This window comes from Bordetella genomosp. 11, assembly GCF_002261215.1.
Classification (GTDB): domain Bacteria; phylum Pseudomonadota; class Gammaproteobacteria; order Burkholderiales; family Burkholderiaceae_B; genus Bordetella_C.
Genome location: NZ_NEVS01000001.1, coordinates 626793 through 741268, shown reverse-complemented (window position 1 = coordinate 741268; position 114476 = coordinate 626793). Strand labels below are relative to the sequence as shown.

The window sequence follows — 114476 nt, the reverse complement described above, 5'->3', positions numbered from 1 at the left end:
AACCTACGACCTGACCGTGGGCGTCTCGCGCAGATTCGGCGGCGCCTTCGGCGTCGGCATTCAATACGCTCAGACCATGCTGCCCGGCCACTAGACGTTCAGGGACGCCGGGGCCGCGGGAAAGCGCACCGCCAGGTGAAACCCCTTGGCGGCTTCCAGTTCCACCAGTTGCGCGTCGTGCAAGCGCGCGATGCGGGCCACCAGCGAAAGACCTATGCCGGTGCCGCCCTCGGCCCTGCCCGGCACGCGGAAGAATCGGTCGTAGACGCGGCTGCGGTATGCCACCGGGATGCCGGGACCATCGTCCGCGATCGCCAGCACGGGTATCCCGCAATCCAGGCCGCAGGACACCGCGATATGCCCATGCGGCGGCGTATAACGCACCGCGTTGTCCATCAGGTTTCCCAGCAGAATGCCCAGCGCATCGATATTCCCCCGCACTGGGCAGCTCTCCGCGGCGATGGAAATCTTCTGCGACCTGCGGGCGGCCTTGCCCTCGAAGTCGCGTACCACCAGGTCGACCAGATCCGCCAGGTCCACCGGCTCCATCGGCAGGGCGTCGTCCGAGTCCAGCCGTGCCTGGTCCAGCAGTTGTTCGACGATGCGGGCGGCGCGGGCGGCAACGCCCTGCAGCTTGGCGGCTTCCGCGCGCGCGGTTTCCGCATCCAGGGCCGACGTGGCCCGTTGCGCCTGCGCCTGGATGGCCGCCAGCGGCGTGCGCAGCTCGTGCGCGGCATCGGCGATCAGTTGCCGCTCCCGCACCAGTGCGGCGTTCTGGCGTTCCAGCAGATGATTGATGGCCGACACGAATGGCCGGATCTCGCCGGGCAGGCTGCGCTCGGCCAGGGGCGAGTTATCGAAGGGCGAGCGCCGCGCGATCGTCTCGCGGGCCAGATCCAGCGGCCGCAGGCTCAGGCGGATGGCGCCCCACAGGATCAAGGCGAGCAGGACGAAGATGCCAATGGCCGCTAACGTGCCTTCCCTGACCCATTCGCGATAGGTCTCCTCCAGTTTTTCCTGACTGGTCGCGGTCTGGACCTGAATGGTACCGGTGCGATCCGACGCGGCATAGACGCGCCACGCTTCATCGTGCGTGGAAACGTTGCCATAGCCCGTGGCGAAATCCGGCTTCATCGGGATATCCGGGGCAGTGGGCGACCTCAGGATCAGCTTCCTGGAGGGCATATGCCAAACCTGGAAAATCGTGCTTGGCGTCGACGGGCTCAGGCCTGGGGGGCTGCTGTACGCCGCGACGGAGCCATCCACCGACAGGGTGCGCGGGATAGACTCTATGACAAGGCCGGCGATGTCGCGCAAGCGTTCGTCCGCACGGCCGGTTTCAGGGATATTCATTTCCCAGGTGCGCAGCGAATACCACGCTCCGCCAAAGGCGACGATGCCGATCAGCGTGGCGCATAGCAGCCGGGTACGCAAACTGTTCGCGCTTGCGGCGACGGCGCGCCAGCCTTTCATTGCAGGGCCTCGCCGACCCGATAGCCGAAGCCGTGGACGGTCGCGATCAGGTCGTTGCCCAGTTTGCGGCGCAACTGATGCACGTAGACCGCCACGGTATTGCTTTCTATGGTCCCGTGCCTGCCATACACCGCGTCCTCCAGTTGTTCCCGCGTGACGACGTGGCCCTGGCGTTCCAGCAGCGCGACCAGCGTCCGGTATTCGTGGATGCTCAGTTTCACCGGTTTGCCCGCGTGCGTGACGTGCCGGCGCGCGGGATCGACCTGCACGTCCCCAATCCGCATCAGCGGTACCACGCGATGGCTGGCGCGCCGCGTGACCGCGCGCAGCCGCGCCAGCAGCTCCTCGACGGGAAACGGCTTGACCAGGTAATCGTCCGCGCCTTCGTCCAGGCCCTTGATGCGATCGCTCAGGCGGTCGCGCGCGGACAGAATGACGATGGGCGTGGCGTCGTAGCGCTCGCGCACGCTTTTCAGTATTGCCAGGCCGGATCCACGCGGCAGTTGCAGGTCCAGCAGGATCGCGCCGTAGTCGTGGTCCGTGACGGCGGCCCGCGCCTGGGCGGCGTCCGTTATCCAGTCCACCGTGTAGCCCGCTTCCCGCAATCCTCCGCACAGCGCGTCGCCAAGCATCGGGTCGTCCTCGATCAGCAGTAGGTGCAAGGGGCCTCCGTGGGTAACGATGCGCAGCGTACAGCCAGGGCATTAAAAAACTTTTAAAACGCCTTCCCGACAATGCCGGTCCGGAAGGCTGCCCATCCGGTGGCCGCACGCAAAGGTATATCGATGACCATCAGAACACAGACGCTGCGCTCGCGCGGCGCGCCGATTCCGCGCCGCCGGCGTGTCTATGCATGGACGGCCTTGTGGGGCATCGCCGCCCTGCTGGCGAGCGCGGAAGTCCAGGCCGAAAACAGCGTCGGGCTGGGCGTCGGCATCGTGCCCGAATACGCCGGCGCGAAAGACTACCACGCCGTGCCGGTACTGCAGCTTTCCTACGAGCGCGGCGCGTTCTTCGTCGGCACGCAGGATGGCCTGCCCACGGTGGGACTGCGCACGCAGCTGGCCCCGGATTGGCAGGCAGGCGTTTTCGCCGGGATGCGCCTGGGCCGGGATGCGGACGACCACGACCGCCTGAAGGGCCTGGAAGATATCGACGCGCACGCCACCGTGGGCGCGTTCCTGCGCTGGCAGCCCGGCCGCTGGCGCATCACCACCACGGCGATCCAGGCCTTGCACGCGGGGTATGGCACCCGCATCGAACTCAATGGCTCCTATGCGGTCTGGATGGCGGGCCGCAACGTCGTCCGGCTGGGCGCGCAAACGGCCTGGGGCAGCCATGACGATATGTCGACCTGGTTCGGCGTTACCAGCTCGGAAGCCGCGCGCAGCGAGGCCGGCCTGGGCAGCTATTCGGCCGGCGCCGGATTCCGGTCGGCCGGCCTGTACGCGAACTGGCGCTACGCGATCGACCGGCAATGGAGCTTGTTCACCACGGTGGGAGTACGCACGCTGCTGGGCGATGCCCGTGACAGCCCCATCGTGGAGCGGCGCACGTCCGCTTATGGCGCCGTGGGGGTCAGCTATCGGTTCTGAGCCGGCCGAACGCTATCGCATGTGCCCAGGGCGGGATTATCCGCCCACATAACTGCGCGTGACCCGCTTGACGTTCGACAGGATCTCATAGGGGATGGTCCCGGCTGCCCTGGCAACCTCGGCAACCGGGACCTGGCTGCCCCATAACTCCACCGCGCTGCCGATGCCGGCTTGCGGATGTTCGGTCAAATCGACGGTCAACATATCCATCGACACGCGGCCGATAAGCTGCCCGGGCCGCCCATCGATCGCAACGGGTGTCCCCTCCGGCGCATTGCGCGGATAGCCGTCCGCATATCCCAAGGCGACCAGCCCGACGCGAGTCGGCCGCCGCGCGACGAATCGGGCACCGTAGCCCACGGCGTGCCCGACGTCCACGTCGCGCACCGCGAAAACCCGGCTGTGCAGTGTCATGACAGGCTCCAACGCCAGCGTTGGCGAGTCCATGGGATCGACGCCATACAACATGACGCCCGCGCGCCCCCAATCGCGCCGCGCATCCGGCCAGGCGGCCATCCCCGCGGAATTGCATACGCTGCGCGGCGCCGCCAAGCCCTGGGTGGCGGCGTCGAAGGCCCGGATCTGCGCCGCCGTCATGTCGCTGGCGGACTCATCGGCTCGCGCCAGATGCGTCATCAGCGAAATCCCGGTGACATTGCCGCAGGCGCGCAATGCCTCGTACGCCGCACGCACCTCGTCGCCGATAAAGCCGGCGCGGTGCATGCCGGAATCCACCTTCAACCACGCATGCATGCCGGCCGCCGGGACGGTCGCGCCACCGGCGGTACGCACGCGCGCCGCCGCGGCTATCCATTCGATCTGCTCGCGGCGATGCACCGCCAGCCAAAGAGAGCGGGCCGCCGCCACACGCGTCTCATCGGCATCGAATGCGCCTTCCAGCACAAGGATGGGTTCTTCGATACCAGCCTGGCGCAGGACGAGCGCTTCATCCAGGAAGGCCACCGCATAGCCATCGACGAGTCCGGCCAGCCCCTGGGCGCAGGCCACCGCGCCGTGGCCATAGGCATCGGCCTTGAGCACCGCCAGCACTTGCCCGCCATGGATGCGTCGCGCGGTGTCGTAGTTGCGGCGCAGGGCGCCGAGATCGATACGGGCATGGGCGGGCCTGCTCATGAGCCGTACCGGGAGTATTCCAGGCCCTCGATGGAAATCTCCGGCGCGCGGCCGCAGATCTGGTCGGCGACGATACGGCCTGAACCGCAAGCCATGGTCCATCCCAACGTGCCGTGTCCGGTGTTGAGGTACAGATCCCGATAGCGGCTGCGGCCGACGATGGGGGTGCCGTCCGGCGTCATGGGCCGCAGGCCGGTCCAGAAGTCGGCTCGCTCGACGTCGCCGGCCCCGGGATACAAGTCCTGCAACACCATGGACAGCGTTGCGCGCCGGCGTGGCTTCAGACGCAGGTCATAGCCCGCCAGCTCCGCCATGCCGCCCACGCGTATACGCCGCCCCAGCCGGGTGACGGCTACCTTGTAGGTCTCGTCCAGCAGCGTGGAGACCGGCGCTGCCGATTCGTCGACGATCGGTACGGTCAGCGAGTATCCCTTGACGGGATACACCGGCAGATCCATGCCCAGTGGCGCGGCCATTGCGCGCGACATCGAGCCCAGCGCCAGGACCGTGCGATCGGCGGCCAGCAACTTGCCGCCGGCGCGCACGCCCGCCACGCGGTCGCCCTCCACGACCAGGGCTTCGGCGGAAACGCCGTAGCGGAAGTCGACGCCCAGCCGGGCCGCCAGAATGGCGAGCTCCCGCGTGAACAAGTGGCAGTCGCCGGTTTCGTCGTTCGGTAGCCGCAGGCCGCCGGCAAGGCGGCAACGCGCGCGCGCCAGCGCCGGCTCGGCCTTTGCCAGCTCAGTGGCGCTTAACAGTTCGTACGGTATGCCTTGTTCCTGCAGTACCGAGATATCGCGCTGCGCGGCCTCGAACTGCGCGGCATCGCGAAAGAGTTGCAGCAATCCCAGGCTCCGACCCTCGTACTCGATACCGGTTTCCGCGCGCACTGCCTGCAGGCAATGGCGGCTGAATTCGGCCAGGCGCAGCATGCGCTCCTTGTTGGTCGCGTAGCGCGTGGCATTGCAATTGGCCAGCAACGCCGCCAGCCACCGCAGCTGGAACAAACTGCCGTCGCAGCGCAAGGCCAATGGCGCATGCCGCTGGAACATCCATTTGATGGCCTTGGAAGGAATGCCGGGCGCCGCCCACGGCGTGGAGTACCCGGGCGAGACCTGCCCGGCATTGGCGAAGCTGGTTTCAAGCGCGACACCCGGCTGCCGTTCCAGCACGGTGACTCGCGCCCCTGCGCGTGCCAGGTAATACGCGGTGGTGGTGCCGATAACGCCACCGCCCAGAACGACCACATGCATGGCCGGACCCCCTTGTTTATGGTCAAATCGCTATTTTATTTGGGCATCGCCAGTGTTTTTAACCATAGTTCCGTTCTTCTATAGTTCATTTCACTGTATGCAGTCCTACTTTCCATCCCGCACAGAGAAAACATGCGTCCACTCGATCGCACGGATTACAAGATCCTCGACATCCTGCAGCGTGACGGCCGCATAGCCATCACCGAACTCGCCACGAAGGTGAACCTCTCCGCCACGCCGTGCGCGGAGCGTGTCCGTCGCCTGGAGCGCGATGGCGTCATCACGGGATATCACGCACACTTGAATCCCCGGGCACTCGGGCTGGACCTGCTGGTCTTCCTGGAGATCAAGCTGTCGGCGAAGTCCGGCGATGTGTTCGACAAGGTGCGCGCGGAATTGCTCAAGGTGCCGGAGGTGCTCGAATGCCATCTGGTATCCGGCGAATTCGACTATCTGGTCAAGGCACGGCTGACGGCGATGAGCGCGTATCGCCGCCTGCTGGGCGATCTGCTCAAGCGCCTGCCCGCCTCGGCCTCCTCGCACAGCTATGTCGTCATGGAAGAGGTCAAGGAAACCCTGGCGCTGGTGTTGCCCTGAGGGGCCAGGCGCCGCGCTTACACGGCGGCAGTGACGATAATCTCGACGAGAATATCCTTCGCCGCCAGATCGCATTGCGCCGTCGCGCGGGTCGGTGCCGCATTCGGCGCGGTCCAGGCATCCCAGACCTCGTTCATGCCGGCGAAGTCGCGCTCCAGATCCTTGATCCATATCTGGGCCGTCAGCAGACGGCTCTTGTCCGTACCGGCCTCTGCCAGGAATTTCTCGATCTTGGCCAGCGTCTGGGCGGTCTGGCCGCGGATGTCCTGGCTGCGATCGTCGGCGGTCTGTCCACCCACGAAAACCATGTTGTTGTAGACCACTGCGCGCGATCGGCGCGTGTCGGTCGCGATGCGTTTGATTTCCATGTCTGAGACTCCTTGGGACAGGTTGAAAAAACTATTGGTCGAGATTGGATAGTTCGCCCAGCGTGATGGGCTTGATGGGTGGCCTGATCCGGTAGTACCCGACGTCCCGCGGACTGACATTGCGCTCTTGCGCGATGACTTCGGTCACCGTCAATCCGCAGAGCCGGCCCTGGCACGGCCCCATCCCACACCGGCCGAAAGCCTTGGTCTGGTTGGGCCCAAGACATCCGACCTCCACGTATTTCCTGATTTTCCCGGCGGGGACCTCTTCGCAACGGCAGACGATCACGTTCTCGTCGGCCGGAATGCGATGGTCGTCCCTGGGCCGATACAAGGTATCCAGGAAGGGCCGGATACGCACATGCCTACGAAACTCCGCCTGCACTTCGGCCTCGCGGCGCTGCATGGCTTTCGAATCGATACTCCGCAGGCGACGGGCAATATCCAAGGCGGCCAGGCGCCCTTGCGCAGCGGAGGCCTTGGCGCCGACGATGCCCCGGCTGTCGCCGGCGATATAGATGTGCGTGTCCTCGATCTGGCCATAGGGATCGGTCCGCGGCACCCAGCAAAGTTGGGCGTCATCCCATCGATGTTCGGCTCGCAGCGACCAGCTCAGCTGTGTATTCGGGACGACCCCATGATGAAGCAGGATCAGCGGAGATGCGATGCGCTTGCGCCGGCCTTTATGCGTGAAGGTAATGGCCTCGGCCCTATCGGTGCCTTCAATGGAAAAACCGCTTGCGCCGTTGTACGTGTCGACGCCATGCGCGCGGATCGCCTTGAGCATCTTCGCGCCCTTGGCAAGGTCTTCCCAGGCTCGGATGGCATACGGAAGATGCAAAGCCGCGCGCCAGTAATCCGCGGCGCCGGTGGTCTGCACCAACGCCTTGATCCTGACTCCGGCGCGCAGATACTGCTGCGCCAGAAGCAGCAGCAACGGTCCGCCCCCGGCGATGACAACGGACTCGGCCGGGATTGCGCCGGACGCCTTGTAGAGTATCTGGGCCGCACCCGCGCCCATGACGCCGGGCAAGGTCCATCCGGGAACCGGAAAGGGACGCTCCATCGCGCCGCTGGCCAGCACCACGGCGCGGCCTTGAACGGTTCTTCCGCGACCGTCCTGCAGATAGGAAACCGTTTTATCCCTATCGACGTTCCAGACGGCGGCGCCTGCCCGGTGGACGGCGCCACTGGCCGCGAACGACTCCGCAAGGGACGCACCGGCGGAGTAATCCGCGCCCAGCACGCTGCGCCTGTGCGGCGGCGCCTCCTCGATGGCCCGGTAGATCTGCCCGCCGACGCGCCGCTGCTCGTCCAGCAGGACGACGCTCAATCCGGCACGCCGGGCCTCTATCGCGGTGGAGATGCCGGCCGGGCCCGCACCAACGACCACGAGGTCGAATCGCTCAACATTCGAATCCATATCAGCCCTTATCGCTCGCATCATCCAGTTCTGTAGCGCCTTCCTGGCGCCTGACGTGCATTCCATCGCGGACCTGGACAAGACAGGACTGCCGGCCCGGACGGCCGTCGATCTCCACCAGACATTCGAAGCACACACCCATCATGCAGTACGGCGCCCGCGGCGATCCGGAGACCGGGGTAGACCTGAACGTGCGCAGGCCCGACATCAGCAAGGCCGAGGCGACGCTGATCCCTTCAGGCACCGACAGCGGCTTGCCGTCGAGATGGATACGGACGGTTCTCGCGCCGAGACTCTCTTCCGAGACAAATAGCGAAATGGCGGTGTCCTGGTCGTTAGTGCGCATTGCTGAATTTCCTGTTGGGGTCGAGAAAGCGCTCCCCGGCGAACTGCTCCACGCCACGCGGAGCCGGCTTGACGCCGGCGATCCAGGGGGCGATCTCATAGGCATGCGAACCCGCCAGCGAGACGCCACTATGGCTGGTCGCGACGAATGCGCCCGGATACTTCGCCGACTCCTGGTAGATCGGAGCGCCATCGGGCGTCATCACCCGAAGCGCGCCCCATGCGCGCACCAGTTTCACGGTCGATAGAACGGGAAACGTCGTCACCGCGCGTTTTGCTATCCATTCGATGGCGGACACCGTCGTGCCGTCGTCCAGGCCCACGTCCTCGACGGAGAACCCGAGTTGAACCGTCCCTTCCGCCGTTTGGCGCGCCTTGTTTGTCGGATACGGCAGGAACCTCTTCAGCCGCTCCGTAATCAGCACCTGGCCCCGGTTGGCCACGACGGGCGCGTGCAGTCCCAACTGCGACGCAAGCGTGTCGTTGCTCAATCCCGCGGCCAATACGATCCTGTCGCCGGCCCAGGAACGCCCGTCGACCGACCTGGCCTGAAAGCGCGACGACTTCTCGTCCGCCCTGACCTCACGCACATCGACGCCGTTGCAGATCCGTCCTCCGCGCAACTTCAAACCCGCATGCAAGGCATGCAGCAGTTTCAGGGGATTCACATGCCCGTCGAGGTGGCACCAGCTGCCGCCCACCACCTTCGGGCCGATGGCCGGAAGGCGCGCTTTCAGTTCCATGTGATCCAGCATTTCGAATGGCGTGCGGCCGTCGATATTGATCTGGGCCAGCATGGCCTCGCGTTCGACCATCTCCTTCTCGCTGAAGCCCATCCAGAAGCCGCCGTTCTGCTGCAGATCGACATCGACGCCGGTAAGCTGGAGCAGCTCTGTCGCAAGCGGTCCCCAGTGGTCTACCGCGTCGCGGCTCCACTGGGCATAGCGCGGGAAGCCGGCGCCCTTGCTTTGCAGCCAGACCAGGCCGAAGTTGCCGCGCGAGGCACGATGCGCGATATCTCCCTGGTCCAGCAGGGTCACGGTACCGCCGGTTTTGGCTATTCCGTACGCAATGGCGGCGCCGACCAGGCCGCCGCCTACGACGATGATTTCATTTGAGGACATACGAATGGCCAGGTCTTCCAAGAATGATCTGTCCTCTGCGCGGCGGCGGGGTCCACCCCAGCCGCGGGCGTTCAGAGGATCACTAAGCTTCGCTACTCGAGCGTGATGTTGTTGCGCCGTATCACTTCACCCCAACGGGCGCTGTCGGCATCGAGCATCTGCTTGAACTCCGCAATGGAGGCCGGCGCCACTGTCGCGCCCAGGGCGGCGTGCTTCTTGATTACGGCGGGATCGGCCAGCACCGCATTGATCTCGCGATTCAGCCTGTCCACGATGGCTGGCGGCATATTCGCCGGACCGACGACGCCGCCCCAGGTTTCCATCTCCAGCGCCGGATAACCCGCCTCGCGGATGGTGGGCACATCGGGAAGCATGGGGGAACGAGTCGGGCCGGTGATGGCCAATGCGCGAATGCGGCCCGCGCGCGCCTGCGGCTCCATGGATGTGAAGTTGCTGAACATCATCTGGATCTGCCCGGTCGACAGATCGAGTTCGGCCGCGGGCGCGCTCTTGTAGGGCACATGGATCAGTTGCGCGCCGGACAGATTCGCGAACAACGCACCGAGCACATGCAATGCGGTGCCGGTACCGGTGGAGCCGTAGAACACTTCGTTGGGGTGCGCCTTGGCATAAGCCACCAGCTCGGCGACGGTCTTGACCGGAAGCTTGGGACTGACGCCCAGCAGATTCGGCTGTGTCCATTGCTTCGCAATGGGCGTGAAGTCTTTATCGGGGTTATAGGGAAGCGACTTCGCCGTCAACGCGGTGACGGTGTATGTCGCCAGGTTGGCGTTGCCGATGGTGTAGCCATCGGGGGCCGCCTTGGCGACGGTATCCAGACCGATGGCACCGGAGGCCCCCGGCTTGTTTTCGATGATGACGGGCTGGCCCAACCGCTTTCCCAGCCCCTCGGCCAGCACCCGTGCCGTGCCATCCGCGGCACCGCCCGCGGCGGCATTGACGATGAACCGGATGGGCCTTTCGGGCCACTCGGCCTGCGCCGCCGGCGCGGCGAAGATCACCCCCATTGAAGCCGCGACGATCCACGGCCGACACGCGATGCTCCAGGACATCAGGATTCCCCCTTGAAATTTATAGAGGCTCCATCCTAAAAAGGCATTGCCCTGGCATCCATGGATGCCAGGACATCGACCCATACCTGGATGTTATGTTTTCAGCCGTGCGCCGCGGCGACAAGCCGGATAAGTTCGCGCGCCGGCTCCGACAAACGCGTGTCGCTCATCGCCGTCGCGTAGACGGTGTAGGCCATGGATGGCCGCAGCGGCAGGGTCAGGCCGCCGCGCTCCCGGTGCTTGATACCCGTCAAGCGATCCACGACGGCGACGCCTAGGCCTTCCAGGCACAGATCGCTGATGGACTGGAAGAGCGAGGCTTCGGCCATGGCATCGACCCGCACGTCGTTCGCCCGAAGCCAGGCATCCAGGCGCGGGCGAAACGTGCCGGTCGGGGCTATGAAGGGCAAGCGGCCCAGCTCTTCCACGTCCACGTGCGTCGCCCCCGGCGCCAGCCACGCGGATGTGCCGATGCAAACGCAATCCGCGGAAAACTCCGCGACCGTCTCCACTCCCCCCAGCGAGAACGTATCGCCGGTCAATCCTATGTCGGCCTGCCGCGTCTTGACCTGGCGCGCCACGTCGACGTACGAACTGACCTGCAGGCTGATCAGGACATCGGGGAACTTGCGTCTGAGCTGCGCGACAACCCTGGGCATGATCGAATGCCCGATCGACGGGATGGCACAGATGCTCAGCTGGCCCAGCTTCTGCTTGCGAAGCTGGGCGGAAAAATCGACGATCTGCTCCAGGCCCAGGAAAGACTGCTGCACCTTCGCCATCAGGGCATGCGCTTCATCCGTGGGCTTGACCGTGCGTCCGCTCTTGGCGAACAGCGGGAAGCCTATCGATTTCTGCAGACCGGCAAGCAGCCGGCTCATTGCCGGCTGCGATATCCCGAGCGCGTCGGCGCCGGCACTGACACCGCCGTGCTGCATGGCGGCCTGGAAGGCCTCGATCATCCGGTGGGTGACATTCCGCTGGTTCATTTCGTTCTGGATAAGAGGGTGAATGACGCCGGGCACCGCGATCGCGCCAGAATTCCCGGCATTTTCTCATCCTCGACTAGCCCACGACGGTTATCGCCCCGCGGAGTCTCCGGAAAGCGCTTGCTCGAAGTCTTCAAGCAGGGCTGCCTCTTCTTCGAGCCCGACAGAGACTCGCACCAAGCCATCAGCTATCCCCATGTCCGCGCGAATCTCCGGCCCGGCTTCCCAATAGATCGTTGGTGCCACAGGGATGACAAGGCTGCGGGTGTCACCCAAGCCTGTCGCTTTGACGGGGATGTGCAGGCGGTTCAGGACCTGCAGCATTGTGCTGACCTGCTTAATCTCGAACGACAACAGCCACGATGGCGCAGCGAAGAGCCGGCTGGCGATACGGTACTGAGGGTGAGATGCCAGACCGGGATAATGGACTGCCTGCACGGCGGGATGGTTCTGCAGGAAGGACGCCAGTGACATCGCGGTCTTGCTGCTCTGCTGGTTCCGTAACGTAAGGGTCTCCGCGCCGATCGCGATTTGGTGAGCTTGCTCGGACGACAACGATGCTCCCATATCGCGCAGCGCCTTTTTGCGTACCTGCACAAGCCCCCACCCTGCGGGATCGCCGCGGCGATATGCGGGGAAGATGTTCGGATAGTCGGCCCAGTCGAATAATCCGGTATCTGTAACGGTGCCGCCCAATGCCGCGCCGTGCCCTGCGATTGACTTGCTCAACGAATTGATCACCAGCCCGGCGCCCACGTCGCGGGGCCTGAAGAGCGCCGGCGATGTAATCGTGTTGTCGACGACATATAACAAGCCGCGCTGCCGGCAAAGCTCGCCAATCGCTTCAAGATCGGGGACCTGAGTGCCGGGATTGGCAATCGTCTCCACGAAGACCATGCGAGTGTTTGGACGCAGCGCGGCCTCGATAGCCGACGCCGAACTCGCATCCACCTTGCTTGTGGTGATGCCGAGATGTTCCAAGGTACCGAATAGGCTGTTCGTATTGCCGAATACGAACTTGCTGGACACCAAATGATCGCCAGTCTTCAACAACGAAAGGAACGTAGCGGCAATCGCTGCCATCCCGGAGCTAAAGCATACGGAGCCGCGCCCCTGTTCCAGCCGGGTTACCTTGGCCTCCAGTGCGGCAGTGGTCGGTGTACCCTGGCGTGCATAGTTGAAGGAATTCTTTGCCGTCCCCTGGAACACGCCGATGAGGTCTTCCACCCGCTCGTAACCGAATTGGGTCGACGTATGAATTGGCGCGCGAATAGCGCCGTGCTCCACGCCTGCCCAAGGATCGGAATGCACGATGGCCGTGGTTATTCCTTGCTCTTTCAAGGTCGCTCCTTGCTTCCCTCTGTATTACCCAACGCCGACTTCGGCTGGGCGTCGCAATAGGTCGGCGGATATTATCCATCCGTTGCGCCAATAGCCGAAATTGGGAGGCATGGGCCATCTTGCCGCGGCTGCAGATAGGGCGCGGTCGTCGAGGTTTCAGGCGCGGCCGTAGAATGACGTGTCAAAGTCCCGCGTCAACGCGGGCTCCAACGGGTCAACGCTCGGCGCAGATTGACACCGTCGCGATCCTCAGAACTCCATGAAAAGACTGCGCAACACGACAGGCGCATCGGTGAAATTCTTCACGTCGTCCATCACCTGCTGTGTCTGTTGGCTCGCCAGGGCGTCAGATACCCCTTGTGCCGAGGAAAACGTATATACACCAATGGATTTCCAGTCGCCGGCTTCGGAGTACGGGAAGAAAGCCTCGGCAGACTGAAGTCCATACTGCGCCCAGCACGCCTTTGCCAGCTTGAGATGCTCGTTCGCGTAGTAGTCGCGATCGAATCTTACGCTGGCGTCGCCAGCACAAACCACAATCATCGTCGTCATGCTCTCTTCCTCTACGGTATGCGACAGCTTCTTCTAGCAAGACTATCCGTCCATGCGATCGGTCGAAGAAGCGCTGTGCAAGACAGATCGAAACAGTTGCTCTGGGTAATTCAGGCGTTTATGCCGCCATCGACAAGAATGCCCGAACCGGTAACATAGGCCGCGCCAGGTCCGGCGAGGAAGGCAACGGCCTCGGCGACCTCCCGGGCCTTACCGTAGCGGGCAATAGACAGGCTCGGAAGGATAGAAGGCGCGAGAGGCCCATCGGCAGGATTCATGTCGGTGTCGATCGGGCCGGGGCGAACCAGATTCACGGTAATGTCGCGAGGGCCCAGTTCACGGGCGAGACCGCGGGTGAAGCTCTCCATTGCCGACTTGGTGGCCGCATAGACCGCTATACCGGCGAACGGGACAGACAGACCCGCATTGCTGCCAATGGTGATGACACGGCCGCCATTCGGGATGTGTCGCAGCGCCGCCTGGGTGGTCACGAAAACACCGCGCACATTGACGTTCAACTGCAGGTCTATCTCTTCCAGCGACTGGGCGGCAAAGGGACCCGGAATCAGGACGCCGGCATTGTTGACCAGGATGTCAAGGCCGCCGAGGTCGGCGACAGTCTGTTCAACCGCTGTCTTCGCAGCATCGGGGCTGGCTGCATCGGCTTGAATGGCGACGGCCTTGCGGCCCAGAGCGCGAATCTCAGCGACGAGAGCCGCGGCCTTTTCTGCCGATTTCTCGTATGTGATAGCGACGTCCGCGCCGTCTTCGGCCAGCTTAAGCGCGATGGCCGCGCCGATGCCACGCGCTGCACCGGTAACAAGCGCTCGCTTACGAGCGAGACGAAGAGGGGTTATGTCCATAGCAGTATTCTGAGTGCTTACTTATTTATGTATCGATCGATACATAAATAGTAGCGGCATCGCTGGCCGAGCGCAAGCGCGCTTGGTTCGGAGAGCACAACGTGCCGCGAATCCAGCCGAATAGTCGACGGGGTGGAGTGCGCCCGCCCCGGAAGTCGCCGGTTATCCCCGCACCGCGCCTGCTGTCAGCCCCGCCACGAAGTGCTTCTGCATGAAGAAGAACAACGCGACAGGCGGCAATGCGGCAAACAGCGCGCCGGCCGATATCAGGTTCCAGGCCGTCAGCCACTCCCCCTTCAAACCCGCCAGGCCCAGCGTCAACGGCTTGGCCGCATCGCTCTGCACCAGCACGAGCGCCCAGAAATAGTCGTTCCAGACAAAGGTGAACACCAGGACCGCGACACCTGCCAACGCCGGTCGCACCAGCGGAATAACGATGGTACGCAGGATCTGGAATTCGCTGACGCCCTCGATGCGTGCCGCCTCGAACAGCTCCTCGGGCAGCGCGGCAATGAAGTTGCGCAGGAACAGCGTGGCGAACCCGGTCTGGAAGGCGGTATGGAAAAGGATCAATGCCCAGATGCTGTCGTACAGCCCGAGATGCACGACCAGGTTGCGCACGGGGATCATCAGGATCTGGTACGGAACGAAGTTCCCGGCGATGAACATGGCGAACAACCACGTCCTGCCGCGGAAGCGGTATTTGCCCAGGGCCACGCCCGCCAGCGTCGACAGGACCAGCACCAGGAACACGGTCACGCCGGTCACAAGCAGGCTGTTCACGAAGAACGTGCCCATCGGCGACGACGCGAATACCTCGTGGTAATTCGATAGCAACGAAAACTGGCTGGGCCAGCCCCAGTAGTTACCCGACAGCAGGTCGCCTTGCGAGCGCAACGCGGTCATCATCACGGCAAGCAGCGGCAGGATCCAAACCAACAGCGCAATGTATAGCGCAACGCGGTAGGCCAGGCGCTGGCCAGGCGGACGATCGGCAATGGGCGACGGATACATCAGAGCTGCTCCCGGGCTTCGTTGCGCAAGGTGTACCGCAGGAACAAGGCGATGTAGATGCTCATAATCAGGAACAGCACGGTAGCGATGGCCGCGCCGTAGCCCGCGCGGAAACTGAAAATCGTCGTGTCGTACATCTGGTAGGCCAGTACCGTCGACGAGCCGTAGGGGCCGCCCTGCGTCATCACCGCGATCATGTCGAAGTTGCGCAGCGACATGATGACCGTAATGATGACCGCAACGAACGTCACTGAATGCAGTTGCGGCAGCACGATGTGGCGGAACAGGCGCCATCCGGAGGCGCCGTCCATCTTCGCCGCCGCGATCAGCTCATGGTCGATCTGTGAGAGACCGGCCAGGAACAATACCAGGCAGAATGCGATCTGCGACCAAAGCGCGGCGATGATGATGCCGAGCGTCACGAAATGCTCGTCCGAAAGAATCGCGAGCGGCTGCAGGCCAAGCGCCTTGAACGCCAGCGCCAGCAAACCGAAAGTCGGATCGTAGAACCAGGTGAATACCACGCCGATGATCACGTGCGCCAGCACAAGCGGAATGAAGAACATCGACTTCACGAAGCGCATCTCGGGCAGCTTCTGGTTCAGGAACAGCGCCAAGGCCAGGCCGAAGACGGGCGCAAGCAGGAATAGGACCAGCCAGATGACATTGTTCTTCAGCGATACCCAAAACTGCGGATCGCTGAACAACTCGACATAGTTGCCCAGGCCCACCCACGTCTTGGGTCCCGTGCCGTCCCAGTCGAACAGGCTCAGCCAGATGCTCTGCACAATGGACGACACGATGACCAGCAGGAACAGGCCCGCCGGCAGCGCCAGCAGCAATAGCGGCGTTATCCAGGCCTGGTTGCGGCCCCAGAATTCTTTCATTGCAATCCCTGTGGCAACCTGCGCGAATGCAGGTTGCGCTGCGTGCCTGATGAATCGACTTATTGCTTGAAGATGCGCTCGCGGGCCTTTTCGAGGCGGTCGAGAATGGCATTCTCGCGGTCAGGATTTGCCAGGAATTCCTGGAATCCGCGCATGCCGATCTGCGCCATCTCCGGATCGGTGTCGCGATCATAGAACTGCGACGAACCCTTGGCCTGCTTCACGAGTTCGACCTGCGACTGGGCGAACGGATCGTCCGTGATCACCACATCGGTACGCGCCGGGATGACGGCGCCTGCCCTGGCGAACGCAAGCATGTTGTCGGGCTTGGCCAGGAAGGCGAGGAAACGCTTCGCCAGTTCCTTGTTCTTCGCACCTTCGGGGATGCCCACGCCATTGATGGACAGCTCCTCGAAATTCGGGACCGACGGGTCCACGACGGGGAACTTGAAGAAGCCGATATTCCCGTGCACATCCTTGGGCAGCGAGGTCAATACGTAGGGGCCCAGCAAATACATGGCCGCCTTGCCCTGCGCCAGGAAGGGAATGGCTTCCTGCCATCCGTACGAGCTGGCGTTTTCCTGGAAATAGCCCTTTTTCACCGCATCACCCCACATGCCGAAGACTTTCTTCACGCGAGGGTCCGTGTACTTCTCTTTGCCGTCCATCAGGCGCATGTGGAAATCCAGGCCGTTCACGCGCAGGTCAAGGTAATCGAACCACAGGTCGTTGGCCCAAAGGTCGCGGGTACCGATGGTGAATGGCGTAACGCCGGCCGCCTTCAACTTCGCGGCAGCCGCCATCAGCTCGTCCCACGTCTTGGGAGGCGCAATGCCGGCGCTCTCGAACACCTTCTTGTTGTAGAAGAATCCCCAAGTCGTAAGATTGGTCGGCATCATGTACATCTTGCCGTTGTCGCTGACTGCCGACAGGAACGGCTTCATCGGCTCGTTCAGCTTATTCTCGGAGAAGAACCCCGTCAGGTCCGCGAAGAGATTGCGCTTGGTGAAGGCGCGCATGCGCGCCCCCGTGAACCAGAAAGCCAGGTCCGGCGGGCTCGTTACCAGGAAGTTTCGGATCGAGGTCTTATAGGACTCGACATCGCTATAGTTGACGTTGACCTTGACCCCGGGGTTGGCCGCTTCGAAATCCGCGACGATCTTGTTGAAGGCGTTCTTTTGGCCGGTACCGCTGCGGTCCGTGTTGATGGTAAGCGTCTGATCCGCATGTGCCTGCATACTGCAGAACATCGCCGATGTGGCCAGTGCTGTCCCCATCAGCCATGCACGGATGGAAGAACCATGCTTGAACATTGTTGTCTCCTCGCTGGGAAGTATTGGTCTGTACTGGCTCGTACACCAGCTTGCCGTGTATGAGCGAAGAATAAACTTACTTATCGAAAAGTCAATACTTAAACTTACTTACTACTAAGTATTTTCCTGGAGGAGATCAGGCACCCTTGGGCAGCCTCTGTCCGCTCTTCTCGTCGAACAGATGGATCCTGCTCACATCGGGCAGAATGCGCAGCTGGCTGCCCGGCTCAGGCAGCAGGCGATCCCGAAACAGGCAGACGATTTCCTGCTTGCCGCAGTGCGTCATGATCTGGGTTTCCAATCCGGTCGGTTCGACAACCACGACCTCGACCGGCACGCCCTGGTCGGAGACGACGAAATGCTCCGGACGCACCCCGTACACGGCGCGTCGGCCTTCCTCCAGCCGGCGGTCGCCCAATGGCAGCGCCAGGCCGCAATCGGCGGCAAATACGCCATCGCGCGCCACACCCGGCAGGAAGTTCATGGCCGGCGAGCCGATAAAGCCCGCCACGAAGATGTTGGCCGGCTCGTCGTACAGGTGCAGGGGCGCGCCCGTCTGTTCGATCAGTCCGTCTTTCATGACCACGATCTTGCTGGCCATGGTCATCGCCTCGATCTGATCGTGGGTGACGTAGACGGTTGTGGTCTTCAGCCGTTGGTGCAGCTCCTTGATCTCTGCCCGCATCGCCACCCGCAGCTTGGCATCCAGATTCGACAGCGGTTCGTCGAACAGGAAGACCCTGGGATTGCGCACCAACGCCCGCCCCATCGCCACGCGCTGCCGCTGGCCCCCGGACAGCTGCCTGGGATAGCGGTCCAACAGTTTCTCCAGGCCCAATATATGCGCCGCGCGCTGCACGGCCTCGTCCATCTGTGCCTTGGGTGCGCGCCGCATCTTCAGCGAGAACCCCATGTTCTCCGCGACGGTCATATGCGGATAGAGCGCATAGTTCTGGAAGACCATGGCGATATCGCGATCCTGCGGCGGCAGGTCGTTGACCGCCTTGCCGTCGATGCGGATCTCGCCGCCAGAGGCCTTCTCCAGGCCCGCCAGCGTCCGCAACAACGTCGACTTGCCGCAACCCGAAGGCCCGACGAGGATGACGAACTCCCCGTCCTCGATGTCGATGGATACGCCGCGCAGGATATGCGCTTCGCCGAAACTCTTGCGCACATCGACAATCTTTACCGATGCCATTGTCTACCTCCGTTCTACGGCTTTTATGCTTGCCCCGTCCCTTGCACGGGCTAGTATACTTACTTATCGATAAATATGTATTATAAGACCGAGACGAGGAGAAATCACCATGCTCAATGAGGAACTTGTTCCTTCCCAGCCGCCGGGAAGAGAACTCGACGCCGGCGAATACGGCTACGACGCCCTGGAACCGGGGGATCACTATCGCACGGCCGGCATCACCATAACGGAATCGCACGTCGTCGGGTTCGCCGGCATTTCGGGCGACCTGTTCGATGTCCATATGGACGACGAATTCGCCCGCGAAGCTGGATTCAGCGGACGCATTGCCCACGGGCTGCTGGGCCTGGCCTTGGCGGATGGACTGAAGACGCGTTGCAAGGTGCGCCTGAAGGGCGTCGCCACGCTGAACTGGAACTGGTCATTCCGCGCCCCCCTGCTTATCGGCGACAGGATACACGCGCGACTGGCCGTCAAGGCCAAGCGCCCCACCCGCAAACCTGGACGGGGCATCGTGACGCTGGAGATGAAAGTACTCAACCAGCGCGGCGAAGTTGTGCAGGAGGGGGAAACCCAACTGATGATGGAATCCGCTTGAGTTGCTGTAGCATATCGGCTCACCACAACCACGTTTTTCCGCCAGAGGCCGACAGTGCCGAGAAAAAAGACCGCGAGCGGACCGGCAGCCGGGCAGCCGTTGATGCGCGACCGCATCAAAGAGGTCGCCACCGCTCTGCTCATTACGAACGGCTATAACGGGACGAGCTTTCGCGACATCGCGACCAGGCTCGATATCACCACGACGAATATCCACTACCACTTCGGCAACAAGCAGAGCCTGGTGGATGAAGTCGTCAAGGAATATGTCGATTCCGCGATCGAGCGTCATCGCGAGATCTGGTTGGACGAGAACCTGTCGCTGCCGGAGAAGCTGCACCGGGTCGTGGAGTACAACCATTCCCGCTACAAGCGTTTCAATCGCACCGGCCAAGGTGGAAAATCCTGGAGCCTGATCGGCCGTCTGCGCCTGGAAAACGAAGTGCTCAGCGACGCCGGCCGCGCCGATCTGGAACGCTTCACCGATTCCATACACGAGGCCATCCAGTCCGCCGTCCAGCAGGCCTCGGACAGCGGAGAACTCCGTGCCGATACGCCACGCGACGACCTGGCATTCCTGCTGATCAACATCGTCAACAGCTCCTCGGTGTTTACGCAGGGCACCGGCGGCTTCGATCGGCTGGAGTTGTTCTTCGGCGCGTTCTCCCGCGTCATGTTGTCCGCCTATGCGGGCAAGCAGCCCGCCGCCAGGAAGAAGGCCTCTACGAAGGCCGCACGCACCTGACACCCACGGGCCCCACGGGCCGCCCGGCAAGGCCAGCATCATAGGGATGGCCCTGGGCACCCCGCGTCTGGCGTCCCGTATCCGAGCCCTGCCGTTCCCGGCGCCAACGCGCGCCGACACTGCCCATCCCGCATCAGTCGACTTATTGACGTATCAGTAAGTTGGCAGTACGCTTGCCACGACCGATTCCAAGCAGGATGGAGACCATGCAAGTCATAAGTGCCGATCAGGCCGCACAGCTCGTTCGCGACGGCGACACCATACTCATCGGCGGCTCGGGTTCCGGCCACGCCATCCCCGAGTCGTTGATCGAAGCGGTGGAACGCCGCTTCCTTGCCAGCGCTCAACCGCGCGATATCACGTCGCTGCACCCGGTGGGCCTGGGCGACCGCAACCAGCGCGGTGTTTCGCATTTCGGCCATCCGGGCCTGCTCAAGCGCATCGTCTGTGGAACCGTGGTCGACGCCCCATCCGTGGCTGCCATGGCCGCGCGTGACGAGATCGAGGCATACACCCTGCCGCAAGGCGCCTTGTCGCAACTGATGCGGGAAATCGCCGGCGGCCGGCCTGGATTAATGACGCACGTAGGCCTGCACACATTCGTGGATCCCCGGATCGCCGGCGGCAAGCAAAGCGCGAAATGCCAGGAGGATCTCGTCGAGCTCGTGGATTTCAAGGGCCGGGAGTGGCTGTTCTACAAACCTTTCCAGATCGACGTCGCCTTCCTGCGCGGCACCACCGCGGACGAGGACGGCAATATCTCGATGGAAGACGAAGCCATCTTCGGCGAGATGCTATCGATGGCGCAAGCCACGCGGCGCTGCGGCGGCGTGGTCATCGTGCAGGTCAAGCGCCTTGCCCAGCGCGGCGCCCTACCCGGCAAGACCGTGAAGATACCCGGGATGCTGGTCGACGCCGTCGTGGTCGAGCCTAACCAGTGGCAGACCTACCAAACGGACAACGATCCCGCGTTTTCCGGACAGATGCGCATCCCGCTGGGGTCCTTTCCGCAGCTGCCGCTGGACGAGCGGAAAATCGTCGCGCGCCGCTGTGCCCTGGAGCTGCGCGACGGCGCGGTGTGCAATGTCGGCTCCGGCATTTGCACCGGCATCGGCATCGTCGCTGCCGAAGAGAAGCTTCTGGATCGCATCATCCTGACCAACGAACAGGGCCTGACCGGCGGTGCCCCGGCCAACGGCCTCGATGCAGGTGCAGCCCGCAACTACTGGGCGATGATCGACCAGCCCTATCAGTTCGACTTCTATGACGGCGGCGGCCTGGACATCGCTTTCCTGTCGGCGGTCGAAGTGGATGCCCGCGGCAGCGTGAACATCAGCCGTTTCGCCGGACGCGTTATCGGCATCGGCGGTTTCGTCAACATCAGCCAAAACGCCAAGAAGATGGTGTTCGGTGGCACGTTCACCGCAGGCGGCCTGAAGATACAGACCGGCGACGGTAAGCTGACAATCCTGAACGAGGGCAAGCACTCGAAGTTCGTAAAGGAGTTGGAGCAGACCAGCTACAGCGGTCCTTATGCACTGGAACGCGGCCAGGTCACGGTCTTCGTTACCGAGCGCGCGGTCTTCCAGAACACCGCCGACGGCCTGGAACTGATCGAGATCGCGCCGGGTATCGACCTGCAGCGCGACGTCCTGGATCAGATGGCCTTCCGGCCGCGCATCGCCGCGAATCTGCGCACCATGGATGAACGCCTCTTCCGCCCTGGCCCCATGCACATTGCCGGCGAGATGCCCGCGCAAGGGCCGCGCCACCACCCCCGCGTCGCCGCGCTGACCGGAGCGCATGCGTGAGTACGACGCAGGTGACGCCCGCCTTATCGGGCACGACACGGCTCTATGCCATCATTGGCGATCCGATCGCACAGGTCGGCTCGCCGCGCCTGTTCAATGCCGCGTTCCGCGCACGTGGCATCGATGCGGTGCTGGTGGCGATGCACGTGGCGCCCTCCGACCTTGGCGGCATGATCGCGAACTTCCGCGCGATAAAGAACTTTGACGGTCTTATCGTCACGGTGCCGCATAAAATCCAGGTAACGGGCTTGATCGATAGGCTCGGCGGAAATGCCGCGCGCCTGGGGGCGGTCAATACGATACGCAAGCTGCCCGACGGCGGACTGCTGGGCGACAACTTCGACGGTACGGGCTTCGTGCGCGGCCTGGCCGCGCGCGGCATCGAGCTTGCCGGCAAGAAGGTGCTGGTGATCGGCGCCGGCGGCGCCGGCTGCGCGGTGGTGAATGCCATCGCCGACCAGCGCGCGGCACAGATCGGCGTATTCGATGTCGACCAGAAGCGTTGCCACGAACTGATCAGGTCGGTAAGGTTGCACGTGCCCAGCGTGCATATCGAAGCCTGCGATCCCGTAGCCGCGGGGTTCGACGTTATCGTCAACTGCACCTCCGTCGGCATGAAGCACGGCGACCCGCTGCCGGTCGACATCTCCGGGCTCGACGCGCAAACCGTGGTCGCGGACATCATCCTGAAGCCCGTCCGCACCCCTTTGCTCGAAGCTGCGGCCCGGCTCGGCTGCATCACGCACGAAGGCCCCGCTATGCTGGAAGGACAGGTCGACGCCGTGATGGATTTCTTTTTCCCTACGTCTCCATAGGCACCCGCATGACGCTGACACTGAAACTCCCCCGCTCGAACGGCGTGCTGGAGAACTATCGGTTAAGCGGCCGCACCGCTGGCACCGGCAGCACGGAAGTCGGCCGTTTCAATCGGCTCGCCTATTCGGCGGCACACGTCGTCGCCGATCCCCTCGCCGATATCGATCCTTCGAGTCGCTGCGCGCTGGACTGGGATGCGACGATGGCCTACCGGAAGCGCTTGTGGAGTCTGGGCCTGGGCGTCGCCGAGGCAATGGACACGGCGCAACGAGGAATGGGACTGGACTGGCCCACATCGCTGCAACTCATCGATTACACGTTGCAGGCGGCCCGCGACGTGCCCGGGGCCGATGTCGTGTCCGGCTGCGGCACGGATCATCTGCCGCCGGATGCGGCTCGGGGCATCGACGACGTGATCGCAGCCTACGAACTGCAAATGGACGCGATCGAGAAGCTGGGCGGCCGCCTTATCATCATGGCCAGTCGCGCACTGGCGCGTGTCGCGAAGACACCGGACGACTATCTGCACGTGTACGACCGCATCCTCTCCCAGTCGCGTGAACCGGTGGTGCTCCACTGGCTGGGCGAAGCTTTCGATCCGGCGCTCGCGGGCTACTGGGGCACGGCGGACCTGGACGAAGCCATGGATCACGCGATAGCCGTCATCGCGGCGCACCCCGACAAAGTCGCCGGCATCAAGATCTCGCTGCTGGACAAGGACAAGGAAATCGCCATGCGGCGCAGGCTGCCGGCCGGCGTCCGGATGTTCACAGGCGACGATTTCAACTATGCCGAACTCATCGCCGGTGACGGCCAGGGCAGCCTGCCGAATCACGGCCACAGCGACGCGCTGCTCGGCATATTCGATGCCATCGCTCCCGCGGCGAGCGCCGCGCTGGCCGCGCTTGGCGCAGGCGACGAGGCGCGCTTCAAGGCCATCCTGGAACCCACGGTCGCGGTCTCGCGCCACATTTTCCAGGCGCCCACCCGTTTCTACAAAACCGGCATCGTTTTCCTGGCATGGCTGAACGGCCATCAATCGCACTTTTCAATGGTGGGAGGCCAGCAGAGCATGCGCAGCCTTCCCCACCTGGCCCAGCTGCTGCGCCTGGCCGACAATGCCAACCTGCTGGAGAACCCGGACCTGGCCGCACATCGCATGCGTGTCCTGTTGGCTTCGTACGGCATCGGCGATGCGTGACTTCTCGGCCGACCTTCGCTGGCTATCCATCAACACGGCTACCGTGCGGGCCCAGTGGCCGCTCGATCGCATCATCCAGGAATGCGCCCGTCGCGGCATCACGACGATCAGCCCCTGGCGCGACCAGGCCGCGGCGATCGGACTGGATACTGCCGCGCGCTGCCTGGTCGAAAACGGTGTAGGGTTGTCAGGCTATTGTCGCGGCGGAATGTTTCCGGCGGTGGATCGTGCGGGCCGTCAAGCCGCCATCGACGATACGCGCCGTGCCATCGACGAGGCCCGCATGTTGGGCGCGCCCTGCCTTGTGCTGGTCGTGGGCGGCCTGCCGGGCGCGCTGGCGGGTACCGCCATGCACAGGGACATTGCGTCGGCACGCCATGATGTCGTGGACGGCATCGCCGCCGTCCTGCAACACGCGCGCGACGCGAACATCCCCCTGGCCATCGAACCGCTCCATCCGATGTATGCCGCCGACCGCGCCTGCATCAACACCCTGGAGCACGCCCTGGATATCTGCGATGCACTGGATCCGCCGACGGAAGACACGACGCGCCGCATCCTGGGCGTGGCGGTCGATGTGTACCACGTCTGGTGGGATCCCAAGCTGGAACAGCAGATCCACCGTGCAGGAAGCGACCGGCTGCTTGCTTTCCATGTATGCGACTGGCTGCTGCCCACCCGGGACCTGCTGAACGATCGCGGCATGATGGGTGACGGCATCATCGACATCCGCCGCATCCGCGCGGCCATGGAAGCCGCCGGCTACCGGGGGCACGCCGAGGTGGAGATCTTTTCATCGACCAACTGGTGGAAACGTCCTGGCGGCGAGGTGCTCGACACCTGCATGGAACGATACCGCAGCGTGGTTTGACCGGGCTTGGCTGCCCCGCCGCGGAACGTCCCCCGGTGTTAGCTCCGCCGGACGGTGCCGAATTCAGCTATTGGATCTTTATATCCGCGCGCTGGATCAAATCCCCCCACTTCTTGATCTCGGTGGAGACCTGTTGGGCGAACTGTTCAGGTGTGCCGCCGACGGGCTGCACGCCCTGCTTGGCGAAACGCTCGCGGACCGCCGGATCCTGCAGCATGCGTCCAAGCTCCCGATTCAATTTCTCGACGATCGGCTTGGGCGTGCCCGCCGGGGCCTGTATGCCGAACCATACCGTGACTTCATATCCCCGCACGCCCGATTCGTCGACCGTGGGAATGTCCGGCAACATCGGCGACCGCTTCAGGCCCGTCGTCGCCAGGGCGCGAAGCTTGCCCGCCTCTATCTGCGGATAGACGTTTGGCACGTTGTCGAACAACATGTCCGTATCGCCGCCGAGCAGCGCCGTCACCGCGGGCGCACTTCCCTTGTAGGGGATATGCGTCATCTTGACGCCCGTCATCGAATCGAAAAGCGCCATCGATAAATGATTGGAGGAACCCGATCCGGTGGAGGCGTAGTTGATCTTGCCCGGATTCTTCCTGGCGTCATCGATCACGTCCTGCACGGTCTTGTATTTCGAATCGGCTCGCACCACCAGCGCATTCTGCGTGCTACCCGCCCAGATCACGGGAGCGAAATCCTTGACAGCGTCATAGGGCATCTTGTCCTGGTACAGACCCGGCAGCGCGGAAAACGGCAGCGGCGTCACGAGCAGGGTGTAGCCGTCCGGGGCGGCGCGCGCAACGATCGTGTTGCCGATCAGCGTGTTACCGCCCGGCCGGTTGTCCACGACCACCGACGTTTTCCAGTGCGTGCCAAGGTACTCGGCCGCCGTGCGGCCCAGCGTATCGTTGAACCCCCCCGGCGGATACGGCACCACGATGCGTATCTGCCTGTCAGGATAGGACTCGGCGGGATCGGCCGCGTGCGCCGACAGCGACAACAGAAGGCAGACAGCACCGGCAATAGTGCGCAGCAATTTCATCTTTGTCTCCTCGGGCCTTGGCGGCCTGTATTTTGTTGTTCAGAACTTCACGACATATCCAGGTCCATCGATGATTGGGTAACGCTTGAAAATATCCTCATCCACTTCCACGCCAAGCCCGGGGCCCGAGGGTGGTTCTACGCACCCGTCGGAACCGATCTCGAAGATGGTGCCGAACATGTCGCGGAAGGGATTGAACGCGGACACGCATGCTTCGAAGTAGCCCGCGTTCTCGGTCGCGGCCAGAAAATGCAGGCAGGCAGCGTGATTGAGACCGGTCGCCGAACAATGCACGTGGACCGGAATGCGGAAGGCCGACGCCATCGCGGCAATGCGCATACCCTCGGTCACGCCACCCGTCTTGGAGAGGTCGGGCTGCCAGACCTGGACGGCGCCGGCCTCCAGCATCTGGGCGAACTCGAAGCGCGTGTAGTGATTCTCGCCGGCGGCGATGGGTACCAGGGGCGTGATGGCGGCGGCCTGCCTGTACGAGGCGAAATCGTTGCAGGCGAACGGCTCTTCCAGCCAACCCGCCTGAATGTCGGCCAGCACCGGCAGGACACGGCGCGCCTGCGCGATGGTATATGCCGTGTTCGCATCCGTCAGGATATCGACCCCGTCGCCGAGCGTCTCGCGCACGCGACGCACTCGGGCGATATCGTTCTCTACGCTGTCGCCGATGCGCAGCTTGACCGCGCGATAGCCGCGCGCCACGTAGCCTTGCGCTTCCTCGGCCAGGGACTCCGGAGGCTGGTAGCCCAACGCGATCCCGCCGGCATAGGCCGGAATGCGTTTCCGCGCGCCCCCCATCAGCTCATACAAGGGCATTCCGGCCGCCTTGCCGCGTATGTCCCAAAGCGCCATATCGATACCCGAGTGCGCCATCGCCGCGCCGGCGCCCAGTCCATGGCTGGACAACTGCATGCGATGCACGCGCTGCCAAACGCCGATGACGTCCGTGGCATCCATGCCCACCAACAAGGGAGCCAGCGTGTTATGGATCAGGCTGACGATGGCGCCGGGACTACGTCCCGGATGGGATTCGCCATAACCGGTTATCCCTTCCGAAGTTTCGACCCGCACCACGATGGCATCGCGCTTGAGCGTGCTGCCTATGCCCATCATGACGGTCTTGCCCTCCGGCAATCGGTACGACAGTGGAACGGCGGTGATGCGCGTGATCTTCATGTCTCCTCCGTAGGATATGTGCCGATGTCGTGCCCGGACGTCTGGGCATCGCTCGGACGATCTGCTTGCGCCCGTGGCTTCTTTTTGGGACGGAGCCTTAAGGCGATACCACGTCAGTTGCTGGTGATATTGCGAGTCCTGACCAGATCCCCCCAGCGTTGGCGTTCCTGGTCCTCGAACTTCGCCAGGTCCTTGCCCGTCATGTCGCCGGTGGCCGCGCCAAGCGACTTGTACTGTTCCTTCACCGCATCGGTCCGCAACGCCTTTTGCACAGCGCTTATAAGCTTGTCACGGACATCGTCGGGGATGCCGGCGGGGGCATAAAGGGCGAACCAAGCCGTCACGTCCATATTGCCGATGCCGCTCTCCGACACCGTCGGCACGTCGGGCAGCGACGGCGACCGCTGGGCACTGGTAACCGCCAGCGCACGCACGCGCGTGCCATCCTTGAGTTGGCTGAACGTGCTGGGAAGGTTGTCCAGCAACACGTCGATCTGTCCGCCGATCAAGGCAGGCATCGCCGCGGAAACGCCACGGAACGGGACATGCAGCATCTCTATGCCGGCGATTTGCTCCAGGTAGGCACCCGTCAGGTGCACGGACGAACCGACGCCCGGCGAGCCGTACGACATCGGTTTACCCTTGCGGGCCTTGGCCTGCTCGACCAGGTCTTTCATTGATTTCAGGTTGGAGTCGGCGCGCACGACGATGACATTGGGCGTGGTCAACACCAATGCCAGCGGCGTGAAATCCTTCGCCGGATCGAAAGGCATATCCTTGTAGATGAACTGGTTGATCGCCTGCGTGCCGATGGTCCCCATCCCGATCGTGTACCCATCCGGCGGCGCCCGCTTGACCACGCCCATGCCGATGTTGCCGCCCGCGCCCGAGCGGTTGTCCACGATCAGCGCCTGGCCCAGGAAAGGCGCCATCGCCTGCGCGACGGTGCGCGCGGCGATGTCGGTCGTCCCGCCCGCCGGATAAGGTACGACAAGCGTCACGGGCCGTTCCGGATAACCGGACGCGGAGGCCGAACCGGCCACCGTCGCCGCCAGTGCGCATACCGCCGCCAACAGAGTGCACTTCATGCTTTTATCCCCCTAATGGAACTGGAATCACTGCGAAGGCCCCATCTTCTGCCCCGCGCTAGCTTAACCGTTGCGCGCGGCCTGTCATAGCGGCCGGCGGTCTCAAGCGAGCGAAGCGGGTTGGACTGACGCGCTTGCCGAGGCGCCTCGGCCGGAATGGCTGGGGGCACCGCTTTGCTAGAATCAGCCGATTTGCAGGGCGGATTCATGGGCAAGGATAGCAGCGGGCGCCACGCCTTGCTGGTGGCGGCCGGCATCCTGTGCAGCCGGTTGATGGGGCTGGTCCGCCAGCGGGTTTTCTCGCATTTTTTCGGGCTCTCCGACATCGCGGACGCCTTCAGTTCGGCGCTGCGCGTTCCCAACTTCCTGCAAAACCTCTTCGGCGAAGGCGTACTCTCGGCGTCCTTCATCCCCGTGTACGCGCGCCTGCTGGCGCAGGGCAAACAAAAAGAAGCGGACCAGGTAGCAGGCGCCGTCGCCGCCGCGCTTGCGCTGGGGATTTCCCTGATCGTGGTGGCCGGCATCCTGGCCACGCCCTGGCTGATATGGGCAATCGCACCCGGCTACGTCGGCGAAAAGCGCGAACTGACCATCCTTCTTGTCCGGATCCTGTTCCCCGGGACCGGACTGCTGGTCGGTTCGGCCTGGTGCCTGGGCATCCTGAACAGCCACCGCAGGTTCTTCCTGTCGTATTCGGCCCCCGTGATCTGGAACCTTGCCATGATCGTCACCATGGTGGTGTTCCGTCATTCCTCCCTGCCCGACCTGGCGGTCTGGCTGGCTTGGGGAACGACATTGGGTTGCCTGCTGCAGGTCGCCATCCAACTGCCACCGGTCCTTAAGCTGACCGGCACGCTGCCCCTGCGCCCGGACGGATCCAACGCCAATGTGCGCGAGGTCTTCCGCAACTTCGGCGCGGTCGTCATCAGCCGGGGCATCGTGCAGATCAGCTCGTACGTCGACCAAGCCATTTCCACCTTGCTGGGCGCGGGTGCCATGGCGGCCATGACCACCGCGGCCTCGATCAGCATGCTGCCCGTCAGCCTGTTCGGCATGGCCATATCCGCGTCCGAATTGCCGGCGATGGCCCGATCGCTGGGCAACGACGATAGCCCGGATGCCACCGCCGCCCTGCGCTTGCGCCTGAACCGCGGCATGCGCCGCATCGCGTTTTTCGTGGTGCCTTCCGCCATGGCTTTCTTCGTGCTGGGCGATGTCATTACGGCGGCGTTGTATCAGTCCGGCCGGTTCACGCACGACGATGCCGTGTTTGTCTGGGCCATCCTGGCGGGCTCGGGCGTGGGATTGCTGGCGTCCACGCTGGGCCGCCTTTACTCGTCCACCTACTACGCCTTGCTCGATCCGCGTACACCCTTGCGCTATGCGTTGGTGCGCCTGGTACTGACGATCGGATTGGGACTGATCTGCGCCCTCTATCTACCGCCGCTGCTGGGCATCGCGCCCCAATGGGGCACCGTGGGCCTTACCGCCTCTGCCGGGGTGGCGGGATGGATAGAGCTATTCCTGCTTCGCCGCACCCTGAACGGGCGGATCGGCGCCACAGGACTGCCGCGCTCCCTGCTTTACACGCTGTGGGGCGCCGCCGCGGCCTCCGCCGCGGCGGCATTCGGGATCAAGATCGCGCTCGGCTGGCAGCAGCCGATACTCCTGGGCATCGTCGTGCTGGGCGTCTACGGTTGCCTGTATTTCGCCATGACATACATCGCGAAGGTCGAGGAGTGCCGGACTTTCGTGCAGGGGTTCGCGCGACGGCTGAAACGATAATCGCAAGGGGACTCGCGAAGCGTACTAGGGGCCCCGCCCGCCGCCCAGCAGGCCGGACGAGCAACGATACCCAACGCCTCCCGCCTTTGGTGCGCCAGGCCTGGCATCACATCCCGTCAAACCACGATTTCCATTCAGGCACGGCATGCGCAAAGGTGCCGCGATGCGTGGTCGGCCCTGTGGAAATCGCTTCCACCAGCGCGTTGCCGGCGCCCAGCGCATGCTGGTAAGTCGCGGCCAACTGTCCCAGGCCCGTGCTGATCGCTTCGTCGCTATCCCCATAATAGTTGCGCACCGGCGTCTGGATGACCCATCGGTACGCCTGCGTCCTGGCGACCAGCCTTCCATAGGCAGAGGCGGCGAAGAACTTGGGGTTGAAATATTCGGCTCGAATGAGCTTGTGCAGGTCCGTCGGAACATCGGCGGGATCGAACGGTTCGCGCGCATAGGCCTTGCGCGACACTTCGTAGTAGGCCGGATTGATAAGCGAGCGGGCCAAGCCGGGTTCGCCGTAATAGTTCTCGAATGAAAAAGCCGACAGGATGAACAGGCTCGTCACCCAGCTGGCATCATTCGGCCGGGGGAAATTCAAGAAGCCGTTCAGTGCGACGAACACATCGACGGGCGCGCTGGCCGTGGCGGCCCCCTGCACTTTCACGCCGGCCGCTTCCAGCTTCTCCAGGAACACCATGGTCACGAAGCCGCCCTGGGACCATCCGGCCAGGAACAGCTTGCCGCTGCTGCGCTTGAGGTCCGCGAGCACGGCTTTGGCGGCCACCAACATGTCGTAGCTGGCCTGTTGATGACTGCCCTTGACCATATATCCTTCCGGCTCGGCCGAATCGCCCAGCCCGAAATAGTCGGCACCGATCACCGCGTACCCCTGCCCCGCGAACTGCGCAATCATCAGCTGCGTTTCGGGGGACTGCTCGGGATATGAGGGAACCTCGTGCTTGCCGTAGACGGTGCCGTGCTGATAGGACACCAGGGACAATGAAGCCTGCTCGATGTCCGGCACGGCAATCAGGCCCGTCGCGGTGGTAGGAAGATTGCCGCGCTCGGGAATAACGGACGCGTAGGTCACGCGATACAGATTCACCGCGTTGCGCGCCGGGGTGTATGTCACGTTCGTGCCGGCGAAACGGGGAGTATCGGTCTGCAGAATGCGATTGAGGCGATCGACGTCCCAGCGTGCCAGGAACTGGTAGCGCACGCCCGAGGGCAGCACGGCGCCCGCGACCAAGGCATTGGCGGGGGTGGATGTGGACGTGGGAGTGGTTGCCGTAACGGTGCCGGCGCTGGCCGTGGTGACCGTAGGCGTGGCGGAGGACGCCTGCGACGGTCCGCCCGGCAGGCCCGCCAGGATAACGCCCAAACTCAAGCAAATACGCGCTGCCAAACCGGTGGCGCGCCTGGGTACAACATGGCCCATCTGTATTTCCCCCCGAAAAGTTGCAAAGCAGCCGACGGCATTATCGAATAATCGGCCGACAGGCCTCGCCATAGTTTGATATATATCGGCTTCTCGTCAATCCATCAGCGATAGCTCACCGGGTCAGTTCCGGTTTTACGATCTCCATGATCCAGTCGACAAACGTCCTGACGGCCGGCGTAGCCTGCTTGTTAGGGTAGACGACCGAAACCGGCACGGGTGCGCATCGTACCCCGGCGAGCACTTCCTTCAGTCGCCCGCTGCGCAGGTACGCCGACACCGCGAATTCCGAAAGCTGTATCAAGCCCAGCCCCTCCAGGCCGCACTGCACGTAAGCCTCCGTCTCGTTGACGGAAAAGCGGCTCTGCATTGTCATGCTCACGTCTTCCTTGCCCACCCTGAAACGCCATTCGAAAGGCCGGCCCGTCACATTTGATACGTAGTTGATCGCGCGATGATCGCCCAGTTCGGATATCGCAATCGGCTCGCCGTGCTGCTTCAGATAACGAGGCGAAGCACAGGTCAGCCAATTGAGCTGGCCGAGGCGGCGAGCGACCAGCGTCGAATCGGCCAGGGCGCCGGTACGGACGGCGCAATCGATGCCTTCATAAACAAGGTCGGTAGGCCGGTCGCTTAGTCCAAGCACCAGCTCGATGTCGGGATAGCGCGTTTCGAATTCACTCAAGCGCGGCAAGACAATCGCTCGCCCGATGACGCCAGGCATATCGGCGCGAACCCGTCCGCGCGGAGCTTTACCAAGAGGCAATACCTGGCTTTCCGCATTCGCGATCTCCGCGAGGATGCCTTGGCACGACGCGTAGTAGCGCTCCCCTGCCTCGGTAAGACTCAGGCTGCGCGTGCTTCGGCGCAGCAGCGGCGCACCCAGATGCGCCTCCAGGTTTTTCACGATCGTCGTCACCGACGACCGGGGCATGGACAAAGTCTCTGCCGCCTTGCTGAAGCTTTGTGCCTCGACAACGCGCACAAACGTTGCCATCGCTTGAAGTTTGTCCATGGGTAGTGAGCATATCCAGTGCGTTCGTACAGGCCAGGCGGAACTGGGCTACATGTTATCAACTCAACCGCATATTGCATTTACGCTGGACGCTCCTGGCAACGCGGATCCGTTCGCGCGTATGTCCTGCGGATTTCCGCATGCGCGCACGGTCGTTCGCCGCACGCGCGTTCTGTATTCACGCAACGCGAACAATAGAGGATTTCCGTGCACCTACACTGCGAATCGACCTCTTACCTCACTCGGAGAACGCCTATGTCAAAAGGGAATTCAATTCTGGTCCTGGGTGCCGGCGAACTCGGCATGGCGATGCTGCGCGTGCTTGCGCGGCGCGCTGCGCTCAAGGCCGATCTGTCGCTCGCTGTGCTGCTTCGTCCTTCGACGATCGCGTCCAGCGACCCGGAAAAGAGCAAGGACGTGGCTGAACTACGTGGCCTGGATATCGAATTCGTCGAAGGAGACCTGGCGGCGCAGACTGATGAAGAACTCGCAACGACCTTCGCCCGGTTCAACACCGTTATCTCGTGCACGGGATTTGCCGGCGGCCGGGGCGTGCAGCGCAAAATCGCGCGTGCGGCGCTCGCGGCCGGCGTACGGCGCTACCTCCCGTGGCAGTTTGGGGTTGACTACGATGTCATTGGAAGAGATAGCGCGCAGGACCTTTTCGACGAACAGCTCGACGTGCGCGAACTGCTGCGCTCGCAAACCCGCACCGAATGGATCATCGTCTCGACAGGCATGTTCACCAGCTTTCTGTTCGATCCGGCGTTCGGCGTCGTCGATCTGGCCGAGCATACCGTGAACGCATTGGGAAGCTGGGATAACGCCGTGACGGTGACCACACCGGAAGACATCGCAACCTTGACCGCGGAGATTCTGTTCGCTGAACCGCGAATCTCGAACCAGGTCGTCTACGTCGCCGGCGACACGGTTACCTATCGACAAGTCGCCGATACCGTTGACGAGGTTCTGGGCATCAAGGTTCGCCGCAAGGAATGGACCGTGCCCGACCTGATCCGGCAATGGGACGAGAAGCCGCAGGATGCGCTGCGCAAGTATCGAGTGGTGTTTGCCCAAGGGCGCGGCGTCGCCTGGGACATGAAGCGTACGTTCAACGCGCAACGGAATATCCGGGTCTGCGGGCTGGACGAATGGGCTCGGGACAACCTGTCCTTCATGCCAGTCACCGCTTAGCCACGCAAGGTCCGCAGCCCTAGCAATAGCACGAATGCCATAGCGCTCAAACCGCCCAGGAGCGCGAAGGTCGCTGCTGCGCCGATGCCGTCCAGGGCGGTGGCCAATGCGGGCGGGGCAAGCGCGTTGATCAGGTTCATCGGAACAGCGATGGTCGCCATCGCTGCCGCATAGCCGGCCTTGTCATAGAAAACCAGCGGCATGGTGGCGCGCGCCACCGCGAAAGCGCCGCTGCCCACGCCGAACAGCAGCAGGAACACGCCGACCGGCCACAGTGCGGCTCCGCCGAGCCACAACGCGGCCAAGCCCAGCGGCATCAGCGCGCCCGCCACGACGCCGGTGGATAGGCCGTCCCAGCGCGGACCGCCGGCCAGGTCGAGCACGCGACCCGCCACCTTAAAGATCCCCAATAACGAGGCGATCAGAACCGCCCGGCTGAAGCCCATGCCCATCGCCTGCAGCAGCGGGACGCACACGGCTTGGATGCCGAAGGTGACGAAGCTATTCAGCGCGATCGCGCCGGCCAACAGCGCGAACACGGGTCTCGGCCGCTCGCCGTGGCGCGCAGTCGACGGCATGGGCGCGGTGACGGTCGGTGGGAGGCTGAAGCGCAGCAGCGGGCAAACAAGCAGCATGAGGGCCACGTAGGCCAGTAGAGACGTGCGCCAGCCGATGAGGTGTTCAAGCCAGGCCGTGATGGGCAGGAAGAGGCTGCCGGCCAGCCCCGTCACGAGCATCAACGTTCCGATATGGCCTCGCGCCCGGTCCGGCGCGTACTCGGCCAGGTAGGCGTACGCCGCGGTGGTCAGGAAAGTGGCGCCCGCCACGCCGATCAGCGCCCAGGCGGCCCAGTAGGCCAGGATGTCCGGCGCCAGGGCCAGCAGGCCCAGGCCCGCCCCGATGCCGGCGGCCCCCAATGCCATAGCCGAGCGGGTGCCCAGCCGCCGAAAGATACGGATGGCCACAGGCGCGGCGGCGCCCATTGCCACATACATGATCGATGTCCCCAGGAAGACCGACGGCAGCGAAGTCTGCAGGTCCCGCGCGATCGGTCCAGCCAGGACCGGCAGTATGCCGACCACGCCCCAGCCAATGACTTGGGTGAACGCGAGGAGCAGCAGGACAAGGGCCTGGCGGGGCATGTTGTTCTTCGGTGCGGGAGGGGCGTCGCGGGCCGGGCAGGGGCGTGCAGGGATAGGCAGCCGCCTGGCCCACAGTGTACTCATGCGTGCTTGCAAGAGCCTGTCCACCGCCGGGCGCCCGTCCAATAGCTGACGGGCATCCCGGAAATGGGAGGCCGCCGGGTGGCGCCCCCCCTGGAACGCCTTGCCTATTGCCGCGCGGCCTCGATCGCTGCCAACAGCTCCACTGGCGAGATCGGCACCTGGGTGATGCGCACGCCGCAATCTTCCAGCGCGTGTTCGACGGCCGATGCGATGGCGGCCGCCATCGGTAGCACGCCAGCTTCGCCGACGCCCTTGATACCCAACGCGTTCAGCGGGGTGGGCGACTCCATGTGAGCGAGAGCTATGGGCGGCATTTCCGTCGCGGTGACCAGCAGGTATTCGGCCAGGTTGGTGGTAAGCGGCTGGCCGTTCTCGTCGAAAGCCATCTTCTCGAACAAGGCGTTGCCCACGCCGTGCGCGATGCCGCCCAGCAATTGCCCCTCTACCACCTTGGGGTGGATGACGCGGCCGCAATCGTGCGAGAAGACGATGTTGCGCAGCTTCACCTCGCCGGTTTCGGCGTCGACCTCCACTTCGGCCACGGCGGTGGCGTTGCCGTAGGCCATGTCGTTGATGACGACGTGCTCCATGGCTTGCATCGCGGGTCCCGGGCCGGGCATTAGGAAACCGGGCATGCCGGCGGCGGCACGCGCCAGCTCCGCCAGCGTACGCCGCGCCTGCGCGTTCTTCGCGACGACTTCGCGGCCTTCGATGTCGAGGTCCGCGACGGGCAGCTGCATCACCGTGGCGGCCACCTCAAGGACCTGACGACGCACTTCCAGCGCGGCCTTGTGGGCAGAGCTGCCCGCCATGACGGCCTGGCGGCTGTTGAAACCGCCGAAACCCAGCGTGCCGTTGGCGCTGTCGCCGGCCACGACCATGATGTTGTCCATGTCGCCGCCCAGTTGCTCGGCGACCACCTGCGCAAGCATGGTCCGCGTGCTCTGTCCCATGGCCGCGGCGGCGGAGTACACGTGGATCGCGCCCGTCGTGCCGACATGCACCTTGATCTGTTCGTAGGGGCCGCGGCCGGTGCCTTCCACCGAATTGGCCACGCCGATACCCAGCCGCTTGCCTTGCGCACGCGCCACCGCCTGGCGGCCGGCAAAGGAAGCCCAGCCCGCGCGTTCCAGCGCCATGGCCTGGCAGCGCGGATAGTCGCCGCTGTCCAGCACCACCTGCATGCCGCCGCGCGTTTTCATGGGCGTGGGATAAGGCATGAGTTCGGCCGGCACCAAGTTGCGCCGGCGCACCTCGGCACGGTCCAGCCGCAGTTCGCGGGCCACGCGGTCCAGCAGGCGTTCCATGGCGAATACGCCCTGGGGCTGGCCGGCCCCGCGCACCGGCGTGACGGGGACGCGGTTGGTGGCCACGCACTTGATGTCCAGGCGATACACGGGCACGCGGTAGGCCAGCGTCATCGCCGCGGCGGCGCCGTAAGGCACATTGGTGCCGCGCACGTTGTAGGCACCGTGGTCGTGCAGCAAGGTGCCTCGCACGCCCAGGATGCGCGCCTCGTCATCGACGGCGATCTCGACATCCCAGATCTGGTCGCGTTCCTGCGTGGTGGCCGTGAAATGCTCGCGGCGGTCTTCGATCCACTTTACCGGACGTCGCAGGATCAACGCGGCGACCGCCGTGACTGCCTCTTCCGGGTAGAACACCAGTTTGGGGCCGAACCCGCCGCCCACGTCGGGGACCACCACGCGCACCTGGTCGGGTCCGCGCCCCAGCAGGTCGCACAGGATCTGCCTGGCGGGCAGCGGTGTCTGCGTGGAACTCCACACGGTCAGCACGTCGTCCAGCGGTTCGTAGCGCGCCACCACCCCGCGGCATTCGATGGAATGGCTGCCGCCGCGATGCTGCGCCAGCGATTCGCCGAAGACATGCGGCGCGGCGTCGAAAGCCGCATCCACGTCGCCATAGGACAGGTCGAATTCCGCGACCAGGTTGTGCGGCGCGCTGCTGTGCACGGTGGGCGCGCCTTCGTCCAGGGCGGTGCGGCAATCGCCGACCACGGGCAAGGGGTCGGCATCCACTTCGACCAGCGCCGCGGCATCCTCGGCCAGGTAGCGGTCTTCCGCGATGACGACGGCGATGGCCTCGCCCACGTAGGCCGCCTCGGTATGCGCCAGCACAGGGCGGTGCAGGCTCATGCGGAAGCTGGGGCTGGGCAGCGCCGTGACCAGGTCCGTGGTGGCCAGGTAGGGCCGCAGGTCTTCCAGCGTGAAGACCGCATGCACGCCCGGCGCGGCAGCCGCGGCCGCGGTATCGATGCCGCGGATGGCGGCGTGCGCGTGCGAACTGCGCACGAAAGCGGCGTGCAGCATGCCGGGGGCCTGGATGTCGTCGACGAAACGCGCCGTGCCGGTCAGCAAGGCGTGGTCCTCGAGGCGCTTCACACTGCGTCCGAAGGTTTTTCCGGCGGCATGCTGGTGGCCGGCGGCCGGGTCGTCCTTGGCGATGGGAAAGTCACCGCGCGGGCTGTCGGGCGGGCTCATGCGGAAACTCCTTGCGCGCGGATCTTCGCGGCGGCGGCCAGCGTGGCCTTCACGATGCCTTCGTAGCCCGTGCAGCGGCACAGGTTGCCGGAGATCGCCACGCGCACGTCCTCTTCGCTGGGGTCGGGATTCGCCTGCAGCAGTTCGGCCAGCGTGGTCAGCATGCCGGGCGTACAGAAGCCGCATTGCAGCCCATGCTCTTCGCTCAGCGCCTGCTGCAGCGGATGCAGGCGGCCGTCGCAGGCCAGGCCTTCGACAGTGGTGATGGCGTGGCCGTCAGCCTGCACGGCCAGCGTCAGGCACGCGCGCGTGGACAGGCCGTCCATCAGCACCGTGCATGCGCCGCACACACCGTGCTCGCAACCGACGTGGGTACCGGTCAGGTTCAGTTGATGGCGCAGGTAGTCGGCCAGGGTGTGCCGCACGCGCACCTCCGACTCGTACGCCTGGCCGTTGATGCGCACGGAAATATTGCGTGTTTGTTCGTCGACGATCGTGCTCATGAATCCATCCTGGCTGCCTGGCGCCGCGTTGTCGAAAGGATATGCCCTTCGCGCGCGGCCGGCACGTTCATGCCTGCGTAGGGGTTTGCGGAAAATGGGCGCCCGCGCGCGTGCAGGCCGCGACCAGCGCGCGCCGCGCCATGACGGCAGCCAGGCTGCGCCGGTAGGCGGCGGTGACCAGCGCATCGTCCAGCGCATCGATATTGCGACAGCGCTCGGCCGCATCGCGCACCAGCGCCTCGGACGGCACGTTGCCCAGCAGCATGCTTTCGACCTCTGTCATGCGCAGCGGCGCGGTGCCGACGCCACCCAAGGCAAGCGCGGCCCGGGCGACCTGGCCCCGGCCGTCCAGCATGACCAGCGCCGCCGCCGACACGATGGCGAAGTCGCCATGGCGCCTGGAAAATTCGACGAATGCGGAACCATGCCCCTGCGGCCACAGGGGGTAGCGCACGCCGGTGACCAGTTCGTCGGCGTCGATGGCGGGCATCATGAAGCCCAGCGGGAATTCCTGGAAAGGAATCTCGCGGCGGCCGTTGGGGCCCGCCACCTGGACGACCGCATCGAAGGCCGCGGCGACGGCCACCATTTCGGCGGCTGGATCCAGGTGGCACAGGGAGCCGCCCAGCGTGCCGCGATTGCGCGTCTGGCGATGGCCCACGTGCAGCAAGGCCTCGCTCATCAGCGGAAGGCGCGCGGCAATGAGCGGCGAGAATTCCAGCTCGCGCTGGCGCGTCATGGCGCCGATGGATATTTCTTCGGCGGATTCCGCGATACCCGCCAGGCCTTCGACGCGGTTCAGGTCGATGATGTGATCGGGCTGCACGAAGCGCATATTGATCATCGCCATGAGCGATTGGCCGCCCGCCAACGGACGCGCGTTCTCCAGGCGGCCGACCAGGCCGACGGCGTCGTCGATGGTGCGGGGGTCGTGATAGGTAAAGACCGAAGGTTTCATGCCAGGCGAAAACGCAGGATGTGCCTTAATGGGTTTCGCGGCCGGAGGGCCGCGATACGTGCGAAGAGAATGCCGCGCCAAAGAACGATGCCGTCAGGCAATTGTCTTCAGGGCGGTGCGTTCAGTCTACTTTTATATTGGCGTCCTTCACCACTGTCGCCCACATCTTGCTTTCCCCGACGACGAAATCCTTGGCCTGCGCGGATGTCATGGTGGGCGCGGCATACTCGCCGATTTTCTTCAGTGCATCCTTGACCTCGTCCGTCGCCCACGCCTTGGTGACGGCGGCGTTCAATTTCGCGACGACTTGCGGCGGAGTCTTGGCTGGCACGAACAATCCCGTCCAGAAGAGCACTTTGAAATTCGGCACGGTTTCGGCCACGGTGGGCAGGTTCGGGAAATCGGGGCTGCGCTCGGCGCCCGTGGTGGCCAGCGCGCGGATCTTGCCGCTGCTGATGAACGGCGAAGCGGCCGCCACCGTCGAGAACGAAAACTGCACCTGGCCCGAGATCAGGTCCGTCATGGCGGGGCCCGAGCCCTTGTAGGGAACGTGCGTGAAGTTGCCCTTGGTCTGCAGCTTGAACAGTTCGCCCGCCATGTGCGGCGTGGTGCCGATACCGGCCGACGCGAAGCTCAGGCCTTGCCCGCCGCTCTTTCCGAGCGCCTGCAGATCGGCCACGCTCTTGACCGGCAGGCTGTTGGTGGTCGTAAGGATCAGCGGCGACAGCGTCAGCAGCGATACCGGCTGGAAGTCGCGGTTGGCGTCGTAGGGCAGCGAGGCCATCAGGCTGGGATTGATGATCAGCGCGGGATCGACCACTATCATCGTGTAGCCGTCCGGCGCGGAGCGCTGCACGTACGAGGCGCCCACCGTGGCGCCGGCGCCGGGGCGGTTCTCGACCACCACGGACTGGTTCAGCTCTTTCGCCAGGGCGCGGCCCAGGATGCGGCCGACAGAGTCCACGCCGCCGCCCGGGGCATAAGGCACGACCAGGGTGATCGAGTGGTTGGGATAGTCATCCGCCGCCCGCGCCGCCCCGGCGGCAAGCACCAGGCCGACCGCGCACACCGCCGCCGACAGGACGCGAGGAAGGCGGGACGAGCCGCGGTGGGTACTCCCCTTGCGGGAGTCCGGCCAGATTGCAGGTCGATGAGCTTGCCGCGGCATGTTTCGTTCCCCAGAGACTAAGTTCCGGCCTGTACCGGCCATGGTCAGGACAATACCATTTTTGGTACCCGTTCCATATTTGGTACTTACCCTAGCTGGTTGGCGAACCCATGAAAAAGGGCCGGCCCTTCAAAGGCCGGCCCTGCATGCGGGCGGGATGCTGCCGGATCGGCGGGTTCAGCCTGGCAGGCGCGCCACGAAGTATTCCCAGGCGCGCTTGATGGCAGCGGGAGGCACCTTGCCCGCCTTGTCGATTTCACCCGGCGTCAGGCCTTCCACCGGCCCCAGCGATTTCGCGGCGAGCAGGAACTCGGCGTTGCGGCACGAGGTCGTGGCGCGGAACACCATTTCCTGCAGGTCGGTACCCACCACGGTGGCACCGTGATGGCGCATCAAGACCATCCAGTCCTGGCCAAGCGCGCGCGCCAGCGACGCGCCCTGCTCCATGTTCACGACCAGCAGGTTGGTATCGCCGAACTCGTCCCGGCTGTCCCAGAACGGCACGTGCCTGCCTATCATCGCGCCATGCTGGTACACCGGCACGATAGGCACGCCAGCCACGCAAAACGGCAACACCGCCGCCGCGTGATGATGGGCAATGGCGTGCACATCGGGACGCGCCCGGTAGATCTCGCCGTGGATGTAGCGCTCGATATACAGGGCCTTCGTCGTGGGCGCGACGGGTTCGGAGCGCTCGTCGTATTCGAGGATGTCGTCCACCTCGACCAGTTCGGGCGCGCGCGAACACGACAGCAGGAAATGGCCGGGCCGTTCCGGGTGCCGGATACTGACGTGACCGAAGGCGTCCAGGATGCGCTCGTTTGCAAGAATGCGATTGGCAAGCGCCACGTTCACGCGAAGATCGTCCGGACCGGTCATGCTCAGTACTCCTATTTGGCTGGACCGCGCCTGCGCGCGGCGGGGGGCAGGCTTTTCTGTCTATTCGCCAGCATGCCGCGCAGGAACTCGGCGGCGGTGTTGCCTTTCAATGCCGTGCGCCACGCTTCCTGCACGATGTTCTCGTGCAGCTTCAGCGCTTCGGGCGCGGAAGTGGCCATGGCCACGCCCACCCGGATGTTCGGTTGCTCGCCCAGGCGGAACGGACTGATGGTGATGGTGCTGCGCTCGGCCTGGCGGAAGATCTGGAAACCATTGTGCGGCAGGTTGTCCGTGACCAGGCCGATTTGCACGCCCATGGAGTCTTCTTCGATCATGTCGGCAAGATGTTCGATTTCCTGGCGCGCCATTTCCAGTCGCTTGGCGCGCTTGGCCTCGGACAGGTCCGCGCGGCCCACCATGCCGTTCACCAGGAAACGCTCGATCTGTACGGTCGAAATCAGGTTGACGATGCTGGGCCTGCGGCGCCGGTAGGTCTGCTTGCGCGTGTGCAGGATCTCCATGATCTTGTCGACATCGGCCAGGGTTTTATCCCGATGCGGCACATCGTCGGGAATGCTCTCGCGCAGCACCTGCTCCAGCACCACTTCGAATTGATCCGATGCCAGCAGGAAGGAAATCGGGCCGGCCAGGACGATGATCTGGTCCGCGGTTTCCTCGAGCTGGCGCGTGCGCTCGAAATAACTGACTGCCGAAGCCAGGTACTCCATGCCGACGCCCAACAGCGTCGGCATGGACACCTGCAGCAGCTCGGAAAGTTTTTCCAGGGTCTCGATCTTGGCCAGTTCGCCTTTTTCGAAGCGGTACAGTGCCGTGCGTGAAATACCGATACGCTGGGCGATCTCGTCGGCGCTCAGGCCTGAAGCCAAGCGAAACGCCTTCAACCGCCTGCCAATTTCGTCATACTGCAAAGTCATTCGATCCCTCCACACGAGCGGAGCATTGCATAGTGTGCCCGGCCCTTACCGATTTCCCGGGCGTCATAGTACAACGCGGCACTTGCGTGGCCGCGTGGCCGGGCGAGGCCGCGCGGCATCCGTTTCAGCCCTTTTTTGCCGAAGGAATCAGTATCTGCCGGCCGCGGGCGGTACGGTCCTGCAACTGGTGCAGCGCGGTCTTGACATCGGCCAGGGCGAAGGTGGCGACGGGCGGCGCGGTCAGCCTGCCCTCCTGGTACAGACGGAAAATCTCCGCCAGGCAATGCGCCATCTCGGCCGGGGCGCGTTTGCGGTAGTCGCTGACCTGCACGCCGCTGACCTCCATGTTCTTCAACATCACGTAGTTGACCTTCAGCGTGGGAATGCGGCCGGCCGCGAAGCCGATCACCACATAGCGGCCGCGCCATGCGACGGCACGGATGGCCGCATCGAAAATATCATCGCCCAGCGGGTCCAGCACGATGTCGGCCCCGGCACCGCCGGTCAACGCATGCACCTGTTCGCGCAGATTGTCGCGCAGGTCTGGTACCGACAGGTCGACGATGGCATCGGCGCCCGCGGCGCGCACCATGTCGGCCTTCTGCGAATTGGCGATACCTGCCAGCACCTTCAACCCATAGGCCTTGCCCAGTTGCACCGCGGCCAGGCCCACGCCGCCGGACGCGCCCAGCACCAGCACCGTTTCACCGGCTTTCGCGCGGCCACGCTCGCACAGCGCGAACCAGGCGGTGTCGAACGCCAGTGCCATCGCAGCGGCGTCGACGAACGACAGGCCGTCCGGCAGAAGAAAACAGTCTTTGGCGGCCACGACCGCCTTCTCCGCATATCCGCCATGCTCGGCCAGCGTCAGCACGCGGTCGCCCACCTTCAGATTGCTTACGCCCTCGCCCAACGCGGCGACGGTGCCCGTGGGCAGCTTGCCAGGCGAGAAAGGCCTTGGCGGCAGGAACTGGTACTTGCCGCTGATGACCAGCAGGTCGACGAAATTGGCCGCGGTGGCCTGCACGTCGATCAGTACCTGGCCCGCGGCGGGCACGGGATCGGGTACCTCTTCGATCTTCAGCTCGTCGATGGAGCCGAATTCACGGATGATGACTGCTTGCATGGCGTGGTCTTCCTTGCTGCGGTACGGGTCAGGCCCCGGGGGCCAGCGTGCTGAAGGTGCCGCGGCCCACGGCGTAGGGTTGCGTGCCGGCCCCGCCCACTTCCACGTCGGCGCGCGCGATGGCGCGGCCGAGCCTGAGCACGCGCGCGGTCGCGATAAGGTCCGCGCCGGGCGCGGGGCGCAGGTAGTCGATGCGCAAATCGACGGTTGGCGCCATGCGGCCGGTCTGCACGGCCACCGCGGCATGCGCGGCCATGTCGATCAAGGCCGCGATGACGCCGCCATGGATGAAGTCCATGCCGGCGGCGCCGCGCAACGACGGATCGTAGGGCAGGCGGATGACGACGGTGCCGGTCCCGGCGTCCACGGCAACGGCCTGTGGCCTGAGCAGGGCATGGAAAGGCGGATGCGCGAGTTCGTGCCGCAGCCGCTGCAGCAGCGCGGCGTTGTCGAGGGTGCCGGCCGCTGCGATGCCATCGGCTGCCCCGTCCGCGGCGGGCGTAACGACGGATGCCGGACCGGGCGCGGCGGCATCATCGGCCTTGGCACCGAAAGGCAGGCCGCTCATCACGCCTGTTTCTCCAGCGGCCGCCAACGTACCGGCTGCACCTGCATGCGGCCCGCCTTCACGTCCTCCACCAGGTCGCGCTTGAAAATCTTGCCGCTGGCCGTCAGCGGGATGTTGTCCAGTTGCACGTAGTACTCGGGCATGTCGTAGCGCGACAGGCCCGAAGCATCCAGGTGCTGCAGCAAATCGTCCGCGCCGGCCTCGCAGCCGGGCCGCAACGTGACGGCCAGGCAGACTTTCTCGCCCAGCCGCGCATCGGGCACGGGCAGGACGGCGGCGCGTGCCACCGCCGGATGCTGCATGGCCAGGTTTTCGATGCGGGCCGGATAAATGTTGTGGCCGCCACGAATGATCAGGTCTTTCTTGCGGCCGGTAATGACCAGGTAACCATCGGCGTCCAGCCTGCCCATGTCGCCCGTCATGAACCAGCCGTGCGCGTTGAACGATGCCTCGGTCGCCTTCTGGTTGTCGAAGTAGCCCAGCATCAGGCTGGCGCCGCGCCCGCCGATCTGTCCGGTCTCGCCGATGGGCAGCTCGACATCGGGATCGTCCGCGGACCAGATCTTTACTTCATAGCTGGCGCAGGCGCGCCCCGAGGTTTCGATAATGCGGCGCGGCGAGTCGCCCGGCAGGGTGTAGTGATGCGAACATGCTTCGGTCATGCCGTAGCCGCTTTGCGGCGTGACGCCGTAGCGCAGCAGGTCGGCCACCACTTCCTGCGGCGCGGCAGCGCCCGAGATGCGAAATCCCTGCAGCGCCCCCACTTTCTCCAACCCGCGTGCCTTCAATTCGGCCAGCAGGTCGATGGCATGCGTAGGCACGCCGAACAGGAAGGTCGCGCCGGTCTCCAGCAGGCGATCCAGTACGCTGCCGCCGCGCGGCAGGTCGTGCACGACCAGTTCGCCGCCGGTGGCCAGCGCGCTGATCAGCGCACCCAGGCCCAGGTTATGGCTGAGCGGGCTCATGGTGTAGATGACGGACGCGGGACCGAAATTCCAGTCCTGCGCAATGGCGCGCGCGTTGGCCAGCAGCGTATTGTCGCTGTGCATGACGCCCTTGGGTGCGCCGGTGGTGCCCGACGTGAAGGCCAGGTAGACCAGGCGATCCGGGTCGGTCGAGTAATCCACCGCCTCGGCGGCCTGCTCGGTGGACAGGCCCGCGGCCTGAACGGCCGCATCGAATCCATCGATACCCTCGCCGGCGACTGCATCCAGGCGAACGATGCGGCGCATGGTTTGCACCTGGCCGATCATCGCGAATATGTCGTTGCGCGCCGCGTCCGCGCCGTAGCCGGCCTCGCCGATAAACGCCACCGCCCCCACGCTCTCCATCAGCGCCAGCACATCTTGCGCCGTGTGGTCGCGGTGCAGCGACGGGCAGCACGCATAGGCGTTGCGCGAACATGCCAGCAAGGCAATCGCGGTCTCGACGCGGCTGGACATCCACACGCCGACGCGCTGGCCCGCGCGCACGCCGGCGGCATGCAGGCTGGCTGCCAGCCTGTCGGCGGCCGCGATAAGTTCGGCGTAGGTCAGGCGGCGCGAACGATCGCGCACCGCGCAGGCCTGCGGGCGCGCCTGCGCGTGGCGGCGCGCGGCCATGTAAATGGTCTCGTCCCGCCAAAAACCCGCCTGGTAGAACGCGGCCATCCGCTCGGCGCTCAGCAGGGTCAGCACGGTGTTGATCAGGGGCTTGGTCAAGAAGAACTCCGGAGGCAGGCGTTTACCCTGCAACAACAGCATAAATTCAGGAAAATTATCTTTTTTGTTACTTCGCTGACGCTCTCGTCCGTTCGCCGGACGCCCACCGGCAGCGCGGCGTCGCGCGCGACACGGCCTTGCGCGCGGTTTCCGACGGATGCTTACTGCCGCGAACCGCCGAACCAGCCGCGCACCATGGCCCACAGCGACGACAGGATCAGCGAGAAACCGCTGATCGGCTTGGCGGGCGGCGGCGGCGGGCGGCGCGCAGCCGGAGCCGGGGTCGGGGTCGCCGCGGGGGCCTCGCCATTCTGCGCAGGCGCGGCGGCCGCGGGTGCGGGCGCGGCGGCCTCTTCCGCGCGGCCGGCCGAGATCTGTGCCTCCAGGTTTTTGGAGAACTGCGAGATGATCTGGTTGGCGACGGTCTGGATCATGCCGACGCCGCGGCCGTACTGCGCCACGGCACCCGACAGCGTCAGATCGGTGTCGATGATGACCCGCGAGCCCTTGGCGCTGGGCTGCAAGCGGAATTCGATAACGGTGTTGGCGTTGCCGCGGCCCTTGGAGTCGGACCCTGACGCCTTGATGCGGGCCTTGTGCGCATCGTTGTCCACTTCTTCGAACGCGGCGTTGCACACGAAGACCAGCGCGACCGGGCCCAGCTTCACCGCCACTTTGCCCTTGAAGGTTTTCTCGTCGATGATCTCGACCAATTCGGCGCCGGGCATGCAGGGCACGATGCGCTCGATATCCATGAGCACCGGCCAGGCCTGGGCAGGCGGCAGGGAAACGTCGAATTCGTTGGTGAACTGCATTGATGCTCCTCCAGCGGGTCTGTCCTGCCCTGTCGATATGCCTGGTCCGGCGGCGGTATCGCCGCCAGGCATCGGCGACGCGGACTGGAATTGCCGGATAGTTTAACCCGGCAAGTACCAAAATCAATATTTTTACCAAAACTTTTACAGTGCACGGCTGGCCAGGAGTTGCCGCACCCGCATTGCCTTGATCGGCAGGCGGGTAACGAAACCCGGCGCCTGCAGCGCATCGTCGACCGCCGCGGCAACCGCCGCGCCCACGCCGTTCGTGCCGCCCTCGCCCGCCCCTTTCAGTCCCATCGGGTTCAGCGGACTGGGCGCGTCCTCGGTGATCAGCACGTCGACGTCGGGCATCTCGTGCGCGCTGACCATGACGTAGTCGGCGAAGGTGGTCGACAAGGGCTGGCCGGCCTCGTCGTAGGTAAATTCCTCGAACAGCGCGCCGCCCAGGCCCTGGGCCAGCCCGCCGACGATCTGCCCGTCGATCAGCATGGGGTTTACCGCGCGGCCCACGTCATAGGCCACCAGGTATTTCTCGACGACCACCTGGCCGGTAGCGCCGTCCACGCGCACCTGCGCGGCATGCACCCCGTAGGGATAGTTCATGTGATCGCTGTAGAACCAGCCCTCGGCCGACAGGCCGGGCTCATGGCCGTCGCTGGTGCGGGACGAGGGATGCAGGTAGCGCGCCACGTCCGCCAGGGTCGTCGCCGGCCCGCCCGCGCCGCCGCGCGGGCGCACCTGGCCGTCGACGATTTCCAGCTCGTCCGGCGTGGTGTCCAGCATCCTGGCCGCCACGCCCAGCGCCTTGGCGCGCACCTTGCGCGCGGCAATCTGCGTGGCCGAGCCCGACATCACCGTCACGCGAGAAGCATGCGCACCGTTGCCGAACTCGATCAGGTCGGTACGGCCGTGATGCACGCGCACGCGGCGGTAGTCCACGCCCAATTCCTGCGCGCAGATCTGAGCGAGTACAGTCTCCATGCCCTGCCCGACCGAGCCCGCTCCGGTCACGAGCTCGACGGCGCCGGTCACGTCCACCGTCAGCCGGACCATATCGGAAGGGCCCAGTCCGGACTTCTCGACGAACATCGCCAGGCCCAGTCCCACGTACTCGCCGGCCGCGCGCCTGCGCGCCAGTTCGGCCTGCAGACGATCCCAATCGAGGCGCGCCAGAGTCTTGTCCATCAGTCCGTCGTAGTCGCCCGAATCCAGGACGACGTCGGTGCCCAGCGCATCCAACGGCCGCGCATAGGGCATTTCATCGGCACGGATCAGGTTGCGGCGGCGCGCCTGCACGGGGTCGATGCCCACGCGCCGCGCTATTGCATCCATCAGGCGCTCGCGCACGAACGTGGTTTCATAACGGCCCGGCGAGCGGTAGGTGGCCGCGGGCGTCTTGTTAACCAGGCGGAAGTGGCCGGCCACCTCGTAGGCCGGCACCCTGTAGGGTCCGAGCAGCAGCCCCGCCGACATGTCGGCCACCCGCGCGCCATGCGTGCGCGAGTAGGCGCCCTGCGCATGGAAGAACTTGTTGCGGATGCCCAGGATGCGGCCGTCCGCGTCGATGGCTGCTTCCACCAGGTGGCGCTGCTCACGCGAATGATTGGTCGCCATCAGGTTCTCGCGGCGATCCTCCTGCCACTTCACGGGCCGCCGCAGGCGCAACGCGCCCAGGCATACCAGCACGTCTTCCGGATAGATTTCGCCACGCACGCCGAAACCGCCGCCGACATGGCCTTCGTACAAATGGAAGCTGGACGGGCTGCGGCCCAGCATTTTGGCCATTTCGTCACGATTCCAGTGCGATTTCTTGGCCGCCCCGTACATCTCCAGCACGTCGCGCGCCGCGTCGTATCGCGCGACGGCACCGCGGCACTCCAGCGGCACGCCGGAATGCCGGCCCACCGACAGGTCCAGCGCCACGACGTCATGCGCGGCAGCGAACGCCGCGGCCACATCGCCATAGCCCTTGCGAATGACGGTCGGCTCGGTGCTCAGGCCCGGCAGGAATTCGCCCGGCTCGGCGTCGGCAAACATGACGGGCGGCAACACCTCGATGTCGGCCAGCACCAGTTCGGCCGCGTCTTCCGCCAGATAGGCGTCCTCGGCAAAGACCACTGCCACCGGCTCGCCCACATAGCGCACGCGCTCCTGCGCCAGGATGGGCTGGCAATAGGGCTCCAGCCCGGTCACCTTGGTGGCTCGGAACGGAATCGGCGGAATCGACGCCACGTCCGCGCCGGTCCACACGGACGTCACGCCTTTGAGCGCCAGGGCTTCCGCGGTATCGATGGATAGGATGCGGCCGTGGGCCACTTGCGAACGCACCACCCGCATGTGCAGCTGGCGCGGGAAATTCACGTCGCCGGCGAAGCAGGCCTCGCCGCGCACCAATGGGGGATCCTCCAGCCGCGTCACGGACTGCCCCACGACCTGCACGCCTTCGGCGCGCTGCTGGCGGACCTCGGATTCGGCGTGGGCGCTCATGCCGCCGCCCCCTGCGCCATGCTTGCGCGCGCGGCACGCACGGCGGCGAGTATGTTCTTGTATCCCGTGCAGCGGCACAGATTGGACGAGAGCGCGTCCAGCAGATCCTCGTCGCTGATATCGGGCTGCCGTTCGAGCAGGCCGGTCGCAAGCATCAGGAAGCCCGGCGTGCAGAACCCGCATTGCAGCGCATGGTGATCCATGAAGGCCTGCTGCAGCGGATGAAAGCGGCCCTCGCACGCCAGCCCCTCCACGGTGCGGATCTGCGCCCCCTCGGCCTGCGCCGCGAACATCAGGCATGAACGCACCGGCTCGCCGTCCACCAGGACCGTGCAGGCGCCGCACACGCCGTGCTCGCAGCCGGCATGGGTGCCAGTCTGCCCGCAGTCGTCGCGAATGGCATCGACCAGGGTACGGCGCGGCTCTACCCGTATGGGGTAGTCGACACCGTTGATGGAAAGAACCACGTCGCGTTGACTCATTGCTGCATCCCCTTGTCCAGCGCGCGGCGCACCACGGCACGCACCAGGTCGCGCCGGTACGCCTGCTCGTCTGCGCCGCTGTCCGACGGCTGTACCTGTTGCGCGGCGGCATCCGCCGCGCGCTGGAATTCCTGCGCGTCCGGCGCGATGCCTTCAAGGCAGGCCTCGGCGGCCGCCAGCCGGCGCGTCCTGTCCTCGACTCCGCCCACGCCTATGCGCACGTTGCGCATGACACCGTCATGCAGCTCGAATACAGCCAGCGCCATCGCCTGCGCGAAATCGCCGGCGCGGCGGCTGTATTCCTCGAAACCGAAGCGGGTTTCCTCGCCCAGCAGGGGCAGGCGCGCGGCCACCAGCAGTTCAGCCGGCTCCAGCGCGGTAGCCATATAGCCCAGGAAGAACTCCGCGGCCGGAATCCGGCGTTCCCGCCCCACGCTGCGCACGACGAATTCGGCGTCCAGGGTGGATGACACCAGGCACCATTCCGAGGCGGGGTCCGCGTTGGCAATGCTGCCGCAGAACGTGCCACGGGTGCGGATGGGCAGGTGGGCGATATGGCGCACCACCTGGGCCAGCAGCCGGCCCAGCGGGCCCGGCACGACCGGCTGGTGGAAAGCGGCATGACGCACACAGGCGCCGATTTCAAGCGCGCCGTCGCGGACTTCCGCCCGCCGCAGTTCCTCGATGCGGTTGATATCCACCAGGAAGGCCGGCCGCGCCAGCCGCAGCGCCATCGCGGGCACCAGCGTCTGGCCGCCCGCCAGCACGCGACCGTCCTGGTCTGCCACGTCCGCCAGGATCATCACCGCCTGATCGATCGAGGTCGGTTCGTAGTGCTCGAATTTACCGGGCTTCATGGCACATCTCCTGTTCGGCCGGAGTGTTATATTTGTGGAATTATATCTATTTTTGGTACATCCACTACCGCGCGCTGCTGAGCGTAAACCCCAAGGCTCAGGCGGCACGCCGCCACCTCCAAAGGAAACACCGCCCATGCTGTTGCCCCACCATAACCGCTATTCATACAGCGCCATCGGTGCGCGCAAGGACTACTCCTGGCCGGAAGGCAAGCGCCTGGCCATGCACATCGGCCTGAACATCGAGCACTTCGCATTCGGCACCGGCTTGACGCACAACCTGACCGTGCCGCTGCCCGCGCCCGACCAGCGCGCATTCGCGTGGTCGGACTACGGCAACCGCATCGGCGTGTGGCGCATCCTGGACATGCTGGACAAGCTGGGCCTGCCGGCCTCTCACTTGTGCAACACCGAGATCTTCCACTACTGCCCCGAACTGATCGGCCCCATCAAGGCGCGCGGCGATGAGTTCATCGGCCACGGCCGCACCAATGCGGAGCGGCACGGCCTGATGTGGGAAGCCGACGAGGCCCGCTACCTGGCCGAAGTGCGGGCATCCATCCTGGAGCATACCGGCCAGGAAGTGCGCGGCTGGATGGCGCCGTGGATGTCGGTCAGCCACCATACGCCCGACCTGCTGCAGGAAACCGGCTTCAAGTTCCTGATGGACTGGCCCGCGGACGACCAGCCTATCTGGATGAAGACCCGCGCGGGCCGCATCATGTCGGTACCGTATCCGCTGGAACTGAACGATTCCCCGCAGATGCTGGTGCGCGCGCACACGCCGGACCAGTTCGGCCAGATGATCATCGACCAATTCGAGGAAATGCTGGAACAGAGCGCCACCCAGCCCCTGGTGTTCGGCATCGCGTTGCACACGATGGTCAGCGGCCAGCCTTATCGCCTGCGAGCCTTGCGGCGTGCACTGAAATACATCGTGGACCATCCCCGCCGCAACGAGATCTGGTTCACGCGGCCGGGCGCGATCTACGATCATTGCGCGAACCTGCCGGAAGGCACGATTCCGGGCTGAGCCCGCTGCAGCCGAAAACGGCGCCGGCATTGCTGCCGGCGCCGTTTCGCATTTCGCGGCCCGGAACAAGCACGGGCCGCGTGCGTCGCATCCGGCGTCAATCCAACTTGATGTTGGCCCGCTTGACGATCGCGTCAAAGGATTTGAAGTTCTCGACGGTCTGCGTGGTGAAGGCGGCAGGCGTGGTGTAGCGCACATCCAGGCCCTGCGATTCCAGGAATTTCCTCAACTCGGGCTGCTGCAGCGCGTCGGAGATTGCCTTGGACAAGGTTTCCGTGATTGCCGGCGGCGTCGCCTTGGGCGCATAGAAACCGAACAGGTTCTCGGCGCTGAAATTCTTCACGCCCGCTTCGGAAATGGTCGGCACGTCCGGCAGCATCGGCAGGCGCTTATCGGCTGCCACGGCCAGCACGCGCACGGCGCCGCTCTTCATGTGCGGCACCGCGGCAGGCGCGCTCAGGAACATCAGGCTGGAGTTGCCGGCGATTAGGTCCATCAATGCCTGCGAACCGCCGCGATATGGCACATGGGTCATCTGCACGCCGGTGGTCAGCATCAGCAGTTCGCCTTCCAGATGCGACAGCGTACCGATACCGATCGAAGCGAAGTTGTGCTTGCCGGGCTCTTTCTTCAACAGCGCGATAAGTTCCTGCAGGTTCTGCGCCGGCGACGACTTAGGCACCACCAGGATGTGCGGAGCCAGCGCCACGCCGGCAACGGCCGCGAAATCGTCGCGCAGGTTCACGGACGGCGGCGTCTGCGCGGCGGCCTTGTAGATGGCGGAATCGGTGGTACAGCCGAACAGGATGGTGTAGCCGTCAGGCGTCGCGTGCGAGACGACGGACATGCCGATCAGGCCGCTGCCGCCGGTGCGGTTCTCCACGATGACCGATTGCTTCAGCGTCTCGGACATTTTCTGGCCGATGCTGCGCGCCAGCGTATCGGTGGCACCGCCCACCGGGTAAGGCACGACGATGGTAATGGGCCGGTCGGGGAACGCCGCGCGCGCCTGGCCCGGGGCCAGCACACCCGCCGCCGAGGCCATCACGGTAAGTCCCAACACCGATAGGCAGCGGGCAAGGAGGCCGGTGCGCGACCGGCGTTGCAGAATCTGGGCCATGAGAATTCCTGACGGAAAGTGAACGCAAAGGGATGCCTGCACCTGCCAGGCCGGGTACTAATGTTGGTATTTTTCCCGTTTTTGGAACACTTCACCATCCGGGGAATACCCGGGTATGGGATCTGGCTCCCACTAGGGCGGCTGCTTCGGCAGGTACCCGATGATTCTTGCCGGCCCCACCTTATCCCGGCGCAGTACTGGCGCCGGGCAGGCAGGCCAATTCGGGCTAACATCGCGCTGCTTAAATCGTCTATTTCTACGCGGCTGGCTGGAATTGCCGGCTGCATCAACGGTGAGCGTCATTGCCTCTTGCAAGCTCCGATCCAGGACCTGGATCGAAAAACCATCAGGAGATGAATATGTTTGTCGCCGCGCAGGCCCCGGCAGCGCCGGTATATCTGGAGTGCATAGTCGACAGGCCGACCCGGAAGTATCCCTTCAAGGTGACCATCGATGAACAGAACCAGTTCGTCACGTTCGAAGACTCGGGCTCGAATTTTGTTTACCGTCTCCCGGCCACTTTTTCGGCGTCAACCGTAAGTTTCGTTTATGAGCGGTACGGGAACGGGCCGGCGTACCAGATCAGCCGGGTGGATTTATCCGTGAGGGAAACATTCAGCGCGACGGGCCAATCCTCGCCGGGAAAATGCGCCATGGAGAAGGTTTTGAAGCGGGCCTTCTAGGCCCATGCCATCCCATGGCGATGGCACGGGACGACTTGTGACGCTCGACCAGCGGGCGCAGTTCCGGAACCTGGGGGAGTTTGGGAAGACAGGCGGCCCGCAGAGAAGGCGGACCTACTTCCCCATTTCCGCCGCGCTGATTCTGCAGCCCGCGCCAGCGGTTCCCTCACGCCCCGGGCGATAGGCGCCAGATCAGGCGATCTGGCCGCGCATCCAGGCCACCAGGGCCTCGCTCAAGCCGCGCAGGTCAGCCTGCAGACGCGCATAACCCTCATGCGGACGCAGGGTGACCTCGTCCATGTAGAGCTTGCGATTGACTTCGATCTGCAGGCTGTGCCGGCCCGCGGCGGGATTGCCGAAAGCGCGCACCAGCTCGACGCCCTTGTAGGGATCGTTCTCGGTCACGTCGTAACCCTTTTCGCGCAGCCAGGCCGCCACGAACTGGCGGAATTCCCGTGCGCTGGTGCTGCCGTCGCGATCGCCCAGCACGAAGTCGGGATGGACCAGCCCCGGCTTGTCCGTTGCGTAGGCGCCGGCCACGCTGGGCATGGAATGGCAGTTGATGTGCCACACCTTGCCGAAGCGCTGATGGGCGGCATCCAGCAGTTGGCCCACGGCCTGGTGGTAAGGCTTCCAGCAGGCATCGATCCGGTGGTGGACTTCCGCCACGCTCAGCTTGCGGTTGTACAGCGGGGTGCCGTCATCCAGCATGCGCCAGATCAGCCCCTTGCCCAGCTTGACCTTGCCCGTCTCGTTCAGCGGACCATCCCAGGCCCCGTCCAGCAAGAGCGCATCGATTTCGTCGGCCGCGCGGTTGGCGTCGATATAGGCGCGCGGGAAAGACGCCGCCACCATGGGCACGCCGAGCTCCAGCGCCCCGCTCCACAGATCGTCGATCCAGGTGTCCTCCGCGGTGCGCAACGCACCGAAATCGATGGCGGGCGCGAAGTCGGGGGGATAGGTGGTGCCGCTGTGGGGCGAATCGAGGACCAGCGGGGAGGAGACGGGAGCGGCCGGGTAATTGTCCGGCGCGTAAAGGCGGTAGGAAAGCGGCTGGGTTTTCAGCATAGGGAGAACAGTTCGGATTCGAGAAAACGGGCCGGGGGATGTATCGCCCGGCCCGTTGCTACGGTCAGTCGACCTTGACGTGGGCTTCAGCAGCCACACGCTTGTTCTTGGCGATCTCGGCGTCGATCTGCTTGGCGAAAGCTTCCGGCGTGTTGTTGGCCGGCGCGGCGCCCAGCGCCTCCAGGCGGGCCTTCACGTCTTCCTCGCCTTCGACCTTGGCGACGGCGGCATTCAGTTTGTCGACCACGGCCTTGGGCAGCTTGGCCGGGCCCACCAGGCCGAACCACGCCGCGTCGTTGACGGCGGGCAGGCCGACTTCGGCGAACGTCGGTACATCCGGCAGGGCCTTGACGCGCTGGGGCGCGGCCACGGCCATGGCGATCAGGCGGTGGGACAGCACGTGCGGCAGCGTCGAAGGCAGGTTGTCATACATGACATCGACCTGGCCGGCCAGCACGTCGTTCAACGCAGGACCCACGCCGCGGTACGGCACGTGGACCAGGTTGGTGCCCGAGGCCATCTTGAACAGCTCGCCCATCATGTGCGAAACCGAACCGTTGCCGGCCGAGGCGTACGTCAGCTTGCCCGGCTCGCTCTTGGCCAGCTTGATGAACTCGGCCATGTTCTTGGCGCCGAGCTTGGGATTGATGGCCATGATGTTCGGCACGGCCGCCAGATTGGTAATGGGCGTGAAGTCCTTTTCGGCGTCGAACGGCAACTTGGCGTACACGGCCGGGTTGATGCCGTGGGTGCTGGCGGTGGCGATGCCGAGCGTGTAGCCGTCCGGCGCGCTGTTGGCGATGGCCGCGCTGCCGATGGAGCCGCCGGCGCCGCCGCGGTTCTCGACGACCACGGTCTGGCCCAGTTCACGGCCCAGCTTGTCGGCGAACAGGCGGCCGATGATGTCGGTGGTACCGCCGGGCGGGAACGGCACGATCAGGCGGATGGGCTTGCTGGGGTAAGCGTCGTCGGCATGGGCCAGGACGGGCACGGCGGCCATGACGGCGACGGCGGTCAGGCCGAGGATGCGTTGCTTGAAGAGCATGGGGATCCCTTGTGGAAGTGTTTTAAATGCAGTGGGGTTATGCAAGCCCGGCGATTCTTGGCTTCCGCAACAAATTGTGCAAACGAAGAATTCTCCGTATGCTATGAAAATATTTCATACCTGACGGCATCTGCTGATCCTTGCCGCAGCCTGGACCGCCGCGGCGCCGCCCGCTCGCGTTAGCAAGGCACAAGCCGGCCGGATCGGGGCCGACCACGCCTCACGGCCTCCCATCCAGCCGATCCCGCCCTTTCCAATCCCTATTTTCATGCGCCGCCTCTGCCCTTCCCTGACTGATCTGCAGGCTTTCGAAATGGCCGCCCGCCATGGCAGCTTCACGCGGGCCGCCCAAGAGCTGTCCGTCACGCAAGGCGCGGTGAGCAAGCAGGTCAAGCAATTGGAGCAATTCGTCGGCGTCGAGCTATTCCTGCGACTCCGGCATGGATTGGTGCTGACCGAAGCGGGACAGGCTTATCTGGCCAAGATCCAGGTGGGGCTGGGGCAGATCGAGGCGGCAACGCTGGAACTGATTTCGCACAAAGGCCAGGGCGGCATGCTGCACCTGACCAGCATGCCGACCTTCGGCGCGCGCTGGCTAATTCCACGCCTGGCTGGTTTCATGCGCCTGCGGCCCGATATCCATGTCGAATTTCTGCCGCACCGCCAGGGCTATGACTTTTCGACGCCGGAACTGGACGCCGCCGTGCGCTTCGGCGAGGGGGTATGGCCGGGTAGCGGGGCAGACTATATCGTCGGCCGCGACGTCGTGCCGGTGGGCAGCCCCAAGCTTTTCCCGCAACCCTGCGCGACCCCGGAGGAATTGCTCAAGCATCCGCTGATGCATCACACCTCGGCGCTGGAGGGCTGGACCGACTGGTTTGCCCAGGCCGGCTGCGACATCCGCCGCGCGCGCGAAGGCGCCCGCTTCGATCAATACAACCTGCTTTCGCAGGCCGCGGCGGCGGGCTTCGGCATCGCCCTGATCCCGCGCTGCCTGATCGAAGACGAATTGCGCGACGGCAAGCTGGCGCCCGTCATCGATCTGCAGATCCGCGCCCGGCAAGGGTATTACCTGTGCTATCCCGAGACCAAATCCTATCTGCCTACGCTGCAGGCTTTCCGGCAGTGGCTGATGGAGGCGTCGCGGGTGGCGGAACCGAGGACGGACGGCGGCTGAAGCCGGGTGGGGCCGCATGCTGCTACCCGGGCCATCCGATCCATGTCATGGCTCCCTTCCCGCCCGAGGTTCCGCTTCTGTTTAACGAAATTGCCTGGGGATCTCACGGACAACTCGCGTCAAGCCCAGCGATTGCCGCAGATAGCGGTTAAGCGGCGTGGAATAACTGTGCGACACCAGCGCGCCCAGCAGGGTCGAGCCAACAAAATAAGCCAGCAGCAAGCCGAGCCTGGTACCGCCCTGGTAATGTGTGGGCGGCATGCAAGTGCGCAGCAGGCCCAGCACGAGCAGATGCAGTAGGTAGATCTCGTAGCAGTCGCGCCCGCAGCGCCTTAGCAGGCGCCAGGCCACGCTGGGCGAAGACGGGGTCACCGCGGGCCGACCAAGCAACAGCAGTGCCGATCCCAGCGCCATCGCACTGACGCCGAGGACGTTGCTCTGGCTGATTGGCCACGCCAGGTAGAGCGCAGCCATGGCGACGCCTGCGAACGGCCGGACGATAGGGCGCCGCAACGCCGGCCACGCCTGTCGTTGCGACAGCACCGCGGCGCAGCAGCCGATGGCGATCGCGTCGAAGCAGGCGAGATAGCCATAAAGCCAGGCCTCGCCATTACCCTGATTCGCAAGCCGGTAGAGCGGGCCAACCACGATCAGCAGCGCAGCCAGCGCCGACAGCCACGCCTCGCGCCGCAGCAGCCCGCAAGTCAGCGGAAACAGCAGGTAGAAGGCCATCTCTACTGACAGCGACCACATCACGCCCAAGACATAGTTGATCCATCCTTCGCGGATGACCAGCACATTCATCCAGGCGCCGAGCGCGGCGGCGTTGGCGGTCCAGAGCGATACCGCGCTGCCCGCGCGGTTACCGAACAGCGGCAGGCCGCCCAGCGCCAGCGCGTCGACGGCCACTAGCGTCAGCGCCAACGTGGGCAGGATCCGCGCCAGCCGCAACACCCAGAACGGAATCGGCCGGATCGCATCCAGCCGGCCCCAGCGCTCGAGCGCGTTGCGGGTGATCAGAAACCCTGAGATGACGAAGAAGATCGTCACGCCGTAATTGCCGTTGCGCGCGATGGCCTGCAGCAGTGGCCAGCCCGCAAAGCCGGCCAGCGCCGTATCGCGCAGCGGATAGGCGATATTGAAGTGATGCAACAGCACTAGCCCGATCGACAGTCCGCGCAGCATGTCGATGCCATCATCGCGTGTCGCGGCGCTCATGGCGGGCGCCAGCTTACTCGCGGGGCGCGTCGGCCATGGCGGGCCAGTCGCGCATCAGGTCATCGCGGGCGCGCAGGCCGGCGTTGGGCTTGGTAGCCTGCTCGTCCTGCACCAGACGGGCGAACACCAACTGGCGGCCGTCCTTGCGCGCCCAACCGACAAACCAGCCGTAGGCATTGGCCGGCGTGTAGACGCCGTTGCTGCCGGGCGAGCCGGTGCCGGTCTTGCCATACAGACGCCAGCCTCCGGCTTCGCCGATCTCGAACAGGTTCTCGGCCAGGTCGTATGCCGCGGCCTTGACCGGCAATTGCCGGTTGACCACCTTGCGCAGGAATGCCAGCTGTTCCAACGGCGAGATGCGCAGCGACGAGATGATCCACGCACCGTCGGTGCCGTTGTGCTTTCCCGGTTCGCCCGAGACGTCTTCGTTACCGTAGTGGAACGCGGAGGTATAGCGCTGGAACCGCTCCTGCCCCAACGCCTTGGCGGTCCGCTGCGAATACCAAACCACCGAATACTTGATCCAGCGCGCCGGATCCGTGGGCTGGCGCCAGGCATCTCCGCCCCAGTCCGGATAACCGGACTGGTAATTCCAGACCGGCTCGTGCGGGCCTTTCAGGACGCCGGCGTCCGCGCCCATCAGGGCGATGGCCAGCTTGAAGGTCGAGGCCGGCGTGTAGCGCGTGGCGCAGGCCTGTTGCGTGCCTTGTTGGAACACGATACGGCCGTCGGCGGCGTCGGCCACCACGGTGCACAGGACCGCCGCCTGGGCGGGGACCGCGACCAAGGCAGACAGGGAGAGGATCGCGCCGAGGGCGGACGAAGCAAATTTCATGAGCGATGGTAGCCAGAAGCGGGCGAATCGCATGATACGTCAACTTCCTGGGCGGTCTGCTTTCAGTCATCGCGCATTGCGCCGCCAGGCGAACTGATGGCAATGAGGCCACGGGGCACCGTGTATTGAGCATCCAACTCTGTTCGTCCAACTCTATTTCAGAGGCCCTGGACTCATGCTTCTTCCAGCTTTAACCAGCGAATCACGGCAGCGGATGCCGCGCCTGAATTTCACCGGTACGAATCCAGAGGCGCGTCGAGGTATTGCTTCAGGTCATGTATTGAACTTGCCGCGAGTGTTGAGTCGCGTCTACCAGCTAAACGTAAACCTGTCGTCTCATAGATGCGGGTGCACGTTCGAGCCAGATCACGGCTTGGCGGCGACGGGAAGCCGAAATGGCGCTCCCAATCGGTTGAAGGCGTTCATTGCGGCGATCGTGATCGTGAGGTCGACCAGGTCTTTAGGGGTGAATTGTGCCGAGACGGCGGCATACGCCTCATCGGAGGCATGCGTTTCGCTGACGCGAGTCACCTCCTCTGCCCAAGCCAGCGCGGCGCGCTCCTGGTCAGAGAATAAATGAGGCACCTCGTCCCACACCGGTACCAACGTGATCTTGTCGATCGACATGGTTTTCCTGAGATCGCGGCTATGCATGTCGATGCAGTGGGCGCAGCCGTTGATTTGCGAAACGCGTAGGAACACGAGATGCACGAGTTCCTCCGGAAGGTCCGTCTTCTTCGTGACGTAATGGTGTATACCGAAAAGTGCCTTCGCGCCGTCAGGTGCGATCTCTTGCCAATTCAAGCGGGTCATCTCAGTTCGTTCCTGTCGTTGGTGATGAGTAGCGTCGCGGCCGGCGCGCCCCGGGTCGCCTATCGCCTTCGGCCGCGACCCATCTCATGACGCTAAGTTACCCCACCGGGGTATTGGTGAAACAGGCCCAAAAATTATCGAAACGACTGGCCCAAGATGACTAACGTTTCCCTCCAAGCTCTGGGCCCGCGTGCGGACGCGTGCCGTACGCGCTCAACCTCGTTCGATACGCTCAGATCGGCCACCACTCACCACCGCTACCTGATTCATCGTCCCCCCTCGAACTCAAAGCTCTTCATTCGAAGACAACCATTCAGGTTCATACGCGCCGAGCGCGCGTGCTGGGAGCTTGGCTTGCACTCGCTGTGCCACCACTTCGCGCCTGGCCGACGGCATCAGGATTCTCGACTCAAGACATCCTTGGTCGCGGCATTCTCCAACGCCAAGCCGACCACTATAGGATCGTTTCATCGCCGAAACCGGCCGCAGCGGGCGCGATAAGGAGCACCGCGGATAGTCAGGCACTTGCCAGTCGCATCGATCGTTTCTTCCACATGAATAGCGATGCCGCGCAGATCGCCATGCTCAGCGCCAGCGACGTGGCGGACAGCGGCCGCAAGGCAAAACTGGAAAAATCCCCGCGCGACAACAGCAGCGATCGGCGGAAGTTTTCTTCCACAAGCGGGCCATATACCAAACCGAAAAACAACGGGGCGCTTACGCAATTGAGCCTATTCCACAGATAACCGGCGGCACCGAATGCGGCTGTGGCACAAATGAAGAACGTATCGAAATTCAGCCGCCAGTAGATGCCGATCGCGGCAACCAGCACGGCGCCCAAGAACACCGTGCGATAACGCGAGCGCGGCAGCTTGGCCCACAGGCCGATTCCCAGCGCGCCCAGCAACACGCTGGCCGGAGGGATACCGTGTTGCAAGGCGTCAATGCCGAAGGCGAAGCGCACCACACCGGAACTGACGTCGGTGCCCACCAGACCCAACAACAGTCCCAGAACCACCATCGCTATCGCCTTGAGCAACGATCCGCGAGCCAACGCCGCTGCACACGTCAGATTAAGCACCAGCCACGAAAAGAATTCCGGAGGTCCCAATTTGAATGGAAAGGAAGAGACAAGACTGGGATCGAACAGAGTTTGAAACGCCTTGCTTAGCACCCACGGCCCAAGCGCCAAGATCAAGATTCCCCAGTTGAATGCTGGGATGCGTCTCTCATGAACATTCTTGAAGAACGACCTGATCAGGATGGCCGCCCCCAGCAGGACCAACATGACACCCAGCCAGAACGGAAGGTAACCGGGCCCCATCCGGCCGGCGGTTCCCAGCGGGTAGCTCAAAGCTTTCCAGGCGAAGCCCGCTCCGAAAGCGGCGAACATCAACCCGGCCGCGCAATCCTGATTACGGTAAGGACGCATGGCTAGGTCCTCCTCCAATCCAACACGACTTTCTTCCTCTTTGAATATGACCAGTAGTTGGGGGTAACCCCCCAATTTATAGCGATTGCGGATTCAGCCAGTCACCCAACACCCTATTTGAGTTCGAGAGATGGAGGGGTGCAATGGTCGGTACTTACGGCGCCGTGGCAGCAGAGAGGAAGTCTCAGATCTGGAAAGACGGCACCTCTTTAGCAATCCCCCGGCGTCCTGCACATCACGAAATGGGCCTTCGGGAGCGAAATAGGGCCAGAGCCCGCGCCAATGCTCGTATAGCTGAAATTCCCCAATCCCGAGCCGGCTGACCGAAGCCCTAAGTCAGGTGAATTTCGACGGCCCTCGTGTCGATGTCCGGTCAATTTGGAACCACGCCTCCTTATAGATCAACGACTTACACAGATCGCATCATCCACTCTGGAACTGGCGTGTCATCGACGACGGAATTTTGCGAGTGAGTTTTCACCCAACTTGGAAATTTGCGAACTACGCGTGGACGCCCGCTGACGACCCAGAGCGGTCCTTCGCGCTTCCCCGAAGCGGACGTTCCGGTGCTATCTCCGTTTCCGCGCCTTCATAGTTTCCCGTTCGCGCCAACCTCGCAAGTTAAGGCAGATGCCCACGTTTTGTCCAATGCATTGCTATGGCGAACGAACGATGTCTGAACGCCGAGGAACGCCTTCTAGTGGGGGGTCGCAAGGAGGAGGGCGGCAATTTTCTCGTTGCTGGAAGCCCTTCCTCAACCCAGATGAGTGCCAGTTCGGCCCGTATTCAGCCGGTCATTTGAAGGCAGCGATCACAATATCTGGAACTCAAGAGCTGTCGAGTGGTAGGCGCTCCATCGTCCGCTCAAGATGGATTACTAGCTTGGATGGGCTCATCTGGAGTCCAGTGCATGCTTCCTTCATTTCAGTCAAGCCGCCTGATCTCTAGACAATTATGTGTGTCGCCTCAATGATGCCGACTGGCGTCATGTCGGGAGCGAACCTCCATTCCTTTCACAAGCCGGACTCTGGACGGCGGTCTGTTAGATTGCGCAATCAGGAGCCGCTCGTTGCCCTCGCTCGTCGAACAGTGAACACACTCTTCGCTTCGATGGAACTCGAGTTTGACACAGCGACCTTCGAGAAGCTTAGAAAAAGCTCCTTAAGCGAAGATGAACGGCGGCCGCGTTCTTGGGGGTATCAAGGCGGAGAGCGCTCCCGGAAAACGGCGCCAGTTGCGGTAAGATTCTTTCTACAAAAGGCAGGGCATACCGCGTTGGGTCAGCGCATAATCAAAAGTTGGTGAAGCCGTACCTCGGCAATGCCACACAATACGAGAAAGAGCGTCGTCAACAATGGGACACATTACTGTATTGGTTGATTTCGACAACTGCCGAAACGATCGTTTGGAGCGTGCAATGGGCCGAGGCAATCCCAGCTTGGCCGATTACAGGGATGTATTCGATGAGATGGTCGGCGGCGTGGTTTCCAAACTCCGCAAACCCGGCATGCGGGCCGAATTTAGTTTTCGCTTTTATGGCGGCTGGTTTGAGTCGGTTTCGGGTGACCCGACGGACCTGCATAACATGGTAGTCCAATGCATCTCAGCGCACCCCCGACAACTCAGCGGGCAGCGCTTGAATTTCAATATCGCGTACGCGCCGCTTTTTCGCGGGGAAATGCGTTTTGAAGCGACGCTCCGCACGGAGGCCTGGAATCGCCCAGAGGGAAAAGTCAGCGATTTGGCGACGTGTATGAGAGCCACAGGGAGCGATCGGTGCCCAGCCGTGCAGACGCTTAAATGCTGGATTCGCGGTAAGTGCCCAGAATCCGACTGCCCCGGGCTCCTTCGCGATGTGGCGAGCCGGCGCGGTCAAAAGCTCGTCGATACGTTGTTGGTCGCAGATGCAGTGATCGCTGGTTCATCCGGCCTTTATGATCAGGTTGTCATCTTATCGGCAGATGAAGACCTCCTCCCCGGACTGCTGTTTCAGAGCAATCGGAAATGCACAATGGCGCTGGCCCGATTGAACTATTCTTCACGCGTCGGGAGGTATGACCGAATGCTGCAATTGGAAGGAGTTGATATCCATGACCTCTAGTATGACGCCAAATGTCGAAGACCGAGTTCGTCGGGACCTCGTAGCATTCGCGGACTCTCGGACGCAAATCGAGTGCAACGGCGATGAGTTTCGATGGACTTGGAGGCGCAAAGTCTGCGTGCTCAAGGTGCTCGAACTCGGCAGCGGCGATGTTCCGGAACGTGTCGCGTTCAATGGTGAGGAATTTACGTACCCCGATTTCTTTGCCTCAGAGGAGATGGGAGCCTTAGCATGGCTCGCTGAGGAAATAGAGCGAAGTCTGGCGATTCTGAAGAGCAATTACCCCACTGAGATCATTCCGGCAAAGGTGCGCGTTGAGGACGAGGGATCTGTCACTACGTTCGAACAGGCACTTAGGGAAATAGCGGGTGCAGACGCCCAGCGCACGTCCCTCGTCTTCTTGCAAGGTCGTGCGGGTGATGGGAAGAGCACCAGCCTGATAGACCTTACTCAAAAACAAGCCGCCGATTTTGCGAGCGGGAGAGGCGACTTCCTTTACCTTTACATAGATGCACAGGGACGTGCGTTATCTAGGCTGGACGAGGCTGTTGCACTGATTCTTGACGACTTAAATTCCAATTTTCGCTATCAGTCACTGGCCGTCTTAACCCGTCTTGGGCTGGTCGTTCCCGTAATTGATGGCTTCGACGAATTACTCGGTTCCGGCGGATATGCGGAGGCGTTCGCCTCTCTTGAGGCGTTCCTTTTCCGCTTGGAGGGCCAAGGGACAGTAGTCACTTCGGCGCGATCAACCTTCTATCAGCAGTCAGCTTTGAGCCGAGCGGCCGCGCGCCTTTCAGGCGCTTCGACTTCTGTCAACATCGTTATCCATAACATTCATCTTCTGCCGTGGGACCGAGAAGCTACACAGCAGCTACTGCAGAAGCTGGGTGCAGCGAAGTACCTACTCAGTGATCCTGACGATGTACGCGAGGTCGATCTTTACGCGATGGCCCAACGACACATCGGTGCAGGGGCGGACGAAATTCTTTCTAGTCCGCTTCTCACAGCTGCGTATGCCAGCTTACTTAAGGAACAGGGAACAACCTCTAGAACCAATGGCTCCATTGTAGAAGCCGCCATCCGAGCACTTGTTCAGCGCGAGATAAAAGAAAAGCTGTTGGGAGCACAGGGAGATCAAATTCTCGACGAACGCCAGTTTGAGCAACTCTTCGCCGCCGTGGCGGAAGAGATGTGGTGGCAGGAGACAAGAACGCTCGATGACGAGACGCTCGTGCTCCTAGCAGACATGACTCTAGAACACTTGGGAATTGATAAGAGCAAGGCCAGAGCGCTGCTTGGGAAACTCTCTAGTAACGCCGTTATCGAGCTCGGTGAAGGCGCTCGAAAGCTTTCGTTTCGCCATGAAATTTACTTTAGTTTCTTCCTTGGAAACTACTTTAAAAACACAGTGCTCGCAGGGTCTCCGAAAGAGTTGGCCCGCCTGCTGAGCCGGACAGTTTTACCGGCCACGCTAGCGCGCCAGTGCGCTTGGCTCTTGAAGGATGACGAAGAACTTGGTCGTTATTTAAGTATTTTGTCGTCCCCCCCTGGCGAGTCAGCTGCTTCAGATTTAATTAATACGAACCGCGGCTCTCTCATCGGAGGCGCGCTGAAGCATTCGCCGGAGAGTATCAGACCGCTAACGGTATCGCACGCAGTATTTTCCGGAACTGATTTATCCGGCGTGCGTGCAAATGGACTGATATTTTTGGCCTGCAAGTTTGACGAAGTGGATATGACCGGGATGTGCGCAGATCAAACCACCTTTGAGGACTGCACTTTCCGCCTGCCACTGGTCGATGACAACACCAACGTTAGATTTCAAGGACTTAGATTAGGAGAAGAGATCATCGGTATGCGAGTGCGTAGGGATGGCAATGAGTTCGTTCTCTACAGAGCTGCTCAAGATAAGCAATTTCTGGAAAACCTTGGTTTGCTAGATACCGGCAGCCAGCCACTACGCTCACTGGACCAACGCGAGCGTCGAGTTCTTGAAAATGTCGAACGAGTCGTTAGGCTTGCATCTAGATCAATTTATTTCTCCGAAGAGGATCTAGAGAACCGTAAGCTTCGAACGGACGTTCTTCCGATAGGAGCGAAACATGGTATCTGGACGGCAGCAGATAAACAGCGAAGCGGTTCGCGGACACTATACCGACTCAACAAGACGCAGGATTCGTTGATTGCCGGTGCTATGGGGGATGGCTCTGACAATGACGTCCTTGCCTTCTGGCAGGATATGTTCAAGCAGTGGTAAAACTGAAATGTCATTCGAGAATGGCGACTAGCAGCTTTAATATCTCGAACACACGTCATGTCGGACTGAGCGACTGCTTCTCTTGCTGCCAACCACTATCATTCGTGACGGTATAACTACTGCTGCAATCATCGTGACACTTGTTCGCATGCCGTTCGGAAGGTCGGCCTGGGCGCTCGCATTTTTGGATTGTGCAATCAGAGCTCGCATGTTGAGCGGCGGCTCTTGGCCGAAAGGGGTCTATCGGTGACCTCGACGGCGATCCATTGCGCCAATTTGAAGCAAGGCTGCATTTATTGAACTCACACGACCGCACGCAGTCCCTCTTCAAACTTTGCGGCCCCCCCATTGGCAGGGTGACGGACGTACGGCGCTGCAGTAATGCCGCTATCCGCCAGTAGTCTTTCTGCCTTCTTGCCAATAGGAATAATGGTTGCCTGGGGAAATGCCTTACGCAATAGACGAAGTGCAGGAGCACCCAACGCGACCTCATGCGCTGTTGGTGGGCGGTTTGACCACGGTACCCCCGGAAGATGTGGATGAAGTTGCACTGCATTCCAGAGGATCGTCTCATCTTGAAGGCCCAACTCCATTAAAACGCGCCACACAGTCGTCGCGGAAGGTTCAGAAAATGCACGGTGTCTGTCCGTCAGTCGCTCCTCCGGCGCCTGGATCCGAGGGACCTTGCCTTCCATGAGGAGACGTTCACTCGTGAATGCTACCCCGCTATATCGGCACCCCTGATATCCAGGTGCCTCACCGACCAGGATCATCCTCGCCTTGCAGTCCAGGTGTTGCCTCAACCGGTCAATGCGTTGCTTGTTCGCGTCATGCAGGGCATCGTGCACGCAGCGATCTTTCCAAGGGTTAAAGAGGCCAGGGCTGCCTTGCGGTAGCGTCTTTAGGAGAGAAGCGATCAGGTCCGGCATGGTTAATAATTCTAAAGCGAATAGCCCCTGTTGGCCGGGAGCCGCGCGACGTCAACTCCCGACCCGATGCGGCCACTTACTCGAATTCGTCGTATTGCGGCAGATCGTCAGTTATGGAATACCACGGAGCTTTGGACCCTACAAAGATATGGGCACTGGGACGAATGCTGGGCGTGTCGGCTAGCGTTCCCAACGTTACGTGAACGTATTCGCCGCTCCGGACTACTGAAAAAAGAAGGCTTCCACATTTCCTGCAGTGCAGGTCGTGTGAGGCATGCTCATCGCCGAAAATTGATACGTCCTCGTCGCCCCGTGTTATACGCAATTTGTTGCGCTCTATTCCCGCGAAGGGTTTGAATGCCGAGCCAGTAGAGCGGCGGCAATTCGAGCAGTGGCAGTTCAACGCATAGACGAATTCGTCTTTTACCGAGTATTGGACAGCGCCACACAGGCATCCGCCAGCAAGTAACGGGTTCATGTCAATTTCCTGGACGGAAAGCACATTCGGGAGTTACGCAGCCGCGATGAGGTCGCATTGTCATTCGAGGTCGAAAGGCCGCTTCTGGCCGATCGCGGCCGTCGCAACGCCCCTTCGTGCGGGCCCCGCGGAGGCGCTTGCAATCGATCATGGCGAGAGGTGAGACTAACAAACCGCTTCTACGACTCACCGTCGCCCAACCGATCGCGCCCCGCCTTTCCAGTATGCAGCCCATGCACGCCGATAAGGCGGCACGACTCCTCCAGCATCATTTTGGGGAGACAGACGCCTCACTGCACGACTCTGCCGCGTCAGCGGCGGCCAAAAGGCGATTAGCGACTAACCGAGCCTGCACAGGTGTCAGCTCAAGCTCCGTATTGCTCTGAATGTGATGCTCCTGCCAATCCGACGCGTCCACGGACATAGCCGAAATGTCCACCTGCACGCCCACCTGCCACGTTTCAACGTTCACGAGCCCTTGGTGAATGTTGTCCAGCACTTCTATGAAGCCCTTCCGATACTCCACAGCGTCGCATCGGATTCGCGTGTTCTCCACCGCCTTAGACTCCGAAGATTCTCGATCATTCATTTGACTACCTCGCTTCCCACAAGTTTCTTCAAGACGTTCTCCCGCCAGATCGAGCCACGGTGATCATCGTAGCTGCCAATGTAGAAAGACTGAAAGTGCGAAGTGGGTCAGCTTCGCCCTCGCTCAGCCCTCGGCCAACCGCCACGCCTGCAAAGGCCAACTCGCTTGGACTAATAAAGCGCGCATACAGTGCCAACTCTGCTAACGTCGCGGCGCTCCCCATCCACACAGGTCCGTCGCGTGCACTTATTGACTGGCGTCTCCTCGGATAGATGCCCTCCGCTCCAGTTCTAACCGCGTGTCTCATTGCCGACAGCAAGTCGTCAACCAACCTGGGATCAAGACGAACCTGCGACTCGGTCCCGTATGAGACCCCCGCCATCAGCATCCCGGGCAAAAAGCATAACGGCACTTGGCGGCCGATTCCAGCAACGTGCAAGCCTCCGTGAAGCAGCGACGAGGTTACAGCCATCTGTAGGCTTACCAAATCCCCGACAAGTGGTGACGCCCACGAAGGTTGTTTAGCGGCTTGAATGAGGCTCGAGCCGCATTTCATGCAAACCGTGCAGAGGGGTTGCCATGTCGATCTTTGAACACGCTGTAAATAAGCGTGCATAGTCACCTGAGCAGAACAATGCGGACACTCATCAAGTATGCGCCGACCATGCGCGGGGCATACCACCCAGTATTTGAAGCGCCACACAGCCCGCCAATATGGACACTCATCAACGGCTAAGCATTGCGGGCAATAGCCGACAGCTCCTTTGCCGTCCTCGGTATTCCGAAGCCATGCTGATGCCCACCTGTCGCGGCGAAAGAGCTGAAAGAACTGAGAGATATTTGACAACCGCTGCCGGGGCAGCGTCACGCCCTTAGCAAGGCGTTCAACGGTCCGCGAACGGAAGGCAACGTCGAGATCCCTTTCGCGCCGAATATTCATCCTGCCCAGAAGCTCGCGCACGCTGACGCCGTGCGAACCAGCGATGCGCATGATCCAAGAAGTGGGCGCCTCATCGATGTTAGGGTCGAGGACGTGATAGAGAAGGCCTGGTTCAGACACTCGTCGCCTCATCTAAGTGGAAAAAGAAGTTGGCAATGGTTGGATGTAGGGCCTGCTAGATTTTCGTCTGGACCTACCGCCATCGCCTGCGTTAGGTAGGACTGCTCTGCGCTCTCGGCGTCACGCAACAGCCCTTGAATGTCCCAAATCTCGTCAGTCTTCAATTTCGTTCCGCGCAAACAGGACATCCATCGCACCATCCCTATTTGCACGACAGCGCGTGCGGATTCGGTAGAAAGAGCGCGTGTGACCTTACCTGGCACGGGTCGTCGACCCGGCATCAGATCGCAGATGCCTATGGAACGGATTAGCCGCATGCTTGTATCCAGCGACAGGGCGTCGAACATTGAGAGTGAAGGCCTACCGGATAGCTTTTCTCGCAGGCAGAGGTTGAACGCCAATTCTGCGCCGCCTACGAGATCACTCGGGCAATCCGCGAGATCTGCCCCGCACCAGCAAAGGCGCAAGCCCGGGCGACGCCATGAAAGTGCCCTTGAACAATTTGGGCATCGCTCAATAAGGCAACATCGATGGTCCGTGCATGCCGTAGCCAATGCCAGGTCCCAATAGGCCCTCGCGTAGCCAATGTCTCTTAAGCACAGCGCACAAACCTGCGGCCGGGTGTAGCGCACAAGGTAGGGACGCTTCAGGGCACACCCCATGAAGGCAAGCGCTGTGGCGCCCTGCCTACGAATTCGTTGCGGGATCGCCCGGTGAACATCTTGGGGGCGCGCACCGAACAGGTAGCCTACGTACTTCGCCGCCTCGGCGGGGATATAACGATGCCCCGCTGAAGCGACCAGGTCCGCGAGTGCGCCAAACGGCAACCCATTGCGCTCAGCCATTCTTAACGCGTATCCGTTGCCGGACTCGTCGTCGCGGATGCCGTCCGCCTCTGGCATTGGGCGCCCGTATGTCGGATCAAGAAATAACAAAAGGATTATCCCGATCCGCGGTTGGCCCGATTTGCATTCGATATGCCTCCCGAAGCACTTCAATCGACACCGCGCCAGCCCCACTGGTGAGCGCAATCGCAACGGCGTAGATCAGCAGTCCTTTGGCAAGTCGAGGGGAACCTTTGGTCGCACGGAACATTGCCACGGCATGCTGGGAATGGACCTCGGTCAAGTCGACCTCAACGCAGGATTGCGCCAAGGCCCGAAGGAAGCCCTTCCACTGCTCATCAAGTTGGAAAGAGGTCAGCCGCACTACCGTCGGGATGCGGCTGGTTAGCTGCGGGTCCACGTCCGTGAGCCGGTCGATCGCTTCGGTTCCCACTAGGGTGACCGGCACCTTGGTAAGGTTCATCAATCGCTTAAGCCAATCGATAACGGTCGTCGCCACCTTCGGACCTCCCGTCAAGAACACATGCTGAAATTCATCCAGTGCGACCAGTTTGACCCGGTGATGCTCAATGGCGCGGACGAGGACGATGTTCACATCATTATTAGTCCCTAGACGCGAGACGCCGGTAAGCGGATAGTTGAAGTTGGCCAGAAGCTCACCCTGAATCTGCGATACCGAGGGGTTCTCTTTCAAACTGGCAGTAATCATTGCGATCGTGCCGTCTTCGCCATAGTGCTGGCGTAGACGCAGTGCGACATATTTCAGCAGTGATGACTTGCCGGCGCCGCTTGGGGCGGAGACCCTCACACCTGAGAAAATCCCAGTTTCGGTTCCAATCTGGACCGCACTGGTGAGATAGTCTGCCACCGACTCGAAGTTGGTATGCGGGACAATTATCGATTCGAGCGCCCGGCCCGCTTGCAAAGCCGATTCGGTGAACCTCATTTACGTACCTCCCAGAATTCTTGATCGCTTAGATGTACTGGCTGGAAGGTCGGAATTTCTTTAGTTGGAGCTTGTAGATCCTCCTGGGTAACCACCTGCTCTGCCAGCATCGGCACAGCGGGCTCGTCTTTTCCTGCTAGAGAAACGGAAGTTAGCCCCTGGAAGATCGCCTGGCTTTTCCTGCGCTTGATGAGGCCCTTCCCCCGATTGAGCGCGCCATCGAACATATCCTGCAATTGCCCCTGCGCGCGCATCAGCTCGTCATAAGCGCCATCACCCCTGAGCTTCGCCTTGGTCTGGCCGCGAATCATCTGGTGCTGCCGCCTCGTGAGGCCTGTAGCGTAGTCCTGATACATGCAGGGCACATCTATCCATGACCGGTCCGTCGGATCCTGCACCCATATTCTTCCGAGATCATTGGGGTCGTACTTGATGGTCGTTCTAAAGCTCGGTGATCGTTGCTTCCGGGCAAGTTCCGCCAGTTCAGCGCTCCTGTACGGTAGGTACATCAGCTCGACACCAGAGTGCCGCACCGCCACCTCTTTGGACAACCCAGTAATAATTTCTAAGCTCGAAATTCCTGTGACGACAGCTGGCGCAGGCATATCTCTCATGCCAGTCTGTAGACGGTCAAACGGACGCTCCAGTGTTCTCTCGCTGATGGACATTGGGTAGACGTCGACCACCCACTTTGTTAAACAGCGGCAAAGGTCGGAGAACATCACGCATGCGTCCTTCACCGGATCTCTTGGATTGACGATCCCACGCATTTTTTCCGGCCTGCCACGCATCGGTAGGACGCGAGTCATTTCGCCAATGACGCGCTCTACGGTCGGTTTGAACCAAGGCTTGCGGACAGGGCAGTACTCCAGTTCACATCCTAGAGCCAATGCGATCTTCCGTAGCTGGGGAGACTGGAACGCCAAGCCATTGTCGACAACGAGGCATTCCCAGAGCCCCGGGGTCAGCCATTCTTGCTCCGTAGGGATCTGCTGCGTCAGGTCGTCCTTCGGCCGCAACGCCAAACGTATAGACCTGGACAGTCGCCCAAGCGTTTCTCCCTCAAAGCTCAAGTAGATGGAGAGGATGTACCTCGTGAAGGAGTCAATTAGGACAGTTACGACGGGGCGGCCGATAGGCAACCCACGGATGTCATCAATCACGTACAGATCCAGCTCCGTATGGTCCATTTCCACACGCTCTAACGGGCGCTTCGCGTAGATTCCGCCAATTGCATGTCGCCATTTAGCGTTTGCCGCAGAGGGACCAATACGGGCACGATCTCTCTCATACCCAGATACCGAACCGGCCAGCCGATAGAAGGAACTCAGGCTTAACTGTGAGCTGGCACCGTCCGCACCTTTCCTGTCAGGGCCGGACTGCTGTTCACGTGTGTATCGAGTGAACACCGCTTTGACGCTTTCGCCCTGACGGACGAAATAAAAGCGCTGAAGTAACTTCCAAGCTAGAGCTATGGCGTGTGCCGGCGCTCGGGGCCTTGCCTTGCGCACGACAGTCTGCGGAACCAGGGATACAGGATTGCCCCCGGACTTCTCGTAGCGCGTGAGCCAACGGATGACAGTTGACGATGAAGGGGGACAGTCATCTCCGAGCTGGGCGGCTATCTCGGGCAGACACTGTCCGATCCGCGTGCGATGCGCGCGAGATACGCCACGACGGCGCATTGCCAACACGTACTCGTGTCTTCGCTCCCATTCCTTCTGTCGTTTCTCATCCAATCGGTCTATAACCGCAGCTGCCCCCAACGAAGCGTCCGTGTCGGTGATCCAATCTGAATCCTGAAGTTGGCACCCGATGACTGCGATCTTGCCGTCCATTACTTGCGTCACGAGGTCCGCTCGGCTCATGGTGCGGTATGCCCCAGTGTCGATATCCTCGAACTGCACAGTCCTCGAGTCCAAATCCCGGTGGAAGGCGAACCGCCTCTCACCAATCTGCACAACGAAGCCACGCGCTAGACGATAGACGCCCATATTCGCTCTCCCGGTAAGTCTGATGGTCGAAGACGTTGTCCTCATGCAGGCTCGGCAAGAGGAAGAGTGCTCGGCGACCAATAAGACCTCTTATGTCGTGGACCTCCACACCTAGGCTCCCGCTTAGCCGTTGGGCCGATATAGGAAAGCGCAGTCGGTCTAGCGACTCGCGGCTAGACCGCACGAGCGCCTCACTTTCCGATGACCGCGCGTACCTGAGCATGACGGCCGCGCGATCATGGCGGTCATCAAGGTGGATCTCTTCGTCCGTAGCGAGGTGAAAGTCGAAACCATGGCGTTCGAGCACATGCTTCGCAGCCAACAGTTTCTGGCGATGCTTCGATACGAAGGCCATCGGCTTCACCTCGACGACGACTCGCTGGGCTTGATCACATTCGAGAAGGAAGTCAGGGGTGTAGAAGGCTCCGTTCCCCAGTTCCAGCTTGAAAGGTTGCGACTCTATCGAGCGCACGGTCGGGCACAGCATTGCGATCCGTACGAAACTCAACTCAAGCAGGCTTTCGTACTGGATTTGAGCGCCTTGGAACCACGGGCAGCTAACGTAACCCACGCGCCGATGGGGTGACCTTGTGACTACCTTCCGGCCTGGTGTGAAGATCATTTCGGCCTCCGACAGAAAACACGAGTCCGTAGCTAGGCATTGCTAGCCTCGAAAAGGGCTTGACGGGGGTCGCGCAGGAGAGGGAAACTTGATGTACCGCTACACGGAGGTTTCCGCCTCTGTGGCGACGCCGGTCAGCCTTCGGGTTGATCGGCGTTGTTTTTTCTACATGGTGGTCTCCTGTTCCGCCGGACGCGACGGCTCCGGAAATTGACGGCCGTGATCAATTTTCTTTTCCTCGCCACGGCTGATCACATACGCGCGAAGGAACGCCCGCAAAGCGAGATAACCTGTTTCGTCGAACACGTCCTCGTAGCGAATGAGCTCTTCCGCCACTTCCATAGCCGGTGCGCGGACATCAATGCTCGAAATGGCACGGAGCAGGCGTTCGTTCGCAGCGGCGCGGCCGAGTTGCGCGGCCTCATGCGCCTCCAGCCCCAAGGCTTTGGCGAGCTTGTCGATAAGCACGCGGCGCGGGGGATCCCGCCGGCCTCTCTCTAGTTGCGTTATGTATGAGGGGTCCAAGCCGACTAGCGCTGCAAGCTGCTTCGAACGCAGCCCTCTTGCTGCGCGAAGCCTTTCAAGCCGCATTCCGAATGTCTGAAGCATGCTCGTCCCCATGCTGCGGCAGTGCCCAGTTGACCGAGATTGCCGCGGATTGCTCACGACTATATCCCTCTAGCAACGAGCAGGGAAAAAAATTTCTTCTACTAGTTTTTCCCTTTCCATTGCCGCTTCGTCGAAACTTGAATTTCGATGATCACTTTTGGAGTTTTGATGAGTTCTCACCAATGGTGCTCTACGTCGCACCGGCAGCGATGACCTTGTGCACTCGCTATGTTTGTTCCTGCCAGCCATCACGGGGAGCTCCCCACATCCCCTAAACAGTCGGCGCCACCGCGCCCGGCTATTGCATTGGAGCGCGAGTAAATGTGCCAGCAACCTGGCGCTCTCAACACTGGTTGTAAATCTACGGACATGGACCGCCGAGATGGGACCTCAGCGGCTGCGTGAAGATTATTGGCCTATAGCCGTTTGGTCCTGGCGACGACACACAGTGGCCGTCGATGTTGGAGTCGGCGAATGGATTCAACACAAAAACCTCTCGTTGAACTTACGTGTCCCGCGTCCGCGATTTAGAAGCGTTTTGATGCGCTCATGCCCGGGGGGTGTAGTTCCTCAAAGTCGCTAGACGTCCATGATCCGAATGCCCGGTTCCGGCCAAAATGGGACATTCGATCCAGTGAAGCAATGGCCGATGTGGCCTCGAAATCGGCCACCCAGGTAGCTCCCGGCGACAGCCACTTGGCTAATCACAGCAATTAGCCAAGTGGTTGCGTAGAAACAGTGGGACCGACTCTGGACCACGCCCCGCGCACTACAATATCCCGGCCAACCCACGGAGAACTCGCATGACCGACATAGCATCCAAGCGCGCCGCGGCGCTGACGATCCTCGCCGGCTTCGAGGACCTCTTAAGACGGGCGAACGTATCGGACTCAGGCGAAGCGCGAATGTGTGCGTGCCTGACGCTGACGATCTTCGAACAGTTCCGTTCGGCGATGTGCCTTATCGACAACGGGCTTGGGACTCACGCGGCCGGCCCGATACGTTCGATGCTCGAAGGTGTGGCGGACCTCGTGAATCTGGCGAAGGACCGGAACTACCTGAGCCAACTGCACTACGACGACGCGCGCAGCAATGTGGCGCTCTACGACGACGCTATGGGCCTTGAAAACGTGCCGCCGCACATGTCCGAGTTTCTGCGCGAGAAGAGAGACCGGGACGAGCCTGTGCGCAAGGAACTGCGCGAGGCAGGCGTAGGCAAGATGTACCTCGAAGAGCGGCTAAAGCTTGCTAAGCTCGGCGACGCCTACGTGCAATACCGCATCCTCTGCTCGATGGTGCACACGAGCGTTACAAGCCTCATGGCCCGTCACGCGGGCCGCGGGCGATTGACTGAACTCGCGTATTGCGTGCCACCTGAAGAGCCGGTATTGGGCATGCTGCTGCTCATTGCTGCTGACCTGCTGATGCGCGCAGGTTCCGAAATGCACAACTTTAGCGACCTGACCGAAGCCGAGGTCAATGCCGTCGGAGAGGAAGTGAAAAAGGCGTGGACTGGGGCCGATCCTGACTACTTGCAGGCTTCCGCCGATGACGCGACGACGGCCAAGCCAGCAGACCCGCCGTGCCGCCCGCAGATCGATAGGGCTGACATTGGAGTTGCTTCGATTCGATGCGTAGCGGACGATGCAGCACGGATCTCCATTGAACCCTCACTGACACATGAACACGAAGAATCTATTCCAGAAGATCGGTGAGAAAATGCGCCTCGATTTCGAAGCGGCAGCAGAAATCGAGCACAACGGGTCTCGCGGAACGGTGCGCGAAAATATTCTGAAGAAGTTTTTGAGTGAAGGACGGTTGCCGCCTAAATACGGGCTTGGCGCTGGTGAGATCGTAGGTCGTGCGCGCGATACGTCCCGGCAGTGCGATCTCATCGTGTATGACAAGTTCAATGGCCTGGCGTTGATATACGACGAGAGTACTCAGGTCTACCCGATCGACTGCGTCTACGGAATTATCGAGGTCAAGTCTGCGTTGTCTAAGGCTGAGTTCATCGACGCACTGGAAAAGGTGAAGCACTTCAAGGCGATGGCCCCGACGGGCAACGTTTCACAGTCGCTGGGAAACTCTTGGGTGATGACCCGCGAGCGACCGAAGCCATTCGGGGTCGTCTTTGCGTATGCCTTGGGCAAGAATTCTCTTGATTCGCTTATCGACAACCTGAGGGAGTGGGAGTCCAATACGCCTCCGTCTCTTTGGCCGAACTATGTCTGCGTTCTGGGGCATGGCGTGATTTATCACAATGGGCAGCCGTTCGAGGATTGTCTTCATAGCGACCAAATAACATCTGCGTGCTATCCGTCGGCGATGCCGTATGGGTCAGACAGTTTGTTCAAGTTCTATTGCGCCGTTCACGACATGTGTGCGCACATGCAGTTGGGGCCGGTGGAGCTTCTTCGCTACTTCGACCCCGCGATTCAGATCGGAAAGTATGTCGTGTATGGCCGAGGCGTTGAGGTTGAGATAACGAAGGATGGCGGCGATCCGCGGCCGGCTCGCTTGAAGGAATCGACAGTCTCAAAGATAGTCGAGTGGTGCGCGGGCCGCGAGAAAATCAGCTATGGAGATATTCTTTTAAAGAGATTCGGATCGCTGCCGGTAGGTATGCATGACTCTCCCACGATGAAGCGAAAGGTTTTCTTCTACAACCCGGATAACTTGAAGGGGCTAAGCGAATTGAGGGATGCGCTGCAAAGCGATGGTGAGCCCCCCGATCTCGGCCGAACCTTGATACACACATTTGACTTCATCATCGACGAACAATCTTATGTCGTTGCAGGGCTGTCACACGAGGACTTCGAGTTCGCGGAATCCAAATAACGTCCTCAATGCATACGGGAGCCGACGTTGCGGACCGATCCAAGAACGACCAAAACGGGTCGGATAGCGCCCCTCCGTAGGCGCACACTGAATCTCCCTTTACTCGAAAGGAGATTGTCATGGAATCCGAGAATGCCGAAGTTGACCGTCGTGTGCCATGGAACAAGGGCAAACTAACCGGGCAGAAGCCGCCGCTAAAGCTGCGAGAAATTTTGGCAATCCGAACGAGACTCCAGATGGCATCGAACATCCGCGAACTCGCGATGTTCAATCTCGCAATCGATAGCAAGCTTCGAGCTTGCGATCTCACGCGATTGCAGGTGCAGGACTTCCGTCACGGAAGCCATGTGGCCGTGAGAGCCACCGTCATGCAACAAAAGACACAGCGTCCAGTTCAATTCGAGATCACGGAGCAAACCCGTGATAGCCTTGAAGCATGGATTGAAGTGCGAGCCCTAAAGGCGGCGGACGTTCTATTTCTCAGCCGATTGCATGCGTCGCCGCATCTGTCGACTCGGCAGTACGCCCGGATTGTGGATCGCTGGATCGCATCGATTGGTCTCGACGATACCGCATATGGCACCCACACTATGCGCCGTACAAAAGCCTCGCTGATCTACCGTCGGACGAAGAATCTTGGAGCGTACAGCTGCTCGGGCATACGAAGCTGGAAAGCGCAGTCCGCTATCTCGGCATCGAGGTCGACGATGCTCTTGAGATCGCCGAGCAAACTGAGGTTTGATGCATCCTGGCCGGCGAGCGGTCGCCTGCCGGCCAGTTTGGGACATTCGTTTTTAACGAGACGCGAAGCCAAGGCGTCGCTTCAATGCCAGACTGCGGCCGTTCGGTTGGGGGCCCGACTAACGAGATGTCTTCCCCGTGCTCATCGTCAGTACGAGTCCGGCTAGGACGAGCAGTGCGTCGCCTACGAATAATGCCCCGAGCGTATCGTCAACCAACCGATGAAGCTGTATTCAATTCCTTCGACCGTTCCCCTTATACGGGAAAGCAAAGGGCTAGATAACAAAACAAGCATTAGCCAACGTCTGACCGGATCACATGCGCCTCGCCGTTTTGCAGATTGACGGCGAAACACACGATCCGGTCCCGCCATTCCGCCGGAATGAGATCGGCCCGTGTGCAATCGGACGCGATGTTGATAAAGATCGCAAGGGGATAGTCCAGAATCTCGATCATGCTGATCAGGCTCGCGAAGTCGTCGATCGCGTCTTTTTGAGACGCCGCCCGCTTGATCTCGATGACGGCGTGATTCCCGTCCCTGCGTGAGCCATGGTGGTGCTCGTCGTACGGCTCGTGAACGATGATGTCTGGCCGGATTCTTAGACCATGCACTTTTAGCTTTTTCTGGTGTTCCTGTTCGATGATGGCTTCGTCCGGCAGGAAATCTGCCGGGATGGCCTGTTTCAGCTGGACCAGCAACTCACCCTGAAATCCGTGCTCGTTCTGGTAGAACCGCGGCGTAGTGATGGTGCGAAGCGCTGCGGTCAGGTGATCAAGAAGGGTCTCTCGGTCCATAGCTTCTCCTTCTGTCACTGAGCCTTACGTTCGCGCCATTTACGTTCTTCCTCTTCCAGGTCGATCCCATCCACATCGAGGAAGAATTGTCGCTGGCTGTATCGCTTGATCCGAATGAGGCTAGGATCGTGTCGGCACGGCATGGTGAGATCGAGCTTCTCCCCGCCGAAAGCTTCAACGGCGCCGGAGAGCAATTCTCCGAGAAGCGTCCAGGCCTCAAACGCGACATCGAGCAAATCTCTGTCCGGAAACTCCGGGATCATCCAGGTGCGCCAGATCGCCGGGGCGGAATCGCAATCCGGCCCAAAACCGCGCATCAAGGCATTTGTCTTGCAGAGTGCCTTGTACCGCTCATATGCTTCATCGGACGATTCCCACGGATGCACGGCGAAGGGAAAAGTGAATTTGATTTTCGCGCCCTCGGTCGTGCCGATCTGGCCGCGGCTGTGCGGGTTCAGCGATCCGTGGTGAACGATAAAATCGCGCTGTTTCCCAAGCTTCTGGAACAGACCGTTCCCGGAAACCGCCTCTTGGAGCGGCTTGATTTTTGCCCTCACTTCAGGATGGCGCTGCAAATCGTTGTGCAGTTTCAGGGGTACTTCCTTAACGGCACGAATGAACGAATTCAGGGAATAGCGGAATCCGTCCGGCTGATGGTAATGGCCTTCCATTTGGTGCAGATGCCAGTGGCATTCCTGCCACCGGTCAAGGGAAAGCCCCAGATTGTCATGTGCGCAAGATTCCACGAGATTCCATCCTTTCGTTGTTACCCCGCGCCTATCATTGACCGGCTCCAGCCGACAGTACAAGCGCAACATCCGGCCGTCGGATTGTGTCATGTTATTTTCCGCCAGAGACTTGCCCGATTCAAGTCTTCGCGCTAGATCGATCTTTCCGATAGAACCTCTGCACGCCACTATGACCTTTGCTCTCGTAGCCGCCAACGCGGATCAAATCATTCAAGTCAGCGATCGGCGCCTTACAGGCTGGACCGGCGACATCGTGACAGAAGCGTCGGGCAAGGCAGGACATCTTCTTTGTGACGATGCCTCTGCACTTTACTGCTACACCGGCCTAGCATTCATCAATGGATTCAAGATGTCGACCTGGCTAATGGAGGCCCTGCAGGCCGCATCGAGGAAAGACGCGCGATTCCGCGAGGCCATCGAACACTTTGCTGAGATTGCGACGGAGAAATTCAGGTCAGATCCGGATGTGCTCTCGATAGATGTTCGCAACCGAAAGCTGACGGTGATGATCACCGGATACACTGTGGACGGTTTCATCACCAACGCTTTGATCTCGAACTTCCAAGACTTCATCAACTTCATCAACCATCCCGTCCCACAAGAAAAATTTACGGTCCATTGCGAACGCAGCAGAGACCCAGCACCCAGTAATCCGACGATGATTCAGGCAATCGGTGCATTCAGCGCAATGACGGGGGCCGACGAACGGGAACTGCGCGCGCTGCTTGAAAGACGGGCTTCTCATACCGCGATCTGCGCAAAGGCCGCCGCAATCGTCGCAGATATATCGAGCTGGCACCGTTCCGGCGGCACGGTGGGTAAACGCCTTAACACAGGGATGCTTGATTTCCAGTCGCCGCTGGCCGCAGTCGCCGGCTATGAGAGCGACATCGTCGAAAACGAGTTGCCGATGCTGGACATAGTGGACGGGCGATCGAACAGCCCCGGCGTCATGATCGGCCAACTCCAAGTCACCGCAGCTGCGCCGGTCGTTTTCCCCAAGGTGCACCGGAATGCGCTCTGTCCGTGCGGGAGTGGGAGGAAATACAGGAACTGCCACAGGGTCCCGGGGCAGTAAGGTCCGTCCGATACTGATCCGAAACCGGCCGTCGGCCGCTTTCTTGTGGGATGGCGGCAACGGGTCGATAGCGGTCGTCCGCGTTTCCATGACGGGGAGTGATGGCGCCTTGAGATCATCCGTCACGTGGCACGGATCTCCTGCCGAACGCCGGTCGAATGGTTCTTGCCCTCAAACTTCGCCAAGCATGTCCGGCACCTAAAATTGGGGACACCTAGAATTCCAACTTGAATGACATAAATTCCAAGTTGAGTGACATTCGACACCTCGCCGTGAACCCCAACCCGACAGAGTTGTAACAGCCGCGCCGCCCCCTCTTGAACCCTTCGGAACCGCCCCTATAATTAGCACTCGCCGCCGATGAGTGCTAACACCCCGGCGGCCCCTAGAGACAATCCCCTATCGTACCGAACTACAGGAGTTCTTCATGGCCCTGCGTCCTCTGAATGATCGCGTGATCATCAAGCGTCTGGACAACGAGCGCAAAACCGCCTCGGGTATCGTCATCCCCGAAAGCGCGGCCGAAAAACCTGATCAAGGCGAAGTCATCGCCGTTGGTCCCGGCAAGCGCACGGAAGACGGCAAGGTTCTGCCGGTTGACCTGAAGGCTGGCGACAAGGTGCTCTTCGGCAAGTATTCCGGCCAGACCGTGAAGGTCGATGGCGAAGAGCTGCTCGTCATCCGCGAGGAAGAAATCCTCGCCGTGATCCAGTAATTCCCCATCCCGATACCGAATTCCAGTAAGGAAACACTATGGCTGCCAAGCAAGTCCTGTTTGCCGATGACGCCCGTGTGCGCATCGTGCGTGGCGTGAATGTCCTCGCCAACGCTGTCAAGACCACCCTGGGCCCCAAAGGCCGCAACGTCGTGCTGGAGCGCTCCTTCGGCGCCCCGACGGTGACCAAGGACGGCGTGTCCGTCGCCAAGGAAATCGAACTGAAGGACAAGTTCGAGAACATCGGCGCCCAGCTGGTCAAGGACGTTGCGTCCAAGACCTCCGACAACGCCGGTGACGGTACCACCACCGCGACCGTGCTGGCCCAGGCCATCGTCCAGGAAGGCCTGAAGTACGTGGCCGCCGGCTTCAACCCCATCGACCTGAAGCGCGGCATCGACAAGGCCGTTACCGCCGCCGTCGAAGAGCTGAAGAAGCTGAGCAAGCCCGTCACGACCAGCAAGGAAATCGCCCAGGTCGGCTCGATCTCGGCCAACAGCGATGCCTCGATCGGCCAGATCATCGCCGACGCGATGGACAAGGTCGGCAAGGAAGGCGTCATCACCGTCGAAGACGGCAAGTCGCTGGACAACGAACTGGACGTGGTCGAAGGTATGCAGTTCGACCGCGGCTACCTGTCGCCCTACTTCATCAACAACCCGGACAAGCAAGTCGCCGCGTTGGAAGACCCCTTCGTTCTGATCTTCGACAAGAAGATCAGCAACATCCGTGACCTGCTGCCCGTGCTGGAGCAAGTCGCCAAGTCGAGCCGTCCGCTGCTGATCATCGCCGAAGACGTCGAAGGCGAAGCGCTGGCCACCCTGGTTGTGAACAACATCCGTGGCATCCTGAAGACCACCGCCGTCAAGGCGCCTGGCTTCGGCGACCGCCGCAAGGCCATGCTGGAAGACATCGCCATCCTGACGGGCGGCGTGGTGATCTCCGAAGAAACCGGCATGTCGCTGGAAAAGGCCACGCTGCAGGATCTGGGCCAGGCCAAGCGCATCGAAGTGGGCAAGGAAAACACCACCATCATCGACGGCGCTGGCGACGGCAAGTCGATCGAAGCGCGCGTCAAGCAGATCCGCGTCCAGATCGAGGAAGCCACCTCGGACTACGACCGTGAAAAGCTGCAAGAGCGCGTGGCCAAGCTGGCCGGCGGCGTGGCGGTCATCAAGGTCGGTGCCGCGACGGAAGTCGAAATGAAGGAAAAGAAGGCCCGCGTCGAAGACGCCCTGCACGCCACGCGTGCCGCGGTGGAAGAAGGCGTGGTGGCTGGTGGTGGCGTGGCCCTGCTGCGCGCCAAGCAAGCCATTGCCAACCTGAAGGGCGACACGCCTGACCAGAACGCCGGTATCAAGCTGATCCTGCGCGCCGTCGAAGAGCCGCTGCGCACGATCGTCACCAACGCCGGCGAAGAAGCCAGCGTGGTCGTGAACACCGTGCTGAGCGGCAAGGGCAACTACGGCTACAACGCCGCGACCGGCGAGTACGCCGACCTGGTCGAGCAAGGCGTGCTGGATCCGACCAAGGTGACCCGCACCGCGCTGCAGAACGCCGCGTCCGTCGCCAGCCTGCTGCTGACGGCCGAGGCCGCCGTGGTCGAGCTGGTCGAAGACAAGCCCGCTGCCCCGGGTGGCATGCCCGGCGGCATGGGTGGCATGGGTGGCATGGGCGGCATGGACTTCTAAGCAAGTCCTATCCGCTGGCCCCGGCCTTGCCGGGGCACTTGCTGCAAAAAAGCCAGGTTCATCGCGAACCTGGCTTTTTTATTTGCGGCAAGGGCCGCCGCGCTTATCGGCGCGAGGCCGGGGTGTATTCGTTGGGAACCGAATAGTCGGGAACGAAGGCAACCAGCGCATCGTACGGCCGCGAGCCGTCCATGGGCTGCCGGGACGCGTTCCCCACGCCCATGCGCGTCTGTACCGAGCGCCACATGCTCGCCATCCCCTGCACTATCCCCCGCCCCAGGCGCTGGCGCGGTTGCGCGGCTTGCGACGCGGCGTCCTCGGCCGGCGCCTGCGTGGCGCGCGGGCCTACCGCGGCAGTGCTTGCAGCGTCGTTCCGCGAAGCGATACGAGACGGCGGCGCGGCAATGGCGTGGACCGGATCCTGCGGGTGTTCCGGGCTGGACTGGCCTTCAATGGCGTGGCTGCCTTGGATGCTGTGGCAGAACTCTTCGCTCGCGACGCGGCGGCTCAACCAATTGCGCGCTATCCAGTAGGAATCCAGGCCGAGCTTCTTGCCCAGCGTGTCCCGTGCCGCGATCAGGTCGACGAAGGCCGAATAGAGCGGCTTGCCCGACTCGGAAAGGCCGCGCTGTATGCAGCGGCGCGACAGATCGCCTTCGTCGAACAGCCATACCACTTCGCCCTTGCGGGTGGTGGTCAAGCCGGACTTCCCCTTGCCTTCCGCGACGATCAGGGTGCCGCCTTTTCTGGCGCACACCGCAAGATCGTCGAGAACGAGCCGACCGGCCATGTGCCGGCCGATTTCGCGCAAAACGTTCAGGACCTCGTCCTGTCGAAGACCCAGTTCTTTGCTGACGCGTATGGAGAGATCGTCGCGCAGGCGCACGGACGTCGTTTCCCCCTTCCAGACCGGCAGATGATAAGGACGTGCCGCGTTCAGGGCCTGCCTGCGGCCATTCGAGGCGGACACCGGATCGACGGGTATCGTAGATCCCGACCCCGCGGGAGGGGGAGGCGCCGTGCGCGCGGCATCGGAGGCGAAGACGTGTTGGGAGTTAATGGCCATCAGTTGGTGGCAGAGCTCGATCAGGCCATCCTCCACCTTCCTGTATTGGGCGGGATAGTCCGTACTGCGCGGATCCAGGGGAAGGCACAAGGGATCCCATAGGCAACGGCCGTTGTCCAGCTGTACGGCCGGCGAGGCAGGACGCGGCGGCGATGCTGGCGCGGCCTCGGCGGGGCCGGCATCGGTATCCGGGGGGAGGACGAAATCCAGCACCGGGTAAACGCGGTGCCGGTCGCCGAGCGCGGTGAGCCTGTCGAACAGAAGCCGGCCGGAATCCTCCGCATAGATCAACCTGAGCCGCTCCATGTACTCCCCACGATGGCGGGCGTATTCGGGGCTTACGAGCGTGGTGAACAGCCCGTCGAGATTGTCTTCGATATACCCGTCCCGGTTTATCGCAACAGGCTGCGCGGCGGGCATCACGAGCATATTGGCCACGGTGCCGGTCAGGGATAAGGTGGGATTCAGGGGCATGTTGATCTCCGATGATTAAAAGGAAGACGACAGGGCAAGCAGTTCGTCGGGGTCCCGCGTGCCGGCGTCCGATACGTGAATCGCGCCCATACGGCCCGATTGCGTACATCGGCGATCCCGGCCGTTCCCCATACGGTTCATCATTCGGATCAATCCGGGATCGAGGAAGCGGGAAGGCGGATGCTGGGATAATCCCCGATATTTTTGGCGCCAATTTGGGATAAACTTTTCCGCTACCCCACCCCGCCACGGATGCGCCGCGCCGACGCCCCGGCGGCGCCCCCCTCCCCCGCCTACCCGGATATGCCATGCCCACCACGCCCGAACAGTTCCCTTTCATTTCCGTGGCCGGAAAGCCCTACGAGCGCGGCCTGCAGTACGGCCGCGCGGCGGTGGACCGGGTGCGCAAGAGCGCGGCGATGTATGGCCAGACGCTGGTCACCCTGGGCTATGACGGCGCGGCGCGCAAGCGGCTGGTCGCATCCTTCGCCAAGGAGATCGAGGCCTACGGCGCCCACTACATCGAGGAGATGCGCGGGATCGCCGACGGCGCCGGCGTGTCGCTCGAAGACATCGTGATGATCAATGCGCGCACCGAAGTGGTTGCCAAGGCACGCGCCGAGAAAAAGAAAGCCGCCGAACTGGAGCCGGGCGACGGCTGCACGGGTGCGCTGGTGCTGCCCGAGCGCTCGGCCACCGGGAACCTGCTGCACGGGCAGAATTGGGATTGGCGCGCGGAATGCGCGGAGACGTCCATCGTGCTGCGAATTCGCCAGGACGATGGCCCGGACATGCTGACCTTCGTGGAAGCAGGCGGCCTGGCGCGCAGTGGATTGAACAGCAAAGGCATCTCGATTACCGCGAACTACCTGGAATCGGACCGCGACTTCACGCAGCTGGGCGTGCCGCTGTCGCTGATCCGCCGCAAGGTGCTGGAACAGCAGCACTTCGCGCTGGCGATCAAGGCGGTGGCAACGACGCCGAAATCCTGCTCGAACAACATCATGCTGGGCATGGCGGACGGTTTCGGTATCGACTTCGAATGCACCACGGACGAGGCTTTCCCCATCTATCCGGGGGAAGACGACCTGATCGTGCACGCCAACCACTGGGTCAGCGAGGTGGCCCTGTGCAAGCTGCGCGATACCGGCCGCGCCAGCACCCCGGAAAGCCAGTACCGCGATTGGCGCGTGCGCCGATTGTTGAACAAGCGCGAAGCGCTGACGCGCGACGATCTTCGGGCGGCCTTTTTCGACGATTTTGGCGCGCCCTATTCGGTATGCCGGCCGCCGCGGCCGGGCAGCCACGACAACCTGTCCGCCTCCGTCGCGATGGTCGTGATGGAACCGGCGGTCGGCGAGATGGACGTGGTGCCTTTGCCGGCGCTCAACCGCGTGTACACGCGCTATAGCCTCTCCGCCGAGCCGCAGGTATTTACCTACGGCCAGACGGCCGGCGCCCGCTAATAGCCAGGAGCCTGCGCATGAGGATAGCCACCGTATCGTCCCGCGTGAAGCGGGTGCTTGCCCCCGCCTGGATGGCCGCGGCGGGGATGGCCCTGGCCTGGGCGGCGGCCCCGGGCATCGCGCGCGCCGCCGATGCCCCGCCGCTGCGCATCGCGATGACCGCCGACATCCGGTCCACGGAGCCCGGGGTGAATCGCGACGCCAACAGCGATATGGTGGCACTGCATATCGTCGAAGGGCTGGTGGCGTTCGGCGAACATGCCGAGATCAAGCCGCTGCTGGCCAAGTCCTATACCATCGGCGACGACGGCAAGACCTATACCTTCACGCTGCGCGACGGCGTCCTGTTCCAGAACGGGGCGCCGCTGACGGCGCAGGATGTGGTGTGGAGCTGGAACTACTTCATGAACCCGAAAACGGCTTGGCGCTGCCGTGGCGATTTCGATGGCAGCGGCGCGGCGAAGGTGACGTCGATCGAAGCGCCCGACGCGCATACGGTGGTGTATCGCCTGGACAAGCCCTATGGGCTGTTTTTGGCGTCGCTGGCACGTCCCGATTGCGCCGGCAGCGGCGTGGTGCACCGGGATTCGCTGAATGCGGATGGCAGCTGGAATAAGCCGATCGGCACGGGCCCTTTCATGCTGAAGGAATGGAAGCGCGGGCAGTACATCAGCCTGGCCAGGAACCCGCACTACGCCAACCAGGATGGCAAGCTTGACGGCTTTACCGGTTCGAAGCGGCCGCTGGTGGATGAGGTGCGCTTCATGATCGTGCCGGACGACGCGACGGCGAAGGCGGCCCTGCAGCGCGGCGATATCGATATCATCCAGGACCTGTCGTACACCGATGTGAAGCCCATGCAGGCGGTGCAAGGCGTGAAGGTGGCTTCGTCGCCGGTGATGAGTTTGACCGGATTGCTGATGCAGACGCGCGATCCCCTGCTGTCCAACGTGAAGCTGCGGCAGGCCATCGTGCATGCGATCGATAATGCGCAGCTGGTGGCGGCTGTGGGCGACGGGCTGATGCAGCCCAGTACGTCGATGGTGCCTTTGATTTCGTCGTACTACGACAAGGCGCAGCGGGAGACATGGAAGTACGACCCGGCGCTGGCGCAGAAGCTGGTGCAGGAGTCGGGATACAAGGGGCAGGAGATCGCGATTATCGCGACGAAGCGCTATCCGGAAGCGTATACGTCGGCGGTCATTATCCAGGCGATGCTGCAGGCGGTGGGGATCCATACGCGGCTGGAGGTGACGGAGTGGGCGACGCAGCTGGACCGCTACAACAGCGGGAAGTACCAGATGATGACGTTTCCCTATTCCGCGCGATTGGATCCGAGTCTGAATTACGAGATGATGTCGGGCAATAAGGATAAGCAGCCGCGCAAGGTGTGGGACGATCCGAAGGCGCTGGCGCTGATCGAGTCGTCATCGACGATCACCGATACGGCGCAGCGGCAGGCGCAGTTCGATGAGCTGCACAAGCTGTTCCTGGAGGATGCGCCGATGATGCCGTTGTTCAATGGCCTGGATGTGGGCGCATTCCGGGAGACGGTGAAGGGGTATACACCGTGGGCCTTGAAGCGGGCCCGCGCGTGGGAGGTGACGCGGAACCCATAGGCGGCGAGCGGCTTCAGCGCATGCGGACTTGGCCGAACTTGAACCAGGCGTGGGAGATTTTCCCTTCGGTGACGCGATAGATGGCGACGATGTCGACTTCGCCTATACCGTCGGGGAAGGTGCGGGTGACGACTTCCTGGTCCACCACCATGTCATCGACGGCGATACGGTTGATCAGTCTGGCATGCAAGGCTTCGTCCTTGAAGCGCTCGGTGTATCTGGCTCTGACCTGGTCGATTCCCGATGCGAGGAGTTTGTCGGGGAATTCGAAGTTGCGGCAGTCGTCGGACCAGTGCCGCATGTAGGCATCGATGTCGCGATTGTTGTAGTCGATCAGTTGTTGTTGGACTGCTTTCAGTATCCGGGGGTCGGGGCTGGCTGGCGGGACCATACGTATCTCCATGACGGCTTCGTGCAACGGATGAGTATCGTACTTTACGAACCGCGTGGAGTTGCGAGCCGGAGCGTGCGTTGGTGGTTGCTGGCTGCGGGTTTTTTGCCCGGCCGTCCTTCCTTCGGATTCCCTCGCGCGGCTCCAACGGGCTGGCCCTGACAGGCACCACCTCCAACGGACTGCGGTTTGCCTTAATTACGGTCGCCGCGACGATCTGGGTTCTTGCGCTTCGTGGATGGTGAATGCTGCCTTAGGAAGATCTTGCCGCGCGCGTCGATCGCTGGCCGCCCAGCGCGGCCAGCGATCGCCTACACGGTGCGGTATGCCGCGGATGCTTTCGGGCGGGACGGGGCAATCGTTAACGCTTTGCTTCCTGCCTCAGTGCGTCGGCGAATGCTTCGGCCAGGGACAGGCGAGCGCCCGGGGCGGGGAAGATGATCGCTGCCTGCGATGTCAGGGTTTCTTCCATGGGTTTTGCCACGACGCGCGGCCCGATGAAGGATTCGGCGGACCATTTCGAGACGATCGTCATGCCCGCGCCTGCCGCCACGAGCGCGCAGGCAAGCAATGAGTTCGGTGTCTCGAGGACGACATGTGCCGCCGCCCCGCGCTTGGAGAATGCGTCGTCGATCTGGAAGCGCAGAAAACCATGCTGCGATAGCAGGATCATGCGTTCGTCGACCAGATCGGCCACCGATACCTTGCGCCTGCGCGCCAGCCGGTGTCCCACCGGCATGACCGCCATCGAAGGTGCCGGCGGCAGCGGTTCGATGGCAATGGCCGACCGGGCGAGGGGCAGCTCGACAAGCCCGACGTCATATTGCCGCGTCGCCACCGATTCCGCGACTTGGCGGGACGGCATGCTTTGCGCGAATACCGTGACGTGGGGACGCGAGGCCAGGAATGCGGCCACGGCTCGCGCGACCAGTCCCTGGGATAGCGCAGGCATTGTGGCGATACGCAAGGCGCCGGCACGCTGAAGCCTAATGTCTTCCGCGACTTCCGCGATCCGATCGAGGCCGCCGTATATCGGTTCGATTTCACGATAGAGGACTTCCGCGTCCGGCGTGGGGCTGAGTCGCCGGCCGTGGCGTTCGAACAGCTTATAGCCCACCCGCATTTCGAGTAGCGCAATTGCCCGGCTTACCACGGGCTGGGTGACGTTCATCAACCGTGCGGCGGCGACGACCGTGCCGGTTTGCATGACCGAGTAGAAGGCCTCGACCTGTCTTAAGTTCAGTGCGGCTCGCATATATAGCATTTGAACATAAGCAGGATGGAAATTTCGATTTGTTCGATTGGCGCGCCGCGGTCATGATCGCCTGAAGGCACCATCCGGTGTCGGGAAAATCCAAGCACAAGGGAAATTCGATGATCAAAAGTGCGATGGCGGTGCTAAGCCTGTGTGCGCTCGTCGGCGTAGGGAACGCGCAAGCCCAGTCCTATCCTGAGCGGCCGATAAAGCTGGTCGTCGGGTTTTCCCCAGGCGGAGGCTCCGATACCACGGCACGCCTGCTGGCGACCGCTTTGGGTGCCAAGCTGGGGCAGCCCATCGTGGTGGAAAACCGGCCTGGCGCGAATACCATCATCGCCACGCAATACGTCGCGGGCCAGCCCGCCGACGGCTATACGCTGCTGTTTACGTCGGCATCCTTCGCCATCAATCCGGCGCTGCAGAAGCTGACCTACGACTCCGACCGGGATTTCGCGCCGGTGGCGCTGGTGGACACCATTCCGTTGCTGCTGGTCACCAACCTGGAGGTGCCGGTGAAGTCCGTCGGAGAGCTTATCGACTTGGCGAAAAAGCAGCCGGGCAAGCTCAGCTATGCCAGCTTCGGTATCGGTAGCGCGGCGCATCTGGCGTCGGAGCAGCTGCTTGCCATGACCGGCACGGACATGGTCCATGTGCCTTACAAAGGAAGCGCGCCGGCACTCGCCGATGTCATGGGTGGCCAGGTCACCATGATGATGCCTGGCATCGGATCGGCAGCCAGCCTGGTCAAGGGCGGCAAGCTTCGGGCGCTGGCCGTGTCGGGCAGCAAGCGGGCGACGGGAATGCCCGACGTGCCCACCATCGCCGAAGCCGGAGTGGCCGGTTTCGACGTGGTGACCTGGGAAGCGATTCTGGCGCCCGCGGGCACACCGCCGGCTGTGGTGGCGAAACTGAATAGCGCGCTGCGCGAGGTTCTGGCCATGCCCGCCATAAGGGACCAGATGATCCAGATGGGGGTGGAGCCCGACGGCACGAAATCGCCCGCCGAGGTCGCGGCGTACATAACGAGCGAAGGGAAGAAGTTCTCGACACTTATCCGTGAACGTCACATCGAGGCAAAGTGAGCGGACTATGCCCACGGGTCAAATCATCATCATCGGCGCGGGTATCGTCGGCGTGGCATCGGCGTTGTGGTTGCAGCGGTCCGGCTTTGCCGTCACCCTGATCGACCGCGGCGCGGTAGGAGAGGGAGCGAGTTTCGGCAACGCCGGGAATATCAGCCCCGGCGCGGTCGTGCCCTATACCATTCCGGGCGTGATCCGGCAGGCGCCGGGTTGGCTGCTCGATCCTGAAGGCCCGCTTGTGGTGCGGGCAGGCTACTTCCTGAAGGTGGCGCCGTGGCTTGCACGACTGGCTCGTTACAGTTCCACGGAAGAAGCGCTGAAGACGTCGCGCGCCATGCGGGTATTGCACGGCGATGCTTTCGAGGCCTACGACGCGTTGACGCGCGGGACACCCGCGGATGCACTGATCGATCGCTGCGGCCAGCTGTACGTTTCGGAACGGCCGCACGCTGCCCACGGGTCTTTACTGACCCAATTCATGCGGGAGGCGGCGGGCGTTAAGACAGTCGTGCTCGGCAAGGATGAAATCCGCGAGGTTGAACCGACGCTGGCGCCCATATTCTCCAGCGGCATGCTGCTGCCGGACAACGGCCGCGTGCGCAACCCGCACCAGCTTGTGCGCTTGCTGGCCGAAGATGCCCAACGTCACGGTGCGACGATCCTGCGCGGCAGGGTCACGGGCTTCCGGATAGACGCCGGGCGGGTCAAGGCTGTGATGGTGGACGGCCAGGCTCGCGCGGTGGAGCGCGTGCTGGTGGCCGCGGGCGCGGCGTCGGGCCCGCTGGCGGGCATGTTGGGCACTCCATTGCCGGTGGAGCCCGAGCGCGGCTACCACATCACTATTTCAGAGCCGGAGAGTATGCCCCGCATCCCGGTGACGAATGTGGATGCCAAGTTCGCGGTGGCGCCAATGAATATGGGTCTTCGGCTCGCGGGCACGGTCGAGTATGCCGGCTTCGACGCGCCCCCGAACTGGAAGCGTACGGCGCTGCTGGAAAAGCAGGCACGCCGGATGTTTCCCACTTTGAGCATGACGCACGTCACGCGATGGGCCGGCGACCGCCCCACTCTGCCGGACGGCTTGCCGGTGCTGGGCCGCGCGCCGGGCGTGGACAATGCTTATTTCGCCTTTGGGAATTCGCATTTCGGCATGACCGCGGGACCGGTCATGGGGCGGACGATTGCCCAGATCATCCGGGGCGAAGCGCCGTCCATCGATGTCGCCGCTTTTTCGCCGATGCGTTTTTGCTGAATCGCTTCGGGGCAGGCGATGTCGCGAGACGCCCCGGTCGATCGGTGATCCTGCTGCGTGCGGCACGCATCGACGCACGCGTCTTGTCCGTTGATCGTTGCTGTTGGCGCGTGTCTTGCTTGTGCCGTCCGTCGGGGGTGGTGCCTGTCGGGGCCAGCCCGATCGTCCGTCCCGGCGCGCGGGCGCCGGGCACCGCTACGCTAATCTCGTCCGGCGGGCGTTGGCTTGTGGTGTTCTTGGCGATGGCGTCCGCGCCACGCCTCCCTTCGATTCCGCTCGCTCGTCCTCAACGGGCTGGCCCCGACAGGCACCACCCCCGACGGACTCCGGTTTGCCTTATTCACCGTTCGCTGGGACGGGCTGCGTTCTTGCGCTTCGTCGATAGCGGATGCTGCCGGTGAAAGATTTTGTGGCGCACGTCGATCGCCGGCCGCCCAGCGCGGCCAGCGATCGCCTACACGGTGCGTCATGCCGCGGGTGCTTTCGTGCGACGGTCTTGTGTCTGGAGTGGATGCCGTTGCATTCGCGCATCCGTATGTGCCTTGGGCGAGATGGCCTACGAGCTGCGATGGTCAACCATACGCGACATGATGAACGTCGCGATATGGCAAACGAGCCGAGATGGTCAACGAAACACGACATGGGCTACGAGCGCGTGCGAGCCTGTGAGGATTCAGGGGTATCCGCGGCATCCAGAACCTGTGGGGGCGTCAGGATCTTTGCGCCTGCATGCCCCAGAACGTTGCATTCCACCGCCGTCGCCATCCTCACCGCCATTCGCATGCAGCCCGTCGCATTCAACCACCGCGTAGGCGCATCGGGGCCGCGCTGGGCGGCCCCGATGCGACGTGCAATGCAGAATCTTCCAGCGGCAGCATCCGCCCCCGACAAAGCGCAAGAACCAAACTCGTCGCAGCGACCGTAATTAAGGCAAACCGGAGTCCGGCGGGGGTGGTGCCTGTCGGGGCCAGCCCGTTGAGGCCGAGCGAGCGGAATCGAAGGAAGGCGAGGCGCGGACGCCATCACAAAGCACACCACCCGTGAACGCCCGCCGGACGAGATTAGCGTAGCGGTGCCCGGCGCCCGCGCGCCGGGACGGACGATCGGGCTGGCCCCGACAGGCACCACCCCCGCCGGACGGCACAAGCAAAATACCCGCGGACAGCGACCACCAACGAACGAGACCAGCAAGACACCCGCCAACAGCAACCATCAACGAACGCCATCAGCAAGCCCCAGCTACAGCAAGCGCCTATTCCCCCACGGAAGCCCCCCAGGCAAACGGCTTCCCCTCCCACACGGTAAAGCCCTTCAAGCGCTGGCTAACCCCCCAGGGCTGATTACCGTTCGACAACAGGATCAAGGGCGCCTGCGCCAGCATCAAGGGATGCAATTTGTCGAATATCGCCTGACGCTTCGCCGGATCCAGCTCCGAAAAACTTTCGTCGATCAGCGCCTGCGCCTGCGGATCGTCCCACACCTTCCGCGGCTGCTTATCCTTGTTCCCGGAAAACTGCTCGTAACTCAAGGCCGGATCCAGGCGAGAGGAATAGCTGAACGAACTGATCTGGTAATTCCCCTTGTTGTAGCGATCCAGCTGCGTCGCCCATTCCAGGACCTCGATCTGCGCGTTGATCCCGACCGCCTGCATCATCGCCTGCGCCATCACCGCCACCTGGTAGCTCGGCACGTGGGCGCGCTTGTTCGCGTAAATGACGATTTTCTCGCCCTTATACCCCGCTTCCTTCAGCAGCTTCTGCGCCAGCGCCGGATCGTAGTGATAGGCCTGCGCCTGCACCTTGTCGTAGAACGATGAATCCCGCGAAACCGCCGAGGCATTGGGCGTGCCCAGGCCCTCCGTCGCCGCCTGCACGATCTGCGGGATATCCAGCGACGCCGCGATCGCCTGGCGCAGCTTGACGTTCTTCAGCAGCGGATCGCGCGTCTGGAACAGCAGCGTGTGCTTGGCGGAGTCCGAGGCAACCTGGATGCGGATCTGCTTTTGCGACTTCAGCTCCGGCACATCGGTATAGGGAATCTGGCCGGCGTCGATCGCGCCGGACATCAGGCCCGCCTTGACGGTGGATGCGTCCGGAACGACCAGGAACTTGACTTCGTCCACCAGGGGTTTCTTGCTGCCCAGATAGCCGTCCGGCTTATCTCCCGGCGGGGACACATAATCCTTGAACGCCTTCAGCACGATGTACTCGCCGCGCTTCCAGTCGCCCAGCATGAAGGGCCCGGTGCCGATCGGTTTGTCCCAACTGCCGTCGGCCTTGACCGAGGCCTTGTTCAGGACGGCCGTCATGCCGCAATCGGTGCGCGCGAGCGTATCGAGGAACACCGCGGACTTGTGATTGAGCTTCATCACGAACGTCTTCGCATCGGGCGCGGACACCTCTTCCACTTTCAGGCCGTTGCGGCCGTCGAACTCCGTGCGGCAGCGCCAATCCGTGGCCGGGTCCATGTAGCGCTTCCAGCTCCACATCACGTCCGCGGACGTCATCGGTTCGCCATTGTGGAACTTGACGCCGTCGCGCAGGGTGAAGGTGTAGGTAAGCCCGTCCGGCGAAATGTCGATGGACTTGGCCAGCAGCGGCCCCACCGATCCATTGGCGCGGTAGCCCACCAGGCCTTCCACCATGTTCAGGACCACGCCGTCGGTCGTGTCGTCGCGATTGACTCCCGGATTGGTGGAGCGGATATCCGCCGGCTCGGAGATAACGTAGGACGAGGCATGGGCCACGCCCGCGGCGGCGAGGAAGGCGGCAGCCAGGGCGGCGCGCAGGTGCGGAATGGGCTTCACGGGAGACTCCTTTGGGGCGCTTCGAATTTAGACAATATTGGCGCCAAATTTGGGCATTATGAGGAGCGCGCCCCGTCCGCGTAACCCGGACTTTCCCGAGTCAGGGCATGGTTTGCATCACATGCTCGCGAATGATTTTCTGCAGGCGCTTGACGTCGCGCGCCTGGACTGCGGCGACGATATCGAAGTGTTCGCGCACCGATTTTTCGATGCGGGCGCGCGTCATCCATTGCGTGGCGGGCGCGGCGACCGCCCGGCTGCGCATATCCTGGATCAGGGCCACCAGCTCGCGGTTTGCGCACATGTCGTACAGCGCCTCGTGGAACTGCAGGTTGACCTCGTACTGCTGCAGCAGCGTGCCGGTCAGCACCAGTTGCTCGAAGCGTTCGGCCATGGCGCGCAGCTGCGCGACCTTGGCATCGGTGACCTGGGGCATCAGGTCGGCGGCGGCGCCGACTTCCAGCAAGGCGCGGATGTCGCGGATGTGGTTCTGGCGCGCTTCATCGATGGCGTGGACGTGGTAGCCGCGATTGGGCACATGCTCGATGACGCGCTTCTGGGTCAGGTGGTCCAGCGCGCGGCGCACGTCCAGCCGCTTGGCGCCGTAGCGTTCCTGCAGATCGATCTGCTTGAGCCACGCCCCCGTGCCGAACACGCCGGACTGGATATCGCGAGCCAGTTGATCGGCCAATGACGTCGGGCCGGTGGAAGCTGCCGTCTTCGGCATGATGAAGTTCCGTAATTGGGTCAGGCAGATTTTACGGACAATCACGCCGCCGCGGTGGCCTCCGGCGTTTCGGCGAAGCGCCATTTCAGGCGCACGCCGCCGCTTTCGGTCGACACCAGCATGGGGATCGCGGCCAACAGCCGCCGCGTGTAATCCTCGCGCGGGGCGTCGAAGATCTGGTCGCGCGTGCCCTGCTCGACGATGTTGCCCTCCTGCATGACGATCACGCGGTCGGCCACCTGTTCGACCACGCCCAGATCATGGCTGATGAACAGGCAGCTGAAGCCGTGCTTGCGCTGCAGTTCGGCGAACAGATCGAGGATCTGCGCCCGCACCGTGACGTCCAGGGCCGATACGGGTTCGTCCGCGATCACGAAGGACGGGCGGCGCACGACGGCGCGGGCGATGGCGACCCGCTGGCGCTGCCCGCCGGAAAGCTCGTGCGGATAGCGGGCCCCATGCTCAGCGGACAAGCCCACCTCGTCCAGCACTTCGCGCACCCGGCGCTCCTTGTCGGCGGCGGCCAGGCCGGGTACCAGCCGTAGCGCCTCGCCCACCAGCTGGGCCACGGTCATGCGCGGATCCAGCGACGAATAAGGATCCTGGAACACCATCTGGCAATTCAGGCGGTAGTCGTTCCAGGCGGCGTGGCTGCGCGCGACGGGCTGGCCGCGGAAGAGGATCTGCCCTTCGGCCGGCGTAACCAGGCCGGCGATGGCGCGGCCCAAGGTGGTCTTGCCCGAGCCCGAGCCGCCGACCACGGCGACGACTTCGCGCGGATGCACGGCCAGCGAGATACCGTGCAGGGCGCGCTTGCTGGCCGTGCGTGAGAACATGCGCCGGCGGCCGGCGTAATCGACCACCAGTTGGCGTACCTCGACGACGGGCGCCTCGCGCGTGGGCAGGCGCGCCGGCATGCGGCGCGGCATCGCCTGGAGCAGCTTGCGGGTGTAGGGATGTCGCGGCCGGGCCAGCAGATCCGCGGTCGCGCCGCTTTCGACGACCTCGCCCTGCGACATGACGATGACGCGTTCCGTATAGCGCGCGACCATGGGCAGGTCGTGGCTGATCATGAGCACCGCGGTGCCGTGCTCGCGGGTCAGTCCCACCATCAGTTCCAGCACGTCGCGCTGCACAACCGCGTCCAGCGCGGTGGTGGGCTCGTCGGCCACCAGCAGCGCCGGCGCCAGCAGCATCACGGAGGCCAGCATCATGCGTTGGCGCATCCCGCCGGAGAACTCGTGCGGCCAGGCGGTGAGCGCGCCTTCGGGATCGCGCAGGCCCACGCGCGCCAGCATATCCAGGATGCGCTTGCGGCGCTCGCCCGCGCCCAGGTCGCGCCGATGCAGTGCCAGCCCTTCTTCCAGCTGGCGCCCTATCGTCATCGAGGGATTGAGCGAGGTCATGGGTTCCTGGAACACCATGCCGATGCGCGCCCCGCGCAGGCGTCGCAGCACCGCCGGCGTGGCGCGCGTGATATCCGTGCCTTCGACCAGAATGCGGCCGCCGACTCGCACCAGCGGTGGCGGGGTCAAGCCCAGGATGGCGCGCGCCGCCTGCGTTTTGCCACTGCCCGATTCGCCGACGATACCGACCATCTCGCCAGGGGCGATGTCGAAGGAGACGTCGCGTACGATCTCACGCCCGCCATGCCCGACGGCCAGGGTCAGGCCTTGCACGCTGACCAGGGATTGCGGGGCGCCGCTCATTGCATGCCTCGCATGCGGGGATCGAGGCGATCGCGAACGGCATCGCCCAGCAGGTTGATGCCCAGCAGCGTCAGCGCGATGCACAGGCCCGGCAGGATGGAAAGGTAAGGCGCCTGGGACAGGAAGGGCCGCGCCGCCGACAGCATATTGCCCCAGGTCGGCGCGGGCGGCGGAACGCCCAAGCCCAGGAAGGACAGCGCGCTTTCGGCCAGCACCACCCAGCCGAACATCGACGTGGCCAGCACCGTCAGGGGCGCCACGCAATTGGGCAGCACGTGGCGGCCCATGGTGTAGAGCTCGGAATTCCCCAGCACGCGCGACGCTTCGATGAATTCCTTTTCGCGCAGCGACAGTACGGTGCCGCGCACGATGCGCGCCACCGAGGGCGTGTAGGCCAGGCCGAGCGCCAGGATGATGCCGTACTTGTTGGCGCCCACCACGGCCAGCAGGCCCAGCGCCAGCAGCAAGCCGGGGAAAGCCAGCAGCGCATTGTTGAACGCCATGACGATGCGGTCCGTCCAGCCGCGCACGAAGCCGGTCAGCACGCCTACGCAGGTGCCCGCGAACAGCGCGAAGGTGACCGTCAGCAGGCTGATCCACACGCTGGCCGATGCGCCGGCCATCAGCCGCGATAGCTCGTCACGGCCGAATTCGTCGGTGCCCAGCAGAAAGGCGCCGCCCGGCGCGCGCAGCCGCGCGAGGAAGTTGATCTTGAGCGGATCGTGGGGCGTCCATGCGACGCCGACGATGGCGGCGACGACGATCGCGCCGACCAGGATGCCGCCCACCAGCGCATTGGCTGCCATGCGTTTTTTCATTCGACGGTCACCCTGGGATCGAAAATGGGATAGCACAGGTCGACGACGAGGTTGACGACCACGTAGATGACGGCCACGAACAGCAGGCAGCCCTGGATCACCGGGTAGTCGCGCCCGAAGATGGAGTCCACCAGCAGCCGGCCCAGGCCCGGTATGGTGAAGACGGTCTCCACCACGGCGATGCCGCCCAGCAGATTGCCCAGCACCAGGCCGATCAGGGTCCAGGTGGGGCCGAAGGCGTTCTTGAAGGCATGGCGCATCAGGACCGTGCGTTCGGACAGGCCCTTGGCGCGCGCATGGGTAATGTAGTCCAGGCGCAGGACCTCCAGCGTACTGGCGCGCGCCATGCGCATGATGACGCCGATCTCGTGCAGGAACAGCGTAAGCACCGGCATGGCCAGGTACAGCAGGCCCGCCCGCCAGTCGCTGGCCACCGACACGTAGCCGACGACCGGCAGCCATTGCAGCTTGACCCCGAAGAACAGCAAAAGCAGCAAACCGCCCCAGAACGTGGGTATGGACACCAGCAGCGTCGCGCCGCCGACCAGCATCACATCGGGCAAGGCGTTCTGCTTCCAGGCGGCGATCATGCCGGCCGGCACCGCCACGACGCTGGCCAGGAGGACGGCCGCCAGGACCACCTGGGCGCTGACCAGGAAGCGATCCCATACCAGGCCCAGCACCTGTTGGCCGGTGGTGATGGACACGCCGAGGTCGCCATGCAGCATATTGCGGAACCAGATGCCGAACTGCACGGGCCAGGTCTGGTCCAGCCCCAGGCGCGCGCGCAAATCCGCCAGGCTGGCGGGATCGGCCAGGTCGCCCAGCATCAACTGCGCGGGGTCCCCGGGAATCAGCCGGATCATGACGAACACCGCGACCGCGACGATCAGCAGCGTGGGCAGCGTCATGACGATACGGGTCAGCGCGAAACGCAGCATGGCTTTCGTCCTTGGCCACGGGGGCCGGTTAACGCCGGCCCGCGCGGGGACCGGGCTGCTTGACGCGGGTTCATCTTGCCGGCATCGTCCGCTTAAGACTCGCCGCGGTCCTGCCGCAGCACCTTGGCGAAGAAGTCCTGGACGATGCCGACGACTTTCAGGCCATCGTGCGGGACGTTGTCCACCACATCCATCTCCACCGCCACGCCGGCGGTCTCGAAGGATCGCCGCAAGGTGGCCAGGCGCTCGGGGCGCGTGCGGCCGGCGTCGTTGCAGCCGGGCATGTAGTACTTGCCGCCCGGCGGGTGCGTGATCTCCCAGGTTTCGAGATCGGCCTTGCCGACCACCATGTGCACCGCGACGCGCCGCAACGCGTCCAGGTCCAGGGATTTGCCGAAGCGGGCCGCCATGTCGCGCGTGCCCACCCACCAGTCCTTGTCCGCGTCCAGCAATGTGACGGAACCGGGCGCGCCGATGGACACGGCGCGCAGCCGTTCCGGATGCAGCACCGCGAACCGATTGACGAACTGGCCGCCGCCCGAATAGCCGAACAGCATGAAGCGGCTGAAATCGCAGCCGAACTTGCCGGCGACCTCGTCCACCATATCCAGCAGCACGTCGTCGTAGCGGATGTCGCCTTCGCGCAAATGCTTGAAGCCGTCGCGGTTGCCGTCGCCCAGCACGCCGGCCGGGAACAGCGGGCACAGGACCACGCAATCGTTCCAGCGGGCGAATTCCGCGAAGGCATCGCGGTACTCGACGAAGGCGCGACCCGTGCCGTGCACGATGACGACCAGTTGCATCGGCCGCCGCGCCTGCCCGATGTGCGGCGGGACGTAGGTGCAGTAGGAGAACCGGGGGTCGCTGCGCGACGCGTAGATGATGCCGGGGCCGAGGTCGTACAGGGCCCGCGCCAGGCTGGCGCTGTCGGCGGTGGAAGAGTCTTGGGGCATGGAGCGCTCGATGGAAAAGAAGCGTCGTACGGCGCGGCGCGTGCCGCACGACATGCTGCCTAAATTGGCGCCAATATTATGGACACTGGTGGATGCCGACAAGACGGGTAATCCCCTAGCGCGCCGGCGCGCGGGGCGCCATTGGCGCCGCCACGGCGCAACTGGTAAGGTCGGGGTGCCCCGTCGGCCGCCCGATCCGGGTAGAGCGCGGGAACAACGATTGCTGGTCTTCGGCCCACGCGGGGGCATGCGTGGCCGGTACCAGGGCTTTTCAACGTTGAAGATGGCGAGTTCGCTTATGTCCTATCTATCGCGTCTACGCACCACGCCTTCGGTGCTGGTACGCCTGATCGTCGCATCCGGCCAGCAGTGGTCGGAGCACCGCGCGTCAAGCAAGGGCGCGGCCCTGGCGCTTTACACGATTTTTTCGTTGGCGCCCATGTTGATCCTGGTGATCGCGGTGGCCGGCGCGTTCTTCGGCGAACAGGCCGTGCGCTCCGAACTGGTCGGCCAGCTGCGCGACCTGATGGGCGATCGCGGCGCGGAGGTGATCCAGATCGTACTGGCCAGCGCGCACGAATCGGGCAGCGGCCTGGTCGCGACGGTCATGTCCATCGGCGTACTCATATTCAGCGCCACCACCGCCTTCGCGGAGTTGAAGCAAAGCCTGGACGAACTATGGGAAGTGCGGGGCCAGGGGCGCAGCGGCGTGCACGGCATGGTGCGCAGCCGCCTGCTGTCTTTCGGACTGGTGCTGGTGCTGGCCCTGTTCCTGCTGATATCGCTAACCGTGAATGCCGCCCTGAGCGCGGCGCACGACTACTACGGCGAACTGTGGACCAACTCCGCGTTCGCGATGGTGGCCGAGGTACTGTCCGGCGTGTTTTCCTTCGCGGTGGTCGCCGCGCTGTTCGCGGTCATCTACAAGCTGCTGCCCAATGCGGTGATCCCCTGGAAGCACGTCGTGCCGGGCGCGATCGTCACGGCCGCGCTGTTCCTGCTGGGGAAATGGGGTATCGGCCTGTACCTGGGCCGTGGCGCCGTGGCCTCGGCCTATGGCGCGGCCGGCTCGGTGGTGGCGCTGCTGCTGTGGATTTATTATTCCGCCCAGATTTTCTTCTTCGGCGCGGTCTTCACGCGCCAATACGCGCTATACATGAGCCGCGAGGAGAAAACCGAACAGCCCGCGCCCTAGCCCGGGCGCACCTCCCGCTGGAGCCACCGATCGATGGATACGGAACCGCCCGCCGCCGCGCCGCGCCGTTCAATGCTGTCTTATGCCGTTTTCCATTTGCTGGAGCCGCTGCGCCGCATGGCCGTGGCCGTGCGCACCCTGGGTTCGCCTTACCAGCGCTATCGCCACGCCCGCGCGCTGCATGGCATACGGGTAGCGCTGGCGCTGCTGGCAACGCTGGCGCTGTCGCGCGGCCTGGACCTGCCGCACAGCGTATGGGCCAGCGTTTCGCTGTTGACCGTCATCGGCGGCATCCAGCATCAGGGCAACATCCGCAGAAAGGCGATGGAGCGCGGGATGGGCACCCTGCTGGGCGCCGCCGCCGGCCTGCTGCTGATCCTGCTCGACCAGTACGGCGGATCGCCGGCGGCGACCATCGGTGCCATGTCGTTGATCGCCGGCCTGTGCGCCTACTATGCGATCGGAAGCGGCGGTTATATCGCCCTGTTGACCGCCATCACGATGATGATCGTTGCCGGCGAGGGCGACGATTCCATGACCATGGGCTTGTGGCGAACCCTGCAGGTGTGTATCGGTATCGCCGTCGCGCTGGTCTTTTCGTTCGCGCTGCCGCTGAACGGCAGCTACGCATGGCGCTATGAACTGGCGTTGAACCTGCGCCGCATGCAGCGCGTGATCCGCCGGCTGCAAACCGACAAACCGCTGACGCCTGAAGCCCGCAGCGCCGTGTTCGCCGACCTGGGCAAGCGCTCGATCGCGCTGCGTGGCCTGATGCCATCGGCCGCCAAGGAAATGCGGCTGTCGTCGGCGCGGATGGAAGAGATCCAGCATCATCAACGCGCCATCATGGCCTCGCTGGAGGTGATATCCAGCGCGCGGCTGCAAGAGCCGCGCGAAGTGCAGTTGGCCCTGGCGCGCGCATTCCGCGGCGATATCGGGCAGGAGATGCGGATGGGATTGCTGGCCATCGCACGGGCGCTGCGCGCCGGCGATACGTCGGTGCTGGATACGGTCCCCGCCCGGCGGACGCCCGCCGTGGCCAACGCACCGGCCACCAGCACGGGCGCGGACGATCCCGCCGATGGCGGGACGGCGGGCCATGCCGGGGAGCAGGCCGCGCCGGTCGCGGTCCTGCCGCCGGCCATGCAGGGACCGGATTGGGTCATGCGCGAAACGGCGGCGCAGATCGACCAACTGCGCCGCGCGCTGTTGGTCCTGCCGCGCCAGCGCAACTAGTCCGCCCGCGTTGCCGTGCCCCGCCCGTCACGAATGGGCCAGGTGGCGATGCCCATATCCGGCGCCTGCCCATGCCGGACGTAGCGATACGACCCTGCCAGGCGGGTCGGACCCTACCGCGTATCCCGCGCCGCCGGCAGGGGCACGCGCAGGCGCTCGCTCCAGGCGCTCATCTCGCTCCACAAGCCCGGTTCGATCGGGATGCCCTGCGCCGCGCGGTGCACGGCGGCGTCCAGTTCAGGATCGCCCGGCATGCGCGGCTGGCCGGGCTGTTCGGCCAGCTCGCGCGCCATATGCTCGATGGTGGCGGCCAGCGTCGCGCCGCCGGGAAAGCGCGCGGGATCGATGACGATGAAGAAGGCGCCCAGGCGGCGCGGCAACTCCAGCTTTTCATACATCGGCGAGATATGCGGACCGTGGGGATTTCCGTTCAAGGGACCGCACAGCAATTCGATCATCAGCGCCAGGGCGTAGCCCTTATGCCCGTACGACGGTCCGCCCAGGGGACGCAGGGCGCGCGCGGCGTGGGGATCGCGGGCGTCCAGGCCCTGCTCGTCCAGCGCCACGCCTTCGGGCAGCTCCGCGTCCTCGCGGCGCGCGTTCATGACGCGATTCCAGGGAATGGAGGTCGTGGCCATGTCCAGGCAGACGGGCTCGCCCCCCGCGCGTGGAAAGGCGATGGAGATGGGATTCGTGCCGAGGAAAGGCACGTGGCCGCCGAACGGCGCGGCGATCGAATCGGAATGCGTGAAGCCGATGCCTATCATGCCGGCACGCGCGGGCTCGCGCGTGTACAGTCCGATGGCGCCGCAATGCGAGGAGTCGGATACGCCTACCGCGCCCACGCCGCATTCCGCCGCGATCTCCATGGCCAGCCGATTGGCCCGGTACGACACGACAATGCCCAGCCCCTGTCCGCCCTGCACCTGGGCGGTCGCCGGCCCGCTGCGGCTGACGACAATGGCCGGGCGCGCCAGGATGGACCCGTGCGCCAGGCGGTTCAGGTAATGCGGCAGGCGCGCGATGCCGTGGGAATCGATGCCCCACAGGCTGGTCTGCACCAGGCTGCGCGCGACCAGCCGCGCATCGTCGTCGGTCACGTCGTGCGCGCGCAGGCAGGCCGTGCCCCATTCGATAAGCGCGTCGGCATTGCAATGGCGCATGGAGCGTCCTACCAGTTCCATAATGTTCCGTCGTGAGCAAGCCGGTTCACCGGCAGATAGGCGCGCTGGTAGGGATACTTGCCCGCCAGCTTTTCGTCGATGTCCACGCCATGCCCCGGCACGTCGCCGGGCACCATCATGCCATCCTCGAAACGATAGGCGTGCGGGAACACGGCATCCGTTTCTTCGGTGTGGCGCATGTATTCCTGCACGCCGAAGTTCGGTATCGCGATATCGAAGTGCAACGCCGCCCCCATGCAGACCGGCGACAGATCCGTGGCGCCGTGGCAGCCGGTACGCACCTGGTACAGCGCGGCCAGATCGGCGATGCGCCGCAAATGCGTGATGCCGCCGGCGTGCACCACCGTGGCACGGATATAGTCGATCAACTGGTTCTGGATCAGGTCCTTGCAGTCCCACACCGTGTTGAAGATCTCGCCGACGGCCAGCGGCGTGACGGTATGCTGGCGGATCAGGCGGAAGGCCTCCTGGTTCTCGGCCGGCGTCGGGTCCTCGATCCAGAACAGCCGATAGGGCTCCAGGGATTTGCCCAGCCGCGCCGCTTCGATCGGCGTCAGGCGATGGTGAACGTCGTGCAGCAGGTGCACATCCCAACCGGCGGCATCGCGGATCTTCTCGAACAGCCTGGGCGTGTGGTCCAGGTATTTTTCCGTGGACCAGTCGTGCTCCGAGGGCAGCGAGGCGTCCGCGGGCTCGTAGAACATGCGGCCGCGGCCCACGCCGTAGACCGATTGCAGGCCAGGCACGCCGCTTTGGGCGCGGATGGCCCGGTAACCCATGTCGCGATAGCGCAGCACTTCGTCGGCGGTTTCTTCGATGTCGCGGCCGTTGGCATGGCCATAGACCATCACGCCCTCGCGGCTCTTGCCGCCCAGCAGCTGGTACAGGGGCAGGTTGGCGGCCTTGGCCTTGATGTCCCACAACGCGGTGTCGACCGCGGCGATGGCCGTCATGGTGACGGGCCCCTTCCGCCAGTAGGCGCCGCGGTACAGGAACTGCCAGATGTCTTCGATCTGGTGGGCATCGCGCCCGATCAGGCAGGGAATGACGTGATCGGTCAGATAGCTGGCGACGGACAATTCGCGGCCGTTCAGGGTGGCATCGCCGATGCCGGTCAGCCCCGCATCGGTTTCGATCTTCAGCGTCACGAAATTGCGGCCTGGGCTGCAAACGATGACGCGGGCGGATGTGATTTTCATGAAACGGATTCCAGGTATGGCGCGCGCGGCCCTCCCCCGGGCGCGCGCGAAGGACGGGCCTTTGCCCGGCGCTACATCACCGCGCCCAGTTGCCACGGGACGAATTCGTTCTGCCCGTAGCCATGCGCCTCGCTCTTGGTGATGCGGCCGGAGGCGGTGGCCAGCATCAGCCTGAAGATCCGTTCCCCCATTTCCTCCACGGTGGCGCGGCCTTCCACGATGGCACCGCAATCGATATCGATGTCGTCTTCCTGGCGTTCCCACAAGGCCGTGTTGGTGGACAGCTTCAGCGATGGCGCGGGTGCGCAGCCGTAGGCCGAGCCCCGGCCGGTGGTGAAGCAGATCAGGTTGGCCCCGCCGGCCACCTGCCCGGTCGCCGACACCGGGTCGTAGCCCGGCGTATCCATGAAGACCAGACCCCGCGCGGTAACGGGTTCGGCGTATTCATAGACGTCGACCAGGTTGGTGGTACCGCTCTTGGCGATGGCGCCCAGCGATTTTTCCAGGATGGTCGTCAGGCCGCCGGCCTTGTTGCCGGCCGACGGGTTGTTGTCCATCTCGGCATCGTTGCGGCGGCAGTAGTCTTCCCACCAGCGCAGGCGCGCCAGCAGCTTGTCCGCCACGGCGGGCGATACGGCGCGGCGGGTAAGCAGGTGCTCGCCGCCATAGATCTCGGGCGTTTCGGACAGGATGGCCGTACCGCCGTGCCGCACGAGCAGGTCGACGGCGGCGCCCAGCGCCGGATTGGCGCTGATGCCGGAATAACCGTCGGAGCCGCCGCATTGCAGGCCCACCGTGATGTGGCTGGCGGGAACCGGCGTGCGCCGGACCCGGTTGGCCTCTTCCAGCATCCATTCCACCAGTTCGATGCCCCGGGCAACGGTCTTGCGCGTGCCGCCGGTGTCCTGGATGTTGAAGGTCTGCAGCTGCCGGCTTTCATGCAGTCCTTCCTGCTCCATCAGCCCGCCGATCTGGTTGGTTTCGCAGCCCAGCCCCACCATCATCAGGCCGGCGAAATTGGGATGGCGCGCATAGCCGCCCAGCGTACGGCGCAGGACCTTCAAGGGCTCGCCCTCGCTGCTGGTGGCACAGCCCGCGCCGTGGGTCAGCGCGACCACGCCGTCGACGTTGGGGTAATCGGCCAGGGCGCCGGGGTTGATATCGCGGCGGAAGTGATCGGCGATGGCGCGCGCCACGGTGGCCGAACAGTTCACGGAAGTCAGCACGCCGATGTAGTTGCGCGTCGCCACGCGGCCATCGGCCCGGACGATGCCCTCGAACGTGGCGGGCGTATCGACATACGGCGTGGCATGGGCATCGCGGCCGACGGCGTAGTCGCGCTGGAAATCGCTGAATTCCAGGTTATGGGTATGGACGTGCTGCCCGGCCGCGATGTCGTTGCGGGCGATGCCGATGATCTGGTTGTAGCGGCGCACCGGAGAACCGGCGGGGATATCGCGCACGGCGATCTTGTGGCCCGGCGGCACCAGGCCGACGACCGTCACGCCTTCGGCCGGCAGGCGGGTGCCGCCCAGCAGCTGGCGCCGCGCGATCACGACGTTGTCGGCCGCGTGGATGCGGATGACCGGGTTATCGATGGCGTTCAAGGTCTAGTCTCCTCTCGATGCGGCCCCTTCCGCGCGGAGGGGCGCGCCATGCGGACGCACGTCAAGGCCTGGCAGCCGGCGCGCGACGGCCAGGGCCTGCCGCCGCTAGCCGTCGATCAGCTCCGGATTCCAGGCATGGACGGGTTGCCGCTGTTCACCCAGGCCGTCGACCCCCAGGCGCATCGTATCGCCGTCCTTCAGGTACACGGGCGGCTTCATGCCCAGGCCGACGCCAGGCGGCGTGCCGGTGGTGATGAGGTCGCCCGGATACAGCGTCATGAAGCGGCTGACATAGCTGACCACCTGCGCGACATTGAAGATCATCGTGCGGGTATTGCCGGTCTGCATGCGCTTGCCATTGACGTCCAGCCACATGCCCAGGTTCTGCGGGTCGGCGATCTCGTCGGCGGTCACCAGCCAGGGGCCGACCGGCCCGAAGGTGTCGCAGCCCTTGCCCTTGTCCCAGGTGCCGCCGCGCTCGATCTGGTATTCGCGCTCCGACACATCGTTGACGATGCAGTAGCCGGCCACGTGCTTGAGCGCGTCGCCTTCGCTGACATAGCGGGCCCGCGCGCCGATGACCACGCCCAGCTCGACTTCCCAGTCCGTTTTGACGGAGCCCTGGGGCAGGACGACCGGGTCGTTGCAACCGACGACGCAGCTGGTCGGCTTCATGAAGACGACCGGCTCCGCCGGAATCGGCAGGCCCGATTCCGCCGCATGGTCGGCGTAGTTCAGCCCGATGCAGACAAACTTGCCCATGCCACGCCACGGCGGCGCGATACGCCCGGGTTCAGCCACCACCGGCAGACTGGCCGGATCGACCTTGGCCAGCGGCGCCAGCCCCTGCGGCGTCAGCAAATCCGCGGTGATATCCGACACCACGCCGGACAAATCACGAACCTTCCCGTCGCGGTCCAGCATGGCCGGTTTCTCGGCGCCCTTGGCCCCGTATCGCATCAGCTTCATCGTATTTCCTCGTACATGAATTCAACGTTCCAGCAATCTAACCCACCCGCGACACGCCAAGCCGCCCATCAGCCAACGCCGCCCCAAAAAAACCGGTTCCCCACCGGGAACGCCGAGGATCCGATCCCCCCGGTCCCCCAGCGCCGCCCTTAAGGAGGGAAGCGCGCAGCGCTTCGAAAGTGAGACTATCCACCACACCACCCCGCAAAAAACAGATGCTCCCCAGCGAGGACGCCGAGGATCCGGCTCCGCCGGTCCTCCAGCGTCGCCCCCTGGGGGGAAGCGCGCAGCGCTTCGGGGGGGACCCTATCCACCCCCCCACCCCAAAAAAAACAGGTGCCCCCAAGCGGGGACGCCGAGGATCCGGCTCCGCCGGTCCTCCAGCGTCGCCCCCCTGGGGGGGAAGCGCGCAGCGCTTCGGGGGGGGACTCCATCAATTCGACCATCCACCGTCGATGACCTGTGTCGTGCCGGTTGTGAACGCGGACTCGTCGCTGGCCAGATAGACGGCCAGCGCGGCGATTTCCTCGGCGCGGCCCAGGCGGCCCATGGGCTGGCGCGCGACGAACGATGCTTCGACGTCCTGGGGCGACTGGCCGTTCTGGCGCGCCTGCGCGGCGATGCGCTCGCGCAGCGACGGGGACTCTACCGTACCGGGACAGATGGCGTTGCAGCGGATGCCCTTGCCGACGAAATCCAGGGCGACGGATTTGGTCATGCCGACCACGGCGGCCTTGGTGGTGCTGTAGATGAAGCGGTTGGGGACGGCCTTGATGCTGCCCGCCACCGAAGCCATGTTGATGATGGAGCCGCCGCCCTTGGCCAGCATGCCGGGCAGGAAGCCCTGGATCAGGCGCATCATCGCGCGCACATTCAGCTCGACGGCGAAGGTCAGGTCGTCGTCCGTGGCATCGAGAATGCCGCCGGCATGGACATAGCCCGCTCCGTTGAACAGGATGTCGACGCTGCCGGCGTCGGCCACCGCCCGCTTGACCGCCTGCGCGTCGGTCACGTCCAGCTCCAGGACGGTGCAGTTGGGCAACTCCGCCAGCGCGCTCAGTCCCGTGGGATTGATGTCGGCGGCGATCACGCGCGCGCCTTCGCGCAGGAAGGCTTCCGCCGTCGCCCTGCCTATGCCCTGTCCCGCCGCCGTCACGAACGCCGACTTACCCGCCAATCGCTGACCCATTTTGCTACTGCCTCCGATGTCTATCAATTCCCCATGCCCAATGCATGCGGCAACCACAACGTTATTTCAGGCACGTAGGTAATCGCGATCAGCGCCAGGAACAGCGGCACCAGCCATGGCAGGATCGCCATGGTGGTGCGCTCCACCGACAGCCGGGCGACGCGCGCCAGGACGAACAGCACCATGCCCAGCGGCGGGTGCAGCAGGCCGATCATCAGGTTCAAGGTCATGATCAGGCCGAAGTGAATCGGATCGATGCCCAGCTTCAGCACGATCGGCAGCAGGATGGGCACCAGGATCGTGATGGCCGCGATGGTGTCGATGAAGCAACCCACCACCAGGATCAGCACGTTCGCCAGCATCAGGAAGACCCACTTATTGTGCGTCAGGCTGAGGATGGCGTCGGTCAGCGCCTGCGCTGCCTGCGTGGTCGTCAGCAGCCAGGCGAATACCGACGCCGCCGTCACGATGAACAGCACGGACGCCGTGGTTTCGATGGTCTCGAACGTGGCCTTGGCCAGCAGGCGCAAGGTCATGCTGCGATAGCGCACCAGCCCCAGGAACAGGGCCCACACGACGGCGGCGACCGCCGCTTCGGTGGGCGTGAACCAGCCCAGCGTCATGCCGCCGATCAGGATGACCGGCGCCATCAGCGCCATGACGGCGGAAAAATTGAAGCGCCAGTCCAGCCCCAGCAGCACCGCGAAGGCGATGATCGCGGCCCAGTTCGTCGAAACGCCCATCCGCGTCATCGCCCAGATGGAAAACGGAAAGGCCAGGACGATCAACACTTCCAGCGTCGCCGTGCCGAGGCGGCGCAGGTCGAAGCCGACGTCGTTGCCCCAGCCGTTCTTGCGGGCGAAGTAGGCGACGGTAAGCATCATCAGTATCGTCAGCACCGCGCCCGGCACGATGCCCGCCAGGAACAGCGACCCGATCGAGACGTTGGCCATCATGCCGTAGATCACGAACGGCAGCGATGGCGGGATGATGGGACCGAGCGTGGCCGACGCCGCCGTCACGCCCACGGCGAATTCCGTCTTATAGCCGTGGTCCTTCATGGCCTTGATCTCGATGGTGCCCAGGCCCGCGGCGTCCGCGATGGCGGTGCCCGACATGCCGGCGAAGACCACGGACCCGATGATATTCACGTGCCCCAGGCCGCCCCGCATCCAGCCGACCAGTGCCACCGCGAAGTTATAGATGCGGCCCGTGATGCCGGCGATGTTCATCAGGTTGCCGGCCAGGATGAAGAAGGGCACGGCCAGCAGGGGGAAGGACTCCACCCCGGCGATCATGCGCTGCGCCACGACGACGTCGGGGACGTCGCCCGACACCAACAGGTAAAGCAGCGACGCGCCCGCCATGGAAACCGCCACGGGTACGCCGATGATCATCATCAACAGGAAGGTACAGATCAATATCCACATGCCCAGCCCCTTGTCGTGTCCGGTGTCAGTCGAGCGTGTCGTATGCTTCCGGCCGTTCCAGGTTGGAATAGCCCTGGCGCCAGTTCACCACGGTGACCTGCGCCGACCGCGCGGCCATCAGCACGAAGCCGAACAGCGCGAGCCAGTACACATAGGATTTGTTCCATTCGATGGTGGTCATCGGCTCGTCGCCGACGAGCTGGATGTAGCGCAACACGAGCCACGAGACATAGGCGAAGAACGCGGTGCGCGCCACGTCGATCAGCGTGGACAGCACCCGCCCCGCCGGGCGGGGCAGGTAGCGGTACAGCAGGTCGACCTGGATGTGCCGGCAGGTGCGCACGCACATCGCCGAGCCGATGAACACGACCCCGATCAAGGCGTAGGTGGCCAGTTCCTCGGTCCATGCGAAGGAATCGTTCAGCACGTAGCGCGTGAAGAACTGCAGGAACACCAGCAGCGCCATGATCCAGAACAGTCCCAGGCAGAGCCAGTCCTCGAAGGTATGGCCGGACAGGTCGGCCTGCTGGTGATCGGCTTCCTCGAAGCTGGAGACGATGGACTCGACGGACGACGCGTGCTGCGCCGACGATACGTGGACAGGGGAAACGTGTGCATCGGTGGCCATGGGCGCCTCCTCCGTTACTTCACGGCCTGGATCTTTTCCCAGTCGGCTTTTTCATAGCCGTACTGCTTGAAGGGCACCTTCTCCAGTACCGTTTTGCGGAAATCCGCGACGTCGACGGTGTCGACCTCTATCCCTTTCTTCTTGAATTCATCGACCAGTTCATTCTCGCGGGCGATGATTTTCTGGGACGCGCGTTCGGCGGCCTGCTGCGCGACTTCCGAGAATATCTTGCGGTCCTCCGGCGACAGTTTCTTCCACAGCTGGCCCGAGATGATGGTGTTCAGGTGATCGACGATGTGCGCGGTCAGGGCGATGTACTTTTGGACTTCGTAGAACTTCTTCGCCTCGATGGTGGTGAGCGGGTTCTCCTGCGCTTCCACCGTGCCGTTCTGCAGCGCCAGGTAGACCTCCGCGAAGGCGATCGGCGATGTGTTGGCGCCGCAGGCGCGCGGCATCGCGAGGTAGGCCGGCACGTCCGGCACGCGCATCTTCAGGCCCTGCATGTCGGAGCACTTCTGGATACGGCGGTTGGAAGTGGTCTGCCGCGTGCCGTAGTAGGTGGTGGCGACGATATGGTTGCCGCTCTTTTTCTCGTAGCCGGCCACCAGCTCTTTGTAGATGTCGCTCTTGGTGTAGGCCAGCAGGTGTTGCGGGTCGCGGAAGGTATAGGGGTAATAGGTGACGCCGATGCGCGGGAAGGTCTTGGCCGCGAAGCTGGAGCCGGAGATGATGATGTCCACGGTGCCCAGCGTCAGGCCCTGGTTGATGTCGTTTTCCTTGCCCAGCTGGGACGCCGGATAGACATCGATGTGATAGCGGCCGTTGGTGCGCTTTTCGATTTCCTGGGCCGCCCAGACCGATTCGGTATGGAAAGGTTCCGATGTCTCGTAGACGTGCGCCCACTTGAGCTTGGTCTGCGCCATCGCGCCCGCCGATACGGCGAACGCCAGGGCGGCGAACAGTAGTCTGACTGCCTGGCCTTGCTTCATGTCGTGTCTCCTCTCTCTTTTTTCAGGACATCGATGCGCTCTGCGGCGCCGCCTGTCGGGTCAATGGAACGTCAATCGCATACGAGTTGCACCTTGGTACTGCGGGTCTTGTCGGCCGCCAGCTCGAAGGCCGCGACGGCCTGGTCCAGCGGCAATTGCGCGCTCATCAGGGGCCGGACGTCCACCTTGCGCGCGCGCAGGTAGGCGACCGCCCAGTCGAACTCCGGGCCGGCGCGGAACGCGCCGACGTAATCCAGCTCGCGCGCCATGATGCTGTTGGCGGGAAAATGCAGGCCTTCGCCGGGCAAGGTGCCGACCTGGACGATGCGGCCGCCGCGCCGCGTGGCCGCCAGGCAGGTCGCCAGCGCCGCCGGGCTGCCGGCGGCCTCGATGGAGATATCGGCGACGTCCGCCAGCTCGCGCGCGTCCACGGCATCGCTGCGCACGGTTTCGTCGGCGCCCACCGTACGGGCCATTTCCAGCGGCCGGTCGGCGATATCGCACACGACGATGCGGGCGGCGCCGGCCAGGCGGGCCGCGATCACCGTCATGCAACCGATGGTGCCGCCGCCGGTGACCAGGACGGTACGGCCCATCATTTCGCCGGCGCGGCGCACGCCGTGCAGCCCGATGGACAGCGGTTCGGCGCAGGCCAGTTCGCCCAGCGAGATGTCTTCCGGCACGGGCGTCAGCTGCCGCTCGCCCATGACAAAGCGCTCGCGGAACATGCCCTGCACGTGCGGATACACGCTGGCGCTGCCCAGGAAGCGCATATTGCTGCACAGGTTGTCGCGGCCGGCGCGGCAATAGTCGCAGCGCCCGCAGGGATGCGACGGGTTGATGGCCACTTTCATTCCGGGTGCCACGCGCGTGACGGCGTCGCCGACGCGGGTGACGATGCCGGAGGCCTCATGGCCGGGAATCAGCGGCTCGCGGATGACGAAGGCACCGACCCGCCCATGCAGGAAGTAATGCAGGTCCGACCCGCAGATGCCCGCGGCACCCAGGCGCAGCTCGACATCGTGCGGCGCCAGCGGCGTGGGGTCGTCGGGCTCCAGGCGCAGATCGCGGGCGCCATGTATGCGGCAGGCCAGGCTCATGGCGCATCCCCGCACGGCATGCTTTTCGATACGCCGCCCGGTTCGGTTATGGGGCTGTCGATCATCGTCTCCTCCTGGCACCGGTCCGCTTATGTCGTCCGGTGCATCGTCCTGGATGGGGGCCTGCGCCGACCCGTCGCCGCCGCATCGGCGGGCGACCAATGCGCGGTAAAGCGATCGTGCGACCTGGCCATGTGGTCCCGCATGGCGGCGCGCGCCGCGCCTGCGTCGCCCGCCTCGATGGCATCGACCACGCGTTCATGCTCGGCGATGGCCGCTTCCCAGCTATCCGCGTTTTCGAAATGACTGCCCAGCTGCACCGCCAGCGGGTTGTGACGTTCGTCGTACAGCTCGCCCACGAGGCGCAGCAGCACCGAGTTTTCCGCGGCCGCGGCGATGCGCACGTGGAACAAGCGGTCGCCGCGCGCCGGAATGTTGCCCGATGCGGCCTCCTCGCGCATGACATCCAGGGCCTCGCGCAAGCCGTCGATATCCGCGCCCTTCATGACCTGCGCGGCCTGCGCCGCCAGCTCGCCTTCGATCAACTGCCGCGCCAGGATGGTATCCAGCGGGCTTTCGGCCACGACGCTACCGCTGTTCGCGCCATCGCCGCGCGGCCGTACATAAATGCCCGAACCCATGCGCACTTCGACCAGGCCTTCGACCTCCAGCGCGATCAGGGCCTCGCGCACGGAAGGACGGGATACGCCCATCTTCAAGGCAAGGTCGCGTTCCGGCGGCAGGCGCGTGCCGACGGGAAACTCTCCCCGCTCGATCAAGGCGCGCAGTTGGTCGGCGATCTGGCGGTACAGGCGGCGCGGTTCGATGGCTTGAAAGGGCATGCGGAAGATCGGTCAAGTGGCCTTACCAATTGACCGCATACTGCGCGCCGCGCCCCCGTGAAACAATTAGGGTTTCTGCTTATCATTGCGGCGGGCCGCGCCACGGCCCATACGCGCTACCGTCCGGTTTCGGGACGCGGCCCATCCCGGCCGCCGTGTCGCCGGATCCTCCTCTTTTCCGCTGCTCCAGCCTATCCGCCATGACGCCTACACCGCAGCACTCGCCCTATAAAAGTACCGGCGGCGTGCGCCGCATCTTCAACGCGCTGCGCTATTCGATGCAGGGCTTCCGGGCCGCCATCCGCTACGAAGCGGCGTTCCGCCAGGAACTGGTGCTGGCCATCCTGATGATCCCGGCCGCTTTCTGGCTGGGCCGGTCCGTCCTGGAAGTGTTCATTCTGATCATGTCGGTGACCATGGTGCTGGTGACGGAGCTACTGAATTCCGCCATCGAGGCGCTGGCCGATGCCTTATCGGTGGAAATGCATCCCTTGCTGGGCCGCGCGAAGGATCTGGGCAGCGCCGCCGTCCTTCTCTGCCTGATTTTCACCGTCGCCATCTGGGTCGCCGTGGCGGTCGGCCGCTTCTTGTTGTAGGCCCGGCGGGCCCCGCGCCGATTCGCCGCGCACCGACGAAATTCGCACCGAAACGCGGCAAATCGCGCGTCAATCCGCGCGCGCGCCGCTATACTGCGCGGCATGCCGCCGCCCACCTCGCCCAATCATCCCCACCGCGTCGTCATCGTGGGGGGCGGTGCCGGCGGTCTTGAACTCGCGGCCCGGCTGGGCCGCGCCTACGGGCCGGGCCATGTCACGCTGGTCGACGAACGGCCCTTCCACATCTGGAAACCGTCTCTGCATGAGGCGGCGGCGGGTACGCTGGATATTCACCAGGAAGGCCTGTCCTACCTGATGCTGGCGCACCTGAGCGGATTTTCCTTCGTGCTGGGACGTGTACGCGACATCGACCGCGCGCATCGCACCGCCAATGTGCAGTGCGTGGTTGACCAGGCCGGCGAACCGGTCCTGCCGGAACGCGCGCTTCCCTACGACACGCTGGTGCTGGCCGTCGGCAGCATCGCCAATTTCTATGGCACCCCTGGCGCGGCGCAATACGCGATCACGCTGGATACCACCGATAACGCGGAACAATTCCGGCTGACACTGCTCAAGGCCATGATCCAGGTGGACCAGGCCAAGGTGCACGACGCGACCGCGCGGCTGAACATCGTCATCGTTGGCGGCGGCGCCACCGGCGTCGAACTGGCGGTGGAGCTGCTCGAGGCCGGCCATGTCGTCAGCGCCTATGGACTGCCCAGCTTCCGTCCGGACCGCGACCTGAGCGTGACGCTGATCGAGGGCGCGCCGCGCATTCTGTCGCCGCTGCCGGAGCGGCTGGCGCGCGCGGCCCATGCCAGGCTGGCCGAACTGGGCATCAAGGTTCAGACCGGCCGCCGCGTCGCTGAAGTCATGCCGCATGGCGTCAGGACCGACGACGGTACCGTGTACGACGCCCATATCTGCCTGTGGGCCGCGGGCATCCAGGGCCCGGCTTTCCTGGGCGAATTGGGCCTGCCGGTGAACCGCATCGGGCAACTGGAAGTCAACGAACGGCTGGAGACCCCGGATCCGCTGATCCTGGCCCTGGGCGATTGCGCCGCGGCGCCATGGCCGGGCCACGGCACCGTGCCCGCGCGCGCCCAGGCAGCGCACCAGCAGGCCTCTTATCTGGCGCGCAAGATCGGCGCGCGCATCCAGCGCCAGCCCGAACCCGCCGCGGGCTATGTCTACAAGGACTATGGATCCCTGGTGTCGCTGGGCCAGGGCGCGGGCGTGGGCAGCCTGATGGGCAAGCTGGCGGGCCGCGGGCTGTTCGTAAGCGGTACACTGGCACGCTTCATGTACATGAGCCTGCATCTGATGCACCATCGCGCCCTGCTGGGCATTTGGCGCACGGTCAGCCTGGCCCTGGGACGCGTGCTGCTGCGGCGCACGCGGCCCCGCGTAAAACTCCACTGACGATGAATTTCAAAGAAAAACTCGACGCCGCCTGGGACGTCTCCGGTTCGCTGCTGACCGTGGGCCTGGACCCGGACGTCAAACGGCTGCCCCACGAACTGGACGGCCAGCCGGATGCGATCTTCCGCTTCTGCCGCGACATCGTCGATGCCACCGCGCCCTACGCATGCAGCTTCAAGCCGCAGATCGCGTATTTCGCGGCCGCCCGCGCCGAAGACCAACTGGAAGCCCTGTGCGAGCACATCCGCACCCAGCATCCCGACCGCACGATCATCCTGGATGCCAAGCGCGGCGACATCGGCTCGACCGCCGAACAGTACGCCCGCGAGGCCTTCGAACGCTACAAGGCGGATTGCGTCACGGTCAGTCCCTACATGGGCCTGGATTCGATCGAGCCCTATCTGCGCTGGACCGATCGCGGCGTGTTCATCCTGTGCCGCACCTCCAACCCCGGCGGGTCCGACCTGCAGTTCGTGCGGACGGAATCCGGCGAACCGCTTTACCTGCATGTCGCGGGGCTGGTCGCGGACAAATGGAATAGCCAGGGGCAGTGCGGCCTGGTGGTCGGCGCCACGTATCCGGCCGAACTCGCGGCCGTGCGCAAACGCGTGGGGGATAGCGTACCGCTGCTGATTCCCGGCATCGGCGCCCAGGGCGGCGACGTGACGGCCACGGTGGCAAACGCGCGCAATGCGCGCGGCACCGGCATGCTGATCAGCTCGTCGCGCGCCATTCTTTACGCGTCGAGCGGCAAGGATTGGCGACAGGCCGCGGCCGAGGCGGCGAAGGACCTGCGCGACGCGATCAACGCGGTGCGCTAGCACCGGCGTTCGCGACGCGCGGGCGCAGCCAGCCCGGTCAGACCAGGGTCGGGTCGGATTGCGCGGTTTTCGCGCCTATCGTTTCCAACAAGGTCAGCAGGGCAAAAGCGACTGCCTGCTGGCGTACCTGCGCACGGTCCCCGGTGAACACGTGGGTCGCGGCGCGGGTGGTGATGCCGCTGCCCGCGCGCACGGCGAACCCGAAGCACACCATGCCCACCGGTTTGCCCGGGGTGCCGCCTTCCGGCCCGGCGATGCCGGTGGTGGAGACCGCCACATGGGAAACGAGCGATTCCAGCAATACGCCGTTGGCCATTTCCTGCGCGACGGGTTCGCTGACGGCGCCGTATAGATTCAGCGTGTCCGGCGAGACCTGCAGATCCACCACCTTGGCCTCGTTGCTGTACGTCACGAAGCCGCGATCGAACCAGGCGCTGGAACCCGCGATGGCGGTGACCGCGCCCGCCAGCAAGCCGCCGGTGCAGGATTCCGCCGTACCCAT

At 63.5% G+C, this 114476-nt stretch carries 103 protein-coding genes and 1 pseudogene (2 of these 104 cut by a window edge); 31 read left to right on the top strand and 73 right to left on the bottom strand.

Annotated elements, in window-relative coordinates:
- Positions 1-94, top strand: partial view of a hydrolase gene (locus CAL28_RS03305; RefSeq protein ID WP_094839964.1) — the 3' portion only. It extends 554 nt beyond the left edge of the window; the window shows 94 of its 648 coding nt (coding positions 555-648); the start codon falls outside the window, past its left edge; it ends in the stop codon at positions 92-94.
- Here the strand turns inward: CAL28_RS03305 and CAL28_RS03300 are convergent.
- Together CAL28_RS03300 and CAL28_RS03295 are read right to left on the bottom strand one after the other, a co-directional pair.
- On the bottom strand, positions 91-1473 hold the full coding sequence (locus CAL28_RS03300) for an ATP-binding protein (RefSeq protein ID WP_094839963.1): 1383 nt from the start codon (positions 1471-1473) through the stop codon (positions 91-93). The two genes, CAL28_RS03305 and CAL28_RS03300, sit on opposite strands and share 4 nt — an antisense overlap.
- Entirely contained in the window at positions 1470-2135 is a 666-nt protein-coding gene (locus CAL28_RS03295) for a response regulator transcription factor (protein WP_094839962.1), read from the bottom strand. Before CAL28_RS03295 ends, CAL28_RS03300 begins: the two co-directional genes overlap by 4 nt.
- Positions 2136-2258: 123 nt before the next feature.
- Here CAL28_RS03295 and CAL28_RS03290 point away from each other — a divergent pair, with 123 nt between their 5' ends.
- The gene (locus CAL28_RS03290) at positions 2259-3068 is read left to right on the top strand and encodes a MipA/OmpV family protein (RefSeq protein ID WP_094840602.1); all 810 of its coding nucleotides are present in this window, start codon (positions 2259-2261) and stop codon (positions 3066-3068) included.
- A gap of 36 nt (positions 3069-3104) precedes the next feature.
- Here CAL28_RS03290 and alr read toward each other — a convergent pair whose 3' ends face one another.
- Positions 3105-4202, bottom strand: a complete 1098-nt coding sequence (alr, locus tag CAL28_RS03285; protein ID WP_094839961.1) for an alanine racemase — start codon at positions 4200-4202, stop codon at positions 3105-3107.
- Entirely contained in the window at positions 4199-5455 is a 1257-nt protein-coding gene (locus CAL28_RS03280; protein WP_094839960.1) for a D-amino acid dehydrogenase, read from the bottom strand. The genes alr and CAL28_RS03280 overlap by 4 nt, the downstream gene beginning before the upstream one ends.
- A 132-nt stretch (positions 5456-5587) precedes the next feature.
- Between CAL28_RS03280 and CAL28_RS03275 the strand changes: the two genes are divergently transcribed.
- Entirely contained in the window at positions 5588-6052 is a 465-nt protein-coding gene (locus CAL28_RS03275; protein ID WP_094839959.1) for a winged helix-turn-helix transcriptional regulator, read from the top strand.
- 17 nt (positions 6053-6069) lie between these two features.
- On the opposite strand, the gene CAL28_RS03270 is transcribed toward CAL28_RS03275, so the two are convergent.
- The 13 genes from CAL28_RS03270 to CAL28_RS03210 all read right to left on the bottom strand — a co-directional run bounded on the left by CAL28_RS03270 (position 6070) and on the right by CAL28_RS03210 (position 18542).
- Entirely contained in the window at positions 6070-6420 is a 351-nt protein-coding gene (locus CAL28_RS03270; RefSeq protein WP_094839958.1) for a RidA family protein, read from the bottom strand.
- Positions 6421-6451: 31 nt separating this feature from the next.
- Entirely contained in the window at positions 6452-7843 is a 1392-nt protein-coding gene (locus CAL28_RS03265; protein ID WP_094839957.1) for an NAD(P)/FAD-dependent oxidoreductase, read from the bottom strand.
- A 1-nt stretch (position 7844) separates the two neighbouring features.
- Complete coding sequence (locus CAL28_RS03260) at positions 7845-8189, bottom strand: (2Fe-2S)-binding protein (protein ID WP_094839956.1); 345 nt, start codon at positions 8187-8189, stop codon at positions 7845-7847.
- Positions 8179-9312, bottom strand: coding sequence for an NAD(P)/FAD-dependent oxidoreductase (locus CAL28_RS03255; RefSeq protein WP_094840601.1), 1134 nt, complete (start codon positions 9310-9312; stop codon positions 8179-8181). Before CAL28_RS03255 ends, CAL28_RS03260 begins: the two co-directional genes overlap by 11 nt.
- A gap of 92 nt (positions 9313-9404) precedes the next feature.
- Positions 9405-10385 (bottom strand): Bug family tripartite tricarboxylate transporter substrate binding protein, encoded by a 981-nt coding sequence (locus tag CAL28_RS03250; protein ID WP_094839955.1) that lies wholly within the window; start codon positions 10383-10385, stop codon positions 9405-9407.
- Between the two features lie 101 nt (positions 10386-10486).
- Positions 10487-11374 carry a LysR family transcriptional regulator gene (locus CAL28_RS03245; RefSeq protein ID WP_094839954.1) on the bottom strand — a complete coding sequence of 296 codons (888 nt, stop codon included), beginning with the start codon at positions 11372-11374 and terminating at the stop codon, positions 10487-10489.
- Between the two features lie 90 nt (positions 11375-11464).
- Positions 11465-12715: a cystathionine gamma-synthase family protein gene (locus CAL28_RS03240; RefSeq protein WP_094839953.1), complete on the bottom strand. Its 1251-nt coding sequence runs from the start codon at positions 12713-12715 to the stop codon at positions 11465-11467.
- A gap of 249 nt (positions 12716-12964) precedes the next feature.
- On the bottom strand, positions 12965-13267 hold the full coding sequence (locus tag CAL28_RS03235; protein WP_094839952.1) for an EthD family reductase: 303 nt from the start codon (positions 13265-13267) through the stop codon (positions 12965-12967).
- 110 nt (positions 13268-13377) lie between these two features.
- A complete protein-coding gene (locus tag CAL28_RS03230; protein WP_094839951.1) occupies positions 13378-14130 on the bottom strand; it encodes an SDR family oxidoreductase in 753 nt (250 codons plus the stop codon).
- Positions 14131-14292: 162 nt separating this feature from the next.
- Positions 14293-15144 (bottom strand): carbohydrate ABC transporter permease, encoded by an 852-nt coding sequence (locus tag CAL28_RS03225; RefSeq protein ID WP_094839950.1) that lies wholly within the window; start codon positions 15142-15144, stop codon positions 14293-14295.
- Complete coding sequence (locus CAL28_RS03220; protein WP_094839949.1) at positions 15144-16031, bottom strand: carbohydrate ABC transporter permease; 888 nt, start codon at positions 16029-16031, stop codon at positions 15144-15146. Before CAL28_RS03220 ends, CAL28_RS03225 begins: the two co-directional genes overlap by 1 nt.
- A gap of 59 nt (positions 16032-16090) precedes the next feature.
- Positions 16091-17344, bottom strand: a complete 1254-nt coding sequence (locus CAL28_RS03215; protein ID WP_094839948.1) for an ABC transporter substrate-binding protein — start codon at positions 17342-17344, stop codon at positions 16091-16093.
- A gap of 136 nt (positions 17345-17480) precedes the next feature.
- The gene (locus CAL28_RS03210) at positions 17481-18542 is read right to left on the bottom strand and encodes an ABC transporter ATP-binding protein (protein ID WP_094839947.1); all 1062 of its coding nucleotides are present in this window, start codon (positions 18540-18542) and stop codon (positions 17481-17483) included.
- Between the two features lie 109 nt (positions 18543-18651).
- Here CAL28_RS03210 and CAL28_RS03205 point away from each other — a divergent pair, with 109 nt between their 5' ends.
- The 6 genes from CAL28_RS03205 (at position 18652) to CAL28_RS03180 (ending at position 24583) form a co-directional block, all read left to right on the top strand.
- On the top strand, positions 18652-19140 hold the full coding sequence (locus CAL28_RS03205; protein ID WP_094839946.1) for a MaoC family dehydratase: 489 nt from the start codon (positions 18652-18654) through the stop codon (positions 19138-19140).
- 102 nt (positions 19141-19242) lie between these two features.
- Positions 19243-19884: a TetR/AcrR family transcriptional regulator gene (locus CAL28_RS03200; protein WP_094839945.1), complete on the top strand. Its 642-nt coding sequence runs from the start codon at positions 19243-19245 to the stop codon at positions 19882-19884.
- Positions 19885-20090: 206 nt separating this feature from the next.
- Positions 20091-21695, top strand: a complete 1605-nt coding sequence (locus tag CAL28_RS03195) for an acyl CoA:acetate/3-ketoacid CoA transferase (protein WP_094839944.1) — start codon at positions 20091-20093, stop codon at positions 21693-21695.
- Entirely contained in the window at positions 21692-22510 is an 819-nt protein-coding gene (locus CAL28_RS03190; protein WP_094839943.1) for a shikimate dehydrogenase family protein, read from the top strand. The genes CAL28_RS03195 and CAL28_RS03190 overlap by 4 nt, the downstream gene beginning before the upstream one ends.
- 8 nt (positions 22511-22518) lie before the next feature.
- Positions 22519-23712, top strand: a complete 1194-nt coding sequence (locus CAL28_RS03185; protein ID WP_094839942.1) for a dihydrodipicolinate synthase family protein — start codon at positions 22519-22521, stop codon at positions 23710-23712.
- Positions 23705-24583, top strand: a complete 879-nt coding sequence (locus tag CAL28_RS03180; protein WP_094839941.1) for a sugar phosphate isomerase/epimerase family protein — start codon at positions 23705-23707, stop codon at positions 24581-24583. Before CAL28_RS03185 ends, CAL28_RS03180 begins: the two co-directional genes overlap by 8 nt.
- A 67-nt stretch (positions 24584-24650) precedes the next feature.
- On the opposite strand, the gene CAL28_RS03175 is transcribed toward CAL28_RS03180, so the two are convergent.
- The 3 genes from CAL28_RS03175 to CAL28_RS03165 form a co-directional block, all read right to left on the bottom strand.
- Positions 24651-25628 (bottom strand): Bug family tripartite tricarboxylate transporter substrate binding protein, encoded by a 978-nt coding sequence (locus tag CAL28_RS03175; RefSeq protein ID WP_094839940.1) that lies wholly within the window; start codon positions 25626-25628, stop codon positions 24651-24653.
- A gap of 39 nt (positions 25629-25667) precedes the next feature.
- Complete coding sequence (locus CAL28_RS03170; RefSeq protein ID WP_094839939.1) at positions 25668-26816, bottom strand: mandelate racemase/muconate lactonizing enzyme family protein; 1149 nt, start codon at positions 26814-26816, stop codon at positions 25668-25670.
- Between the two features lie 113 nt (positions 26817-26929).
- Positions 26930-27904, bottom strand: coding sequence for a Bug family tripartite tricarboxylate transporter substrate binding protein (locus CAL28_RS03165; protein ID WP_094839938.1), 975 nt, complete (start codon positions 27902-27904; stop codon positions 26930-26932).
- A 207-nt stretch (positions 27905-28111) separates the two neighbouring features.
- Here CAL28_RS03165 and murJ point away from each other — a divergent pair, with 207 nt between their 5' ends.
- The gene (gene murJ / locus CAL28_RS03160) at positions 28112-29689 is read left to right on the top strand and encodes a murein biosynthesis integral membrane protein MurJ (protein WP_217906526.1); all 1578 of its coding nucleotides are present in this window, start codon (positions 28112-28114) and stop codon (positions 29687-29689) included.
- 106 nt (positions 29690-29795) lie between these two features.
- On the opposite strand, the gene CAL28_RS03155 is transcribed toward murJ, so the two are convergent.
- Positions 29796-31070 carry a serine aminopeptidase domain-containing protein gene (locus tag CAL28_RS03155; protein ID WP_254925967.1) on the bottom strand — a complete coding sequence of 425 codons (1275 nt, stop codon included), beginning with the start codon at positions 31068-31070 and terminating at the stop codon, positions 29796-29798.
- Between the two features lie 166 nt (positions 31071-31236).
- A complete protein-coding gene (locus CAL28_RS03150) occupies positions 31237-32136 on the bottom strand; it encodes a LysR family transcriptional regulator (RefSeq protein WP_094839937.1) in 900 nt (299 codons plus the stop codon).
- Between the two features lie 255 nt (positions 32137-32391).
- On the opposite strand from CAL28_RS03150, the gene CAL28_RS03145 reads away from it, so the two are divergent.
- The gene (locus CAL28_RS03145) at positions 32392-33330 is read left to right on the top strand and encodes an aromatic alcohol reductase (RefSeq protein WP_094839936.1); all 939 of its coding nucleotides are present in this window, start codon (positions 32392-32394) and stop codon (positions 33328-33330) included.
- Here CAL28_RS03145 and CAL28_RS03140 read toward each other — a convergent pair.
- The 14 genes from CAL28_RS03140 to CAL28_RS03075 all read right to left on the bottom strand — a co-directional run bounded on the left by CAL28_RS03140 (position 33327) and on the right by CAL28_RS03075 (position 49538).
- A complete protein-coding gene (locus tag CAL28_RS03140) occupies positions 33327-34472 on the bottom strand; it encodes an MFS transporter (protein WP_094839935.1) in 1146 nt (381 codons plus the stop codon). The two genes, CAL28_RS03145 and CAL28_RS03140, sit on opposite strands and share 4 nt — an antisense overlap.
- A 188-nt stretch (positions 34473-34660) precedes the next feature.
- Complete coding sequence (locus tag CAL28_RS03135) at positions 34661-37057, bottom strand: xanthine dehydrogenase family protein molybdopterin-binding subunit (RefSeq protein ID WP_094839934.1); 2397 nt, start codon at positions 37055-37057, stop codon at positions 34661-34663.
- Positions 37054-37560, bottom strand: coding sequence for a (2Fe-2S)-binding protein (locus CAL28_RS03130; protein WP_094839933.1), 507 nt, complete (start codon positions 37558-37560; stop codon positions 37054-37056). The genes CAL28_RS03135 and CAL28_RS03130 overlap by 4 nt, the downstream gene beginning before the upstream one ends.
- A 67-nt stretch (positions 37561-37627) precedes the next feature.
- Entirely contained in the window at positions 37628-38518 is an 891-nt protein-coding gene (locus CAL28_RS03125) for an FAD binding domain-containing protein (RefSeq protein ID WP_094839932.1), read from the bottom strand.
- Between the two features lie 121 nt (positions 38519-38639).
- On the bottom strand, positions 38640-39686 hold the full coding sequence (locus CAL28_RS03120; protein WP_176463859.1) for a Bug family tripartite tricarboxylate transporter substrate binding protein: 1047 nt from the start codon (positions 39684-39686) through the stop codon (positions 38640-38642).
- 177 nt (positions 39687-39863) lie between these two features.
- Entirely contained in the window at positions 39864-40565 is a 702-nt protein-coding gene (locus CAL28_RS03115; RefSeq protein WP_094839930.1) for a class II aldolase/adducin family protein, read from the bottom strand.
- A gap of 11 nt (positions 40566-40576) precedes the next feature.
- Entirely contained in the window at positions 40577-41500 is a 924-nt protein-coding gene (locus CAL28_RS03110; RefSeq protein WP_094839929.1) for a helix-turn-helix domain-containing protein, read from the bottom strand.
- A gap of 124 nt (positions 41501-41624) precedes the next feature.
- Positions 41625-42626: an NADPH:quinone oxidoreductase family protein gene (locus CAL28_RS03105; protein WP_094839928.1), complete on the bottom strand. Its 1002-nt coding sequence runs from the start codon at positions 42624-42626 to the stop codon at positions 41625-41627.
- A gap of 28 nt (positions 42627-42654) precedes the next feature.
- Positions 42655-43194: a PaaI family thioesterase gene (locus tag CAL28_RS03100; RefSeq protein WP_094839927.1), complete on the bottom strand. Its 540-nt coding sequence runs from the start codon at positions 43192-43194 to the stop codon at positions 42655-42657.
- Positions 43194-44894, bottom strand: coding sequence for a class I adenylate-forming enzyme family protein (locus CAL28_RS03095; RefSeq protein WP_254925966.1), 1701 nt, complete (start codon positions 44892-44894; stop codon positions 43194-43196). The genes CAL28_RS03100 and CAL28_RS03095 overlap by 1 nt, the downstream gene beginning before the upstream one ends.
- Before the next feature lie 161 nt (positions 44895-45055).
- A complete protein-coding gene (locus CAL28_RS03090) occupies positions 45056-45709 on the bottom strand; it encodes an SRPBCC family protein (protein WP_176463858.1) in 654 nt (217 codons plus the stop codon).
- A gap of 144 nt (positions 45710-45853) precedes the next feature.
- The gene (locus CAL28_RS03085) at positions 45854-48199 is read right to left on the bottom strand and encodes a xanthine dehydrogenase family protein molybdopterin-binding subunit (protein WP_094839925.1); all 2346 of its coding nucleotides are present in this window, start codon (positions 48197-48199) and stop codon (positions 45854-45856) included.
- On the bottom strand, positions 48196-48681 hold the full coding sequence (locus CAL28_RS03080) for a (2Fe-2S)-binding protein (protein WP_094839924.1): 486 nt from the start codon (positions 48679-48681) through the stop codon (positions 48196-48198). The genes CAL28_RS03085 and CAL28_RS03080 overlap by 4 nt, the downstream gene beginning before the upstream one ends.
- Positions 48678-49538, bottom strand: coding sequence for an FAD binding domain-containing protein (locus CAL28_RS03075; protein WP_176463857.1), 861 nt, complete (start codon positions 49536-49538; stop codon positions 48678-48680). Before CAL28_RS03075 ends, CAL28_RS03080 begins: the two co-directional genes overlap by 4 nt.
- Before the next feature lie 136 nt (positions 49539-49674).
- Between CAL28_RS03075 and CAL28_RS03070 the strand changes: the two genes are divergently transcribed.
- Positions 49675-50571: a polysaccharide deacetylase family protein gene (locus CAL28_RS03070; protein WP_217906525.1), complete on the top strand. Its 897-nt coding sequence runs from the start codon at positions 49675-49677 to the stop codon at positions 50569-50571.
- A 97-nt stretch (positions 50572-50668) separates the two neighbouring features.
- Here the strand turns inward: CAL28_RS03070 and CAL28_RS03065 are convergent, their stop codons facing one another.
- A complete protein-coding gene (locus CAL28_RS03065) occupies positions 50669-51691 on the bottom strand; it encodes a Bug family tripartite tricarboxylate transporter substrate binding protein (protein ID WP_094839922.1) in 1023 nt (340 codons plus the stop codon).
- A gap of 359 nt (positions 51692-52050) precedes the next feature.
- Here CAL28_RS03065 and CAL28_RS03060 point away from each other — a divergent pair, with 359 nt between their 5' ends.
- Complete coding sequence (locus CAL28_RS03060) at positions 52051-52374, top strand: hypothetical protein (protein ID WP_094839921.1); 324 nt, start codon at positions 52051-52053, stop codon at positions 52372-52374.
- A 192-nt stretch (positions 52375-52566) separates the two neighbouring features.
- Here the strand turns inward: CAL28_RS03060 and CAL28_RS03055 are convergent, their stop codons facing one another.
- Both CAL28_RS03055 and CAL28_RS03050 read right to left on the bottom strand, forming a co-directional pair.
- The gene (locus CAL28_RS03055; RefSeq protein WP_094839920.1) at positions 52567-53442 is read right to left on the bottom strand and encodes an N-formylglutamate amidohydrolase; all 876 of its coding nucleotides are present in this window, start codon (positions 53440-53442) and stop codon (positions 52567-52569) included.
- Between the two features lie 64 nt (positions 53443-53506).
- The gene (locus CAL28_RS03050) at positions 53507-54487 is read right to left on the bottom strand and encodes a tripartite tricarboxylate transporter substrate binding protein BugE (RefSeq protein ID WP_094839919.1); all 981 of its coding nucleotides are present in this window, start codon (positions 54485-54487) and stop codon (positions 53507-53509) included.
- A gap of 268 nt (positions 54488-54755) precedes the next feature.
- Between CAL28_RS03050 and CAL28_RS03045 the strand changes: the two genes are divergently transcribed.
- Positions 54756-55664, top strand: a complete 909-nt coding sequence (locus CAL28_RS03045; RefSeq protein ID WP_094839918.1) for a LysR substrate-binding domain-containing protein — start codon at positions 54756-54758, stop codon at positions 55662-55664.
- 81 nt (positions 55665-55745) lie between these two features.
- On the opposite strand, the gene CAL28_RS03040 is transcribed toward CAL28_RS03045, so the two are convergent.
- From CAL28_RS03040 to CAL28_RS03025, 4 genes are all read right to left on the bottom strand, one after another.
- Positions 55746-56882 carry an acyltransferase family protein gene (locus CAL28_RS03040; protein WP_094839917.1) on the bottom strand — a complete coding sequence of 379 codons (1137 nt, stop codon included), beginning with the start codon at positions 56880-56882 and terminating at the stop codon, positions 55746-55748.
- Positions 56883-56895: 13 nt separating this feature from the next.
- Positions 56896-57717 carry a class D beta-lactamase gene (blaOXA, locus tag CAL28_RS03035; protein WP_094839916.1) on the bottom strand — a complete coding sequence of 274 codons (822 nt, stop codon included), beginning with the start codon at positions 57715-57717 and terminating at the stop codon, positions 56896-56898.
- Between the two features lie 366 nt (positions 57718-58083).
- The gene (locus CAL28_RS03030; RefSeq protein ID WP_094839915.1) at positions 58084-58530 is read right to left on the bottom strand and encodes a carboxymuconolactone decarboxylase family protein; all 447 of its coding nucleotides are present in this window, start codon (positions 58528-58530) and stop codon (positions 58084-58086) included.
- Positions 58531-59047: 517 nt separating this feature from the next.
- Positions 59048-59962: a tripartite tricarboxylate transporter permease gene (locus tag CAL28_RS03025; protein ID WP_094839914.1), complete on the bottom strand. Its 915-nt coding sequence runs from the start codon at positions 59960-59962 to the stop codon at positions 59048-59050.
- Positions 59963-61379: 1417 nt separating this feature from the next.
- Between CAL28_RS03025 and CAL28_RS03020 the strand changes: the two genes are divergently transcribed.
- Both CAL28_RS03020 and CAL28_RS03015 read left to right on the top strand, forming a co-directional pair.
- A complete protein-coding gene (locus tag CAL28_RS03020) occupies positions 61380-62063 on the top strand; it encodes an NYN domain-containing protein (protein ID WP_094839913.1) in 684 nt (227 codons plus the stop codon).
- Between the two features lie 118 nt (positions 62064-62181).
- Entirely contained in the window at positions 62182-64323 is a 2142-nt protein-coding gene (locus CAL28_RS03015) for a hypothetical protein (protein WP_141218131.1), read from the top strand.
- Positions 64324-64625: 302 nt separating this feature from the next.
- On the opposite strand, the gene CAL28_RS30180 is transcribed toward CAL28_RS03015, so the two are convergent.
- The 8 genes from CAL28_RS30180 to CAL28_RS02970 form a co-directional block, all read right to left on the bottom strand.
- Positions 64626-65018 (bottom strand): uracil-DNA glycosylase, encoded by a 393-nt coding sequence (locus CAL28_RS30180; protein WP_369597661.1) that lies wholly within the window; start codon positions 65016-65018, stop codon positions 64626-64628.
- A gap of 310 nt (positions 65019-65328) precedes the next feature.
- Positions 65329-65730: a GFA family protein gene (locus tag CAL28_RS03005; RefSeq protein ID WP_094839910.1), complete on the bottom strand. Its 402-nt coding sequence runs from the start codon at positions 65728-65730 to the stop codon at positions 65329-65331.
- A 617-nt stretch (positions 65731-66347) separates the two neighbouring features.
- Entirely contained in the window at positions 66348-67391 is a 1044-nt protein-coding gene (locus tag CAL28_RS30175) for a TniQ family protein (RefSeq protein ID WP_094839908.1), read from the bottom strand.
- Positions 67388-68281, bottom strand: a complete 894-nt coding sequence (locus CAL28_RS30170; RefSeq protein WP_094839907.1) for a TniQ family protein — start codon at positions 68279-68281, stop codon at positions 67388-67390. The genes CAL28_RS30175 and CAL28_RS30170 overlap by 4 nt, the downstream gene beginning before the upstream one ends.
- A gap of 19 nt (positions 68282-68300) precedes the next feature.
- Entirely contained in the window at positions 68301-69170 is an 870-nt protein-coding gene (locus tag CAL28_RS02985) for a TniB family NTP-binding protein (RefSeq protein ID WP_094839906.1), read from the bottom strand.
- A complete protein-coding gene (locus tag CAL28_RS02980; RefSeq protein WP_176463855.1) occupies positions 69167-71008 on the bottom strand; it encodes a Mu transposase C-terminal domain-containing protein in 1842 nt (613 codons plus the stop codon). Before CAL28_RS02980 ends, CAL28_RS02985 begins: the two co-directional genes overlap by 4 nt.
- Positions 71009-71117: 109 nt before the next feature.
- The gene (locus tag CAL28_RS30165; protein ID WP_369597660.1) at positions 71118-71651 is read right to left on the bottom strand and encodes a Tn7 transposase TnsA N-terminal domain-containing protein; all 534 of its coding nucleotides are present in this window, start codon (positions 71649-71651) and stop codon (positions 71118-71120) included.
- A gap of 300 nt (positions 71652-71951) precedes the next feature.
- A complete protein-coding gene (locus tag CAL28_RS02970; RefSeq protein WP_254926022.1) occupies positions 71952-72377 on the bottom strand; it encodes a helix-turn-helix domain-containing protein in 426 nt (141 codons plus the stop codon).
- A gap of 821 nt (positions 72378-73198) precedes the next feature.
- Between CAL28_RS02970 and CAL28_RS02965 the strand changes: the two genes are divergently transcribed.
- From CAL28_RS02965 to CAL28_RS02955, 3 genes and pseudogenes are all read left to right on the top strand, one after another.
- The gene (locus tag CAL28_RS02965; protein ID WP_176463853.1) at positions 73199-74110 is read left to right on the top strand and encodes a DUF5677 domain-containing protein; all 912 of its coding nucleotides are present in this window, start codon (positions 73199-73201) and stop codon (positions 74108-74110) included.
- Entirely contained in the window at positions 74076-75236 is a 1161-nt protein-coding gene (locus CAL28_RS02960) for a DUF6602 domain-containing protein (protein ID WP_141218128.1), read from the top strand. The genes CAL28_RS02965 and CAL28_RS02960 overlap by 35 nt, the downstream gene beginning before the upstream one ends.
- Positions 75237-75355: 119 nt before the next feature.
- Positions 75356-75978 (top strand): annotated as a pseudogene (locus CAL28_RS02955) (tyrosine-type recombinase/integrase).
- Positions 75979-76271: 293 nt separating this feature from the next.
- Here CAL28_RS02955 and CAL28_RS02950 read toward each other — a convergent pair.
- Both CAL28_RS02950 and CAL28_RS02945 read right to left on the bottom strand, forming a co-directional pair.
- Entirely contained in the window at positions 76272-76772 is a 501-nt protein-coding gene (locus tag CAL28_RS02950; RefSeq protein ID WP_094839901.1) for a hypothetical protein, read from the bottom strand.
- Positions 76773-76786: 14 nt separating this feature from the next.
- Positions 76787-77611: a hypothetical protein gene (locus tag CAL28_RS02945; RefSeq protein WP_141218127.1), complete on the bottom strand. Its 825-nt coding sequence runs from the start codon at positions 77609-77611 to the stop codon at positions 76787-76789.
- Positions 77612-77690: 79 nt separating this feature from the next.
- Between CAL28_RS02945 and CAL28_RS02940 the strand changes: the two genes are divergently transcribed.
- The 3 genes from CAL28_RS02940 to groL all read left to right on the top strand — a co-directional run bounded on the left by CAL28_RS02940 (position 77691) and on the right by groL (position 81005).
- Positions 77691-78599, top strand: coding sequence for an SEC-C metal-binding domain-containing protein (locus CAL28_RS02940; protein ID WP_176463852.1), 909 nt, complete (start codon positions 77691-77693; stop codon positions 78597-78599).
- Positions 78600-79026: 427 nt separating this feature from the next.
- Positions 79027-79314 carry a co-chaperone GroES gene (locus tag CAL28_RS02935; protein ID WP_094839898.1) on the top strand — a complete coding sequence of 96 codons (288 nt, stop codon included), beginning with the start codon at positions 79027-79029 and terminating at the stop codon, positions 79312-79314.
- A gap of 38 nt (positions 79315-79352) precedes the next feature.
- Positions 79353-81005 (top strand): chaperonin GroEL, encoded by a 1653-nt coding sequence (groL, locus tag CAL28_RS02930; RefSeq protein WP_094839897.1) that lies wholly within the window; start codon positions 79353-79355, stop codon positions 81003-81005.
- Between the two features lie 103 nt (positions 81006-81108).
- Here groL and CAL28_RS02925 read toward each other — a convergent pair whose 3' ends face one another.
- Positions 81109-82545, bottom strand: coding sequence for a hypothetical protein (locus tag CAL28_RS02925; RefSeq protein ID WP_094839896.1), 1437 nt, complete (start codon positions 82543-82545; stop codon positions 81109-81111).
- 308 nt (positions 82546-82853) lie between these two features.
- Between CAL28_RS02925 and CAL28_RS02920 the strand changes: the two genes are divergently transcribed.
- Entirely contained in the window at positions 82854-84011 is a 1158-nt protein-coding gene (locus tag CAL28_RS02920) for a C45 family autoproteolytic acyltransferase/hydolase (RefSeq protein ID WP_094839895.1), read from the top strand.
- 71 nt (positions 84012-84082) lie between these two features.
- On the top strand, positions 84083-85630 hold the full coding sequence (locus CAL28_RS02915; protein WP_094840596.1) for an ABC transporter substrate-binding protein: 1548 nt from the start codon (positions 84083-84085) through the stop codon (positions 85628-85630).
- A 13-nt stretch (positions 85631-85643) separates the two neighbouring features.
- Here the strand turns inward: CAL28_RS02915 and CAL28_RS02910 are convergent, their stop codons facing one another.
- Positions 85644-86033 carry a nuclear transport factor 2 family protein gene (locus CAL28_RS02910; protein ID WP_217906524.1) on the bottom strand — a complete coding sequence of 130 codons (390 nt, stop codon included), beginning with the start codon at positions 86031-86033 and terminating at the stop codon, positions 85644-85646.
- A gap of 349 nt (positions 86034-86382) precedes the next feature.
- The gene (locus tag CAL28_RS02905; RefSeq protein WP_176463851.1) at positions 86383-87276 is read right to left on the bottom strand and encodes a LysR family transcriptional regulator; all 894 of its coding nucleotides are present in this window, start codon (positions 87274-87276) and stop codon (positions 86383-86385) included.
- Positions 87277-87395: 119 nt separating this feature from the next.
- Between CAL28_RS02905 and CAL28_RS02900 the strand changes: the two genes are divergently transcribed.
- Both CAL28_RS02900 and CAL28_RS02895 read left to right on the top strand, forming a co-directional pair.
- Positions 87396-88361 (top strand): tripartite tricarboxylate transporter substrate binding protein, encoded by a 966-nt coding sequence (locus CAL28_RS02900; protein WP_094839893.1) that lies wholly within the window; start codon positions 87396-87398, stop codon positions 88359-88361.
- A gap of 7 nt (positions 88362-88368) precedes the next feature.
- Positions 88369-89613, top strand: a complete 1245-nt coding sequence (locus CAL28_RS02895) for an NAD(P)/FAD-dependent oxidoreductase (protein ID WP_094839892.1) — start codon at positions 88369-88371, stop codon at positions 89611-89613.
- 1252 nt (positions 89614-90865) lie between these two features.
- Here the strand turns inward: CAL28_RS02895 and CAL28_RS02890 are convergent.
- From CAL28_RS02890 to CAL28_RS02865, 6 genes are all read right to left on the bottom strand, one after another.
- On the bottom strand, positions 90866-92410 hold the full coding sequence (locus CAL28_RS02890; protein WP_440588363.1) for an ABC transporter substrate-binding protein: 1545 nt from the start codon (positions 92408-92410) through the stop codon (positions 90866-90868).
- 109 nt (positions 92411-92519) lie between these two features.
- Positions 92520-93146 (bottom strand): GntR family transcriptional regulator, encoded by a 627-nt coding sequence (locus CAL28_RS02885; RefSeq protein ID WP_094840593.1) that lies wholly within the window; start codon positions 93144-93146, stop codon positions 92520-92522.
- Positions 93147-93187: 41 nt separating this feature from the next.
- A complete protein-coding gene (locus CAL28_RS02880; RefSeq protein WP_094839891.1) occupies positions 93188-94855 on the bottom strand; it encodes an ABC transporter ATP-binding protein in 1668 nt (555 codons plus the stop codon).
- Positions 94852-95673, bottom strand: a complete 822-nt coding sequence (locus tag CAL28_RS02875; protein ID WP_094839890.1) for an ABC transporter permease — start codon at positions 95671-95673, stop codon at positions 94852-94854. Before CAL28_RS02875 ends, CAL28_RS02880 begins: the two co-directional genes overlap by 4 nt.
- Positions 95670-96614, bottom strand: coding sequence for an ABC transporter permease (locus CAL28_RS02870; RefSeq protein ID WP_094839889.1), 945 nt, complete (start codon positions 96612-96614; stop codon positions 95670-95672). Before CAL28_RS02870 ends, CAL28_RS02875 begins: the two co-directional genes overlap by 4 nt.
- A 92-nt stretch (positions 96615-96706) precedes the next feature.
- Complete coding sequence (locus tag CAL28_RS02865) at positions 96707-97567, bottom strand: hydrolase (RefSeq protein ID WP_094840592.1); 861 nt, start codon at positions 97565-97567, stop codon at positions 96707-96709.
- Between the two features lie 298 nt (positions 97568-97865).
- On the opposite strand from CAL28_RS02865, the gene CAL28_RS02860 reads away from it, so the two are divergent.
- Together CAL28_RS02860 and CAL28_RS02855 are read left to right on the top strand one after the other, a co-directional pair.
- Positions 97866-98762 (top strand): YihY/virulence factor BrkB family protein, encoded by an 897-nt coding sequence (locus CAL28_RS02860; protein WP_094839888.1) that lies wholly within the window; start codon positions 97866-97868, stop codon positions 98760-98762.
- A gap of 33 nt (positions 98763-98795) precedes the next feature.
- Positions 98796-99998: an FUSC family protein gene (locus tag CAL28_RS02855; protein ID WP_094839887.1), complete on the top strand. Its 1203-nt coding sequence runs from the start codon at positions 98796-98798 to the stop codon at positions 99996-99998.
- A gap of 113 nt (positions 99999-100111) precedes the next feature.
- On the opposite strand, the gene CAL28_RS02850 is transcribed toward CAL28_RS02855, so the two are convergent.
- The 10 genes from CAL28_RS02850 to CAL28_RS02805 all read right to left on the bottom strand — a co-directional run bounded on the left by CAL28_RS02850 (position 100112) and on the right by CAL28_RS02805 (position 111135).
- A complete protein-coding gene (locus CAL28_RS02850; RefSeq protein ID WP_094840591.1) occupies positions 100112-101161 on the bottom strand; it encodes an Ldh family oxidoreductase in 1050 nt (349 codons plus the stop codon).
- An 8-nt stretch (positions 101162-101169) separates the two neighbouring features.
- On the bottom strand, positions 101170-102381 hold the full coding sequence (gene manD, locus CAL28_RS02845) for a D-mannonate dehydratase ManD (protein ID WP_094839886.1): 1212 nt from the start codon (positions 102379-102381) through the stop codon (positions 101170-101172).
- Between the two features lie 71 nt (positions 102382-102452).
- Entirely contained in the window at positions 102453-103988 is a 1536-nt protein-coding gene (locus CAL28_RS02840; RefSeq protein WP_094839885.1) for a UxaA family hydrolase, read from the bottom strand.
- A gap of 105 nt (positions 103989-104093) precedes the next feature.
- Entirely contained in the window at positions 104094-104957 is an 864-nt protein-coding gene (locus CAL28_RS02835; RefSeq protein ID WP_094839884.1) for a fumarylacetoacetate hydrolase family protein, read from the bottom strand.
- Between the two features lie 433 nt (positions 104958-105390).
- Entirely contained in the window at positions 105391-106146 is a 756-nt protein-coding gene (locus CAL28_RS02830; protein WP_094839883.1) for an SDR family oxidoreductase, read from the bottom strand.
- A 23-nt stretch (positions 106147-106169) separates the two neighbouring features.
- Positions 106170-107576 (bottom strand): TRAP transporter large permease, encoded by a 1407-nt coding sequence (locus CAL28_RS02825; RefSeq protein ID WP_094839882.1) that lies wholly within the window; start codon positions 107574-107576, stop codon positions 106170-106172.
- 25 nt (positions 107577-107601) lie between these two features.
- Entirely contained in the window at positions 107602-108204 is a 603-nt protein-coding gene (locus CAL28_RS02820; protein ID WP_094839881.1) for a TRAP transporter small permease, read from the bottom strand.
- Positions 108205-108218: 14 nt separating this feature from the next.
- The gene (locus tag CAL28_RS02815) at positions 108219-109193 is read right to left on the bottom strand and encodes a sialic acid TRAP transporter substrate-binding protein SiaP (protein ID WP_094839880.1); all 975 of its coding nucleotides are present in this window, start codon (positions 109191-109193) and stop codon (positions 108219-108221) included.
- A 71-nt stretch (positions 109194-109264) separates the two neighbouring features.
- Entirely contained in the window at positions 109265-110293 is a 1029-nt protein-coding gene (locus CAL28_RS02810) for an L-idonate 5-dehydrogenase (protein ID WP_094839879.1), read from the bottom strand.
- 89 nt (positions 110294-110382) lie between these two features.
- On the bottom strand, positions 110383-111135 hold the full coding sequence (locus CAL28_RS02805; protein ID WP_094839878.1) for a FadR/GntR family transcriptional regulator: 753 nt from the start codon (positions 111133-111135) through the stop codon (positions 110383-110385).
- Between the two features lie 200 nt (positions 111136-111335).
- On the opposite strand from CAL28_RS02805, the gene CAL28_RS02800 reads away from it, so the two are divergent.
- From CAL28_RS02800 to pyrF, 3 genes are all read left to right on the top strand, one after another.
- The gene (locus CAL28_RS02800; protein ID WP_094839877.1) at positions 111336-111731 is read left to right on the top strand and encodes a diacylglycerol kinase; all 396 of its coding nucleotides are present in this window, start codon (positions 111336-111338) and stop codon (positions 111729-111731) included.
- Positions 111732-111833: 102 nt separating this feature from the next.
- A complete protein-coding gene (locus CAL28_RS02795) occupies positions 111834-113153 on the top strand; it encodes an NAD(P)/FAD-dependent oxidoreductase (protein ID WP_094839876.1) in 1320 nt (439 codons plus the stop codon).
- Positions 113154-113155: 2 nt separating this feature from the next.
- The gene (gene pyrF, locus CAL28_RS02790; RefSeq protein WP_094839875.1) at positions 113156-113974 is read left to right on the top strand and encodes an orotidine-5'-phosphate decarboxylase; all 819 of its coding nucleotides are present in this window, start codon (positions 113156-113158) and stop codon (positions 113972-113974) included.
- Positions 113975-114011: 37 nt separating this feature from the next.
- Here the strand turns inward: pyrF and CAL28_RS02785 are convergent, their stop codons facing one another.
- On the bottom strand, positions 114012-114476 hold the 3' portion of the coding sequence (locus CAL28_RS02785; RefSeq protein ID WP_094839874.1) for a CinA family protein. Its footprint extends 75 nt past the window's final position; the window shows 465 of its 540 coding nt (coding positions 76-540); its start codon lies off the right edge, out of view; its stop codon occupies positions 114012-114014.

Bases quoted from the DNA above. Each gene is read 5' to 3' on its own strand.
- CAL28_RS03300 (WP_094839963.1), bottom strand. From the start codon at position 1,473: ATGAAAGGCTGGCGCGCCGTCGCCGCAAGCGCGAACAGTTTGCGTACC.
- CAL28_RS03290 (WP_094840602.1), top strand. From the start codon at position 2,259: ATGACCATCAGAACACAGACGCTGCGCTCGCGCGGCGCGCCGATTCCG.
- alr (WP_094839961.1), bottom strand. From the start codon at position 4,202: ATGAGCAGGCCCGCCCATGCCCGTATCGATCTCGGCGCCCTGCGCCGC.
- CAL28_RS03280 (WP_094839960.1), bottom strand. From the start codon at position 5,455: ATGCATGTGGTCGTTCTGGGCGGTGGCGTTATCGGCACCACCACCGCG.
- CAL28_RS03275 (WP_094839959.1), top strand. From the start codon at position 5,588: ATGCGTCCACTCGATCGCACGGATTACAAGATCCTCGACATCCTGCAG.
- CAL28_RS03270 (WP_094839958.1), bottom strand. From the start codon at position 6,420: ATGGAAATCAAACGCATCGCGACCGACACGCGCCGATCGCGCGCAGTG.
- CAL28_RS03265 (WP_094839957.1), bottom strand. From the start codon at position 7,843: ATGGATTCGAATGTTGAGCGATTCGACCTCGTGGTCGTTGGTGCGGGC.
- CAL28_RS03260 (WP_094839956.1), bottom strand. From the start codon at position 8,189: ATGCGCACTAACGACCAGGACACCGCCATTTCGCTATTTGTCTCGGAA.
- CAL28_RS03255 (WP_094840601.1), bottom strand. From the start codon at position 9,312: ATGTCCTCAAATGAAATCATCGTCGTAGGCGGCGGCCTGGTCGGCGCC.
- CAL28_RS03250 (WP_094839955.1), bottom strand. From the start codon at position 10,385: ATGTCCTGGAGCATCGCGTGTCGGCCGTGGATCGTCGCGGCTTCAATG.
- CAL28_RS03245 (WP_094839954.1), bottom strand. From the start codon at position 11,374: ATGAACCAGCGGAATGTCACCCACCGGATGATCGAGGCCTTCCAGGCC.
- CAL28_RS03235 (WP_094839952.1), bottom strand. From the start codon at position 13,267: ATGACGACGATGATTGTGGTTTGTGCTGGCGACGCCAGCGTAAGATTC.
- CAL28_RS03230 (WP_094839951.1), bottom strand. From the start codon at position 14,130: ATGGACATAACCCCTCTTCGTCTCGCTCGTAAGCGAGCGCTTGTTACC.
- CAL28_RS03225 (WP_094839950.1), bottom strand. From the start codon at position 15,144: ATGTATCCGTCGCCCATTGCCGATCGTCCGCCTGGCCAGCGCCTGGCC.
- CAL28_RS03220 (WP_094839949.1), bottom strand. From the start codon at position 16,031: ATGAAAGAATTCTGGGGCCGCAACCAGGCCTGGATAACGCCGCTATTG.
- CAL28_RS03215 (WP_094839948.1), bottom strand. From the start codon at position 17,344: ATGTTCAAGCATGGTTCTTCCATCCGTGCATGGCTGATGGGGACAGCA.
- CAL28_RS03210 (WP_094839947.1), bottom strand. From the start codon at position 18,542: ATGGCATCGGTAAAGATTGTCGATGTGCGCAAGAGTTTCGGCGAAGCG.
- CAL28_RS03205 (WP_094839946.1), top strand. From the start codon at position 18,652: ATGCTCAATGAGGAACTTGTTCCTTCCCAGCCGCCGGGAAGAGAACTC.
- CAL28_RS03200 (WP_094839945.1), top strand. From the start codon at position 19,243: ATGCGCGACCGCATCAAAGAGGTCGCCACCGCTCTGCTCATTACGAAC.
- CAL28_RS03195 (WP_094839944.1), top strand. From the start codon at position 20,091: ATGCAAGTCATAAGTGCCGATCAGGCCGCACAGCTCGTTCGCGACGGC.
- CAL28_RS03185 (WP_094839942.1), top strand. From the start codon at position 22,519: ATGACGCTGACACTGAAACTCCCCCGCTCGAACGGCGTGCTGGAGAAC.
- CAL28_RS03180 (WP_094839941.1), top strand. From the start codon at position 23,705: ATGCGTGACTTCTCGGCCGACCTTCGCTGGCTATCCATCAACACGGCT.
- CAL28_RS03175 (WP_094839940.1), bottom strand. From the start codon at position 25,628: ATGAAATTGCTGCGCACTATTGCCGGTGCTGTCTGCCTTCTGTTGTCG.
- CAL28_RS03170 (WP_094839939.1), bottom strand. From the start codon at position 26,816: ATGAAGATCACGCGCATCACCGCCGTTCCACTGTCGTACCGATTGCCG.
- CAL28_RS03165 (WP_094839938.1), bottom strand. From the start codon at position 27,904: ATGAAGTGCACTCTGTTGGCGGCGGTATGCGCACTGGCGGCGACGGTG.
- murJ (WP_217906526.1), top strand. From the start codon at position 28,112: ATGGGCAAGGATAGCAGCGGGCGCCACGCCTTGCTGGTGGCGGCCGGC.
- CAL28_RS03150 (WP_094839937.1), bottom strand. From the start codon at position 32,136: ATGGACAAACTTCAAGCGATGGCAACGTTTGTGCGCGTTGTCGAGGCA.
- CAL28_RS03145 (WP_094839936.1), top strand. From the start codon at position 32,392: ATGTCAAAAGGGAATTCAATTCTGGTCCTGGGTGCCGGCGAACTCGGC.
- CAL28_RS03140 (WP_094839935.1), bottom strand. From the start codon at position 34,472: ATGCCCCGCCAGGCCCTTGTCCTGCTGCTCCTCGCGTTCACCCAAGTC.
- CAL28_RS03135 (WP_094839934.1), bottom strand. From the start codon at position 37,057: ATGAGCCCGCCCGACAGCCCGCGCGGTGACTTTCCCATCGCCAAGGAC.
- CAL28_RS03130 (WP_094839933.1), bottom strand. From the start codon at position 37,560: ATGAGCACGATCGTCGACGAACAAACACGCAATATTTCCGTGCGCATC.
- CAL28_RS03125 (WP_094839932.1), bottom strand. From the start codon at position 38,518: ATGAAACCTTCGGTCTTTACCTATCACGACCCCCGCACCATCGACGAC.
- CAL28_RS03120 (WP_176463859.1), bottom strand. From the start codon at position 39,686: ATGCCGCGGCAAGCTCATCGACCTGCAATCTGGCCGGACTCCCGCAAG.
- CAL28_RS03115 (WP_094839930.1), bottom strand. From the start codon at position 40,565: ATGACCGGTCCGGACGATCTTCGCGTGAACGTGGCGCTTGCCAATCGC.
- CAL28_RS03110 (WP_094839929.1), bottom strand. From the start codon at position 41,500: ATGACTTTGCAGTATGACGAAATTGGCAGGCGGTTGAAGGCGTTTCGC.
- CAL28_RS03105 (WP_094839928.1), bottom strand. From the start codon at position 42,626: ATGCAAGCAGTCATCATCCGTGAATTCGGCTCCATCGACGAGCTGAAG.
- CAL28_RS03100 (WP_094839927.1), bottom strand. From the start codon at position 43,194: ATGAGCGGCCTGCCTTTCGGTGCCAAGGCCGATGATGCCGCCGCGCCC.
- CAL28_RS03090 (WP_176463858.1), bottom strand. From the start codon at position 45,709: ATGCAGTTCACCAACGAATTCGACGTTTCCCTGCCGCCTGCCCAGGCC.
- CAL28_RS03085 (WP_094839925.1), bottom strand. From the start codon at position 48,199: ATGAGCGCCCACGCCGAATCCGAGGTCCGCCAGCAGCGCGCCGAAGGC.
- CAL28_RS03080 (WP_094839924.1), bottom strand. From the start codon at position 48,681: ATGAGTCAACGCGACGTGGTTCTTTCCATCAACGGTGTCGACTACCCC.
- CAL28_RS03075 (WP_176463857.1), bottom strand. From the start codon at position 49,538: ATGAAGCCCGGTAAATTCGAGCACTACGAACCGACCTCGATCGATCAG.
- CAL28_RS03070 (WP_217906525.1), top strand. From the start codon at position 49,675: ATGCTGTTGCCCCACCATAACCGCTATTCATACAGCGCCATCGGTGCG.
- CAL28_RS03065 (WP_094839922.1), bottom strand. From the start codon at position 51,691: ATGGCCCAGATTCTGCAACGCCGGTCGCGCACCGGCCTCCTTGCCCGC.
- CAL28_RS03060 (WP_094839921.1), top strand. From the start codon at position 52,051: ATGTTTGTCGCCGCGCAGGCCCCGGCAGCGCCGGTATATCTGGAGTGC.
- CAL28_RS03055 (WP_094839920.1), bottom strand. From the start codon at position 53,442: ATGCTGAAAACCCAGCCGCTTTCCTACCGCCTTTACGCGCCGGACAAT.
- CAL28_RS03050 (WP_094839919.1), bottom strand. From the start codon at position 54,487: ATGCTCTTCAAGCAACGCATCCTCGGCCTGACCGCCGTCGCCGTCATG.
- CAL28_RS03045 (WP_094839918.1), top strand. From the start codon at position 54,756: ATGCGCCGCCTCTGCCCTTCCCTGACTGATCTGCAGGCTTTCGAAATG.
- CAL28_RS03040 (WP_094839917.1), bottom strand. From the start codon at position 56,882: ATGAGCGCCGCGACACGCGATGATGGCATCGACATGCTGCGCGGACTG.
- blaOXA (WP_094839916.1), bottom strand. From the start codon at position 57,717: ATGAAATTTGCTTCGTCCGCCCTCGGCGCGATCCTCTCCCTGTCTGCC.
- CAL28_RS03030 (WP_094839915.1), bottom strand. From the start codon at position 58,530: ATGACCCGCTTGAATTGGCAAGAGATCGCACCTGACGGCGCGAAGGCA.
- CAL28_RS03025 (WP_094839914.1), bottom strand. From the start codon at position 59,962: ATGCGTCCTTACCGTAATCAGGATTGCGCGGCCGGGTTGATGTTCGCC.
- CAL28_RS03020 (WP_094839913.1), top strand. From the start codon at position 61,380: ATGGGCCGAGGCAATCCCAGCTTGGCCGATTACAGGGATGTATTCGAT.
- CAL28_RS30180 (WP_369597661.1), bottom strand. From the start codon at position 65,018: ATGGAAGGCAAGGTCCCTCGGATCCAGGCGCCGGAGGAGCGACTGACG.
- CAL28_RS03005 (WP_094839910.1), bottom strand. From the start codon at position 65,730: ATGAACCCGTTACTTGCTGGCGGATGCCTGTGTGGCGCTGTCCAATAC.
- CAL28_RS30175 (WP_094839908.1), bottom strand. From the start codon at position 67,391: ATGAGGCGACGAGTGTCTGAACCAGGCCTTCTCTATCACGTCCTCGAC.
- CAL28_RS30170 (WP_094839907.1), bottom strand. From the start codon at position 68,281: ATGCCAGAGGCGGACGGCATCCGCGACGACGAGTCCGGCAACGGATAC.
- CAL28_RS02985 (WP_094839906.1), bottom strand. From the start codon at position 69,170: ATGAGGTTCACCGAATCGGCTTTGCAAGCGGGCCGGGCGCTCGAATCG.
- CAL28_RS02980 (WP_176463855.1), bottom strand. From the start codon at position 71,008: ATGGACGGCAAGATCGCAGTCATCGGGTGCCAACTTCAGGATTCAGAT.
- CAL28_RS30165 (WP_369597660.1), bottom strand. From the start codon at position 71,651: ATGCTGTGCCCGACCGTGCGCTCGATAGAGTCGCAACCTTTCAAGCTG.
- CAL28_RS02970 (WP_254926022.1), bottom strand. From the start codon at position 72,377: ATGCGGCTTGAAAGGCTTCGCGCAGCAAGAGGGCTGCGTTCGAAGCAG.
- CAL28_RS02965 (WP_176463853.1), top strand. From the start codon at position 73,199: ATGACCGACATAGCATCCAAGCGCGCCGCGGCGCTGACGATCCTCGCC.
- CAL28_RS02960 (WP_141218128.1), top strand. From the start codon at position 74,076: ATGAACACGAAGAATCTATTCCAGAAGATCGGTGAGAAAATGCGCCTC.
- CAL28_RS02950 (WP_094839901.1), bottom strand. From the start codon at position 76,772: ATGGACCGAGAGACCCTTCTTGATCACCTGACCGCAGCGCTTCGCACC.
- CAL28_RS02945 (WP_141218127.1), bottom strand. From the start codon at position 77,611: ATGACACAATCCGACGGCCGGATGTTGCGCTTGTACTGTCGGCTGGAG.
- CAL28_RS02940 (WP_176463852.1), top strand. From the start codon at position 77,691: ATGACCTTTGCTCTCGTAGCCGCCAACGCGGATCAAATCATTCAAGTC.
- CAL28_RS02935 (WP_094839898.1), top strand. From the start codon at position 79,027: ATGGCCCTGCGTCCTCTGAATGATCGCGTGATCATCAAGCGTCTGGAC.
- groL (WP_094839897.1), top strand. From the start codon at position 79,353: ATGGCTGCCAAGCAAGTCCTGTTTGCCGATGACGCCCGTGTGCGCATC.
- CAL28_RS02925 (WP_094839896.1), bottom strand. From the start codon at position 82,545: ATGCCCCTGAATCCCACCTTATCCCTGACCGGCACCGTGGCCAATATG.
- CAL28_RS02920 (WP_094839895.1), top strand. From the start codon at position 82,854: ATGCCCACCACGCCCGAACAGTTCCCTTTCATTTCCGTGGCCGGAAAG.
- CAL28_RS02915 (WP_094840596.1), top strand. From the start codon at position 84,083: ATGGCCGCGGCGGGGATGGCCCTGGCCTGGGCGGCGGCCCCGGGCATC.
- CAL28_RS02910 (WP_217906524.1), bottom strand. From the start codon at position 86,033: ATGGAGATACGTATGGTCCCGCCAGCCAGCCCCGACCCCCGGATACTG.
- CAL28_RS02905 (WP_176463851.1), bottom strand. From the start codon at position 87,276: ATGCGAGCCGCACTGAACTTAAGACAGGTCGAGGCCTTCTACTCGGTC.
- CAL28_RS02900 (WP_094839893.1), top strand. From the start codon at position 87,396: ATGATCAAAAGTGCGATGGCGGTGCTAAGCCTGTGTGCGCTCGTCGGC.
- CAL28_RS02895 (WP_094839892.1), top strand. From the start codon at position 88,369: ATGCCCACGGGTCAAATCATCATCATCGGCGCGGGTATCGTCGGCGTG.
- CAL28_RS02885 (WP_094840593.1), bottom strand. From the start codon at position 93,146: ATGCCGAAGACGGCAGCTTCCACCGGCCCGACGTCATTGGCCGATCAA.
- CAL28_RS02880 (WP_094839891.1), bottom strand. From the start codon at position 94,855: ATGAGCGGCGCCCCGCAATCCCTGGTCAGCGTGCAAGGCCTGACCCTG.
- CAL28_RS02875 (WP_094839890.1), bottom strand. From the start codon at position 95,673: ATGAAAAAACGCATGGCAGCCAATGCGCTGGTGGGCGGCATCCTGGTC.
- CAL28_RS02870 (WP_094839889.1), bottom strand. From the start codon at position 96,614: ATGCTGCGTTTCGCGCTGACCCGTATCGTCATGACGCTGCCCACGCTG.
- CAL28_RS02865 (WP_094840592.1), bottom strand. From the start codon at position 97,567: ATGCCCCAAGACTCTTCCACCGCCGACAGCGCCAGCCTGGCGCGGGCC.
- CAL28_RS02860 (WP_094839888.1), top strand. From the start codon at position 97,866: ATGTCCTATCTATCGCGTCTACGCACCACGCCTTCGGTGCTGGTACGC.
- CAL28_RS02855 (WP_094839887.1), top strand. From the start codon at position 98,796: ATGGATACGGAACCGCCCGCCGCCGCGCCGCGCCGTTCAATGCTGTCT.
- CAL28_RS02850 (WP_094840591.1), bottom strand. From the start codon at position 101,161: ATGCGCCATTGCAATGCCGACGCGCTTATCGAATGGGGCACGGCCTGC.
- manD (WP_094839886.1), bottom strand. From the start codon at position 102,381: ATGAAAATCACATCCGCCCGCGTCATCGTTTGCAGCCCAGGCCGCAAT.
- CAL28_RS02835 (WP_094839884.1), bottom strand. From the start codon at position 104,957: ATGAAGCTGATGCGATACGGGGCCAAGGGCGCCGAGAAACCGGCCATG.
- CAL28_RS02830 (WP_094839883.1), bottom strand. From the start codon at position 106,146: ATGGGTCAGCGATTGGCGGGTAAGTCGGCGTTCGTGACGGCGGCGGGA.
- CAL28_RS02825 (WP_094839882.1), bottom strand. From the start codon at position 107,576: ATGTGGATATTGATCTGTACCTTCCTGTTGATGATGATCATCGGCGTA.
- CAL28_RS02820 (WP_094839881.1), bottom strand. From the start codon at position 108,204: ATGGCCACCGATGCACACGTTTCCCCTGTCCACGTATCGTCGGCGCAG.
- CAL28_RS02815 (WP_094839880.1), bottom strand. From the start codon at position 109,193: ATGAAGCAAGGCCAGGCAGTCAGACTACTGTTCGCCGCCCTGGCGTTC.
- CAL28_RS02810 (WP_094839879.1), bottom strand. From the start codon at position 110,293: ATGAGCCTGGCCTGCCGCATACATGGCGCCCGCGATCTGCGCCTGGAG.
- CAL28_RS02805 (WP_094839878.1), bottom strand. From the start codon at position 111,135: ATGCCCTTTCAAGCCATCGAACCGCGCCGCCTGTACCGCCAGATCGCC.
- CAL28_RS02800 (WP_094839877.1), top strand. From the start codon at position 111,336: ATGACGCCTACACCGCAGCACTCGCCCTATAAAAGTACCGGCGGCGTG.
- CAL28_RS02795 (WP_094839876.1), top strand. From the start codon at position 111,834: ATGCCGCCGCCCACCTCGCCCAATCATCCCCACCGCGTCGTCATCGTG.
- pyrF (WP_094839875.1), top strand. From the start codon at position 113,156: ATGAATTTCAAAGAAAAACTCGACGCCGCCTGGGACGTCTCCGGTTCG.